Here is a 102,946-nt window from a genome sequence, read left to right as displayed (position 1 = left end):
ACACCCACACCCACACCTGACACCACGACTAGCCCGCTCCCAACCCCTCTCGCCAGCGGCCGACCGGCTCGCCGAGTCCAACAGCGAGATCCGCCGGGCCATGGCCGAAGGGATGGGGATACGAGCGGCTGTTGGACAGCGCCTCCGCCAAGACGGTCGCCGTCGACGAGTTCGGCACGCTGTGGCGCATCACCGCCCGGTACGAGGAAGACATCGCCCTGGTCGACCTGCTCAACTCGACACCCGAGCCGGACGACTCCTTCAAGCGGTATGTCCTGCGCGTGCCACCCGACCAGACCGTATCCCGCGACGCGATCGGATGGACTTTCGGCCTGCCGCCGGGGCCTACGGCCCCTCGACGATGACCTGATGGGCCTCACCGGCGGTTTGCCCGGCGACGGCGCACGATCATCTCGCCGTCGCCGTCGCCGAAGTCCTCATCCGCGCCGGGGGCGCAGGGAGTCTGCGGCCCCGCGCTCGACAGGCCGCACGCTCAGAATCCCTCGGCGATCGTCTTCTCTCGCATCATCTCTTCCAGCTCGTCGTCGGACAGCGGGTGCAGTGTGTCGAGGAGGTGACGAAGACCCGGCCCGTCGAGGACCTGGCTGGAGACTTCGATCTCCGCGCCGTGGTGGCGCCGGATCAGTCTGATGTCGCTGCGACCGCCCGGGAGATCACTGACGATCCGCATCTCGCCCCGCTTGTCCACAGTGCAGGTCACGCTCTTCTGCACAAACAGAGCGCAGCGCGCTCTCGGCGAGAGCGGCGAGCGGACCGTCAGGCCCACGTATCCGATCTCGTCCGGCTGGGCAGGGCCGTAGTCGACATGGAACTGGCCAGGCCCGACCACAGCGCGGGAGACCTGCATCCCCGGCGGGGTGTCCCCCAGATACAGCAGTTCCTGCCTCTCCCGGTACCGCGTGATCTCGGCGGTGTACCGACGCTGCTGCGCCTGCTCCGGGCCGACGAAGACCCCGTAGACCACGCCTGCGCCCAGCACGGCCATCGCCCCGAGCCGCGCCCACCGGTTCGGTACGAAGAACGCCGCGGCGACGGCGTACGGCACCCCGGTCAGCGCGACCCGTGTGCCGGCGCTCCCCAGGTCGACGTCACTGCCGTAGGCGGCCAGGCCCGCAAGGACGCCGAGCGTACCGAGGACGAACACCAGGGTCGCCCAGCCATATCGACGCGGCGTGGAGGAGCACGACGGCACGACCGACCCCGCGGGTAGGCCCGCCGTGGCCAGCAGGACCACCGTCAGCGGCACGCCCAGCACGAAGAACAACGCGGCCGCACCGGTACCGCCGCCCCAGCCCGTCATCAGCAGCCCGAAGCCGAGTACCGGCACTGCGGCCGTCATCGTCGCCCAGACCAGAAGAAGATGAAATGCCGTCAGAGGCCCTCTGCCACACGTCATGCACGAAGGCTGCCAGCCCGGGTTCCGGCGGACATGAGTATGCGTACTCAGTACGTCGCCCTCGTTCAGCGGCGGCAGGCCCTCTGGGCAGGAGTTGAGTGACGTCGTTGCGGCTTCGCACGGCAGTGTCTGGTGACCACCGCCGCGAACGCCACCGCCACGACCGAGCCGCTCGCCCTGTGACATCCGTCCGTTCCGGTACTCCCCCGCGCGGCGGTTGCGACGATCAACAGGAGAGAATGACATGTGAGGGGGATGTGAAGAGGAGGGGCAACTGTGAAAGCTGAAGCGGCAGTTGAGGCGGGCGGGTACGGAACTCCCTTGCTGGGCCGTTCCTCCGAACTCGCCCGCTTCGACTCACTGCTCGACCGTGCGGCGGCGGGCGCACGCCGAGCGGCGAGGGGCGAGGAGTTCCGCGACGGCGCGCGTTCCCGGATCGTCGACATCACCGGCGAGGCGGGTATCGGCAAGAGCCGACTGCTGGGCGAGGTCTGCGCACGGGCGCGCCGGCGCGGGATGACGGTCCTGCGCGGCAGGGCCACGGAGTACGAACGGCGGGTGCCCTTCCAGGTGTTCACCGACGCGCTCGCCCACCTCGGCCCGCGCGCCCCGGACGGCTTCCGGGAGACCGACGCGGTGGCGCCCCTCCTCGAGCGGAGCGGCGCGGTCGACCGTTTCGGACTGCACCGTTCCACGGCCGCCCTGCTCGCCCGGCTCGCCGCCCCGTCCGGGCTGCTGCTGGCTCTCGACGACCTGCACTGGGCGGACCCTGCGTCACTGGAGCTGCTGGACCATCTCGTACGGCATCCTCCGCACGCCCCCGTCGTCCTGGCCATGACACGCCGGGACCGGCAAGGTCCCGAGTCCCTCGCCGCCGGGCTCACCCGGGGAGTCGACACCGGCACGGTCGTCAGGCTCGGCCTGCGGCCGCTCAGCGCGGACGACTGCGCCGAACTGGCCGGTCCTGGTCTGCCGCTCGCCGAGACCGCCGCGCTGCACGCCGCGAGCGAGGGCAATCCGTTCTACTTCCTGACCCTCCTCCAGGCCCGGCGGGACAGTACGACGCCCGAGTCCTCGGCACCGCCGGGGCTCGGCACCCTGCTGCTGGAGGAGCTGACCGTGCTCGTCCCCGCCCGGCGCGACATCGTCGAGGCTGTGGCGGTCCTGGGCGAGCACGCCACCCCCACGATGGTGAGCCATGTGACGGGCCGGCCCGGCACCGCGTTCGCCGACGATGTCCACGCGCTCACCCGCCGCGACCTGCTGCGCACCACCCCACAGGGCCTGCTGACCCTGCGGCATCCGGTCGTGCGCACCCTCGTCCACGAGAACACGCCCTTCCTGAGGCGCGCCGAGATCCATCGGCTCGCCGCTCGGGAACTGGCCCGCGTCGGCGCCTCGGCCGCCGAGCGGGCCCATCACGTGGAACGGTCGCTGACCACCTGGGACCCTGCGGCGGTGGCGGTACTCGACGAGGCCGCCGAGCAAACGGCCCGGACGGCCCCGGCCAGCGCCGCCCACTGGCTCGACGTGGCCCTGCGCCACCTCCCGCACACCCCCGAACACACCTCCCGGCGACGGGAGTTGAGCCTGAGGCGGGCCCGGGCGTTGGCGGCGTGCGGTGGCCTGCGCGAGAGCCGCGACCTGCTCCAGGAGCTGATCGCCACCCCGCGGCGGTCCCCCGACGGACCGACGGCCGACGAGGACCGGGGCCTCAGAGTGCGCGCGGTCGTCCTGTGCGCCGTGGTGGAGCGTCATCTGGGGCGCTCCACCGAGGCCGTCGCGGTGCTGCGCCGCGAATTGGCCCGTGACCCGGCCCCGGCCCCGGCCCACGTCGTACGGCTCGGCCTGGAGCTCGGCTCGGCCGCGCCCCTGGACAGTGAGACCTCCTACGCCCGGGTGCGCACCGAGGTCGAGGCGGCCCTCGCGGCGGCACGATCCACAGGGGACGAGGTCGGGGAGGCGGGTGTCCTCGCCGTCGCGGCCCTGGGCGAGGCCTACGAGGGCAACATGACCGCGGCGCACCGGCTCGCCCGGCAGGCCGCCACCCTGGTCGACTCCCTGCCGGACAACGATCTCACCGCGCTGTGCGAACCGCTGGCCCGGCTCGGCTGGGCGGAGGCTTTCCTGGAGCACTACCCGGACGCGGAGCGGCACGCCGAGCGCGGCCTGGACATCGCCCGCCGCAGCGGCCAGCTCTATGTCGTGCCCCATCTGCTGCTGTGCCTGTCCCATGTCCGGGTCCAGACCTGCCGGATCCCCTCCGCGCTGGAACTCGCCGAACGGGCCGAGGACATCGCGCGCGGGATCGGCAGCGACCAGCTGCTCGCGTTCGTCCTGGCGAGCAGGGCCGCGGCGCTGGTCGCCGGCTGCCCGCCGGGCGATCCGCGCCCGCTCGCCGTCGCCGAGGAGGCGGTGGCCGCGGCCGGCAGCGGGGTCGACTGGTGGGCCTCCACGGCCTGGTGCATCTTCGGCTGGGCCGCGCTCATGGCCGGCGATCCGGTCCGGGCCCGGGACGCGATGCTCCAGGCGGGCGGTCCCGAACTGCAGCGGATCCAGCCCTCGATGCGGCCTCTCTACCTGGAGATCCTGGTCACGGCCGCCCTGTTGACGGGGATGCCGGAGGAGGCCCGCGCCTGGGCCGAGCGGGCCAGGAAGGAGGCGGAACAGCTGGGGCTGCCGATGCAGCGGGCGTCCGCGCTGCGCAGCGCCGCCCATCTGCCGCTGGCGCAGGGGGACACCGCGGCGGCGGCAGACCTGTTCGCGGAGGCCGCGGCGGAGAGCGCCCGCTGCGGCGCGGTCTTCTGGGAGGCCCACTCCCTGCTGCTCGGCGCCCCGCTGGACGCGGCGGCGGGCCGCGGTCGGGCGGGCACGCACGCCTGGCTCAGGGGGCGCCGGCTCGCCGAGGCGGGCGGCAGCGGCATGCTGGTCGGCCTCGCGGACGCCACCCGCCCGCCCGAAGGCGGCCCGGAGACGCCGTACGGCTCCCCGGACCGCGCCGGACTCACCGAGCGGCTGGCCACCCTGACTGTCCGGGAGCTGGAGATAGCCGAACTGGTGGCGCAGGGGCTCACCAGCCAGGCCATCGCGGACCGGCTGTTCCTCAGTCGGCGTACCGTCGAGACCCATGTCTCCCGCACGTTCCGCAAGATCGGGGTCTCCTCCCGTACGGCCCTGGCCGCGCTGATGGCCCGCCGCGCCGGGGGCCGCTTCGGCGACGCCGGATCGGCTACCTGACGTCGACGTAGTCGCCGGGGGCGGTCGCGGAGCCGGTCGTCGTGGTGCCGGCGAAGACGAAGCGGAAGTAACCGTCGGAGCGGGCCCGGGTGGTGGTGCTCAAGGTGCCGCCGCTGCTGGTCCTGACCGTCTTGAGGGTGGTGTACGTGCTGGTCCCCCGCTTGCGGAACTGGAGCTGCACCGGCTGGTCCGCATATCCCGCGTTCTTGCCCGTGGTCCAGTTGGCGCGGCTCAGCTTGCCGGTGACCTTGATGTTCCTGCCTGCCGTCACCGGCTCCGGGGAGGCGTCGGTGGTCACCTTGGCCGCACGCTTGATCTTGCCGCGGGCGACGTCGTCGTCGACGCTGACGTTCGCGTAGAGGTCGTAGGCGCCCAGGAAGAGTTTCCAGGTCCCCGCGGTGCCGTTGCCGTCCTTGAAGGCGACGGCCGGGTCGATGGTGAAGACCGTCCGGCAGCTGTAGCGGTAGCCGCCCTGGACCGTTGTCTCGGTGCAGGCGGGGTCGTCATCCGACCCCAGGGCGCCGGTGATGGTGTCCGTGTCCGAACTGTCCGTGCCCTGCCACAGGAAGGCCTGGGTGAGGGCCAGTCCCTCCGCGTCGAAGGCGGTGAAGGTGACGGGAACGGCCTTCTTGCCGGTGACGCCGAGCACGACGTCCTTGCCCTTGTTGACGACACCGTTGGTGAAGGTGGTGCCGCCGACCGCGTCCTGCGGCCGGACGCGGTCGGAGGTGAGGGCTCTGAGATCCTTCGCCGTTCCGGAGTGCCCCACCGCCTGGGCCGTGCCCGGAAGAACGAGGGCCGAGAGGACGGCCGCGCCGGAAAGGACGGTCGCCGCGATGCTGTGTACGCGCATGTGATTCCCCCAGGATGAGGTCGGGCGCCCCGCCGGACTGCCTTGCTGGCGGGGCCTGTTGATGTGACGCGCGGTTGATGGTGATAGGACGCGTGGGCCGGTACGCAGCCGGGCCGGTGGCCGGGCGCCGGGTGGAGGTCCGTCGGCCGGGGCCCGGTGCGGGTTCATCGCCTCACTGGTCGAACGCGTGCACCGACCCTCAAGGTCGGCACGGCCCACCCCGCTGCCCCCACACCGCCCGCCCGGCGCTCCCCGGCACCTGCGCTTCCCCACCCGCTGTCGTCATGAACGCAAGGAAACGGCACGGCTGTCAGGGACGCGTCGGTAGGAGTACGTATTCCATATACGTACCTGTCGTCGGCGATCCCTGTGCGCGGGTGCCAGCGGCGCGCGTCCACGGCGGCCTCACGTGCCGGAACACGATCGCAGCCGCGCGGCTGCGGGTGGGACAGCGGACGGCTTGGCCCGGTTGTGCTTCCGCGAGAAGGGAGCGGCGGAGCGGCCAACCGTCTCTCTCGATCACCGTGACTTCCCCAGCCATGGCTTCGCCCCCGCAGGGCGCGGCGACCCCGACCGCAGCCGACACGGCCGGGTTCCGGTCGTCCTCCATCGACAAAGGGCGGACGAAGACTTCCGCATGACGGCAAGGGTTTCGCCGCGCCGGGCGTAAGTCGATGAACGGCTCGCGCCGCAGCCCGAAGACCGTGCGGCCTCGAAGAAGAGCGAGTCGGGACGCCCAACGCTGCTGTCCGGCAGGGGAACGAGCCAGCCACGCCGACGGGCCGTCACCGTCCACCGTCGCGAAGGCGGCGCCGGGATGCCCTTCGGACAGAGGACGCGGTACTGGGGCGAGATGTTCGGGCTGAAGTCCCAGGGCAAGGTGGACGCGCAGAACGCACGCGCTCGCGAGCTGACCCGGGGACGAGGGCATACCGGTCCTCCGTCAGTCGATCGGCCGTGACGCGCCGAAGGCCAAGCGGCCTTGAACCTCGTGTACCGGCAAATCCGGTGGTCTCCGGCGCCCTCGCCCCGTCCGGGGCGCCAACCCGGACAACACCAGCGGCTGGGCCGAGGCCGGCCTGATGCGGCGAAACAACATCGCCTCCGCCGGTTCGTCCACGGGTACATCGCCCTCGCCACCACCCCCGGCAGCGGCGTCGTCCTGTCATCGGATTCCAACGGCACCGCGAGCTTCAGCCAGTTCTCGGTCAGCCGACGGAAGAGGTTCCAGCACGAGCACCGACATCAGCTCCGCGTGGTGGTGCGGATGCCCACCACCACGCGGAGCGTCGACATGCACGTCGACCTGCCGGAGAAGGACGGTGACACGCCCGCCGACGCCTATGTCGTCGCCGTCGCCGTCGCCGTCGCCCGGATGGTGTCGATGACGGCTTGGACGGCCGTGACGAAATTCTGGGGGTCGTCCAACGCCCGGAACCGCGGGGCCAGTCGGGCGATGTTGGGGTACGTCTCGGGCGGCAGGGTGAGGTAGTCCGTCTTCCACGCCCGGAGATCCGCGTCCCGGATTTCCGGGGACAGGGACGCCAGACTCGCGTCCATGGCGCTGTAGGCGAGCACCAGATCGGCGAAGACACGGTAGTAGCGGGTCGCGTCGTCCCCGTCGAGGCCGGCGCGGAGCATGCAGTCCAGCTTGCGCTCCACGGTCCGGAACTCGTTCTCCCGACGGGCGGTACGCGCGGCAGCGAGCGCCCCCACCCGTGGGTGCCGGAGGAACGCCCGGTGGGTGTGGACCGCGATCTGCATCAGGTCGTGGGCCCAGTCGTCCGTCGGCGGCGGGGTATCCGCCAACGCCTCCTCGTGCAGAGCGTCGATGAGCGCCAGCAACAGCTCGTCCTTGTTGCGGAAGTGGCGGTAGATCGCCGTCGGATGAGCGCTCAGCTCACGGCCGAGCGCCGAGAACGTCAGCTTGTCCATGCCGGACGAGTCGGCGACCCGGAACGCGGCTTCGACGATCGTCTTTTGGCTCAGCGTGCCGCGGGGCAACCGGCTCCGGCCCGCACCCTCGGTCGTACCGCCGTTACTCGTGGCCATGTGTCCTTCCTCGTTTCGGTTGCCTTCCATGGTGATGCAACGATGACGCCGGATCAGCCCGCGACGGCCGAGCCGTCCGCACGCGGGTCGGTGGCCGCGACCAGGCCCGGGCCGTCGGTGCCACCGTCTCGGCGGACCAACTGGCCGTGCCCGACACCGTCGTTGAGCGCGTCGATCAGGTCGACGGTGAAGCCCGTGTCCCCGATCGCGTGGACGCCCGTGGAGGGCACGTCGCGCTCCGCCTTGACCGTACCGGCGCCCTCCGTCACTCCGGCCTCCATGGCCCCCAGGACCCAGCGCGGCGCCGACACGGCACGCCTCGCAGAGGCGCCGGCGGCGAGGTGCAGGGCCAGGTGGGTGTGCACCTGCGGCTGCGCGCGTCCTCCCATGACACCATGCGCTCCGATGAGTTCGTCGGCCTCGCGGACCAGGACGGGCATCAGTGTGTGCAGGGGGCGTTTGCCGCCGGCGAGCCGGTTCGGCGACGCCGGGTCGAGCGAGAACGACGCGCCCCGGTTGTGCAGAACGACACCGGTGTGGGGATCGAGCAGCGCGGCGCCGAAGCAGTGGAAGACGCTCTGGATCAGCGAGACCCAGGTACCGTCCCGGTCCGTCACGACGACCGCGACGGTGTCACCGGACGCCTTGCGCTGTCCGAGCAGGGCGACCGGTGTGCCCGCCATGGCCTGCTCGGCGATGTGTCGCACGCGCGGGCCGGACAGCAGTTCCTCGGCCGGGACGGTCTCCTCCCGCTCCGGGTCGCAACAGAAGCGGTCGCGCTCGGCGGCGGCCTGGGCGAGCACGGACGCCACCACGCCCGCGTCGCGGCCCAGCGGATCCAGGGTCCCGCGGACGGCGCGCACCACGTCCAGTGCGCGCAGGCCCTGGAGGAAGTACAGCCCCTGCGAGTTGTCGCCGCCGGAGAGGTACTCGACGCCGTCGTACACCGCGCCATGGGGCCCCGACACCCGTACCGTGTGTTCGGCGAGGTCCTCGACCGTCATCGCCGATCCCTGCTCGGCGAGCAGTTTCACCAGGCTCATGCCCACATCTCCGCCGTACAGGGCGGACGGGCCGTACGTGCCGATCGACGCGAGCGTACGCGCGAGGGCGGGCTGCCGAAGGGTCTGGCCGGCCTGCAGTACATCCGTGCCGGCGAAGAACACACCGAGCATGCCGGGGTCGCGCAGCAGGTTCTGTCGCTCCCTGCGCAGGTCCAGGGCCAGTCCGGGGGCGACGGGGACGCCCTCGCGAGCGGCTGTCTCGGCTGGGGCCAGTGCCGCCGAGAGCGGACGGGTCCCCCAGGTGTCGGCGAGCGTGGCCCAGCCGGCCACCGCACCGGGGACAGTCACCGGGAGCGCGCCGAGGACAGGCATCCTCGCGTACCGTGCCCTCATCTCGCTGACGTCGACGGCCCGCGGGGCCCGGCCGCTGGCGTTGACGAAGCGAACCTCGCCGTCGGCGGTGCCCACCAGCGCGAGGAGGTCGCCGCCGACCGAACACTGGTTGGGATAGACGACGGTCAGCATGGCTGCGGCCGCAAGTGCGGCATCCACCGCGTTGCCGCCGTCGCGCAGTACATCGGCGGCGATGCCACTCGCCGTCATGTGCGGTGTCGCGACGGCCCACTCACCGCCCTTGGCGGAGAGTCGACGATCAGTGAAAACGGACATGATTCCCTTCCCCGGCGCACCAACGCGAATCCCCTGAGGAGTGTCATCTGTTCCCCGGCACGGACGAAGCCGTGATGCCGGGTGCGGCGACTGGGCTCCACTCACCGGGCAGATCGGCGTTAACCGCTACGTAACGAGAGATTCCTTGACAGTACTGAAGCGTGCGCCCTAGCTTCCCCTTATGGTCAACGCCATTGACTATCGCATTGACTATGAGCCCACGCAACCACGGAAACCCCTGAAGGGGGCCGGCAATGGCAAGAGCGTTCCGTCACGCCAGTCGCACGACACTCCCATCGGCCTGCGCCTTCGTCGCGGCCGCAGCCATGCTCGCCGGGTGCGGCGGCTCCACGGGGACGGGGACACCGTCCGCGGCCTCACCCGCGGTCGATGTGCCCGCTGGGACACTCGTGAAGGACGGGAAGATCACCTACTGCTCGGACATCAGCGCGCCGCCACTGACCTATTACGACGCCGCACAGAAGCCGGTGGGCGCCGAGATCGAACTCGGGGACGCGCTCGCGTCCCAACTCGGCGTCGAGGCGAACTGGGCCAACACCGCCTTCAACGGCATCATCCCGGCGCTGCAGGCCAAGCAGTGCGACGCGATCATCACCCAGCTCTACATCAAGCCCGAGCGGGAGAAGGTCGTGAACTTCGTCCCGTACATGTATGCCTCCAACACCCTCGTGGTGTCCGCGAAGAACGAGAAGGGAATCGAAAGCGCGTCCGACCTGTGCGGCAACAAGGCGGCGGCGCAGACGGGCACGACCGTAGCCGACTACCTCGCCGGCCAATCGAAGAAGTGCCTGGCGGACGGGAAGCAGAAGGTCGACATCCGGCTGTTCAACAAGGACACCGACGCTCTTCAGCAGCTGCGCCTCGGGCTGGTCGACAGCTACGGAACAACCCTGGAGACCGCTGCATACGTGCTGAAGCAGCAGCCGGACACGTTCGCGCTCGCCGGGAAGCCGTTCAACCGCATCAAGGTGGGCGCAGCGACCCGCAAGGACGACACCGCTCTGCACGACGCCCTCACGAAGGCGTTCGCCGCGGTCCAGAAGAACGGTGAGTACGCCGCCATCCTCAAGAAATGGAACCTGACCGGAGACGACATCGCCGGTTAGTCGGCACCCCGCCCGTACGACCGGTGGGGCCGCTCGACCGCCGTACATCCAGGCAGGCAGTTGTCCGGCCCGACCGCATCCGCACACACCCAGAGAGAGGATGACGTGGCTGACACGTCCTTGCTCGCCGACTCGGCGCAGGTGGCCGGCTTCGACTGGTCGTTCTTCTGGCACTACCTGATATCCCCTTCGGGCACATTCCTGGAGGGTCTCTGGCGCACCGTCTACATCTCGGTCCTCGCGCAATCGCTCGGTGTGGTTCTGGGTCTCGTCATCGCACTGGCCCAGCGCAGCCGCTTCGCCGCTCTGCGCTGGTGCGGCCGGACGTATGTCTGGCTGATCCGGGGGACTCCCCTGCTCGTCCAATTGGTTCTCGTCTACAACGGCCTCGCGGCGGCAGGTGTCTACCGTTTCACCGACGTCTCGGTGGGCGGCCTCGTGCTTCTCGGCGTCGTGCAGGCTGCCGTCCTGACGCTCGCGGTGAACGAGGCGGCCTACATGGCCGAGATCATCCGCGCGGCGCTCGACGCCATCGACCGTGGGCAGACGGAGGCGGCGCAGGCCCTCGGCATGACCCCGTCGCTGACCATGCGGGTGATCCTGCTGCCCCAGGCACTGCGGATCATCGTTCCGCCGCTGGGCAACGAGTTCAACCTGATGATGAAGTCGACGTCGCTGCTGTCGGTCATCGGGCTGCAGGAGATGTTCCTGACGGCCCAGTCGATCAACTCGGCGACCTTCAAGACGTTCGAGATCTTCCTCGTCGTGGCGTGCTATTACCTCGGCCTGACGACGATCTGGTCGTTCGTCCAGCGGTTCATCGAGCGAAAGCTCGCGGACCCCGGTACCGCCCCGCCGCCCGGCCCTTCGCTTAGGGAGCGATTCGTCGGCGGCGGTGGCAGGGGCGGCGACTCGGCGCGCCCCGAGAAAGGACTCGCCGCCAAGGAACAAACGCTCACAGGCAGGAAGGCGTACTGACGTGGAACCGATCGGGATCACAACAGGGGTGAACGACGCGTACGACCATGCCTCCACCGGACACTCCGGCCCGGCCGGACCCGCGGATCCGTCGGCGGTGCTGTCGGCGCGCGGGATGGTCAAGGCGTTCGGTGACGTACGGGTGCTGAACGGTGTCTCCATGGACGTCCGGGCCCGCGAGGTGGTGGTCGTCGTCGGACCGTCCGGCTCGGGGAAGACGACGTTCCTGCGGTGCCTCAACCATCTGGAAAGCATCGACGAGGGAGAGATCCTCGTCCACGGGCGCCGGGTCGGATACAAGGACGGCCGGGAGGGACTGGTCGAGGAGCGCCCGAGGACGATCGCCGAACGTAGACGCAACATCGGCTTCGTCTTCCAGCGCTTCAACCTCTTCCCCCACCTCACGGCCCTGGAGAACGTGGCCGTCGCCCCGGTGAAGGTTCTCGGCCTGCCGAAGGCCGAGGCGAGAGAACTGGCGCACACCCTGCTGGCCAGAGTCGGCCTCGCCCACAAGGCATCGTCACGGCCGTCCGTTCTCTCCGGAGGCCAGCAACAGCGGGTGGCCATCGCGCGCGCTCTCGCCATGAAGCCGGAACTGATGCTTTTCGACGAGCCGACGAGCGCCCTCGACCCGGAGATGGTCGGCGAGGTCGTCACCGTGATGAAGGAGTTGGTCGAGGACGGACTGACAATGATCGTCGTCACTCACGAGATGGGTTTCGCGCGGTCGGCTGCGGACCGGCTCGTCATGTTCGACCGGGGTGTCATCCTGGAGGAAGGGACACCCCAAAAGCTCATGACGGACCCCGAACACCAGCGCACGCGCGCCTTCCTCCGGCGCATCGACGGACACGCATGAGCAACAAGGAGCCGCCGTGCCGGATCGGCGCCCTCCCGTGAGAACGGCCCTGCGCTGTGAGAGAACGCACACGCCACGCTGACCTGAGGCACCCCGAAGCAGAGCTGAGCCCCGTGGGCAAGGGGGTCGTGTACAGCCCGGTGTCAGTGGACAGCTCGTCGCGGACGAGGCTGGGCGGCCCGGATTGCTGTTCGACTGGTTTTGTACAGATCGAAGTCTCCCGGTACCTGGATTGAGAATGTCGCCCGGTCAACAAATCGGAGGCGTCGTACATGAGGAAAATGTCGCCGAAGCCGATGACAAGAGGCGGATTCGCGAGGCGTGAGATTGCTTGGACTTGGGCGCGGTGCCGGCCGTGCTCATCCTCGATGATCGCGCAGCCAGTCGGGTACGTCGCCGGTCAGTTCGCGGACCAGATCGGCCACAGTGGGATCCGCCCGGTACGCATCGATCAGCGCCGCGGCCAGCCGCAGACCCGTCTCCCGGTCCTCGGCCTCCTGGGCTCTGCCCAGTCCCTCCAGCAGCGGCCGTACGCTCTCCCGTGGGCGCAGTGTGGCCAGCACCATGCCGTGGAGCAGCAGGGCCTCCACCTCCTCGTAGGCGAAGGTCCCGTCGTCGTCGGTGGCGAGTTCCCTGCAGAGCGCGAGGGATCGCGCAGCGAACGGTTCGGCTTCAGCCGCCCGCCCCTGCTCCAGGAGCACCGCCGCGTGGTTGCGGGACGCGTCGGCCAGCGCGCTCCGCGTCCCGGGGTCGCCGTGGGCATGCAGTTCCTCCAGTGCCTCGACGGCGCCACGGCCCACCTCCACGGCCTGCCGGTCGTGACCGCATTCCGAGAGGGCGACGGCCCAGCCGTCGGCGGCCCGGGCCCCGGCGAAGGCATGAGTGCGCGGCGCGGCCGCCCGCAGCGCGCCGTAGAGTTCGACGGCTTCCCGGGAGCGCCGCTCCGCCTCCTCCCAGCGGCCGAGAGGTCCCAGGCAGCGGGCGAGGCAGTGCAGTGTGGCGGCACGTTCACCGGCGTAGGGGTCGGCCGGTCCCGCGGCCAGGCTTTCGTATGCCTTGTGCGCCTCCCCCGCGTCGTCGAGGGCGCGCTCGTAGGAGCCGGTGTCCACCAGGAGATCGGCGCGGGTCGCCAACGCGGCGGCGAGCGGGCGCAGATGGGCATCGGGGTACCGGCTGGACAGTCGGCGGTAGTGGACGACCGCCCGGTCGACCGCGTCGATGGCGGCGTCGTACTCGGCGAGTTCCGCGAGGCACACGGCGTGGGCCAGCAGTGCGGCGGCGTACTCGTCCTCATGGGCCGACACCGTCCGCGGGGGGAGTTCCGCGTAGAGGGCCACGGATTCGGCGCTCGCTCCGGCCGCGTCCACGACCTGTCCGAGGCTGGACAGATGGTGGGCGTATCCGGTGAGGGCCACCGCGAGCGCGGCGCGGGAGTCGGGCCCGTCGGCCAGTTCGCGCCGCAGGGCGACCGCGCGCTCGGCGGATGCCAATGCGTCCTGCCGACGGCCCTGCAGATGGAGCTGGTGGGCGTACCCCTCGTGCGCGGTGGCGAGATCGTGGGCGTAGCGGCGGGGTTCCTGACCGGCGATGCCCTCGTAGAGCCGGACCGCCATCGCGCCGCGTTCCAGTGCCTCGTCGTGCATGCGAACGGCGGTCAGCCAGTGGGCGTGGTCGTTGAAGGCGGCCGCCAGCCGCGCCCAGGCGGTGTGGTCCGGCTGTTCGCCGAGTGTCTCTCCGGCCAGGGTGACCAGCGCCCCGGCGAGTTCGGCTCCCCACTGCGACAGGTTGCGGGAGTGGGCGGGCAGCTTGGTGAACATGCTGCGCAGGAGCGTGCCGTCGTCGGGGTGGTCGCGCACGACCTCGGCGAGGGCGGAGTGCAGGGGGCCCGGTTCGGGCCCGCTGCTGGTCGCCGCGGTGACGGCCGGCCCGGCGAGCCGCTGAGGGTGGCGGACCACGACGGAGTGCAGGGGCCCGCCGAGCCGGTCGTGCCGGGGAGCGGCCCGGGCGGCAACCCGTAGGGCGTCGGTGGCCTGGGCGATCGGCGCCGTGGTGAGCAGCTCGTCCAGCAGTGCCGGGCGCTGTCCGACGGCGAGTCCCACGAGGTGCTCCCCGATGCGGTCCGGGCGCAGTGGCCCCCAGAAGGTGTGCGGGTCGGGATAGAGGGTGGCGAGCCAGTCCGCGGCGGGGTCGAGGTCGGATGGCGTGCTCGTGTCGGTGACGTCCGGTGTCCCGGTCGTGAGGGTGGACAGGCGCCCGAGGATGTCCCGGGCCTCGTCCCGGTCGGCGGGTGAGCCGCACAGGGTGGCCGCGGCGACCAGCTCCCGCCGGGCGCTCAGGGTCAGGTCCCCCAGCCCGTGGCTGCGTGCGCTGTGCCGCCAGATCTTCTGCTCATGGCGCAGCAGTACACCCTCGTACGGCTCGTCCGCCGGTCCGTCCTCGGGGTCGAGTGCCTGCAACAGCGCGACCAGGGCCGCCATCTGCACGTCGAGGGCCCGATGGTGACGGGGGTCGCTCAGGTCGGGCACCGGCAGGGTGCGCAGGACGGCGGGGTCCACGGGCGCGGTGACGCCGGGCAGTCCGGTCAGCGCCGCGGCGAGGTTCTCACCGATCTCGCGGAAGGTGGTGTCGTCCAGTGGCTCTTCGCCGTCGCCATAGAGGTCGGGCAGCTCGAGCTCAGTCCCGGGCGGTGGGTCGCGCAGGGGCAGGGCCTCGCTGCACAGGTTCTCCCACCAGTCGCCGGCTTCCTTGTCACGGGCGAGCAGCAGCAGCCGCAGGGGTGCGGTGCCGGTGTGTTCATACCGGTCGACGAGGTCGAGGAGGGTCTGGAGTTGCTCGACCCTCGTTTCGGCGTAGTCGACGACGAGCAGCAGCGGGGTGCGGGTCCGGGTGGCCAGGGACAGGAGGTCCGGAGGCGCTCCGGCGGCCAGGAAGCCCGCGCTCCAGTTCCGCGGCCGCAGACGGCGGACGAGTTCCGCGGCGAGTCGGGTCTTGCCCTGGCCGCCGGGTCCGGTGACCAGCCGTACGGAGAACCTACCGGGCTGTTCGCACCAGGTGCCGAGCCGGGCCAGGACGTCCTCGCGTCCGGTGAACGGTACGACGGTCGCGTCCGGCCTGAGCAGGGAGACGGGGGTGTTGGCCGGCCGGGACGACTCCCGTTCCAGCAGCGGCTGGAGTTCGGCCGGTTCGGTGACGGCGTGCGGGAACAGCGCGCGGAAACCGGCGTCGGCCAGGAGTTCTTCGGCCGGGATGGCACGGGCCCTGCCGTGACCGGGTTCGTCCTTCGCCGTGACGACGACCCCGCACAGCAGGTCGTGGCTGAGCAGCGCCGCCCCGGAGGCCCCCTCCCAGCGGGACACGGCGGCGGCCGGCGAGTAGGGGATCGGCTGCCCGAGAACGATGTGGTAACGCCTGGCCTTGACGGCGGTTCCCGCGTTCACGGTTCCCCGGACCCTGACGGTGTCGCGCAGCACGAGCCTTCCCGTGGCGTCGTCGCGTCGTACGCCCATGCCGGACGGGTAGCCGACGAGGTCGGCCGGAACCTCCGGCAGCCCGGTGACCAGCCGTCCCCAGCGCAGGGGCGGCAGACCGTCCGGAGACGGCACCGCTGCCGGCGGGGAGATCCGGAGGACGGCGGCGTCCATGCGGGTGTCGGCGGGCTCCTCGGCTTCGTAGCGGTACCACTCCACGTCGCACGGCAGGTAGTCCCGCGAGCCGGGCAGCCGCACCGTGACCTCGGCCTGTCGGGGGTCGTCGCGGCTGACAACGTGACCGGCGGTCAGCACGAGGCCGCCGTCGAGGAGATACCCGGTGCCGCTGCCCCGGCCGTCGGGTCTGCGGCTGTAGACCTCGACGACGCGGGGGTCCGTACGCTGGTCGACGGGTACCGGACCGGGTCGTGTCACCGCTCGGGCAGCTCGTCTTCTTCGTCGCCCACTTCGGAGAAGTCGGACCAGGTCTCACTGTTCAGCTCGTCGAGATCGGCGTCCTGGAGGGTGGGGCCGACGGCATTCTGTGCGGGCGCGGCGGGCGCGCCCGTCGACGGCTGCGGGGCGGGAGCGGCCTTGGCGGCCTGCTCCGAAGTCTTGGGCTTCTTGGGCACGTTCGAACTCCCTTGGCGGGGTGGCCGTTCACCGGGGACGCGCTTCACCGGGGACGCGTTTCACGGGGGCTGCGTTGGCCTCAGCCTAGCGGCGGTATGCCGGAATGGTCTCTGCCCGGAAGACGCGGTGATCGCCTCTTTACCCGAGTGATCCGACAGTGACGATTTCCGTCTCCGGCCGATCCCACAAAGGTAGTTGACGGTCATGAGCGGGCGCGAAGCTTGTCGATTTCCGTCAGGCACCGTCGGAGCAGCATGGCGTGCCGCCCGGTCCTGGCCGCGTCCGCGGCCTCCTCCAGGACCTTCACAGCTCGCGCGGGGTCCCTGGAACCGAGTGCCAGACCGTGGACGCACAGGATGCGGGCCCTTTCGTCGTCCGCCGACGTACCCCCACGTGCGGTCGAGTCGCGCAGGGCCAGGACCGATTCCTCCGAGGCCGCCACCGCCGCCTCGTCGTCACCCGTGCGACGCAGCGCCAGCGCCAGATCGGCGAGTGCACAAGCCAATTCGCCCACGGCCCGGGGGTCCCGGCCCTCGGCCAGCTCACGCCGCAGGCGCACCGACTCCTCCGCGACCTCCAAGGCGTCGGACAGGCGACGCACCGAGGTCAGCCGCACACTCAGCCCACCCAATAGCCTTGCCAGTAGCGCCAGTTGGGCGGGGGTGGGGGCGTCGTCCAGCAGGCCCCGCTGGATGGCGACGGCCTCCTCGGCGAGGTCCAGCGCCGCCTCGTGGTCGCGCAGCACCGCGCTCAGGCGGGCCTGGTTGTGCAGAGCTTCCGCCAGCCGTCTCAGGTAGGCGTCGGGGTGATCCTCCGCCAGCCCGCGCAGGATCGCCACGGCTCGCGCGGTCTCCTCGGCCGCCTCCGTGGTGCGACCGTCGTGCTGGAGGTAGAGCGCGAGTTGCAGGCGCGCGTCGGCCATCTCCACCGCGGGCCATCGCGGGTCCCGACGCAGGAGCCGTTTCCTTGCCCGTACGCATGCGGCGCCCAGGGCCAGAGCCTCGTCGTGGCGGCCCGCGCGGTGCAGCCAGAGAGCCTGTTGGTGCAGTACGGTCGCCCGGCGCCCCTGAGCCTCGGGGGTGTCCGACGGGTGGCCCGGGCCGAGCGCGGCCAGCAACCGCTCGCCGACATCGACCGCCTCGCGCGTGCGGCCGACCTCGTCCAACCGGGCGCCGTACCCCAGCAGGGCGTCCATGAACTCCGGGTCCGCCGCCGCGCCGAGGGTGTCGCCTCCCCGTACGCGGATGCCCTCCTCGCAGGCCTGAAGTGCCTCGGCGTACCGGCCCGCCCGGGCGAGCCGATAGGCCAGGGCGTGGAGCGCCGAGGCCAGTTCACGGGGTGCGTCGGTCGCGGCCCGGGCGTGTGCCACGACCTGTTCGGCCATCCGCACCGCCCGACCGGCGAGCACCACCGTGTGGCGGGGTACCGCCGCGAGCAGTTCGGCGCAGAGCGGGCCACGCCCATGCGGCCCGTCCAGTACCGCGTCCACCGCGCGGCCCAGGGCGTCGTACCCCTCCCGGGCGAGGACGTCGACAGCGGCGGGTGCCAGCGGCCGGGGCCGGCCGACGACCAGGTGGACGATCCGCTCGTCGAGTTCCGGGAAGCTCCGTCCGGTCCTGCACAGGACGCGCAGCAGGTGGCCCGCGTGCTCGGCGTCGGGCAGTTCGGCGAGAGCGGGCAGCAGTTCGGGGAAGTCCCGCGCGGTCGTACCGACCAGGTGCTCGCCCAGCAGGTCCGGCACCAGCCCCACCCAGTGGCCGTCGCGGCCGCCGTAGAGCTCGTTCAGCCACATCGCTGCGCCGAGGACCGTGTTGGCCGTCTCCCCGCGCAGGATCCCGCTTCTCTCCAGCAGTCTTCCTGCCTCGTCCAAGGTGCGGGCCCGGCACAGTGTCGCGGTGACGACCAATTGCCGGAGGGTCTGCGTGTGCAGACGCTCGATCTGGTGTGCGGACGTGGTCCGTGTCCAGTACGCCTCCTCGTGCCGCATGAGCAGATCCATGCCCTGCGTGCGAGAGGCGTCGGGTACCGGGAACAGGTGTTGCAACAGGGCGGCCAGCGCGGTGCTGTGCAGTTCCAGGGCCCTGGCGAACCGCGCGTCCGACAGCGGCGGGGGTACGACCGACTCGGGGCGGAAGCCGCGTGGCGTCGCGGGAAGGCCGGGCAGCCGGGCCAGAGCGTGCGCCAGGCCCTCGACCGCGTGGCGGAACGCCTCGGGCCGGGTCGCGGGATCGTCGGCGAGCGGTCCCAGCTCCGCCACGGTTCCCGGTGGCGGTTCCCGCAGCGCACGGCTCTTTCGCCGCAGGTCCTGCCACCACTCCCCGGCGCTTCGGGCGAGCATCAGCAGACGCACCGGCGGCCCCGTCCCCCTGGCGGCCGATGTCCCGAACAGCCGCAGCAGTTCGATCAATTGCTCGTGCCGGGTCTCCGCGTAGTCCACGACCAGCAGCAGCGGCGCGGACAGCTCAGCGAGTGCGGCCAGGTCGGTGTCGGGGGCAAAGTCCAGGAATCCGGCGTTCCAGTTCAGGCCGGCCATCCTGTCCACCAGCTGGACCGCCAGCCGCGTCTTGCCCTGGCCCCCCGGGCCGGTCAGCAGCTTCGGTGACCACGGGGACGGATCGAGGCACCACCGGACGAACTCCTCCATCAGCGGTTCCCGGCCGTGGAAGCCGACCGGACTGACCTCGGCCCGCAGCAGACCGACCGGTGACCGGGCGGGCGACGGCGGGGTCTGCAGGACGGACGGGAGCCCGACGTCGTAGGCGCGCGGCCTCCCCAGCAGCTCCGCCACCCGCTCGTCCGCCAGCAAGGAGGCCGACGGAACGGCGGTCAGCGCCCCGCCGGGTCCGCCCCGGTCGGGGTCGACCGCCACCAACCCCAACACCAGCCCCCCGGAGGTCACCGCGGCGCCCGACATCCCGCTCCAGCGGGACACGTTCTCGATGCCCTGCCCGGTGTGCGCCGCGCGGACGACGGCGGGTACCGGGTTGTCCACCTTGATCTCGTGGCGGCCGGCCTTGAGCCTGCTGCCCGGCGCGATGGAGCCGGTGATGTGCGCGGTGTCCCTGAAGGCCGGTGCGCCCTCTTCGCGCACCCGCATGCCGGCCGGGAATCCCACCGCCTCGACGGGGCAGCGGGATCCCGTACCCAGCCGTCCCCAGACCAGCGGTGGCAGCCCCTCGGGCTCCCGGAAGGCGTCGTCGTCGATCCGGAGCAACGCCGCGTCGATCCCGGTCCCGGCCACGCTGTCGTAGCGCCACCAGACCACCGAGCAACCCCACACCGAGCCGCCGTCGAGCAACCGGACGCCGACCGTGGCCGCTCCGTCGACGGCATGACCGGCCGTCAACACCAGCCGGTCGTCGAGCAGATGGCCCGAGGCGATCCGGTGCCGACCGTCACGGCTCCGGTAGACCTCCACCACGCGCCGGGCGACCGGTGGGATCCTCGGGCTCACCTCTCCGGCAACTCCTCGGCCGCATCCGAGACTTCGAGCGGTCCGCCGTCCGGTCCCCGGGGTGTCAGGGTGAGCCGGATGGTGTGGGTGGAGGTCCGCTCCCGGCGCTTGGACCCACCGCCCGACAGGACGTAGAACCGGGCGCCCCCGGTCACTTCACTGCCGCTCAGCAGGGCCACCTGGAACTCCAGTTCCACCGGCCCGACCTCGAAGGAGAGGCCCCCCTCCGGCGCCAGCCGCCGGGCCGTGTCCAGTTGGTCGCGCAACGACCCGATGGCCTGCGCGAGTTCGACGACGTTCTCCGCGGAGTCCTGGTCGGACATGTCATCCCCCTGTCGTACGGCGTCGGTCAAGCCATCGTTACCCACCGGAAGTGGACCGTCACCCTGCCCCGCACTGTCTGTCAGGATGTGGCGCCGTAGCGTGTGTGGAACCGGCGGGGCGGGAGAGCGGATGAGCGAGCGTGCCGTGGCGGCGGACCCGCGTGTGGTCGAACTGGCGTCGCTGAAAGCCGGTGCGAAAGCCCACACCGCCGGATCCGGTTACCTGCTGCACGACGGACTGGTGATCACGGCCGCGCACACCGTGCCCCCTCCCGGAACTGGTGAGGTGCGGGTCCGCCCCGGTGGGACCGGCCCGTGGCTCCACGCCCGGGTCCTGCTGCGCCGCTACCGGGACCGGTCCCCGTCCGACGGTCAAGAACTGCGCGGAGCACGGGACTTCGCCGTACTGCGCGTCGAGGACGAGTCGGGGTTGCCCACCGAGCTGCCTCCGCTCCGCTGGGGACGGCTGGCCACCCGGCCGTGTTCGGCCCGGATCGAGGTCACGGGCTTTCCTGCGGGTCTCAAGGTGTTCGCGGACCGGGGCGGCCCCCGACTGGCCACCGTGCTGCGGGACACGGCTCACATCAGCGGCACCGTCGTCTCCTCGGACGCCCACGGTTCACGGCACGTCGTCCATGTCGTCCATCCCGTCCCGTCACCGCCCGACGGAGCCGCCGGGACGAGCGGGAAGCGGAGAACGCGCTGGGACGGCATGTCCGGCTCCGCCGTGGTGTGCGAGGGGATGCTCGTCGGTGTCGTGGTGCGCGCCGACACGCTCGCCGGTGTGCAGTTCGAGGAGACGGCAGCGCTGTGGGACGACCCCGAGGCCCGCGCACTGCTGGGTCTCCGGGGGACGCGCCCCCGACCGGCCGAACTCTCGCGGGTACTGCACCGGCCCGCCGTGCGCCCGGCCCTCTCCCCCATCTCGCTGCTCAGGCCGGAAGCCGCCGCCGTCCGCTTCCACGGCCGCGAGAACACCCTCCGCGATCTCGCCGCCTGGCGGCACCGCGCTGCCGACGCCTCGGTGCGCCTGCTCACCGGTCCTGGCGGCCAGGGCAAGACGAGGGTGGGACTGGAAGCGGTGCGCGAGGCGGAGAGGGCAGGCTGGACGGCCGGTTTCCTCGCCGACCGCGCTGATCCCCGGGCATTGTCCGGCCTGTCCGCGCTCGACACACCGTTGCTCCTCGTCGTGGACTACGCCGAGACCCGCCGGTCACAACTCGACGAACTGCTGGATGTGTTCGGACCGTCCGGCCCGGCGCACCACCGTCATCCCGTCAGGCTCCTCTTCCTGGCCCGCAAGGCCGGCCCATGGTGGAGCCGTCTCCAGGCGCACGAGCACTTCCCTCGCGACGCCGGCGTGAGTCCGCTGCCTCCTCTGGAGCCCACCGCCGCACTGCGTGCCGCCGCCGTCAGCGACGCCATGGGCAGCCTCGGGGAAAGACTGGCCGCCCTGTATCCGGGGCAGTCGGCACGGAAGGCGATGCGCGCGGCAGTGCCGCCGTCCGTCGCCGAGGACCGCTACTCCGGTGCCCTCAACCTCCAGATGGCTGTCCTCGTAACCCTGTTGCAGGCCGTCGACCCGGTGCGCGTCACGAGCGACGAACGCGATGAGGCGGTTCTCCTCCGTCACGAGCAGAAGGTCTGGAGGCGCACGGCCGGCAGCCATGACATCGGCGGCCTGTCCCTGTTCGAGTACCGGCGGATGGTCGCCGCGGCCACCCTGTGTCCGGCCGACGACGAACAGCAGGCGCTGGCCGTCCTCAGCCGACTCCGTCCGACCGGTCTCACCCGGGAACCCGCGACACCACCGCCGGACCCCGTGGCTTGCGGACGGTGGCTGTCCGGTCTCTATCCCTCCGAGGACGACTACTGGGGTCCGCTCCAGCCCGACCGGCTGGGCGAGTACCTCCTCGGAGACGTCCTCGCGGAGGACCCCGAGTTGCTGGGACGCCTCCTGCCCACCACCACCGAACGCCAGACCTCGGCCGCGTTCCATCTGCTGTCCCGGGCCCAGCCCCACCAGCCGCACATCTCCGAACCCCTCCGCACCGTCGTCACCGCCCACCCCGATCCGCTCGCCCTGCGGGCCGTCGACGCCGTGGTCGCGGTGGAGAACCCTGCGGCGCTCCGACAGGCCTTGACCGCCGTCCTGGAGGAGATCAGAGGCGCGGTGGGCCGGTACGCGTCACTCGCGGAGCGGTTGTACGAGGCGGTGCCCCTGCCCTCACTGGCGCTCGACGAGTGGGCGGCCGACCTCGCGGGCCTGCTGGCCCGGCAACCACCGAACGCGACAACAGCGGACCCTCACGAGGCGTCGGCCGAACATGCCCGGCGGCTGCATCGGCACGCCGTCCGGCTGGTCGAGATCGGACAGCTCACGGCGGCCCGCACCGCTGCCGAGAAGTCCGTCGCCCTGTGGCACGTCCTCAGCGCACACGGCCGGCCAGGTGCCGAGAGCGGTCTCGGCCTGGCCCTCAACACCCTGGCGCTGGCGAGCGACCACGACCGTTCCCGGGCGGAGGTGCTGTCGCTCTCCCAGGACGTACTGCGCCACTACCAGGACCTGGCGGAACGAGATCCCGACACCTACACCGCCGATCTCGCGATGGCCTGGCACAACCACGCGAACCGGCTCGCCGACGCGGACCGGCTCGACGATGCCTTGCGAGGGGCGCTGACCGCCCGCGATCTCTACCGCGATCTCGCCCACGACGATCCGGAACACCTGCCCGATGTCGCCCTGGCCGAGTATGGCCTCACCCGGATCCACAGCGCGCTCGGGCAGTTCGGGGCCGCGACGGCCGACGCCCGCAGGGCAGCGGACCTCTACCGGGATCTCGCCGCCCGGTGGCCGGACCGGTACCGCCCTCGCGTGCCGGAGGTCCTCGGCTCCCTCGCCGAACTCCTCCGTACGGCGGGCCAGTTCGCGGAGGCCCTGGAGGTGGTCGAGGAGTGCCTGACCGAGTTCCGGCGCCTCGTCGCACTCGACCCGGAGCGCTTCGGACAGGACCTCGCCGAGGGGCTCTCCGACGCCACGGCCGTCTTCGACGACAACGGGGACGAGGAACGGGCCCGAGCGGCGGCCGAGGAGGCCGTGGAACTGCTGCGGCCCCGGGCCGAACGCGACACGAACGTGGCACCGTCGTTCGCCAACGCCCTGATCGCGCTGTCCCACCACCTCCCGGAACAGAGCATCGACCTACGACGTGAGGCGGTCGCGATCTACGAACGGGCGGAGGCGGCGGCCCCGGGCGTCCACGGCTCCGCCCCGGCCGTCGCTCGTGCCGCACTCGCCGAGGCGCTCACCGATGCCGACCAGTACCCCGAAGGTCTACGCGCCTTCGACGAATCGATCGCCGCCCTGCGCCCTTACGCGAACCGGCTGCCCGCCGCGCACGGACCGGAGCTCGCCCGTGCGCTCGATCTCCAGTCCTACGCCCTGTACGACGCGGGGGACCCCGAGGGTGCCCTGAGCACGGCGACCGAGGCATTCGACGTGTTCGCGGTCGCGGTCGCCGAGGAACCCGGGGCCTTCCTGGACGAGTTCGCCCGTGTCTCGGGGAACTTGGTGTTCCACCTGGCACGGCGGGACCGCTGGTCGGAGATCCTCACCCGAACCGGGCGAGCACTGGCCCTGTGCCGCCTGCCTGCCGCCGAGGGGCTCCACCCGGGATTCGACGCCATGCTGGAGCTCCTGAACCACCGACGCCTGGCGCTCGGGGAACTGGGCCGTCACGAGGAGACCGCGGACTGCGTACGGGACATGGTCGCCCTGCGCCGCCGGATCGTGGACGCCGACCCCGACGACGTCGGCCACCGCCTCTCCCTGGCCGGGGATCTGTCACGTCTCTCCGAGACGCTGGCCGAGGCGGGGCGACCGTGCGATGCCGTCGCCCCCGTACGCGAGGCCCTCGCCCTGAGACGGGGTGTGTCCGCGGACGTGGACGCGGACAGCGAGGACGACGGTGACGAAGAAGCCGACGGAGAAGACGAGTCCGAAGAAGGTGCGGCCGAAGAGGGCGAGGCCGAGGTGGACGAGGAGGTGAGCGAGGGCGCACTGCTCGTCCAGCTGGCCGCGGCGCTGCAGCGGGCGGGCGACGCGGAGGCGCCGGCCGCCGCCGTGGAGGCTGTTCGTCACCACGAGGATTCGGCAGGCCTGCCCATGGAGGGGCGCGAGGACGGCTACTGCCAGGCACTTCACCTGTACGCCGCCGCACAGTCGGCCGCCGGGCACTTCGAAGCGGCGGTGGACGCCTGCCAGTACCTGGTCGTGCTGCGCGCCCAGGACACGGCCGATGCGGCGGATCCCGGTCAGCACGACAGCCGTCTGGCTCTGGACGAGGCCCTGACCTCACTGGCCTGGGCACTGCTGGACGCCGGCTCGTGGCCCCGGGCGCTGGGGCTGTCCCGCGGCGTACTCAGGGCACTCACCGCACCGGAGGCCCCACCTGCGGACACCACACCGCAACACCGCGTCGCACTCGGCGGCGTCCTGCACGTCCTGGCCCAGGCCCTCACCGCGGCGGGACACCACCACGAGGCCGCGTGCACCGCGCGGCGGGCGTTCGCCGTCCGTCGCCGCCTGGCCGCCCAGTTCCCCGGAACACACATGCCCGAGTTGGCGGAGACGATGGGTGTTCTCGCGCTCACTCTCCACACCGCGGGCCGCGTCACAGAGGCCGCGACCATGATCCGGCGGGCCGTCGCCCTCCACGCCCGCCTCGCGACCACCGCCCCGGCCGCACACCGGGACGGTCTCCGCCAACTGCTCCGGCATCAGGCACGCATCAAGTCGCCACCACCTCGGAACTGCTCTATCAGGTCGTCATGGTCGCCCTGAACGACGCCGTTGAGCGTGACGGGCGTCACCCGATGCCAGTCGCGGGCGGCGTGCCGATCGTCACGGCCGACGGGGAGGTCATCGGCGTGGGCGGAGCGGACGATGTGACCGACGACCGCATCGCGCAGCAGGCCCGGGACCCCGTCACGAAGATCGTCGCGTGGGCGACACGGCTCCCCCGGCACCGGAGGAACGGACCTCGCTCGTCGTCGCCCGGATGACCCCCACCGTGCGCGCCAGATGCGGCTCGGCACGGTCGGCGCGATGGGCGACCGCCAGCTCCACCCGCGCGTCGGCCCCGGCCAGCGGCAGGTAGGCCACACCGTCGAGCGCCAGCGCGGTGACCGGCTCCGGTACGACGGCGACGCCGAGGCCCCCTGCCACCAGCGTGACGAGGGTCGAGGTCTCGCCGACCTCGTGGCGGATGTGCGGCTCGATGCCGGCGTCGCGCAGCAGGCCCAGCACCACGTCGTACATCACTGACCGGCGGTCGGCCGAGTGCACGATCAGGTCGGCACCGGCGAGGTCCGTGACCCGCAGCCGTTTGCGGCGGGCGAGCGGATGGTCGACCGGCACGGCGACGACGAGCCGGTCCCGGCGCAAGGTGTGCACCGTGAGGGAGAGGTCGGCCGCGGGCGGGCGCAGCAGCGCGACGTCGATCGCGCCGGTGCGCAGTGCATCGACCTGGTCGGGCGCGAGCATCTCGCCGCGGAAGGAGAAGTCGACACCCGGGAGTTCCTCCGTGAGCCGGCGCGAGAGCGCGGGCAGGAGGCTGTACGTCGCCGAGCCTACACATCCGATCGCGAGGTGGCCCACCGAACCGGCCGCGACGAGCCGTGCGTGGTGGGCGGCCTCGTCGACCTCGGCGAGGATCGCGCGCGCCCGCTCCAGGTAGGCCAGACCCGCCTCGGTCAGGTCGACCCGCCGGGTGGTGCGGTGCAGCAGCTCCACGCCGAGTTCCGTCTCCAGTTGACGGATCTGCTGGGACAGGGGCGGCTGTGCCATGTGCAGCCGCTCGGCGGCGCGGCCGAAATGGCGCTCCTCGGCCACCGCGACGAAGTACCGCAGGTGTCGCAGATCCATATCTCGTCCATATCAATCGACTCCCATATGCGTACTTCAGAATATCGCGACGGCGATCTAACGTCGTTGCCATGAGCGCTTTCCTCTATGCCGCGACACGGACACCGTTCGGCCGCTTCAACGGCGCGCTGGCCGGCGTCCGCCCCGACGACCTCGCCGCCGCCGCGATCACCTCGACGCTCGCGGCGGTGCCGGGCCTCGATCCCACCGCCATCGACGACGTGGTGTGGGGCAACGCCAACGGCGCCGGGGAGGAGAACCGCAACGTCGGCCGCATGGCGGCGCTCCTCGCCGGCCTCCCGGTGAGTGTGCCCGGCACCACGGTGAACCGCCTGTGCGGCTCCAGCCTCGACGCGGCGATGACGGCCAGCCGGACCATCGAGTCCGGCGACGCGGAGGTGGTGCTGACCGGCGGCGTCGAGTCGATGACACGGGCGCCGTGGGTGCTGCCCAAGCAGGCGAAGCCGTTCCCGGCCGGCGACGTCACAGCCGTCTCCACCACCCTGGGCTGGCGGCTGGTCAACCCGAGGATGCCGAAGGAGTGGACGGTCAGCCTCGGCGAGGCCAACGAGCAGCTCCAGGAGCGCTTCGGCATCTCCCGGGAGCGGCAGGACGAGTTCGCCGCCCGCTCCCACCGACTCGCCCACGCCGCCTGGGAGTCGGGCTTCTACGACGACCTGGTGGCGCCGGTCGAAGGAGTCGACCTGACCCGCGACGAGGGCATCCGCCCCGGATCCACACCGGAGGTGCTGGCCGGCCTCAAGCCTGTCTTCCGCACCCCGGAGCAGGGCGGCACCATCACCGCGGGCAACGCCAGCCCGCTCAACGACGGTGCCTCGGCAGTGCTGTTGGGCAGCGAGGGGGCCGCCGCCACGATCGGGGCCGACCCGATCGCCCGTGTCGCCGGCCGCGGCGTGATGGCACTGGAGCCGCAGGCCTTCGGCTACGCCCCCGTGGAGGCGGCGAACCGGGCGCTGGCCCGCGCCGGAATCGGCTGGGACCAGGTGGGCGCGGTCGAGCTCAACGAGGCCTTCGCCGTGCAGTCGCTCGCCTGCGTCGACGCGTGGAAGATCGACCCCAACCTCGTCAACCAGAAGGGCGGCGCCATCGCGATCGGCCACCCGCTCGGCGCCTCGGGCGGACGCGTCCTCGCCACGCTGGCCAAGGTGCTGCGCGAGACGAGGCAGCGGTACGGCGTCGCCGCGATCTGCATCGGCGTCGGCCAGGGCCTGGCCGTCGTACTGGAGAACTGCGACACCACGGAGGCGTCCCGATGAGCCGGGCGGAGATCGTGGAGAGCGCAGATGCCGCGGTCGCGGGGATCGAGGACGGCTCCACCGTCCTGGTCGGCGGGTTCGGCCTGGCCGGAATGCCGTTCGACCTGATCGACGCGCTCATCCGGCAGGGCGCCAAGGACCTCACCATCGTGTCGAACAACGCCGGCAACGGCGACGTCGGGCTGGCCGCGCTGCTCGCCGCCGGCCGGGTGCGCAAGGTGCTGTGCTCCTTTCCACGCCAGGCCGACTCCTGGGTCTTCGACGACCTCTACCGCGCGGGCAAGATCGACCTGGAGGTCGTGCCGCAGGGCAACCTCGCCGAGCGGATGCGCGCGGCAGGGGCCGGCATCGGTGCCTTCTACTGCCCGACGGCGGTCGGCACACCGCTGGCCGAGGGCAAGGAGGTCCGGGAGATCGATGGCCGCACCTACCTGCTCGAATACCCGATCAAGGGCGACTACGCGCTGATCGGCGCCCACGTCGCGGACACCCTGGGCAACCTCGTCTACCGCAAGACGGCCCGCAACTTCGGACCGGTCATGGCCACGGCCGCGACGACGACCATCGTCCAGGTCGACCAGGTCGTCGAGGCCGGCGAGCTGGACCCCGAGGCCGTCGTCACCCCGTCCATCTACGTCGACCGGATCGTCCAGGTGACGGCCCGCCACTACACCGTGCAGGGGGCACGATGACCACGACCTCAGGCGCCCAGGCGTCCGCCGACCACCGGCTCTCCATGGACGAGCTGGCCGCCGTCATCGCTCGCGACATCCCGGCCGGCTCCTTCGTCAACCTCGGCATCGGGCAGCCCACCAAGATCGCCGATCATCTGCCGGCGGACTCCGGAGTGGTGCTGCACACCGAGAACGGCATGCTCAACATGGGTCCGAAGGCGGAGGCCGACGCGATCGACCCCGACCTCACCAACGCCGGCAAGGTCCCGGTGACCGAACTGCCGGGGGCGGCGTACTTCCACCACGCCGACTCCTTCGCGATGATGCGTGGCGGCCACCTCGACGTCTGTGTCCTCGGCGCCTATCAGGTCGCCTTCGAGGGCGACCTCGCCAACTGGCACACCGGCCGACCCGACGACATCCCCGCCGTGGGCGGCGCCATGGACCTCGCCATCGGCGCCAAGGACGTCTACGTGATGATGACCCTCTTCACCCGCTCCGGCGAACCCAAGCTGGTACCGCGGTGCACCTACCCGCTCACCGGCGTCGGCTGCGTCAGCCGCGTGTACACCGACCACGGCGTCTTCGACGTCGGCCCGAAGGGAGTACGGATCCGGGAGACGTACGGCATCGAGGCCGACGAACTCGCCCAGCTACTCGGTATCCACTGACACGCACGGATATCGGCACCGTGGGCGCGGACCAGCTGTCCGCGCCCTTGCGTCACCGCTTACGCCACCGCCCCGGGCTGTTTCAGACCTGGACGAGGACGGTGCACCAGACCTCGTTGTTGTCACCGATGCCGCAGTCGGCGATCTCCCCGCTCCGGATCTTCGTCCAGACGCCCTTCTTTCGCCAGTGCCACGTGCCGACACGTGAGAACCGCTCGTGGTAGCCGTGAGTGGCGAAGGTGAAGGCATCGACGTCCTTGCCAGTGCCGTTGCCGCCTATCGTCCCCCTGTTGAACGACTGCTGCTCGCACTCGGTCTGGTCCCACTTGCTCGTGGTGCCACCGTCGATGTTCCACACGTCGCACAGGTGCGGGCCGCTCCCCAGCCTCATCGTGTAGTGCATCGGCTTGCCGGTCCTGTTCTTCACCGCACCACAGAGGTACTTGCCGGGACCTCCGCAAGCATCGGCGGAGGCGGTCGTGGCCCCCGCGACGACCATGCCGGCCGCCATGAGGACGGCGGTGCCGATGGCCAAGGCGGTCCGCTTCGTTCGGGACTTCATCATGCGTATGCAGTTCCATTCCTGTGTACGTGCCGACTCGGCCCGCCCCCCGGCGTGACCGTCGGCAGGGAGCGGGAGCGGCACCGCGCCGCTCCCCGACTGCCCTACCCGGGTCAGCATCGACGTCCTCTCCGAAGGACGGCAAGCGCACCGGCGTCTCCTGGGACGCTGAGATGAACCACCCACTGTGACCTGGACGTTTCTCCGCCCTCTGGGACGGTGCTGGCATGCGGCCCGACCTTGGACCGCACCGAACTCGCCGCCGCGTCGGCCTCCGCGTCCGCCATCGGACCACAACGAGTCGGACGGGGGACGTCACGAACGCCTTCCGAAGGCGACGGCCCCCCGGACCCGCACCGGGTGAGCGGTGTCTCACCGCCACGGCATTGCTATGCAACGAGGTGCATAGCATGATCATGCACATGGCGCTCGAACACGCGATCCTCGTCTCCCTGCTGGAGAAGCCGGGGTCCGGCTATGAGCTGGCCCGGCGGTTCGAGCGGTCCATCGGGTACTTCTGGACCGCCACCCACCAGCAGATCTACCGCGTACTCAAGCGGATGGAGAGCGACGGCTGGGTCGACGTCCGGGAGGTCCCGCAGTACGGGCGTCCGGACAAGAAGGAGTACTCCGTCGCGGGGCCCGGACGGGAGGCGCTCTCCGGGTGGCTCCACGAACCGACCGAGCCCGACAGCGTCCGCCACGACCTGGCGGTGAAGATCCGCGGCGCCGCCTTCGACGACCCGGCCGCCCTGGTCAGCGAGGTCGAACGGCACCGGCAGGCGCACACGGACCGCCTGCACCACTACCTCGCGGGCGCTGCCCGCGACTTCGGAGACCCGCCGGCGGACGGCCCCCTCGACGCCGAACGGGAACTCCAGCACGTCGTGCTGCGAGGCGGCATCGCGTACGAGCGCATGATGATCGCCTGGCTCGACGACGTACTCGCCACACTCGCCGGCTTCACCCCCGGTCACTGACCGGCCGAGCCGGCACCCTCATCCCTCAGCCCTCGACCGAAAGGCGGCATCCATGGCCGACGCGCTGCTCTTCAACCCGCGGACCTACGACCCCACGCACTTCGACGCGGAGACCCGCAGGCTGCTGCGTGCCACCGTCGACTGGTTCGAGGAACGGGGCAAGCGCCGACTGATCGAGGACTACCGGACCCGTGCCTGGCTCGGCGACTTCCTCGCCTTCGCCGCCGAGGAAGGGCTCTTCGCCACATTCCTCACGCCCGCCTCCGCTGCCGCGGAGGGCGAGGACGACAAGCGCTGGGACACCGCCCGCATCGCCGCGCTCAACGAGATACTCGGCTTCTACGGCCTCGACTACTGGTACGCCTGGCAGGTCACCATCCTCGGACTCGGCCCGGTCTGGCAGAGCGACAACCCCGCCGCCCGTGCCCGTGCCGCCGAACTGCTGTCCCAGGGCGAGGTGTTCGCCTTCGGCCTGTCCGAGAAGGCGCACGGCGCCGACATCTACTCCACCGACATGCTCCTGGAGCCCGACGGCACGGGCGGTTTCCGGGCCACCGGCTCCAAGTACTACATCGGCAACGGCAACGCCGCCGGGCTCGTCTCTGTCTTCGGGCGCCGCACCGACATCGAGGGCCCGGACGGCTATGTCTTCTTCGCGGCCGACAGCCGCCACCCGGCGTACCACCTGGTCAAGAACGTCGTCGACTCGTCGAAGTTCGTCAGCGAGTTCCGCCTGGAGGACTGTCCCGTAAGCCCGGACGACGTCCTGCACACCGGCCGGGCCGCCTTCGACGCCGCGCTCAACACCGTCAACGTGGGCAAGTTCAACCTGTGCACCGCCTCGATCGGCATCTGCGAACACGCCATGTACGAGGCCGTCACCCACGCGCAGAACCGCATCCTCTACGGCCGCCCCGTGACCGCCTTCCCGCATGTGCGGCGGGAGTTGGCCGACGCGTACGTCCGGCTGGTCGGGATGAAGCTGTTCAGCGACCGCGCCGTCGACTACTTCCGCACCGCCGGTCCCGACGACCGCCGCTACCTCCTCTTCAACCCGATGACGAAGATGAAGGTGACCACCGAGGGCGAGAAGGTCATCGACCTGATGTGGGACGTCATCGCCGCCAAGGGTTTCGAGAAGGACAACTACTTCGCCCAGGCCGCCGTCGAGATCCGCGGCCTGCCGAAGCTGGAGGGCACCGTCCACGTCAACCTGGCGCTGATCCTCAAGTTCATGCGCAACCACCTCCTCGACCCGGTGGCGTACGAGCCTGTCCCGACCCGCCTCGACGCGGCCGACGACGCCTTCCTCTTCCGGCAGGGCCCGGCCCGCGGTCTCGGCTCGGTGCGCTTCCACGACTGGCGGCCTGCCTTCGACACGTACGCCCACCTGCCCAACGTCGCCCGGTTCCGCGAACAGGCCGACGCACTCTGCGAGTTCGTCCTCACGGCCGCGCCCGACGAGAAGCAGAGCCGCGATCTCGACCTGCTCCTCGCCGTCGGACAGCTCTTCGCGCTCGTCGTGCACGGGCAGCTGGTCCTGGAGCAGGCGGCCCTGTCGGATCTCGACGCGGACGTGCTCGACGAGCTGTTCGCCGTCCTCGTGCGGGACTTCTCCGCTCACGCCGTCGAACTGCACGGCAAGGACTCCGCGACCGAGGAGCAGCAGCGCTGGGCGCTCGGCGCGGTCCGACGACCGGTCGTCGACGAGGCGCGTTCGGAGCGGGTCTGGCAGCGCGTGGAGGCTCTGTCGGCGGCGTACGAGATGATGCCGTGACGCCTTGACGGGCACACCGGCGGAGGACGGGGGCCGCCCCCGGTCCTCCGCGGCGCGTGCGTGTACGTGTACGTGTACGTGTATGTGGACACGTGACCAACCCGGCGTGGCACCACGCGAGTTGTATGTATCCAGGTCCCCAGCCCTCGGTCCCGGCCTTATGGAACCCGCACTCCGGACCAGGATTCGACCGCGCACTGCCCGTCGGCGTTGTTCCCTGTCGACACGACCGTGCCGTCGGCACGCAGGCCGAGGGTGTGTGTCGAACCGGCCGCCATGGCGATGATGTCGCGCCAATCGCCGACGTCGCACTGTCCGTGGCTGTTGTCTCCCGTTGCAAGGGCTCGCCCGGACACGGTGACACCGACGGTGTGGTAGCTGCCCGCGTCGACCGCGACCACTTCCTCCCACGCGTCGACCTCGCACGCCCCGGTGGTCCTGTCTCCGGTCGCCACCACCCTCCCGTCGCCCTTGAGGCCGACGGTGTGGACATACCCGGCAGTGATGGCGGCAAGGTCACGCCATTCAGCAACGGCGCACTGACGTCGTCGGTTGTTCCCCACGGCCAGGGCGGTACCGTCCGACCGGACGCCGACCGAGTGCCAGTCACCGCACGACAGCGCGACCATCTCGCGCCAGGACTGTACGTCGCACTGCCCTTCCGAGTTCCGGCCGGCTGCCAGCACGCGGCCGTCCCGGAGCAGCCCGAGCGTACGGCGCCACCCCGCGGCCACCGCTGTGACTCCACGCCATCCGGCGACATCACACTGCCCGTCGCCGTTCCACCCCGTTGACAGCACCGTGCCGTCCGACCGAAGTCCCACCGTATGGGCCCTGCCCGTGTTCCTCGCCGAATGGACGTTCCCGGCCGCCACCGCGACGGCATCCGCCCAGCGGTCGACACGGCATTCATCGACTGCGGTACGGCCCACGGCAAGAACGGTCCCGTCCCAGCGCCGCCCGACCGAATGACGCCTGCCGGCCGCCAGCACAGAAGGATTGGCTAGCACTCCGCCTCCGTGTCCGTGTCCGTGTCCGCGTTCTTGTCCCCGTCCGTGATCCGGCGCTACACCCCGGTAGTGCCATCGACGCGTTCCCGGACCAGGTCGGCGTGGCCGTTGTGGCGGGCGTACTCCTCGATCATATGGACGTCGGGCCTCGCGTCGACCGCTGGATTAACCCGCTCTCAGACAATAGAGATCGTCAAGCATGATGACGGGATGAACCACAGCGACCAGCGCTTCCACGTCATTGTGCTGTCGAATTTCGCGAAGGGCTTCGACAAGTACGCGTTCGCTTACGGCAAGGCGGGCATTCCGGAAAGCACCTATCCCGACCGGTTTCATCTGCTGACGCGTACGGAGTTGGGAATCGGCATAGGCAAGGCGCGACGCCTGCTGGACCGTCTGGCCATTCCCGGTGACCGGCTGCTGGTGCTGGAAACCATGGTGGACCCCGACGAGCTGGTGCCCAACGTCTCGACCGGCCTCGGCATGGAACTGCACGAGGCTCGCATCCGACTGTCAGCGGTCCACGAACTCGACGAAGCAGGCACAGCAGACGCGACAAGCGCAGCAGGCGACGAGTTCACCCTGCGCCCGACCACCGTCGAGGACGCGATGGCCGCCTCCCTGCACCTGCAGGGGTCGGCATTGCGTCGCTACGACGACACACGACCCCGCTCGGTGTCGATTCTGCCGGTCGCCTCCGCCTGCCAGGCCCGGTGTTCGTTCTGCTTCTCATCCGCTTCGATCTCCAGCGACCAGGCGCAGGCGCGGGTCCCGTGGGACGCGGTCGCCCTCTGGCTGGAGCGTGCCCGTGCGGCAGGTGCCGAGCGTGCGGTGATCACCGGTGGCGGGGAGCCCACGCTCATACCGTTCGAACAGCAGCTGCGACTGGTGTCCGCCTGTTCCGCGGCCTTCCCGAAGGTCGTCCTGATCACCAACGCGCACACCCTCGCGAAAGCCGAGAACGCCGACCGGGCCGACCGCCTCGCAGCCCTCAGCACCGCGGGGTTGAGCGTGCTCGCCGTCTCCCGGCACCATCACGACGACACCGTCAACGAGCGGCTCATGATGCTGCGTACGCCGGTGAGCTCGGTCATCGACGCCTGGCGCGTGGAACGGGACCGCTGGCCGGGGCTGCGGATGAGACTGATCTGCGTGCTCCAGCACGGCGGCGTCGCCGACGCGGCCGGGGTCGCCGACTACCTTTCGTGGGCCGCGGCTCTCGGTGTCGAGGAAGTCTGCTTCAAGGAACTCTACGTATCCACCAGCACCGAGTCGCTGTACTTCGACCGCACGGCCAACGTCTGGAGCCGAGACCACCAGGTTTCGCTGTCCGTCGTCACCGGGTTCGCCGAGCGGCACGGGTTCGAACTGGCGAGCCGCCTGCCCTGGGGCGCGCCGGTCTACCAGGGCAGCTGGGCCGGACGGCCGATCCGGATCGCCGCCTACACCGAGCCCAGCCTGCTCTGGGAACGCACCCGCGGGATCGCACGAAGCTGGAACGTCATGGCCGACGGACGCTGCTACGCCTCCCTGGAGGACCGGGCCAGCGAGATCGTGCCGGAAGGTGCGGCGGCGTGAGGTTCGAGGGGTTCCAGGAGTTCCGGCAGCGGCAGCTCGATGCCTCCTCGGCGCTGCTGGACGCCGCCGAGACCAACGTGTACCGGGCGCTCGCTCCCTTGCGGCCGGAGCCGCCGACCGACGAGCGTACGGTGTACCGGTGCGATCTCGCCCGTGCCTGGCTGCGGCGCTTCGAGCTGCCTGAAGAGTGGTCCGGCCACGCCATGGTCTGCCGAGGGGTCCGGCACGGACTCGGTGTGGTGTTCCCGTGGCTGCGCGCCGTGCGAGCGCGGTTGTGGCTGCCCGGAGACGTGTACCCGGTCTATTTCGAGTTGGCCCGGGCCGCCGGTCTCGAGCCCCTGTCCTACCCGACGCTGCCGGCGCCGGCCCTGCCGACGTCGCCGCCGGACCACCACCCCGAATACCTCCTGCTCGCCAATCCCAGCAAGCCGCTGGGCCGTTACCTGTCCGATGCGGAGTGCGCGGCGGTGACCTCCTGGTTGCGGGAATCACCGAGCCGCCGCTTGCTGATCGACAGCGTCTACGACCTGGGAGCCCCATTCGCCGCCGGCACACGACGGTTGCTGGACACCGGTCGCGCGGTCCTGCTGCATTCGGTGACCAAGGGATGGCTTTGGCCACGCACGTTCGGCGTGGTCCTGCTGGGCCGGGGGCAGACCGAACTGGCCGAAGCGTTCCGGGCGGATCCGCCGACGCCGGCGCAGCTGAGGCTCGCCGACCGTCTGCTGACCGAGCACGGCGACGTGCCCCGGCAGGTCGTCGACGAACTGACCGCACGGGCTGAGCAGTTGTTCGCACGATTGCCGGACGAAGTGATCGGCGCGATTCCCGAGACGAGCCGGACCTGTCCCGGCAACTACTTCTTCCCTGTCGAGATCCCTGCGGAGACGCTCCGGCGCGAGTACGGCGTGCTCGCCATGCCGGTCAGCGTGTTCGGGGACAGCGACTGGTCCGGCTCGATCCTGACCAGCCTCGCCGACACCTTCGCTACGGCCCACCATCACGGATGACCGCCGCAGTGCCCAGCTGAACAGGGGAGAGTCCTGCGGTGGTTTCCAAGACTCGGGTCCTTGTCGGCATGCTCGTGCTCCTGGCACCGGCCATCGGCGCCATCGCCCTGCTCGCGGCCATGAAGGCCGACGCCACCTGGTTCACGATCATTCCGATCGGCATCCTCGTCATCGGTGCGACCGTCGTCCAGTCGCTCGGTTGGTTCAACAAAAGGGCCAGTGACTGGCCCGGGCGGCCCATCGCGAGCGGGGGTTCCCACCACCGTCGGAACCCCACACTGCGAGCCGTTCATCAGGCGACTGCCGCGGTCATACGAGTTGTCGCGACTCCCCATGAGACGCCACTCGGGGCTCCCGCCCTACCGCCTCGGACGCCACGGACGCCACAGACGACTCGGACGACTCGGACGACTCGGACGCGAGCGGCCCCGCCGCCCGGCCCGCCGCCTCCCGTTCCCTGGCAGCCAGGGCCCTCGCCAGCATCTTCGCCCGGTAAGGGTTCGACGTATCGAGTGCCTTGGCAACCTCCACGGCCTCGTCCAGCAGGGCCAGACGTCGCTCAGGCGACTCCCGAAGCAGCGGCGACGCGCTTGCCTCCACCAGGACGTAGGCCAGCTTCGACCCATACGTCTCCGGCTCGACCTGCGTCAGCAGGCGGTAGATCCACAGGCCCTCGGCGCCACGCACCACCCGCCGGTTGGCACTCAGCAGCTTGATCCTCGCCAGTACGATCATGTCCTGATCCATCGGTCCCCCTCCATCACGCCACCCCCCTGCCCGTGCACGCCACACGGTGAGACAGCACGCCGACCGCGCCGACAACCGAGCACGGTTGCCGACACGTTGGCCGGAGAGTGGATGACGACGAGTCTGACGCGCGGCACCAACTGCCACAAGAACAAACGGACGTGCGCTGTGTCCTACCGAAAACCACCTCCGAACAGGCATGATGGACCTGACACTCACTCAAGGCCCGCCTTCACGTAGCCGTATGAGTTGCGTGAGGGGTTACCACCCCGGCCCCCAGACCTCAACGCCCCCTCCAGCGCGTCCCGGAGCCCTTGGGTGACTGCGCCGAGGGGGTGGGCGTCGGTGGTGGGGCGAGTCGGGTGGCCGGCACCGGGAAGGACTCGGCACCGCTGGTCATCGCCGTGTCAGGCGAGGCCGCGACCCGTACGAGCATTCCGGTGGTCCGTGATCGGCGTGCGTCGAGGGGACGGTACCTGGCACTGATGGCGGGGCGGGAGGCGCCCGGCGGGAGCGGGTGGTTCGCCGCGTACCGGGTGCGCACACCCGAGGCCGGGGTGTACGCGCTGACCGCCGTGGCCGCAGCCCCCGTCGAGACGACGCGGGTGGGAACGGTCGCCTCGTACATGCGGCTGCACGTGAACGACGGTCCGTACACGGAGGTCGTCGCGTTCTCACCATCGCGCTGGTACGAGTCGAGGCCCGCTTGGGGTGACCTGTCCGTGCGGGACTTCGGCGAGGTCGAGCTCCGAGGCGAGAGCACGGTCGCTTTCCGCGTCGGCGAGGCCGTCCCGGTCGACGACGCCGTCGCGTACGTGTTCCGGCTCGACCATGTCACGTTCACCCTGCGGCGGCCCCGCGCCGGGCGGCCCGTGCCCCGTGAGGTCTCGGTCGCCGTCCACCGTCACGGCCATCCCGCCCCGCCGCTGTGCGTGCGGTCGAGGCCCCGCCGTCCGTGCGCATCACGTGCGCTACACGGTCACCGCCCATCGCGGGCGGTGTGTAGCCGCCGGACGGGCGACGCTGCGTGCGGGGAGCCCGACGGTCAGTCCCGGGCCGTGGCGGAGCTCAGCCCCCAACCATGTCGGACGCCACAGCTGACGCTGACCGCGAACCCCTCCCAGTACGTCCGCAGGCCACCCTGCGGGACCCCCACCCGGGTGACGGCCGTCCGCAGCGACCCGCGCTCACGCCAGGACATCACGCCGAGGAACACCCGTTTTCCGTACGGTCAGTGCACCGGCGGGCCTGGCCATTTCACGTTCCGTCGGTCGCCGCTTCGGCTGCCGTGGCCAGGATCCGGGCCAGCTCGGCAGGCTTGGTGATCATGGGCCAGTGGCCCGAGTCGATGTCGACGAGGTCGACGTGCTTGACCCGGGCGAGTTCCGGGACATCGCCGGCGTCGATCCACTCCTGAGCCTGCGCGGGCGTGAACTCCGGGCATACGACCACGACCGGGACGTCGAACCGCAGGTCGTCCGCCAGCCGCACCACGCCCTGGGCCACACCTTGGGGCACGGGGATCGCGGCAGCCGCCAACTCCCGCCGGGCCTCGTCGTCGAGGTCGGCGGCGTCCGGCCCCTCGAACGGGCCCCAGCCCGGGAAGGGCATGACACCATCACGCACCTCGAAGAAGTCGGCGTACAACTGGCCATGGGAGGAAGGGAAGCCGCCGATCAGGGCGACCTTGGCCAGCCGCCCCGGCCGTCGGTCGGCGGCCAGCCAGGCCAGCGAGCAGGCGGCGGAATGCCCCACCACCATGAGCCTGCCGGGCGCGGCGTCCACTGCCGCGAGCACGGTCTCCAACTGGTCGTCGAGCGTTGCGGACGTGGAGCCGTCCCCCTGGCCCGGGAGGGTCAGCGGCACCGGGCGATGGCCGAGCGCCTCCAGCGCGGAGGCAACGCGGCCCCACACGGATCCGTCCAGCCACAGGCCGCCGATGAGCAGGATGTTCATGGTCAGTTCCTCTTCTTCCGCCGCACTCTTGTGCCGCACGAAGGTCACCGTAGGAGGAGATCCGGACGATCCACTGCCGGTTTGCACGGCGATAACCCGAGCGCCCGCCGAAGTCCCGTGCGGGCCAAGGGGGAACGAACTGTCCCGCGCGCGCCCTCGCACCTCACAGGGCGGGGATTCCCACGGACTCTTCTGCCCGGGCTCAGCGGAGCGGACTAGCCTGCTTGCGTGCCGAACGACCTCAGCCCCACCGCGCGAGCCCTGCGTACCCTGGAGATCATCCAGACCCGGCCCGGTACGACGGCCGGTGAACTCGCCGAACGGCTGGGCGTCACGGAGCGGGCCGCACGCCGCTACGTCGAGATACTCCGGGAGGCCGACATCCCCGTGGAGTCGACCCGGGGGCCACATGGCGGCTACCGGCTGAGGCGCGGGACGAGATTGCCCCCCCGTGCATTTCACGCAGGCGGAGGCCCTCGGCCTGGTGATGGCCGTACTCAGCGGCCAGCCGGGCGCGGCCGACGCCGACGACCTGGTCAGCACCGCCCTGGGCAAGGTCGTCAAGGCGTTGCCGGAGAGCGTCGGCCACCACGCGGCGATGCTGCGGGAGTACGCGTCGGCCGCACCGGACCCGTATGCGGCCCGCCCGGATCCGGCCGTCACCGGCGAGCTCGTCGATGCCGTCGCCGCCCGGGAGCGCGTGTCGGTCACGTACCGCAGCGGGGCGGGCGACGAGTGGGTGGCGGAGGTCGATCCCTGGTCCCTCGTCGTCCGTTACGGGCGCTGGTACCTGCTCTGCCACTCCCACCCCGCGAACGCCATACGTACGTACCGGGTCGACCGGGTCCACGCCGTCCGGAGGACGGGACAGGGGTTCGAACCGCCAGAAGGTCTTGATCCGGTGGCGGTGCTGGAGGAGAACCTGGGCCTCGGATGGGAGTTCCCCACGCGGGTGGTGTTCGACCTCCCGCTGACCGAGGTGGCCCCCTGGATCCAGCCGCCCATGGGACGACTCGAATCCTTGGGAGACGGGTGCGTGCTGGTCGGCAGCACGCGCAACCCGGCCATGTACGCGCAGGAATGGCTCGCGAGGCTGCCGTTCGCGTTCCAGGTCGAGGGCGGCGAAGAACTGCGTGCGGCGGTCGCAGCACTCGTGACGCGGTTCACGGCAGCCGTGGCCGACCCTTCACGCCCCTAGAAGCGTCCTGAAGATCTTGAAAATGCGCCCGGCTTGCCCTACTTGATGGCAATTGACATTTACCGGCAATTCAGGGCGAGTCGGGCTGCCAGAGCAAGATCTTCAGCGGTCTCCTAGGCCCTGTCGTCACGTTCGATGCCGGTCCCTGCCCCCCACACGGTCAGGGACCGCACGACCGCGGAGTCACGTGTTCAGGAGCCACTCCCCTGGGCGAGGCGGGGGGCCAAAGACCGGTCGATCACGCAAACGGCTTACGGTAACGGACGTAATCGGTGGTCAGGAAAGCCGGACGAGACGGTCGAGGACATGGGTCGGCTCGCGCTGGGTGAAAAGGTTGGGTGCGGGCGTTCCACCGGGATACGCGACGTTGACGACCCACTTCTCGTACCACCACTGATGGGAGTGACAACCGCAACCGCTCGGGGTGAAGCGGCTGTTGAACCGCCGGCGTCCGTACTCCCCGGGTCCGAGTGTGAACAGGTGCCGAGGCCCGCGGGACGACAACCGCGCGGGCGGCGGGGAGACCACGACGCGCAACCGGCCGTCATCTTCCATCAGGAACACACCGCGGGTGACCGGGGAGAGGGAGACAGCGTCGCAGCTGAACGATCCTCCACCAGGATCCTCCGCCCGAGAGCTGTCGGAGCCGGACGGACGGTCCGAGGTTCGGATCGTGTGAAGGGCCGTGAATCCGTCGCGCTCGTGGGCCTCGACCTCGTTGACGAGCACACCGGCCGGGCCTGGCGCTTGCAGCGGGAAGGCCTCGGGCACCGCGTTGCGACGGGTCGCCGCCCCGCCTCCCCTGGACTGCTTGGTCCAGTACGTGGTGATTCGCTGCACGACGATCATCCGCTCAGTGTCGTTGCCGGGGGCGGGAGATCGTCAAACGGATTCTGATCGGAGCGCAGCCGAGTCCGGGACGGCCGTCCCGCCCGCAGGGGGGAGAGGGTCACGCAGCCTGGCCACATACCGCAGGTACGCACGCGCCTGGGCGAGGTGTCCTCGACGGCCTTGAGCCGGTCGGGGAACAGGGGGCCTCCCGCGTGCGGTTGGGCAGGCTTGCCGAACCGGTGTCCCTGCAAGCGGCCGGTGACCAGGCGGCCCCGGTTCCAGGCCGACCGGGACCGTCCGGTCGCCGACCGGGTCCCTGGACCTCCGCGGAACCAGTCATTGCGGTGGTTGCCGACCTGGAACCAGACCTCGCGGTTGTTGCCGAACAGCACGACGCTCTCGCGCAGATCACGCACATCGGTGAACACGTCGAAATCCCAGTACCCCGGAACTCCTCCCCAGGCGTGCCGCCCACGGAGATGACGCATGAAGCGGGGCAGGTCGATCGTCGCGCCGAATGGGATCACCGCGTCGGCGTAAGGCTCACCCGCGACGAAGTGGATCCTGAACTCCAAGCCGTACAGCCGCCCGCGGACCTTGTTCCTGATGTGGATCGAGAACGTGTGCGCGTCGCCATGGCTGGAGCGATGCGCGGCAGGGACGTGCCGACTCAGGTGCTCGAACGTCAGCGTTTCCCGATCAGCCCACAGACCTGGGATCCGGTCGACCGAACCGTGCAGCAGGTAGAGACACATCAGGTCCACCGGATACGCCTCGTGCGCCAGTCGCGTGAAGAATCCCTCGGAAAAGCCGTCCCGCACAGGTGTCTCCAGCCGTTCCGTCCCCTGCCACGTCGTGGGCACGGGGCAAATCAACGGTCAGCACGGAGGCGATCCCCAGGCGGGCGGCGGTCTGTGCGACCTGACTGACATCATCGACCTGCGAGAGGCCACAGTGAGGCACGCTCGCCCCTTCGACAATGAACCGCGAACTGCGTTGCTACGGGGAGCTGTTCGCAGGTCTGGTCGTCGGCGCCGAGTTGCCCGCGCTGGTGCACGCGGCCGCGGCGTCTGGACAGCCGAATCCGCTGGGATCCGACGTCGGCCGGGGCCCTTGCTGATCTCGTACTCGATGGAGAAGATCCTGGACGTGGAAGCCTCACTCTCCGATCCATGGCTCGCGTACTTCGCCGACCGTGGGTACACCGGTGTCCGTCGTATCGGTGCTGGTGTCGAGGGCGTCGTCTACGCGCTGGGCCAGGGCCGGGCTGCCAAGGTGTGGAGCGGTCGGCCAACGGTCGACCTCGACCTGACCCGCCAGGTGTACGCGGACATCGCGTGGCACTCCCTGCCCTTCGCCACCCCGGAGATCTTCGACGTCGAGGACCACGAGGGCGTCCTGGTGACGTACGAGCGTGAACTGCCCGGGAGCCCGATGCGGGCCGACTCCGCGCACGCCGACTACGAGCGCGACCTGCCCGCCCCGCACAAGGACGCACTCCTCGCGGTGCTTCGGGGCCTGGCCTCCGTGCCCGGCACCGATGCCATGCGTGCGTTGACGGTCCAGGGTGACGACCGTCCGCTGTGGCAGGACCGCGACAGTTTCCGCGACGCCCTCGCGGCCCTGGTCGCCCGGGCCGCGGCCCGGAACGGTGCCGCCCTGGCCGCCCACGTGCCGGACTTCGACACGGGAGTCGAACGCACACTGGAGGCGCTGCTCTCGCTCCCCGACGCCCCGGTGACAGTGATCCACGGCGACCTCGTCCCGCCCAACATCCACGTCGACGCGACCGGACGGACCGTCGCCCTGCTCGACTTCGGCTTCTGCACGACCGCCGGCGACCCAGCCTTCGAGGCCGGCGTCACCGCCGCCGTCCACGACATGTACGGGCCGTACGCCGCAGAGCACACCGCTGAGCTGACAGCGCTCTTCGCCCACGAGCTGGGGTACCCGCCGGCGACGCTCACCACCTATCAGGCCGCATACGCGCTCGTCACCCATGACCTCTTCGGCCTGGACGACCGCGACGGGCACTTCCGGTGGTGCGCGCAGCAGCTCCGCCGCAACTCCGTGTTCAGCGCCTGAAGCGGGCCTGCGTCACCGCTGATGGTCCTGCTCCTAGCCGGAGTTCGCGGTGGTGTCCGAAGGAGCAGCGCCTTCGGACTCGAGGTGTTCGCGCAGCCACTGTTCCGTGCTGCTCACATGCAGCAGCGCGGCCGCCTGGCTGAGTGTGGCGTCGCGGGTGGCCAGCGCCTCGTAGATCGCCTCGTGCTCCATGATGGTCCTGGCCGCGACCTGCGCGTCGACCCGGCCTCGCCAGATGCGGGCGCGCAGCGTGCGACCGGAGACGCCTTCGAGCAGTGCCAGCAGGGACTCGTTGCCCGTGGCCTCGACGACGGCGCGGTGGAAGGCCGCGTCGTGCGCGTTGAGGAGTTCGACGTCGTCGCGGGCCTCCCTCATCGCGTCGAGATGGGTTTTGACACCTGCCAGTTGCTCGTCGGTGATGCGGGTGGCGGCGAGCCCGGTGGCGGCGGGTTCGAGCAGCCGCCGTACTTCCATCAGGTCCAGTAGCGCGCCCGCGTCGGCCTGGAGCAGTTCCACGGCACCGCCGAGGCCCTCCAGCAGGACACTCGCCTGCAGACTGGTGACATAGGTGCCGTCGCCCCGCTTGACCTCCAGCACACGGGCGACCGCCAGCGCCTTGACCGCCTCGCGCGCCAGGTTGCGGGACAGCCCCAGCTGAGCCGCCAGATCCGGCTCGGGAGGGAGCTTCGAACCGGGCAGCAGCTCGCCGGTCCGGATCAGCTCGCGAATCTGCTCGATGGCCTTGTCCGTGAGGGACACCGTGCCCCCTCTTCGTGCGTGTGCGGTTCCGGTACCTCCGGTCCGGTGAGACCGCGAGGATGCGTCGACTGTGCGGTCCGGCCGCTCCGAGTGACCTGGTCACCGTCACGCATACCGAGCGCGAAGTTGATGATACTGGGACGTGTGAACGGGAATTTCGTCGCTGGCTCGGGCGGGTGCCGACTCGACCTCGCCGGTGCCGCGCGGCGTGCTCAGCCGGGCCGCAGCCGGCGGAGCGCGCCTGCGGGTGCCCGGCCGACAGGCGGATCTGTCGTTCCCGGTCGGTCAGGTCACCGCCCGTGATGGGCGGCTTCCCCGCGGGGGCGAGGACGATGCGCAGGTCGGGGACGGTTGCCGCGAGCCTGATCACTTGTGGCAGCTGGTGGCCGCGGATCAGGACGTCGTGGCCGAGCCCGTGGTCGCGCCCGGCCGACGGTAGTGTCAGCAACGACCTGTTCGGCCTCTGTCTCGACGTGACCGGTACGGCGACGGCGGACGGTTCCAAGGTCCAGATGTGGAGCTGCACCGGCGCATCCGACCAGGAGTGGTCGCTGTCCGGCGGAGGTCGGCGGGCGGACGGCCTCTGGTTTCGGTGCGCGGGTACGTCCCGCGACCGGCCGGGCGCCGCGTCGTGCTGCGGATCGGTCCGCCGGAACTTCCGGTCGGTCAGAACGGGAAGTCTCGGGGCTCGCCGCGCAGTGTGATCCAGCGGAGTTCGGTGAAGTCCTCGGCCGCGAATCCCGTGCCGAAGCGGCCCCAGCCGCTCTCCTTCACGCCGCCGAAAGGCATGTTCGGTTCGTCGTTGACCGGTTGGTCGTTGACATGCACTATCCCCGCCTGGAGGCGGCGGGCGATGTCCAATCCACGATGGACGTCGCCGGTCAGCACACCCGCGGTCAGCCCGTAGCGGGAGGCGTTCGCGCGCTCCACCGCATGGTCGGCGTCGTCGACCGTCTCCAGGGTCACGACCGGGCCGAAGGTCTCGTCGAAGGCGAGTTCGGCGTCCTCGGGGACGTCGGTCAGGACGGTGGGCGGGTAGCACGGCGGTTCGGCCGCTCCCCCGGTCAGCAGGCGGGCGCCCATCGAGACAGCCTCCTCGACACGACGGTCCAGGAGGGACAGCGCCCATTTGTTGATCACCGGTCCGACCACGGTGCGAGGGTCGTGCGGGTCACCGACGGGCAGCGTGGCCGCCCTCTCGGTGAAGCGGCGCGTGAACTCCTCCGCGATCGGTCGCTCCACGTAGATCCGGCGGGCACACATGCACACCTGCCCCTGGTGCACGAACGCGCCGTAGATCGCGGCGTCGACCGCGTAGGACAGGTCGGCGTCGGCGAGGACGAGCAGCGGGTTCTGGCCGCTGAGCTGGAGGACGACGCGCTTGAGATGGCGGCCGGCCGTCTCGGCGAGACGGCGGCCGGTGGGCGTGGAGCCGGTGAAGTTGACGCGGCGCACCGAGGGATGGGACACGAGCGCGTCCGCTATGGCACCGGCGTCGCCGGGGGCATGGGTGATCACGTTGAGGACGCCCGGCGGGAGCCCGGCTTCCGCGAAGATCTCCGCCCAGAGGGTGCCGCCGGTGAGAGGGGACTCCTCGGACGGCTTGAGGACGACCGTGTTGCCGAGGGCGATCGGGGCGACGAAGCTGCGACCGGACAGCACCAGCGAAGCGTTCCACGGGGCGATGGCGGCGACGACTCCGACCGGCCCACGGACGGCGAGCGCCCGGGTCCCGGGGGTGTCCGAGGGCAGCACCTGTCCGACGGCGGTGTAGGGAAGTCCGGCGGCCTGGCGGAGCAACGAGACGCTGAAGTCCACCTGCACCGTCGCGTAGTGGCGGCCGCACCCCGTCTCCCTCGTGAGCAGGCCGATGACCTCCTCACGACGGCGGTCGAGGACCTCGGCCGCGCTCAGCAGGACCCGCTGTCGCTCGGCCGGCAGCGCCTCGGCCCACCCGGCGAAGGCCGCTTGGGCGGCGTCCACCGCCCGGCGGGCGTCCTCCGCGTCACCCGCGGCGACCGTCGCCATGACGGCTCCGGTCCACGGGTCGTGATCGGGGTAGGTCCCTCCGCCCAGCGAGTCGGTCCACGCGCCGCCGATGTGGTGGCGCACCGTGACCGGGCGGGCCGGCCGGCCCGCGTCCGTCGCCGTGGGGTCGGGAACGTTCACCTGGCCAAGTCTCCCTCTTCGACGACCGGGGAGGGGCCCCCTGCCGCGGCAGATGGTAACCGACGGGTAGCGGCTGGAGAGCGAACCAGTCGATCAGCACGCTCCCCGGCCCACGCCACTCCCCCACCAGTGCGCGTGCCGTCACCCGTCGCGGACGGCGGCGAGGACACAGCCGTCGACGAGGATGTCGACGCCGTTCAGGAGACTCGCCTCGTCGGAGATCATGAACGCGACGACGGCCGCGACCACCTCCGAGCGGCCGGTGCGGCGGAGGGGGTGTTACGTCCATGAGCCGCCGCATCGCTGCCTGCGGGGCCGCCTCCTGTCGGCCCTGCGGGGTGTCGATGATGCCCGGTGCCAGCGAGCAGACGCGGGCCCCGACCGGTCCGAGCCGCACCGCTTCCCTGCACGCGAAGCGGGCCACGCCGTACTGCGCCCACGGGTAGACCGGCGTGGACTGCTCGATGTCCTTGTCGACCCTCTCCCGGCTCCACCCGCACGAGCCGGGGGACATGGAGGAGAAGTAGACGTGGGCGGTGCCCTCGGTGGCGAGCGGCCGCAGCGCTTCGGTCAGCAGAGCGGTGCCGATCAGGTCGGCCTCGAAGACACGGCGCCGGTCGGCCATGCTGGGCGAGATTCCGGCCGCGTGGGCGACGGCCCGCAGCGTACGGGTGTGATCATCCGGTCTGTCGGAGCGTGTTCCGATAGTTCAAACGCTCGGCGCTACGATACGACATGACCTCCCGGACACCGCCGTCGGCATCCGACGAGCCCAAGCCTCCCCTCGCGGCCCACGACCCCGAGGACACCGGGGACCGCGAGGACACCGTGGCGCCCCCGAAGGCGGCGGTCGCCGCCGGGTTCTCCCAGTCGCTGGAACGCGGCCTGCTGATCCTGTCCTCGTTCAGCGAGAACCGCCCTGTGCTGGGCATCTCCGACCTGGGGCGCGCGGTCGGCCTCAATCGCAGCACCGCCTACCGGTACGTGGCCACACTCGCCAAACTCGGCTATCTGCAACAGGATCCGGACTCCCGGAAATACTCCCTGGGGCCCAAGGTCGTCGACCTCGGATTCGCGGCGATCAACTCCATGGAGATCACCCGCGTCGCCGGGCCGTTCCTCCAGGCCCTGTCGGACGAGACCGGCTACACCGTGAGCATGGCCGTGCTCGACGGCCCGGACATCGTCTACGTCGACCGGCGGCGCAGCGGACGCGCGCGCACCTTCGCCCTGGGGCTCCACCTGCATGTCGGCTCCCGCCTTCCGGCGTACTGCACGTCGATGGGCAAGGTCCTGCTCGCGCACCAGGAGCCGGCCGTACTGCGCGACCTGGTCGATCGCACGGATCTCGCCCGGCGAGGGCCCAAGACGATCACCGCGCGGGAGCAGCTCATGGCGGCTCTGGCACGGGTCCGGCGGACCGGGTTCGCGCTCAGCGACGAGGAACTCGCGCCAGGGCTGCGGTCGCTGGCCGCGCCGGTGCGGGACCGTTCCGGCGCCGTGGTGGCCGCGGTCAATGTCGCAGTGCACCTCACGGTGTGGAACGTCTCGGTGGAGTCCGTCATGGCACGCCTGGAGGCTCCCCTGCGGCGCGCGACGACGGAGATCTCGGTCCGGCTCGGCCATCGGCCGCAGTCCTGACCGGGAGGGGGTGCCGGACGAGTTTGTTTGAATAGTCAAAACACTGGTCTTCGGATACGAAACAGCTCGGCCTCGTTTCATTGACACCGGCTCCGGACGGGCGCAGACTCACGCCGCCACAGCCTGTGGATCTAAGTTCACCAGGAGAACAGCGCTGTTCCCTGTGTCCGGGAGGCCGCCATGCGCATACACGCCGCCGTCTTCGACGAGCAGGACGGCCCGTTCCGGCTTCAGGACGTCGAGCAAGTGCTCGGTCACGAAAGCGCGGGGGTCGTGACCGCGGTGGGTGCCGGTGTCACGTCGGTGTGGGAGGGCGACCACGTCGTGATCGGCTGGCCCTGGTACGGCGAGTGCGACAACTGCCCGGCGGGTGAGCCCCGTTACTGCGCCCGGCTCGACGAGCTCTTCGTCGGCGGAGTCCGGCCGGGGAACGGGGCCTCCGCCCTGCGCCGCCCGGACGGAGGCGCCCTCCACGGACACTTCTTCGGTCAGTCGTCGTTCGCCACGCACTCCCTGGCGCGGGCCGACAGCCTGGTGAAGGTCCCCCCCGGCGTCCCGCTCGACCTGCTCGGGGGGCCGGCCGCCGCCGTCATGGCCGCCCGCAACAGCGGCGCGACCACGATCATCGCCGTCGACCGGCTCGCCTCCCGGCTGAAGCCGGCGGCGGAACTCGGTGCCACGCACACCGTGTACGCCGAAACGACACGGACCCCGTCGCCGCAGTGCACGACATCTGCGGCGGGCCCGCCGGCAACGCCCTGGAGTGCACCGGCATCATCTCCGTCGTACGCCAGGCAGCGGACACCGTGGGCATGCTCGGCACCTGCGCGCTCATCGAGTTGTACCGCCAGGGCCGCTTCCCCATGGATCGCCTCGTCCCCAGGTACGCGTTCGACCAGATCGAAGAGGCACTGATGGCGTCGTACGCCGGTGACGTCATCAAGCCGATCGTCCACATGCCCACCTGACCTTCGCAAACTGCTCCAACCCCCGCACACCCCGTGGCCCGCCACGACTGCCCGTACCGATGCCCGTACCGAAAGAAGCCCTTCATGTCTCTCACCCGTGAACTCCACATCGACGGCAAGGACGTCCCCGCCCTTTCCGGCCGCACCGCCGAGGACGTCAACCCCTACACCGGCGAGGTCTACGCGACGGTCGCCGCGGCCGGCCCGCAGGACGTGGCCCTGGCCGTGGACGCCGCCGACGCCGCGTTCGCCGCATGGGCCGCGCTCGCGCCGTTCGCCCGTCGCGCGATCTTCCTCAAGGCAGCGGATCTGCTGGACGCGCGTGCCGAGCAGGTCGCCGAGATCATGGCCCGGGAGGCGGGCGGCACCCGGCCGTGGGCGTACTTCAACGTGGCGCTGGCGGCGAACATCCTGCGGGAGGCGGCGGCCGCGATCACCGCGCCGCGCGGCGAGGTCCTCAGCAGCCAGAAGGAGGGCGCGCTCGGTCTCGCGGTGCGTGAACCGCTGGGCGTGGTGGCGGCGTTCGCGCCGTGGAACGCGCCCGTCATCCTCGGTGTACGGGCCGTCGCGGCGCCGCTGGCCGCCGGGAACACGGTCGTCGTCAAGCCCAGCGAGGACGCGCCGATCGCCTGCGGCCTGCTGGTCGCGGACGTGTTCCGCGAGGCGGGCCTCCCCGACGGCGTGCTCAACGTCGTCACCAACGCCCCCGAGGACGCCGCGGAGATCGCCGAGGCGCTGATCTCCGACGAGCGGGTACGCGCGGTGAACTTCACCGGCTCCACCGGCGTCGGCCGGATCATCGGCGAGCACGCGGCCCGTCATCTCAAGCCCGCCGTGCTGGAGTTGGGCGGCAAGAACTCCGTGATCGTGCTCGACGACGCCGATGTGGACTACGCGGTCGACGCCGTCACCTTCAGCGTCTTCATGAACGCCGGGCAGATCTGCATGTCCGGCGACCGCATCCTCGTCCACGAGTCGCTGGCCGAGGAGTTCGCGCAGAAGTTCACCGCCAAGGTCGCCGGTCTCCAGGCCGGGGACCCGAACCACCCGCACACCGTGGTCGGCCCGCTGGTCAGCGCCTCCGCCGCACAGCGCGTCGCCTCGCTGGTCAAGGACGCCGTCGCCAAGGGCGCCACGGTGCTCACCGGGGGCGGGCAGCCCGAGGGCGCGGTGCACCCGGCGACCGTGCTCACCGACGTCCCCAAGGACGCCGACCTGTACTACGCGGAGGCCTTCGGGCCGATCTGCGTGGTCGAGACGTTCGGCGACGATGCGGACGCCGTGGCGGTCGCCAACGACACCGACAACGGTCTGAGCTGCGGCATCATCACCGAGAACGCCACCCACGGACTGGCCGTCGCGCGCCGGATCCGTACCGGCATCGTGCACGTGAACGACCAGTCGGTGGCGGACGAGCCGATGGCCCCCTTCGGCGGGATCAAGGCCTCCGGCTACGGGCGCTTCGGCGGCCGCTGGGGCATCGAGGCGTTCTCCAACACCCGCTGGGTGACCATCGCGACCCAGCAGGCCCACTATCCGTTCTGATCGGTCCGTCCGTCGGCGCCCCGGCCGGGCGCCGTCGACGGCTCCGATCCTGCGGCACGCCCCCGTACCCCGATGCGAAAGTCGATCGGGGTACGACCCGTGCGCTGTATGAAGAACTTGCTGAACTGGGAAGGCGTGACGAAGCCGAGGCGGTCCGAGATCCGGGCCGCGCTGTCGTCGCTGTGTGCCAGCAGACGCTTCGCCTCCAGCACGACCCTGCGGTCGATGAACTCCTTCGCGCTGAGCCCGGCGCCCGACAGGGTCGCCCGGGCCAGCGTGCGCCCCGAGTAGCCGAGCATCTGGGCGTAGTCCTCCACCCGTCGGGTGGCGGTGAAGTGCCGTTCGACCGCGTCCCGGAAGCGCAGGTAGGTCGCGTCGGGCTCCGGAGCGGGGCCGTCGGATGGGCCGGTGAGGTGTGCCAGCCGCAGCAGGAGGACGGCGAGCAGGTGCCGCAGAGCCGCGATGTGCATGTCGAGAGGCAGACGGCCGAGGGACCGGAACTCTTGACTCAGGTGGTCCGCGGCCATGGCCACCGCCTCGGCGTCGGCCGCGCCGGGAGCGGTGACGACCGGTGCGTACGGATCGTCGACCCTCGCGGCTGTCGCCGTGGCCGGGTCCAGCACGTCCTGCTGGAAGAGGATGAGGGTGCCCTCGGCGTGGGCGAGGTCGCCCCACTGGTGCACCTGCCCCGGGCGGACCCAGAGCCAGGAGCCCGGACGCAGGGCGTAGCCGTCGAAGTCGACGACGTGCCGGAGGGCGCCCGAGGTGAGCGTGAGCAGATGATGGAATCCGGGGCGTCGGGGCCGGGCAAGGGCGTCCTCGGAGACGCGCCGCCGTAGCTCGGCCAGCGACATGACCTCGATGCCGGCGGGTGTACCGGCGGGCGCGGCGAAGAGGATCTCCGGGATGTCGCGTGGGGAGTCGTGTCGGTTTTTGGCCATCATCAGTCGGAAGTTTATCCGGCTTCCTCCCAGCTCTCTCCGTATGTTGACAGTGCCGCTGGGGAGGGAGGGGGGAACGGAACGTCTACGGGAAGGCATGCCCACATGTCTGGAACCACCGCCGCATCCACCCCCACGACCGTCGTCACCGGGTCCACCGGTCGGATCGGCGGCCGCGTCGCCCGACGTCTGGCGGAGCGAGGACTGCCGCAGAAACTCCTGGTCCGCAGCCCGGAGCGCGCCCCTCGGCTGACCGGGGCGGTCGCCGTGCGCGGCGAGTACGCAGACCGGGACGCCGTGCTGGACGCCCTCGCGGGCACTCGGACGCTCTTCATGGTCTCCGCCTCCGAGAGCGCCGACCGGCTCGCCCAGCACAAGGCGTTCGTGGACGCCGCCGTCGAGGCGGGTGTACGGCACCTGGTGTACCTCTCGTTCTACGGTGCGGCGCCCGACGCCACCTTCACCCTGGCGCGCGACCACTTCCACACCGAGCGGCACATCCGCGCGAGCGGGCTGGCGTACACCTTCCTCCGGGACAACCTCTACGCGGAGTTCGTCCCCGACCTCGTCGGCGAGGACGGCGCCATCCGCGGTCCGGCCGGCAGCGGGCGCGCCGCGTTCGTCGCCCAGGACGACATCGCCGACGCGGCCGACGCGGTGCTGTCCCGGCCGGACGACCACGCGGGCGTGACGTACGACCTGACCGGACCCGACTCGCTCTCGCTGGACGACGCGGCCGCCGTCCTGTCCGAGCGGCTCGGACGTGCCGTCACCTACCGGCAGGAGACCGTCGAGGAGGCCTACGCCTCCCGTGCCGCCTACGGCGCTCCGGACTGGCAGCTGGACGCCTGGGTGTCCACCTACACGGCCATCGCCGCCGGCGAACTGGACGGCGTCAGTGATGCCGTGCCCCGCCTCACCGGCCGTCCCGCCACGCCCCTCGCCGACGTGGTCCATGCCGTGGCCGGCTGACGCACGCAAAGACCAGCGTGTCGCTTTTTGAACATCTTTGGTCGCCATCTCTGCAGGGAAATCTCATGCCGTCGGCATAGTTTGAACACATGTCCGCCGGGCCTTCGAACCGTCCCGGCCAGGTCCCCGAGCAAGGAAGCCAGTCATGAGCAACGCGAAGAACACCGTCCTTCAGGCCGTCACCGAACTCTTCGGGGACAAGGACCCCGCGGCCGTGGACCGCTGGGTGGCCGCGGACTACAAGCAGCACAGCGCGCTCGCCGCCGACGGCCCCGAAGCCCTGCGCGGGCTGGTCGCCGGCCTGGGCGAGAACTTCCGCTACGAGGGCACCCGAGTCATCGCCGACGGTGACCTCGTCGCCCTGCACGGCACCTACCACGGCTTCGGTCCGAACCCCCTCGTCGGGTTCGACATTCTCCGGATCGACGCCGACGGCAAGCTGGCCGAGCACTGGGACGCCCTGACCCCGCTCGTCCTGGACACCGTCTCCGGCCGCTCCCAGACCGACGGCCCCACAGCGGTCACCGAGACCGACAGGACCGACGCCAACCGCGCCCTGGTGGCCGAGTTCGCCGAGCAGGTCCTCGTCGGCGCCGACTACTCGGTGCTCACCGACTACATCTCCACCGAGACCTACCACCAGCACAACACCGACGCCGCCGACGGCCTCGACGGTTTCGGGGCGGCAGCGGCCAAGTGGGCCGAGCAGGGCAAGAACCTCGTCTACAAGAAGGTCCACCGGATCGTCGCCGAGGGCGAGTTCGTCCTGACCCAGTCCGAGGGCGAGTTCGGCGTGCCCGTGGCGTACTACGACCTCTTCCGTGTCGCGGACGGCAGGATCGTCGAGCACTGGGACGTCATCGCCCCCGTGCCTGCCGAACTGCCGCACGGCAACGGCCTGTTCTGACCGGGCCGCACACCGCCCGCCCTCGAACACACGTCAGCGGCGTCAGCACACTCGAAGAAGTGTGAGTCACCCGCCGGTGGCCGACCTCGCGCTCCGACGCGCGAGACCGCCATCGGCGAACCTCGTCCCCCGCACCACCCGAAGCTTTCGATGATGCCGATCCGCGTCGGATCAGATGCCGTCACCGGGACGGAGACCCGGTCCCCCACGCTGCCCTGGCCGCATACTGATCCACCGTCGCCCTCGACGAACCCTTCCGTCCGACGGCGGCCCCTGCCGCGGCCGCCCGGCTGGACGCCCATGTGCGCTCGGCCCTGCGCCTGCTAGGCCCTGTCGTCACATTCCCGTCGTCGCCCGAAGGGCGGCCCCGCGGCGTCGTGGGGGTACCTCCCGGTCGAGCGCAGCCGAGACCGGGGGAGCGTGCTCTCGGCGTGCCGGGCACTGACTCACGTACTGGACGTACTCGGATCAGTGCCCGGTGCGTCGAGAGCGCGTGCATGGCGTCGCGGGGCAGGCGGGAATGTGACGACAGGGCCTAACGCCGCGCCCGGCCGTATCCCGTTCGGGCTGCGGGTCGATGCGCTGACGCACCTCACCGATGCACACGGTGAAACCGATACCGACACCTGCGGCGGCACCGGCACGGCCCGTCGAGTGCTGCTCGAATGCCGGCAGTGGATCGTCGACGGTCGGGACCGACCCGCCCGAGGCCCCGAACCCCCCGCCGGCCGGGGACGCCTGCGAGCCGCCTTGTCACGGAGGGTGTCATGACGCCAGCCTCCCCGCCCGGGTGCCGCGCCGCGCCCCGCATGCGCCCGGCCGGAGCAACGGCTCGGGTACGAACGAGCCACGACCACGTCGCCGCATGGCGCGCCCCCGACGTGCGGCTTCCTCCCGGCGCCCTCTCAGCGGCAGAGGGCCATGACGATGTCGTCGAAGTCGGGGAACTCCTGGGTGGCCAGCTCGATCACGGCTGCGGCCGATCGACGGCGGTCCGGTGCGAAGCGTCCGGCGACAGCCGTCAGTTCGTGATCCGGAGTCGGGGTCCGGTCCGGTTCGTACGAGGTGGCCGCCTCCCAGGGGCCGACCCCGTCCGCCAGCAGCCACAGGAAGTCGCCCAGGTCACGTGCCACGACTCCGGTCTCCCCCTCAGAGCCGAGGAAGACGACGGGTTGGTCCGCCAGGGGCCGGCCCGGCCGGATCAGCCAGAACGCCGCGTACCCGCCCGAGCCGTCCTGGCCGAAGACGCGGAAGGCATCGCCGTCCAGTTGGTCGTTTCCCGTCCATGCCCGCAACCAGTCGGCGGTCTCCTCGGCGGACAGGAACGCCTCGAAAGGTTCGAAGTCGACCCCGTCGCCGCCCGCGTAATCGAACGGAGCGGCCATGGCGGCGGCGAGGGCGGCGGGAAAACCGCGGTCATCGGTGTGCGTCACTCGCACAGGTTAGCGACCAGGCTGCCGCGACCGAGTCCCGGTCAGCGGTCCGCCGGGTGCAGGTGGGCCAGGCCCGTGTCGGTCATGATGCGGTCGACACTCTGCCCCAGGGCGCTGTCGGCGCCGATGACCGTCTCGATCCCGCCGGGCAACAGGTCCCGGGGCCGGTACCACTCCCGCAACCGGGCCTCCTCGACGACCTCGGCGATCGGTTTGGTGGCGTGCCGGGCGAGGGTCTCGTCGAACGGGACGTCCAGGTAGTAGTGGTGGGTCGGTCCCCGATGGTCGGCCCGGAGGCGGGCGAGCATGTCGCCGTAACGGTCGGCGTACAGGATGCCTTCGACGACGACGTGGAAGCCCGCGTCGAGGGCGTAACGTGCCGTCAGGTCGATCAGACCGATGTTCGCCGCGCCCGGCCGGTCGTGTTCGCGGAGCACCGTGCGGCGGAGGTTGTCCTGGCCGACCAGCGCCAGGCCACGACCGAACCGCTCCCGCAGGCCCTCCGCCACGGACGACTTCCCCGAGGCGCTGTTGCCGCGCAGCACGACGAGCCGGGTTTCCTCAGTGCCCATCATCACGACGATCAGGCTACCGACGGCCGACTCGGTGGAGGCGATTCCCCGCGCCGCTCTGTCAACTGCCATCCGGAGGGATCGCCACCGCGCCCGATGAGTTGACGCCATGTCCGGCGTCCGCCTGGTCCGTCACACGGCGCTACCCGTCACCGTCGTCGCGGTCGTGCCGATACCGGGGGCGGTGAGCCCTTCGGCCAGCAATGCGGCCACGCCGTCCGCTAGGAGAAGCAGCCGGTGACGTCGGCTTCGGGGACGGGTGGGACGAGGGGGCGGGAGCCGGTGGCCGTGGTGACGTGGCGCCGGCGGCGGTCGATCGCGACGGCGGGGACCCCAAGGTGAATACGGATGCCCGCGCGGTCGGCGAAGCCGGGCTCGTCGAGGAGCAGACCCGTCGGGCCGGTCCGCCGGAACAGACGGTTCTCCGGTCGCTCTCCCGGAGGCACCACCGGCACCGGCATGCGGACCCTCCTCCGTCGGTACGGCGGCTTGGATGACGGTGTTCGGATCAGTCCGGGCAGCGGCGGGCTGCCGCTGTGTGAGGCATCGTCACCGGATGCGGTGGCTCTCCCAGAACGGGTCCAGGTCCTCGTCCGTCGCCTCCCGGGCCCGCCTTCTTGAACGCGGCCGTGGTGGAGACGCCGTACCAGTGGTCCTCGACGTACCGCTTGAGGAGCCGGGCCATGGTGTCGGCGCCGAGCGTGCGTTCCAGGTCTGCCAGGGCGCAGGATCCGGCGAAGTGGATGAGGTGGTACTCACCACGGTGCTCGGACCAATACGCCATGGAGTTGGTCAGGGCGGCGGTGTCGCTCGGCCAGGAGACTTCCGCCCAGCAGTCGCGGGTCTCCCACCCGTAGAAGCGGGCGTTGGCGTACTGGGCGAAGCTCTCGTCCAGCCACGGTGAGGTGTACTCATCGTTGCCGACGATGCCGTACCACCCCTGGTGCGCCACCTCGTGGACGACGGCGCCGCCCTCCTCGGTGGTGCCGACCAGGACCAAGCCCGGGTACTCCATGCCACCGCCGAAACCGCTGGTCATCACGAGGTCGATCTCGCCGTACGGGTAGCGGCCGAACTCCCCTCCGAAGCGGTCGATCGCGGCGACGGCGTCCACGCGGTTGAGGCGTACTCCCTCGGCCGGGGTGTCGCTCGCCCAGTACGACTTCACGCGCACGCCCCCGGGCGTTGTCTCCGTCGCCGTGCGGAACGGGCCCGCCGCCCACACGAAGTCCCGCACCCGGTGCGCGACGCTCAGCGTGACCGTACGGCCGCTGCCGCCGGGGAGGGCCCGGGTGCGGCCGGTCGCGGGCACCTTCAGAGCCGTGGGGTGGTCGAGCCGGACCCGTGCTACCCGCCGGTGGGCGATCCGACCACGATCGACCTCAGTGACGAGCAACTGCAGATCTACCGTTGCCCAAAATCCCCCGAACACCCGCCTGTGACAGCTCGGGTGTATCAGACCCTGGGTCAGCCGGGCCCGCCCGGCGGGTTGCTTGACTCTCCCACGGAGGGAGAGTCGAGAGTGGAGCGCATGCACAGGGACGACGCCTCGCGGCCCACGTGGAGCATCGGGGCCGTGGCACGGCAGGTCGGTCTGCCCGTGAAAGTGGTGCGGCACTGGTCGGACGTGGGCGTCGTGACACCGGTCGGCCGGACCGGCGGCGGCTACCGCCGCTATGACGCCGCCGGCGTGGCCAGGCTGCACCTGGCCCGCACACTGCGGGACTTGGGGATGGGGCTCGGGGACATCCGGGCTGCCCTGGACCGGGAGGGCGGGCTCACGGAGGTGGCCGCCACACACGTCGAGGCACTGGAGGCGCAGATCCGCCGTCTGCGGACCCACCAGGCCGTCCTGCGCACCGTCACCCGACGTACGACCCACGAAGGACTCGCTCTGATGACGCGCACCGCCCACCTGTCCCCCGACGAACGCCGCGCGCTGGTCCACGACTTCCTCACCGACACCCTCGGCGATCTGGAGGTGCCGCACTTCCGCGAGGGTCTTCTCGCGGCCGGTTCCGACATTCCTGAGGATCCCACAGACGAGCAGGTGGAAGCCTGGCTCGAGCTGGGCGAACTCATCGCCGACGGGGACCTGCGTCCCGCCGTGCGGCGCATGGCCGAGTACGCCGCCCGTCAGAAGCGGGGAGTGCGGGACGCCTCCGTCGCGGAGGAGATGCGCGCCCTCACCGACACCTGGACCGCGCGCGTCCGCGAGGCGATGCGGGCCGGCACCGCGGCGGACTCGCCGGCCGCGGACCAGATCGTCGTCGACGTCGTCGCCGCCTGGTTGCCCAGCCGCGCGAACACCGATCCCACCGTGCACTCCGACGGCACCGAGGCCCGTGCGCTGCTGTGCGAGCAGCTCACCGCCGCGGCCGAACCGGCCGTCGAGCGTTTCTGGCAACTGCTGTGTGTCCTGGGCGGCCGACCCGCGCCCGCCGGCATCGCGGAGGAAGGCCGGTGGCTCGTCACCGCGCTGCGCGCCAACCCCGCGCCCGGTGCCCGGGCCGCCGTACTCGAAGCCCTCTACACGGACGACACCGATCCTTGGCCGGGCGGTGTCCTGAACGCTTTCACGCGTGTCCAGGACACCGTGCACGCACTCGTACGGGCGGCGACGCCGGAGCGGTTCGACCGGCCGACCCCCTGCGAGGCGTGGACCGTACGGGACCTGCTCGGACACCTCGTGTGGGAGAACATCATCTGGGGCGGCCTGGCCCAGGGCACGCCCCCCACCGTCGGCCACACCGAGGACCATCTCGGCGACGACCACATCGCGGCCTTCGAGACCGCCGCCGCCGGGGCCCGCGAGGCGTTCCTGCGACCGGGCGTGCTGGACCGCTCCTTCGGTCCCGCTCCCGGCCGTCGCGTGGTCGAGCAACTCCTCGTCGAACTGCTCGTCCACGGCTGGGACCTCGCGACCGCGCTCGGCCTCGACCGTGACCTGGAGCCCGACGTCGCGCGTGCCGCCCTCCCGGTCGTCCGGGAGATCTACGACGCCCTGCCCCGCACGGCAGGCGGCTCCATCGCCCCGGCGCGGCCCACACCCGAGCACGCCCCGGCCCTCGACCAGGTGGCCGCTTCCCTCGGCCGCCGGATCCCCGGGTAGCGGCATTCCGTCAGCGGTCTAGCCCAGGCCGGAGGTGACCCGGCCGAGCGCCGCCCGGCCGGCGGGGCCCCAGGTCGGCTTGCCGCCGGGAAGGCCCCGGTCTCCGTTCAGGCCCATGAGCATGAGGAACAGGCACTTCATGGCGGCGAGTCCGCGGGCGCGGCGGATCGTCGCCTCGTCGGCACGCGCGTACACGTCGAAGAACCGTGCGGCGGCGCCCTCGGGAAGGACGACCCAGGCGGCCGCGATGTCCCATGCCGGATCGCCGGCGAACATGTCACCGAAGTCGACGACGCCCGCCAGCGTCCCGTCCGCGACGACGACGTTCGCGGGATGCAGATCTCCGTGCACCCACAGCGGCGGACCCTCCCAGTCGGGGGCCGCGACGGCGTCGTTCCAGACGGCCCGGACCTCATCGGCCGAGCCGCCCAGAGGTACGGCGTGGAAGAAGTGGTCGAAGCCTCCGGTGGACTTGCTGGGGTGACCGCCGCGGTCCGTACTGATCGGCGCATCGGCGGGCGCCTCCACGTGAAGTGCCCTGAGGAAGTGCGCCAACTCCGCGGCGGCGTGGTCCCCACGGCTGATGGAACTGTGGTCCAGCGGCTCGCCCGGGACCCAGGTCATGACGGTCCAGGGTTGGGGGAAGCGCGCGGACGGTTCGCCGGTGCGTACGGGTCTCGGGACCGGGAGCGGCAGGCGCGGGGCCAGGACGGGCAGCCACCGACGCTCCCCGCTCTGGAGATCCGGGGCACGTTGCGTGCGCGGCATGCGCACGGCCAACTCGTCCCCGAGGCGCCACATTTGGTTGTCCCAGCCGCCCGCCACCGCACGGAGGGGCAGCCCCGCGAGGTCCGGGTGCTGGTCCTGGAGAAGATCGCGCACCAGCTCCGCGGTGATCTCGATCTCGACTTCGGTCATGCGGAGCCACGGTACGAGATCCATCAACTCCACCAATTGACCGGACAATTGGTGGATTGTATGGTCAATGTGTTGGGGTGCGACTGGGAACCACGTCGCCGGACGGCGGATTCGAGGAACGGACTGGTCAGTTGGCCGCGCCGCTCTACGTACAGATCAGACGACAGATCGAAGCGAGGATCCGGGCCGGGGAACTGCCTCCCGGCACCCGGTTGCCGACCGAGAAGGATCTCTCCGTCGAGCACGGCGTCAGTCGTGCCACGGCGCAGCGGGTCCTCAACGACCTTGCGGAGGCGGGGTTGGCGATCCGCCGACGGCGGCACGGTACGTTCGTCGCGGACGTGGCGCGGCAGATCAACCTGCTCAACTTCGTCACCCCGGCGACAGCCGCCAAGGGCACACCGGGCCGCCACGAGGTCGTCTCGGCGCGGATCGTCCGGGCCGCCGACGCGGTCCTGGCCCTTCCCGGCGCCGCCGGGGACACGGCCGTGGTGGAGCTGGTCCGCCGCAAGCTGGACGTGCGCGAGGAGCCGCAGTCGGTCGAACGGCACGTGGTGCTCTTCGCGGCCGCCCCCGACCTGCTGAACGAGAACCTCGAAGACCTCGTCACCCTCCCCTATCTGCGGCGCAGGGGCGTGCCGGTCGACGCGATCCGGCTCTACCTCGACCCCGTGGTCCTCGGCGAGCGGGACGCCGCACTGCTGAACAGCGAGGTCGGGACACCGGCGTTGATGCGGCGCAGGGAATTGCGCGCCGAGGACGCGACCACCGTCGAGGTCGTCACGACCCTCGTCCGTCCGGGAACCGCCGAGTTCTTCCTGGAGCTGCCGGTCCCGGCCATGTGAGCACCAGTCGCCTCCGGAAAGGGGATGCGCGAACCATGAAGGTCGTCATCATCGGTGCCGGTGTCCTGGGCGTGAGTGTCGCGAGGCAGCTCGCCGTCGCCGGCCAGGATGTTCTTCTCCTCGATCAGCGGGGAGCGGGCACGGGGACGAGCGCGACCACCTTCGCCTGGACCAACTCCAGCAGGAAGCCCGACCCGGCATACCACCGGCTGAACCTCGCGGGGATGGAGGAGCACGCCAGGCTCGCCGAGCGGCTGCCCGGTGCGCCGTCCTACTTCCGCAGCGGAGCACTGCAATGGGCGGACGCCGCGAACGAGCAGCGGCTCGCCGACAACGTGGCACGGCTGCGGTCCCTCGGCTACCCCGTGCACTGGGTCACGGTCGACGAGGCCACGCGGACAGCGGGCGAACTCCGCGTCCCGGCGACCATCACCTCCATCGCGCACTTCCCCGGCGAGGGGTATGTACTGCCGGAGCTCTTCGTACGGAACCTGCTGACGGACGCGGAGCGGCACGGCGCCGGATACCTGATCGGCGAGGTCGAGGCCATCGACGACGGGCCGGACGCGGTCGCCGTCACCCTGGTCGGGGGCCAGGTCCACACAGGCGATCGCGTCGTCCTGGCGGCGGGCCGCTGGACCGGGCGGCTCGCCGCCCGGTCCGGCATCGACATCCCGATGGTGACCGACACCGGTCGTGGAGCGCAGACGGTCGGCCTCCTCGGGTACGCCACGTCCCCCGTCCTCGACCTGCGCTGCGTGGTGCACAGCCCGGGTCTCAACCTCCGCCCCGCCGCCGACGGGGGCACGGTCCTGCAAGCCCTGGACCTGAACGCGGACGTCGACCCGGCAAGACCGCCGACCGACGACGGGGACCTCGCGCGCATCCTCGCCCGGCGGTTCACCGCGCTGCTGCCCGGCCCTCGCCGGGAGCCGCGGATCGACCTGCGGGTGGGCCTGCGGTCGCTGCCGGCGGACGGCCACACCATCGCCGGCTACGCCTCCGCGCGGTCCCGCGTCTACTGCCTCGTCTCGCACAGCGGCGTCACCCTGGCACCGATCCTGGGGCGGCTGGTCGCGGCCGAGCTCACCACCGATCACGAGCAGAGCCTCCTCGGGGCCTTCCGGCCCACTCGGTTCCGTGGCGTGGCCCGCTCGGACATCGAGGTGGACCAACGGGCCGTCGGTCTGGGCGAGCAGTAGGAGCGCGTGCCGTACGGGGCTGTCGCGTCCGGCGTCTCCCGCGGCCGACCTCGCGATCGGCGCGTACGGCGAGGACCTCGTGCCGAACGGTTACGACGACGGCGCGGCATGGGTGCTGCGGGGCGCGGTCGCCGGCCTGACGACCACATCGGCGATGTCCTTCAACGCGACGGACTTCGGCTACCCGGTGGTGGCGGGCCGGAAGTTCGCGAGCGTCCTCGCCCGCTGAGGCCCGCCGGGCACGGCCGGGCCGCTCAGGTCGTGGAGCGGGAGTGCACGCTGACGGCGTAGCCGCAGCCGTCCTCGTAGGGCTCGCCGCTCCATGTGGCGTACCGCTGACGGAGGGTCAGTCCGGCCTCGCCGCACCACTGGTCGAACTCGGTGAGGGTCACCGTCGGTTCCGGCAGCGGAAGATGGGCCGCGTCCAGGCCCATGCCGGTGACCAGCAGCCCGCCGGAGCGCAGTACGGCGGCGAACTGCCGGACGACCGTCGCCTCGGTGCCGGGGGCCAGGAGAGGGATGACGTTCCCGGCGGCGATCGTCAGGTCGTACCCCGGTTCCAGGCCCAGGGTGTCCAGACGGGCCAGGTCACCGAGGAGCCACTCCTGCACGGGGGCTTCCCGGCGGGCGACGGCGAGCATCGAGGGGTCGATGTCCACGCCGGTGCAGGAGTGCCCCAGTTCGGCGAGCCGGATCGCGATCCTGCCGGTGCCGCAGCCGGCGTCGAGGACCCGGGCGGCGGGCTCTGCCAGCAGCGTCGCGCAGAAATGGGCCTCGCCGTGGACGTCGTGGCCCGACGCGGCGAGCCGAGCGAAACGCCGGGCGTACTCCTCCCCGGCCTGTCCGCCGGTCAGTTCGGCCCAACGGTCGCGATCTCCGGTCATGCCAGGATCTTAGCGGTGGGCTCCCGGCCGCCCGGGGCGCGCGTGCGGGATCCCGGATCGGCTCAGCCCTGGTCGACCACCTCGCCCAGCCGCTCGGGGAAGACGACCCCCGTCAGTTCCTCGGAGCCGGTCCACAGATGCGCGGCCGCGACGGGGTCGCCGGCCCGGGCGGAACGGCCGACTCGGGGTGGGACCGCCGCGTACAGCGTGGGCAGGGCACCGGCGGAGGCGTCCTGCGCGTGGACGCGGTTGGCCAGGCGGCCGAAGAAGCGCAGGACCGCGGAGGCGTTGCCGTCCTGGAGGTCGGACGACGTCATGTTCTGCAGAAATGTCGACGACCGCCTCATCGCCGGGGACTCCACGCCTGGCAACGACCGCTCCTTCGGGGACGGCGGCACCGACACCTGCACGAAAGACGCCAACGACCTGAAGGACAGCTGCGAGCGCTGACCGTCTCCGCGCCCGGGCCGGCGCAGCGGCGGGAACCCGGCAGCTCAGGCCTTCGGGGCTGAGGGAGGGTTTCCACCGCTGCGTTGTGCCGGTCGAGCGGCATCAGCGGGCTGTTGGCTCACGGGCGCTGGGCCACCGGCGCGAGCTTCGCGCGGAACTGGCGCAGCAGGGGCGGCTGTTCGGTGATCCGGAGGCCGGGGACGAGATGCGCGTCGCGGACCGTGCGGGCCAGCGCACGGCCGATGTGGTCGAAGTGGCCGCGGGTGTAGGTCCGGCGGGGAACGGCCAGCCGCAGCAGTTCGTACGGGGCGCTGGTGAGGGGGGCGCCGGTCTCGTCCTCGGTGCCCAGGTACAGGGAGCCGAGTTCGACGGAACGGATGCCGCCCTCCAGATACAGGCGGCAGGCCAGTGCCTGTCCGGGGAACTGGTGCGGCGGGATGTGCGGCAGCAGACGGCCGGCGTTGAGGTAGAGCGCGTGCAGCCCGGGCGGCTCGACGATGTCGACGCCGGCCGACCGCACCACGTCCGCCAGATAGGCGGTGTCCTCGGCCCGGGCGCGGAGGTACTCCGGGTCGGTGACCTCGCGCAGACCCTGGGCGACCATGTCCAGGTCACGGCCCGCCAGTCCGCCGTAGGTGGGGAATCCCTCCGTCGCGATGAGCAGCAGCTCGCAGCGCCGGGCCAGCTCGCCGTCGTTCAGGCCGAGGAAGCCGCCGATGTGGGCGATGCCGTCCTTCTTCGCGCTCATCGTGCAGCCGTCGGCGAGCCGGAATGCCTCTTCGGCGACCTGCCGGGGGCTGTGGTCGCGGTAGCCGGGTTCCCGCTGGGTGACCAGCCAGGCGTTCTCCGCGAACCGTGCCGCGTCCAGGATCAGGGGCACACGGTGTTCCCGGCAGAGTGCGGAGGTCAGGGTCAGGTTGGCCATGGACACCGGCTGCCCGCCGCCGCCGTTGTTGGTGAGCGTCATGATCACCGCGGCGACGCGGCCGCCGTCGGGTCCGTCCAGGAGCTGCTTGAGACGGGCGGTGTCGATGTTCCCCTTGAACGGCTGTGCGCTGTCCAGGTCCTCGGCCTCGGGGCAGGGCAGGTCCCAGGCCTCTCCCCCGGCGAGGGCGACGTTGGCCCGCAGGGTGTCGAAGTGCGTGTTGCTCAGGAAGATCCTGCCGGGGCCGAGGAGCGTCGAGGCCAGGAGCCGTTCGGCCGCGCGTCCCTGGTGCACCGGCAGGATGTGCGGGTAGCCGGTGAGTTCGCGGACGGTCTCGTGGAAGCGGTGGAAGGAGCGCGAGCCCGCGTAGGACTCGTCGCCGTCCATGGCGGCGGCGAGCTGGGCGGCGGACAGGGCTCCGGTTCCCGAGTCGGTGAGCAGGTCGACGGTGACCTCGTCGGCCCGCAGGTCGAAGAGGTTGTACTGGACACGGGCAAGGGCGGCCTGACGCTGTGCGCGGGTGGTGACGGGGATCGGCTCCACGACCTTGATCCGGTACGGCTCCATGATCGGTCTTCCCTTCGGTGTGCTGTCGGACGGGTGGGCGGGCCGGGTTCAGCCGGTCGTACGCGGGACCGTGAAGCCCTGTGGGGTGGATTGCGGCGCCGTGGATCCCCGCTCGGTTGCAGGGGCCGGGGCGGGGCTCGGCGATGCGGTGCCCTGCCGTGGGGGGAGAACGCGGTAGGCCTCGGGGCAGAAGTAGGTGGTGATCCGGGGTGCCTGCCGCCCCGCCTGGACCAGGCTCAGATAGGAGATGAGGCCGACGCCCGCGGTCAGGGGACGGACGGTGAGCGCGTCGAGGGCACGGTCGAGCGGCGTGCTGCGCACCCCGTACCGGCGCAGGAACCGTACGGCCCGGTCGTGTGCCCCCCGGTCGTCGCGGACGTACGCCCGGACGGGGACGTGGAGGCCGTGGCCGGTCGGGTGGTGGGTGTCCGCGCCGGTGAACGAGTAGCAGGAGACGAGCGGAAGCCGGTCGAAGGGGCCCTCCCCGCCGACGAGGCGGCACAGCTCAGCGACCCGTTCCGGGCACGCCGCGGGCACCAGGCGGGCCGCGTCCGCCGCGTCGGCGGCCGTGGCGCCGGGGTGGGCGACGTAGACCTTCACCCGCGGCTCGGCCCACGGGCCCACGTCCAGGGCGAAGAACATGAACGCGGCCCGCTCCGGCGAGCGGGCGGCCACATGGCGCCTTACCGGTTCGAAGGCCCGGGCGTGGCCGAGCCTCGTCATGGCCTCGGTGACGGTCTCCATGGCGCGCTCGATGCCCCGGGCACCCGGGTTCAGGTACAGCTTGACTCCGGTGGGGCCGGCCGGGCGCAGGTCGAGGGCGCACCACAGGGTCAGCGGTCCGTGGGGTTCCGGTGGGAGGAAGAGGTCGCTCAGGCGGGTCAGTTCGCCCAGGTCGATGCCCCATTGGGTGGCCAGGCGTCCCACGGCCGCCCGTGCCGTGCGGGCGTTTTCCGGCAGCGACCGGGCGGCGAAGCCCGGGTCGACGAGCACCCGCAGGACGGGGGCGCCACCGGCGGGGAACGTCAGTGAGAACTCGACCGGTGTGTGGTCGTCCGACACGAAGGAGGGGGAGGGCGGTGGGTCGGTCAGGGGCAGCGCGGCGGCCGGGCCCAGGAGTTCGGACAGCACCCGTTGGTGCGTGGTCCGCTGTCGCGCGCCGATGCCCGCCACCTCGCACAGCCGTCCCAGCTGATCGGCGGTGAAATGCCCCAGCCGGTCAGGGGCGTCGCGGCGTTCGGTCCTCTCGACCGGGTCGGGTGCGGAGAGCGGGGGCGGGGTCGCCGCGCCCCCGAGCGGTCGGCCGGCGCGGTGCCGTGTGTAGGCGTTCATGGGTCCTCCCGGATCGGTCGTGGTGAGTCGACGCTCCGTTTGTAGCCGCCGCGCGTTGTTCACGATCGGCGGGCTGGCGCTGAACAAACGCATGGTGAACAATCCCGAATGGCTCAGAGGGAGGTGCGTTTTCGGGTGCCACGGGGAGAGCGACCGCTGGAAGCGGAGAGTGGACCACTGCGGGATTTCGCGGCGCGGTTGCGAAAACTGCGGGAGCAGTCGGGAAATCCCACCTATCGGGACCTCGCACGGCGGGCGCATTATTCGATCGCGGCGCTCTCCGGGGCCGCGTCGGGACGTCAACTGCCGTCGCTGGCAGTCACTCTCGCCTACGTCCGTGCCTGTGGCGGTGACGTGCGGGAATGGGAGCTGTTCTGGCACACCACGGCCGCCGCGTGCGCCACCGGGAGCGGCACTGCCGGCTCGGAGCCCAGCGGGGGCGAGGAGACCACGGCCACCTCGCCCTATGTCGGTCTGGCCCCTTTCCAACAGTCGGACGCCGACGCTTTCTTCGGCCGGGAGAATCTGACCGGAAGACTCGTCGAACATCTGAGCAGAAAGAGATTCCTCGTTCTGTTCGGCGCCTCGGGATCCGGGAAATCCTCGGTGCTGCGCGCCGGTGTGCTCCCCCGATTCCCCGGCGAACCGGCCCTGGTATTCACTCCCGGCGCGCGCCCCCTGGAGGAATGCGCGATCCAGCTGGCGGCCCGAGCCGGTCTCACTCCGGGAGCCGTCGCGGACGAACTCGCCTCGGAACCCCGCACACTGCACCGTGTCGTACGCCAGATACTGGCCCGCTCACCGGATCCGGCCGACGAACTCCTCGTCGTCGTGGACCAGTTCGAGGAGGTTTTCACCCTCTGCCCCGACGCGGAGGAACGTGACGCGTTCGTCTCGGCTCTCCTGCATGCCGCGCACGCCGCAGACAGCCGCTGCCGCGTCGTACTGGCCGTACGGTCGGACTTCTACACGCACTGCACCCGGTTGCCCGCCCTCGTCGACGCCCTGGCGGAGGCCCACGTCCCCGTCGGTCCGATGACGCTCGACGAGCTGCGGGCGGCGATCGTCCAGCCGGCCGCCCGCGTCCGGCTGACCGTCGAGGGCGCCCTTCTCGCGGCGCTCACCGCCGACGCCCACGGCCGGCCCGGGGCGCTCCCCCTGCTCTCGCACGCCCTTCTGGAGACCTGGCGCCGGCGGCGCGGCAACACTCTCACCCTCGCGGGATTCCAGGCGGCAGGCGGTTTCGAGGGCGCCCTCGCGCAGACCGCCGAGGCGTTCCACGCGTCCCTGAACGACTCCCAGCAGACCGTCGCCCGACTGCTGTTCCTGCGTCTCATCGCCCTGGGTGAGGGCACCGAGGACACCAAACGCCGTGTGCCGCGCCATGAGCTCGACGACAGCCACGACACCGCGCTCGTCCTCGAACAAGCCACCCGGGCACGCCTGCTGACCGTCGACCGGGACCACGTCGAGATCGCCCACGAGGCCCTGATCCGCTGCTGGCCCCGGCTCGGCGGCTGGCTGGGCGAGAACCGCGACCGGCTGCGCCTGCACCGCGCGCTCACCGAGGCCACCACCGTCTGGGAGTCCCTGCACCGCGACCCGGACACCCTGTACCGGGGCCTGCGGCTGGCCGCCGCCAGGGACCTCCCGAAGGAGACGCTCACCGCCCGAGAACGCGCTTTCCTGGAGACGAGCGAGGCCGCGGAACAGGCGCAGACCCGGCACGCCCGCCACCGCGTCCGCCGACTACGCCGCCTCGTCGCGGCCCTCGTCGTCCTGCTCCTGTGCGCCGCGGCCGCCGTCGGTCACGCGCTGCGCTCCCAGCAGACCGTCACCGCGCAGCGCAACCGCCTCCTCGCACTCCAGGCCGTCGAGAGCGCGGCGGCCCTGCGTACCCGCGACCGCTCGCTCGCCGTGCAACTGGCTCTGGCGGCCTACCGGTTGGAAGCGAACCGGGCGACCCGCAACGGACTGCTCAGCGTCGCCCCGTACACCCTGGCCCGCCATGTCCACGCCCTGGCCGCCACCCCCGACGGCCGCAGGCTCGCCACCGCGCACGACGACGGCAGTCTCCGGATGTGGGACACGGCCGACCCCCGTGGCCCCCGTCTGCTGGGCACGACGCACGGCGACCCCGAGGCCGCCCACACGCTGGCCTTCGGCCCCGGCGGGGTACTGGCCGGTATCGGCGAGGACCGCGCGATCCGGCTCTGGGACGTGGCCGACCCCGCCCGACCGCGCCTGCGGTCGACCACCTCCAGCCACCACGGCGAGTTCGTCTTCTCCCTGGCCGTGAGCCCGGACGGCCGCACGCTCGCCACCGGCAGCTACGACGACACCGTCCGGCTGTGGGACGTCCGCGATCCCGACCGCCCCCGCCTCCTGGGAGAACTGACCGGCCACGCGCTCAACGTCAAACCGGTCGCCTTCAGCCCCGACGGCTCCACCCTGGCCTCCGGTTCCGACGACCGCACCGTCCGGCTGTGGGACGTCACCGACCCGCGCCACGCCGCCACGATCGCCGTGCTCCGCGACCACGACGACTTCGTCGTCGGACTCGCCTTCAGCCGGGACGGCCGTACGCTCGTCTCCGGCAGCGACGACCGCACGGCGCGTCTGTGGGACGTCGCCGATCCGCGCGCGCACCGCAGGCTCGGCCGGCTCCACGCCCACACCGGCATGATCGGCCATGTGGAGTTCACCCGGGACGGCCGTGAGGTGATCACCGCCGGACAGGACGGCACCGTACGCCTGTGGAAGGCGACCGACCGCTCGCGTCCCGGCGAACGAGCCCTGCTGACCGGTCTCTCGGGCGGTCTCGCGGTCGTCCTGCCCCTGGCGGCGTCCGACACCGTGGCCACCCTCAGCAACGACCACACGATCGAGATCTGGAACACCGACGTCTCCTGGGTACGGGCCCACGCCTGCACCCACGTCGACGCCCCGCTCACCCCCGCCCAGTGGACCCGCCACTTCCCGGGCCTCGACCACCGTCCGCCCTGCCCCGGCCGCGACTGAACCGGCCCCGGAACGGGGGTGCCCGACGTCCTTCGGCGGGCGGACAGCCGGGCGTCGCGGTGCCTCCATCCCGCCGCGCGCCGCCACGCACGTACGCCGTCGTGGGAGGTCCACAGCCCCTCGTCCGGCACCAGGTCGTACGTGGCCGTCGTCGCTGAGACCTCCGTGCCGTCGCGCGCCCCTGGATCGCTTCCGATGCGCTCCGGCTATGCCGGCTGTTCCGGCTGGGTCACCGTCAGTGCCCAGCGGATCGTCTCGGACGACGCGTCGACCCCGATGGTGAAGGAGCCGTTTTGGACCACGCCGGGGTCCATGGTCACCGAGCCGACGCCGACGGTTCCCGCCGGGCAGTCGACCGTGAACGCGGCGACCTCCGTCTCCCGCGATCGCATCGTCACCCGCACATCACCGTCGCCCTCGCACGCCACCGTGAGGACGGTCGGCAGCCTCTCCCAGGCGCCCCCCGACGCCACCCCACCGTCGCCGACCTGTTCCTCCACCCACACCAGGCCCTCCGGGCCGGGGTGGGGCAGCAGGGGTTCTCCGGCCGCGGCGGCGGACCCCACGCCGGATCCCGCCAGCGCACAGACCGTCAGCGCCGTCACCGCCAGGGCTGCCCTCGTTCGGTTCACGTCCACTCCCTCACTCGCCTGTCATGGACGCCACAGTCTGCCCAAGTGATCGTCGCGGGGCCTGAGTACACGTACTCAGAAACGATCAGGCCGGTCAGGTCGGCCGAAATCCGCCGCGCCGCCGATCGCATGGGCGTTGTCGATCTTCCGGCTGGTCACAGTGTCACAGTGCTGTCCGCAGACGGTTCCCTCTCGGTGCGAGCGGGTGGAGGAAGCGCTCCCATGAGGCACGATCACCCGGACGCTCACACTCTCGGGGGTTCTTCATGATTCACACGGTTCGTTCGCGTCGTCTCACCGCCGTATTCGCCGCCTGCTCGCTCGGCATCGTGGCACTGACCGCGTGCGGGGGCGACACGGACAAGGACAAGGCCTCGCCGAGAACGTCGGCGAGCCCGTCCAGAGCAGGTTCGGACACCGACGCCGAGGCGTCCACGACGGCCGAACCGGGTGGCGAGGGCGGCGACTCCACCGACGGCGGCAGCACCCCGCCGCCGTCGAAGTCCGGCTCCGGGAAGTCGGGGAGCGGCAAGTCCGGGACCGGGAAGTCCGGATCCGGCACGTCCGGGTCCGGAGGGTCGGGGACGGACGACGGCCAGGACGGCGGCGTCGGCATGTGCGAGACGACCGACCTGAGCTACAACGTCACCGTCGCCTCCAAGGAAGCGAGCCACGCCTTGCTGACCGCGACCAACAACAGCGGCGACCCCTGCCTGCTGGCGGCGAACGACCTGGTCATCACGATCCCGGGGCTCGACGGGGCGGCGGAGCACCGCGGCCCGACCGTCGACGACTGGCTGCTGAACCCAGGCGACCGCGCCTACGCCGGGATCCTCTTCTCGGGCCTCGACACCGAGGGCGGCAAGACCGCCCACCAGGTGGAGGTCGCGCTCACTGCCGCCGAGAGCCCGGCGACGGTGACGATCGCCGACGGCCCTGTCACCGTGAACGACGGCACGGTCACCAGCTTCCTCGGGACGGCCGAGGACGCGCTGAGTTACTGACCCCGGACGGTTCGCGAGCGGACGGCACGGTCAGAGGTCCAGGTAGAAGCGGACGGTGGTGCCGGCCTCGGTGGTGTGCAGGCGCACGAGGTCGGCGACGTAGTGGACGAGCAGGAGACCACGGCCGCCCAACTGGTCGCGAGCCGGGGGCCTGCGGCCCGCCAGGGGGTCGGTCAGGCGGCCTCGGTCGTGGACCTCGCACACGAGCTGCGGTCCCTCGGCCCAGACGCGCACGGTGCCCGTCCCCCCGCCGTGCACCACGCTGTTGGTGGTCAGCTCCGCCACGGCCAGTGTCAGATCCTGCAAGCGGTCGCCGGTCAGGCCCAACTGCCGGGCCTCCTGCACCGCGAAGGAACGGGCCCACGGGAGCGCGTCCGCGTCGAACGCGAGGGAAGCCGCCCCGGCCGGGTGGGCGAGCGGCCGGTCGTAGTGGGCGACGGCGCGCTCGGGATCGTATGCCTCGCTGATCCGTTCGACGCCGGCGTCGATGACGACGGGGTGGGTGAGGTGGGCGTCCGCGAGCGTCTCCGGGGCGAGGGCGTCCGCGTCGTACGGGCACAGGATCGTCACGTGCCGACCCTGGAAGGCCGCGTTGATGAGGGCTTCGTGCTGCACGCAGGCCGGGTACTCCACGGCCGAGCGGTCGGCCCAGATCGGTTCGCCGATGATCCTCACCCGCCCGGCCGGATGGGCGTCGGCGAAGGCACGCAGCACCCCGGAAATAATCCGTCCCGGGTTGCGGCCCACCCTGGTCATGTCGAGGAACTCGATCTCGGCAGCACGCGCACCCATCGCAGCCCTGATCAGCTCGAGGTTGGGGCCCGGGACGGCGACCGCCACGGCCTCGCCGGCGGACAGCCCCGCCCGCAGGAACGGCACCGTGCCGGCCGTGTACTGCTCCCTGCCCCGGTAGAACAGCGCAGGGTGCACAAAGGGTTCGTGTTCACTGCTCGTGGCCGTACTCATCGCCCCGCCACCTCGATCGTCGAAAGGCCGGGCCAGAACATGTCCAGGATCCGCTCCAGCTCCGGCGGTGGACGGTCCACGACGATCCGGCCCGTGGGCAGTCGCTGCGCGGTGACCGCCAGCGCCGCCGCACCGCCCACATCGATGGACATCAGGTCGGACAGCTCCACGAAGGAGACGTCCGTGTGGGCGTTCGCCAGGTCCACCAGAGCGTGTTCCCAAAAAGAGCGGGTGATCACGTTGATCTCTCCGGCGGCTCGGATCCCCGGGCGGCCCGGCAGAGAGCGGATCTCCAGCGCCATGCCCTCGGACGACCGTGCCGACCCTGGCCCGTGCACGTCATGGGAGGCATCCACGTTCTCTCCCCTGCTTCCCATGTGCCGCTGTACGGCGCTTCCCTCACCGTCCCTGCGCAACGGCGGGCGGGGCAGACACGCCATCGTACAACTCGCCGTGCGGCAGCGGCCCTCAGCCGGCGTCGGGCCGGTCGGTGCCCGGCCGTTCGGCGTCCGGGCGGTCGGCACCCAGACGCTCGGCGTCCGGCCGCTCGGCAGCGGGGCGGTCGGCGCTCTCCGGACGGAAGCAGGCCGACACCGTCTTGCCGTGCCGCTGGCACCTCACCTCCAGCTCGTCGGCCAGCATCCGTACGATGCCCACGCCGCGACCGGAGGTCTCCCCCGGCTTCGGTGTGCGCTGGCGCGGCAGTGTCGGGTCCTCGTCGTGCACGCTCACGTGCAGGCAGTCGCCGTCCCAGGTGAGGATCAGACGCGCGTCGCTGTGCGCGTGGATGTGCGCGTTGGTGAGGAGTTCGGACACGGCCAGGACAACGGAGTCCACCGTCTCGGGCTCGTCCGCGGTCCATGGAAGGAACCCCAACTGCCTTCGTGTCCACCGCCGCCCGGCGTGCACGCCTCCCGACACGGGAAACGAATGCGCCCAGCCCTTCGCCCTGACACCCGTCGCCCCGGTGTCCGTCCTCTTGCTCGTCACCGACTTCCCCGCTCTCCCGTCCGACGCCGACTCGTACCACACCGTGTGCCCGCCAACGGCGCCCGCAGACGTTCCGTACGCCGGAGGTCGCCCCGGTCTGCGGCGATCAGGCCGGCAGGGCCTGGGCCACCCGGACGCCGACGAGGCAGGTGTCGTCGTCGGTGTCGGACCTGCTGTAGGTGAGGAGGCGGTCCAACTGCTGGTCGAGGGTGGGGGGTACGGTCCGGGCGGCGGTGAGCAGCTGGGCCAGGGACTCCTCCACGGAGCGGTCACGGCGTTCGATCAGACCGTCGGTGTACATCAGCAGGGTGTCGTCGACGGCCAGTTGCACTTCGTGTTCCTCGTACGTCGCCTCGGGCAGGGCGCCGAGCAGCAGGCCCTTGATCAGAGGGAGCGGTGTCGGCTCGGCCGCGCGTACCAGGACCGGCGGCAGATGGCCCGCCCTGGCCCAGCGCAGGGTGTGGCGGTGCGGGTCGTAGAGGCCGCAGACGGCGGTGGCGGTGACGGAACCGGTCAGGTGGTGGGCCACCATGTTGAGCCAGGCCAACAGCTGGCCCGGTCCGGCGCCGGTCACGGCGAGACCGCGCAGGGCGTTGCGCAGGACGACCATGCTGGTGGCCGCCTCTATGCCGTGCCCGGCGACGTCTCCCACGCACAGCAGCACCAGCCCGGAGGGCAGCACGACCGCGTCGTACCAGTCGCCGCCCACCAGGTGTTGGGTCTCGGCGGGCCGGTAGCGGACGGCGACGCGCAGTCCGGGGGCTTCCAGGGGGGCCTGGGCGGGGGGCATGATGGCGTGCTGGAGCTGGAGGGTGAGCCGGTCGCGTTCGCTCGCCTGCTGCTCGGAGTGGGCGAGTTGGTCGCGGGTGGCGGCGAGGGCGACCTCCGTCCAGTGGTGGGCGGAGATGTCCTGGTAGGCGCCCCGGACGACGAGGAGCCGGCCGTCGGAGTCGAGGACCGGCTCGGCGACGACTCGGATGTGCCGGGTGACGCCGTCGGGCCGCTGGAGCCGAAAGGCGGCGGACGCGGAGCGACGGTGGTGCAGCAGGGTGCGCAGGAACCGGCCGATGGCGACGGCGTCGTCGGGGTGGGCGTGGGCCGGCAGGTCCTCCAGCGGGACGGGTCCGCTGATGGAGGGCTTGCCGTAGAGGCTGTAGAGCTGGCCGTTCCAGGTGATCTCGCCGGTGACGAGGTTCTCCTCGAACCCGCCGATACGGCCGAGGCGTTGGGCGTGCTGCAGCAGGCTCGCCAGCCGCGCGGTCTCGTCCTCTATCCGCCAGATGAGCAGGACGCTGCCGCCGTGGCGGGTGATGTTGATGTCGGCGACGGCCGCCAGCGGGACGTCCTCCACGAGGGAGGTGAGCCGCATCCGGCGGGCGCGGAACGGCTCGCCGGTGGCGTAGACACGTTCGACCTGCTCGAACAGTTCGCTCTCACCGGCGGCCATGGGATACGTCTCCAGGAGCAGGGCTCCGTTGACGACGCCCCGGGGCCGGCCGGCCGGGTCGAGGAAGCGGCTGTTGACGTGGTGGATGCGGAAGTCGACCAGTTCCCCGGTGCCGTCCAGGTGCGGGACGAGCACCAGCGCGGGGTCGTGGAGCCCGTCGGCGAGGTCCATCAGCTCGGCGACATCGGGCAGGATCCCGGCGGCCCGCGCCTCGCCGTCGCCGTGGGACGGGACGAAGGTCCCGAGCGTGTGGGCGCACAGCTCCGCCAGGGCCTCGACCTGGCGGACGATCTGCGGGAGCTGGGCCTCCAGCGGCGCAGGCCAGACGATCTCCAGCACGCCGTGGATGCGGCCGCCGGTGCCGGCGGGGACGGCGACCCGGCCGCCGTCGGGATGGTGGTGGCGTCCGATGGAGGGCAGGCCGGTCTGCGACAGGCAGCCGATCCACTGGCCGGCTCGGTCCCCGAGGCCGCGACGGGCGACGGTGACGACGCCCGGCGGGACGTACCGCCAGCGTGTCGCCTCGGCGGCCGAGAAGCCGGCGCTGCCGGCCAGGGTGAGGGAGCCGTCGGCGCCCAGCGCCCAGATGGCCACGGCTTCGGCGCCGAGCGGGGCCAGGGCGTGTTCCAGGAGGGAGTCGGCCACGGCCTGGGCGTCGTGGGCGGCCAGTGCGGCGCTCTCGGCGGTCCGCAGCCGTACGGCGAGGGAGCCGCCGCCCGGTGGGTCGTCGGTGTCGTCCCTGCTCGCGGTGTTCGCGAGCAGGGCGGTGGTCATCTCGGAGAGCCGGTCGCGGGCGGCCTGGTTGATGACCTCGACGGCGAACTCCAGGGGTGTCACGCCCGCCTGTTCGGTCAATTCGGCGAGTTGCAGGGCGGCCTGGGCCGGTCCGCAGCCGAGCCGCTCGACGAGGATGCCCTTGGCCAGTTCGATCACGGCACGGCCGTCCGCCTCCGCCTGGGCGGCCTGCACCTCGCGGCGCAGCCGTTCCACGGTCGCGGCGAGCCGGTCGACGGGCGTGGACTGCCCCTTCGTCTCCAGGGCGTCCACCGATGCCGCGCCGGGCTGGTCGTCGGCCGACGACTCGCCAGGCGCAGCTCCGGTGGACGGCTCGCCATGCCCGGCACCTGCGGACGGTTCAACACACGCGGCGTCGACCGACGGCGCGTCGGGCGCGGCGTCGGCGTGCTGCGGCTCGGCCGACCGGCTGGGGTTGCTCACGGTTGACCTGTTCCTCGGCTCGGGCGTCCCGGGACGTCACCCGGTGGGCTGGTGCGCGCGGCGGTGCGACGCCCCGTCATACGGCCAGCCAGCGTCGGACCCGGCCGATGAGGTCACCCGTGTCGACCGGTTTGGTCACGTAGTCGTTCGCACCCGACGCCAGGCTCTTCTCCTGATCACCGGGCATGGCCTTGGCGGTGACGGCGATGATGGGCAGGTCGGCGTACTGGGGCATCGCCCGGATCTCCGAGGTGGCGGTGTATCCGTCCATCTCGGGCATCATCACGTCCATCAGGACCAGCGAGACGTCCGGGTGGGCGAGCAGCATCTCGATGCCCCGGCGGCCGTTGTCGGCGTGCAGGACGTGGAAGCCGTGGAGCTCCAGCATCCCGCTCAGCGCGAACAGGTTGCGGGCGTCGTCGTCGACCACGAGGACCTTACGGCCGACGAAGGCGCCGTCGACGACCTGTGCGGCCGGCCGCTGGGCCTCCTCGGCGCGCACCAGGGACAACACGTCCCCCGGCTCCTCGGCGGACAGGTGCAGGGTGATGCGTTCGCGCAGTTCGTCCAGGCTGGACAGGAAGTCGAGCGGGCGGCCGTCCGCACGGGAGCGCAGCGCCTGCTCGTGCTCCAGGTCCACCCGGTGGCCGGTGTGCACGAGTACGGGCACGCTGGCGAGCGCCGAGTCGCCCTCCATGGCCTCCAGCAGACGGGCGCCCTCGTCGTCGGGGATGGCGAGTTCGAGGACGACGCAGTGGCAGGGTTCGGCGGCCAGTGTGCTCGCGGCCTCCTGTGCTCCGACGGCGGTGATGATGTCGATCGCGCCGAGGGGGTCGCCGTCGGAGGCGAGGTCGGCGACAGCGCGTTCGGCGACGAGGGTCAGCAGTCCGCGGGGGCGGTCCTCGACGACCAGCAGACGGCGTCGGCGCTGCTCGGGCACCGCGGGGGACGCGGTGTCCGGCCGGGACGCCGAGGGGAGTTCGCGGCCGGTGGGGTCCGGGTGCTCCGTCGGCCGGTGGTCGCCGTCGAGTTGTTCCTCGAAGTCGTCGCGGGCCACGGGCAGGTAGAGGGTGAAGGTGCTGCCCTGACCGGGTGTGCTGTCGACGGTGACGGCGCCGCCGAGCAGATGGGCGATCTCCCGGGTGATCGACAGGCCGAGTCCGGTACCGCCGTACTTGCGGCTGGTGGTGCCGTCCGCCTGCTGGAACGCCCCGAAGATCGTCTCCAGCTGCTGCTGGGGGATGCCGATGCCGGTGTCCTCGACCCGGAACGCCACGACGGGACCGCCGCGCAGGACGCCCACGGGGACCTCGCGGTCCACGGCGGGTTGGATGCGCAGGGTGACGCCGCCCTCCTCGGTGAACTTGACCGCGTTGGACAACAGATTGCGCAGGATCTGGCGCAGCCGGGAGTCGTCGGTGAGCAGGTCGGCGGGGGTGCCCGGTGCGGTGGCCACCGTGAAGTCCAGGCTCTTCTGCGACGTCATCGGGCGGAACGTGGCCTCGACGTATTCGAGGAGCTTGCGCAGCGGGACCCGCTCGGGGGCGACGTCCATCTTGCCGGCCTCGACCTTGGACAGGTCGAGGATGTCGTTGATCAGTTGCAGCAGGTCCGAGCCCGCCGAGTGGATGATGCCCGCGTACTCGACCTGCTTGGGCGTGAGGTTGCGCGAGGGGTTCTGGGCGAGCAACTGGGCCAGGATCAGCAGGCTGTTGAGCGGGGTGCGCAGTTCGTGGCTCATGTTCGCCAGGAACTCCGACTTGTACTTGGAGGCCAGGGCCAGCTGCTGGGCGCGCGTCTCCAGCTCCTGCCGCGCCTGTTCGATCTCCAGGTTCTTGGCCTCGATGTCGCTGTTCTGCGAGGCCAGCAGGGAGGCCTTCTCCTCCAGTTCGGCGTTGGAGCGCCGCAGTTCGTCCTGCTGGACCTGCAACTCCTCGGACCGCGCCTGGAGTTCGGCGGTCAGCCGCTGCGACTCGCCCAGCAGTTCGTCGGTGCGGGCGTTGGCCACGATGGTGTTGAGGTTGACGCCGATGGTCGGCATCAACTGGGCGAGGAAGTCCTGGTGGATCTGGGTGAAGGGGGTGACGGAGCCCAGTTCGATGACGCCGAGGACCTGGTCCTCCACCACGATGGGCAGCACGACCAGGGCGCTGGGCTCGGCCTGTCCGAGTCCGGAGGAGATCGTCACATAGCCCCGCGGCAGTTCCTCGACGCTGATGGGACGGCGGTTGCGCGCGGCCTGCCCGACCAGTGAGCGGCCGACGGGGATGCGCTCGGGCCGGTCGGTGTCGTCGGGGTAGCCGTAGGAGCCCACCAGCCGCAGTTCGGGGCCGCGCTCGGTGTCCTCGGCGAGGTAGAAGGCGCCGTACTGCGCCGAGGCCAGCGGTGCCAGCTCGTCCATGATGAGCTCGGCGACGACGGGCAGGTCGCGATGGCCCTGCATCAGACCGGAGATGCGGGCGAGGTTGGTCTTGAGCCAGTCCTGTTCCTGGTTGGCCCGGGTGGTCTCGCGCAGGGACTCCACCATGGAGTTGATGTTGTCCTTGAGGTCGGCGACCTCGCCGGACGCCTCCACGGTGATGGAGCGGGTCAGGTCGCCCTCGGCGACGGCGCTGGTGACCTCGGCGATCGCGCGGACCTGGCGGGTGAGGTTCCCGGCCAGTTCGTTGACGTTCTCGGTGAGCCGCTTCCAGGTGCCCTCGACGCCCTCCACCTCGGCCTGTCCACCGAGCCGGCCCTCGCTGCCGACCTCGCGGGCGACGCGGGTGACCTCGGCGGCGAACGACGAGAGCTGGTCGACCATCGTGTTGATGGTGGTCTTGAGTTCCAGGATCTCGCCGCGGGCGTCGACGTCGATCTTCTTCGACAGGTCGCCGCCCGCCACCGCCGTGGTCACCAGGGCGATGTTGCGGACCTGGCCGGTGAGGTTGTTCGCCATCGAGTTGACGTTGTCGGTCAGGTCCTTCCAGGTTCCCGCGACGTTGGGCACGTGGGCCTGGCCCCCGAGGCGGCCCTCGGTGCCGACCTCGCGGGCGACACGGGTGACCTCGTCGGCGAACGCGGAGAGGGTGTCGACCATGGTGTTGATGACATCGGCCAGGGCGGCGACCTCGCCCTTGGCCTCGACGGTGATCTTCTGGGACAGGTCGCCGCGTGCGACGGCCGTGGCGACCTGGGCGATCGAGCGGACCTGACCGGTCAGGTTGGACGCCATGACGTTGACGTTGTCGGTCAGGTCCTTCCAGGTGCCCGACGCGCCCCGGACGATCGCCTGTCCGCCCAGATTGCCCTCGGTGCCGACCTCGCGGGCCACACGGGTGACCTCGTCGGCGAAACCGGACAGCTGATCCACCATCGTGTTGATGGTGTCCTTGAGCTCCAGGATCTCCCCACGGGCGTCCACGGTGATCTTCTGCGACAGATCCCCCTGAGCCACCGCCGTCGCCACCTGGGCGATGTTGCGGACCTGCGAGGTGAGGTTGGCCCCCATGAAGTTCACGGAGTCCGTGAGGTCGCGCCAGGTGCCCTTGACGCCCTTGACGTCGGCCTGTCCACCGAGCCGCCCCTCGGTGCCGACCTCGCGGGCCACGCGCGTGACCTCGTCGGCGAAACCGGACAACTGGTCCACCATCGTGTTGATGGTGTTCTTCAACTCCAGGATCTCGCCCCGCGCGTCCACGGTGATCTTCTGCGACAGATCGCCCTGCGCCACCGCCGTGGTGACCTGGGCGATGTTGCGGACCTGGGACGTGAGGTTGCCGGCCATGAAGTTGACCGAATCGGTCAGGTCGCGCCAGACCCCGCCGACACCGGGCACCTGGGCCTGCCCGCCGAGCCGCCCCTCGCTGCCGACCTCGCGCGCGACACGCGTCACCTCGTCGGCGAACGCGGAGAGCTGGTCGACCATCGTGTTGACGGTCTCCTTCAGCTGGAGGATCTCGCCGCGCGCGGGAACGTCGATCTTCTGCGACAGATCGCCCTTGGCCACGGCCGTCGCCACCTGCGCGATGTCGCGCACCTGGGTGGTCAGGTTGCCCGCCATGGCGTTGACCGAGTCGGTGAGATCGGCCCAGGTGCCCGAGACGCCCGGTACCTCGGCCTGCCCGCCGAGCGTTCCCTCGGTGCCCACCTCACGGGCCACCCTGGTGACCTCGGAGGTGAACACGGACAGTTGGTCGACCATGCCGTTGAAGACGGTGGCGATGTCGCCGAGCAGCCCCTCGCCGTCGGACGGCAGCCGGGTGCCGAAGTCGCCGTCCCGTACGGCCGTCAGACCGGCCAGGAGTTGCCGTAGCTCATGCTCTCCCGGGGCCCGTTCGACCGTCTTGCCGCTCATGCGCACCCTCGTTCCGCTCCCCAAGAGCCCTCGGCCGAGGACTCGGAACCCGCGCCGGGCCGTGCAAGGCCCGCTCACCGGCCGGGATTCCGCAGTTCACGGATCGACCGGATGAGAAAATCCGGTGAAGATTAACGCAGTTGTCGTCCGACAACCAAAGCCGGTCGCGAAGATCCCCGCCGCCCGAAAAGATACCGTCCCAGGCGGAATACAAGCCCGCGCGCGGGGCACTCGGAACAGTTTCACGCCGCCGCCCACCGCCCCCTGGGGCCGGCTCGCCGGGCGCTGCGGGGCAGCCCCCTCCCAGGGCGCTCGCCCCAGCCGCAGGGGGCGCCTCTCCGGCCGCTCGTTCCCTTGTCCTCCTGCCTCCTCTCCGGTCCGTCCGGAAGGTCCACGGCTCCGCCGGCCGAGCCCGACTCCGTCGATAGATGGGGGCTCTTCCCCCATGCGCCGCCCGGGCCCGCCGGGGACCGTAGGGGCGGCCCGACGCACCGGCGGTGCGCGGGCAGGTCGACGGACGCAATCGAGAGGGAGTTCATGACACGAAAAGCGTTACTCAGGGTCCTGGTGGTCGCGGCGACGGCCGCCTCCGCGGTGACGGTGGCCGGAGGGCCCGCGAGCGCGGCCACGGGTGTGTCCAAGAGCGGGACCAACGTGGTCGTCAACGCGGCGGCGGGGCGCGCCAACAACATCACGGTCAGCCTGTCCGGGAGCAACGTCGTCATCCAGGACACCTCCGACGTCCTGAGCGCCGGTCTCGGATGCACCCTCCAGGTCAACGGCTCGGTGGCCTGCCCGGTGAACCTCAACACCGACACGGTCGTGGTCAACGCCGGTGACGGCAACGACATCATCACCAAGACCGGCAACGTCCGCGGTGACCTCAAGGGCGAGTCCGGCAACGACGTCATCAACGGCGGCCCCAGCCCGGGCAGCAACATCCTCAACGGCGGTACGGGCAACGACACCCTGAACGGCGGCGTCACCTTCGACCTCCTCATCGGCGGCACGGGCGCGGACCGGCTCAGCGGCGGAGGCGGCGCCAGCGACATCGCCAGCTACCTGGAGAGCACCTCCGGGGTGGTCGTCGACATCGACAACGCCGCCGACGACGGCATCGGCGGTGAGGGCGACAACGTCCTCACGGACGTCGAGATCGTGTACGGCAGCCCGTTCGGCGACACGCTCACCGGCGGCACGGCGGGCGACGTCCTGTCCGGCTTCGGAGGCAACGACCTCCTGGTGGGCGGCACGGGCAACGACACCCTGGTCGGTGGCGCCGGCAGCGACACCCACAGCGGAGAGGCGGGGAACGACACCCTCGACGCCGTGGACGGCGTGTTCGGCAACGACTCCCTCAACGGGGGCACCAACACCGACACCTGCACGGCCGACACGAGCGACACCAAGACCGCCTGCGAGGCGTGAGGTGACAGGGCGGGGCCGGACCGCGCAGCGCCGCGGCCCCGCCCCGCGACGCCCCGTCGGTGGCACCGTGCGAGCCGACGTGCAGAATTCGTCCAGGACGCGCAACTGCCAACGGCCGAAAATCGTCCCTCTCTCCCGAGCCGACGGGGCTCACGGGGATCGCGAACAAGCAGGAGGGGGACGATCCATGAACGTGACGCCGAGGAGGACCCGTCGCAGGCCCGGCGCCGCCCGGTCGGGTCGTGCTGGGCATCTGCCTCGCCGGAGCGCTGGGGCTCAGCGGCTGTTCCGGTGACGGCTGCACGGAGGCCGCCGACGGGGATGCGAAGGCGAGCGCGACGGCGACGAGCGGCTCGCACGCCTAGGACGGCGAGGACGGCGGGAAAAGCGGCGGCACCGCCGGGACGCCCGACGCGAAGGCGTCCGCCGGCGCGGACGACGACGCCGAGAAGTCCGGAGCCGCCTCCGAGGCCTCCTCCGAGCAGTCCGATTCCGAGACGACGGGCTCCACGGACTCGGGTGGCGCGGACGGCAGCGGTGGCGGCGGCGGGGACGACTGTGATCACAAGATGCCCATCTCACCCGACGAGATCGCGGTCTACCGCTACACGCCCGAAGGCGGGCCCCTCAGCCTGATCGTCAAGCACGGCAACTGGGGGTGCGGCACCCCGGACTCGGACGGCGCCCCCTTCGAGACGGTCGACAAGGAGACGTACATCCCGCTGGACCAGGCCGCGAACATCACCGTGACCACGCCCATCGTGGAAAGCACCACGAACCAGCCCATCGGCGTCCAGGAGTTCCTGGACTGGCTGGAGGCCCACCCGAACTCGGGCCTCGTCTTCACGTACCACCTCGGCGACGACGGTGCCATCGACCGCCTCGACGAGGTCTTCACCCCCTGACCCCAGCGGTCACGGGGCTCGATGCGCTCCAACCACGACAAGGAGGGACAATCGACACATCGTGGTGACGCATGAGCGCCGCCCCCTCGCCCACGAACAGGCAGGTCGGACCATGTCGAAGAAACCACGTTCGTCCGAACCGCCGCACGGCAAGGGCCCGAGCCGTCACCGGGGCACCGAGCAGCACGGCTGGTCGCCCGATGTGGACGAGACCCGTCAGCAGGACAACCCGAGCGCCCCGCGCTCCTTCCGTACGGCCGAGCACGCGGAAGCGGCGGGCCGAGGACGGAAGAAGTCCGCCGAGGAGACGAAATCCGTCCCGGGTGACACGGCGAGGAGTCACGGGGCGCGTGGCGAGGAGTACGGCGACGCCGACGAGCAGGGCCGCCGCGACACCGGCCGCGAGGGCCGCTCCCAGCGTCCCAGCGGCACCAAGGACGCCGCCGCGAAGACCGGCGTGGACCCGCCAGGACCCGCAGGGCCCGTAGACCGCGCCGCCGCCGCAGGGGGTGGTGGGTGTCGAGCGGAACCGGCGGGGACCGCGGGCCCGCGTCAGCCCCGCAGGGCCCGTAGACCGCGCCGCCGCCGCAGGGGGTGGTGGGTGTCGAGCGGAACCGGCGGGGACCGCGGGCCCGCGTCAGCAGATCCTCGGCAGTTGTTCGCCGATCGGCAGGTCGACCACCCGGGTGCCGCCGAGGCCGGTCCTGGCGACGACCATGCCGGGATGGTCCTCGACGGCCTCGCCGATGATCACGGAGTCGGCGCCCCGGGGGTGGGCCCGCATCGCCTCCAGTACCGCGTCGGCGTGCTCGCGCGGGACGAAGGCCACGAGCTTGCCCTCATTGGCGATGTAGAAGGGGTCCAGGCCGAGAATGGCACAGGCGTTGGCCACGGCCGACGGCACCGGGACGTCGCGTTCCCGGATGACGACCCCCGTGCCGGAGGCCGCCGCGATCTCGTTGAGGGCCGCCGCCAGGCCGCCTCGGGTGGGATCGCGCAGGACGTGCAGATCCGGGGTGACGGCGAGCATCGCGTCGACCAGACCGCCGAGGGCCGCGCAGTCGCTCTCGATCTCGACGCCGAACTCCAGTCCTTCCCGCACGCTCATGATCGCCACCCCGTGGATGCCGATGGCACCGCTGACGATCACGACATCGCCGGGGACGACCCGCTGGGGCCGTAGATCGACGCCGGCCGGGACGAGACCGATGCCGGCCGTGTTGACGAAGACCCCGTCGCCGTGGCCGGCCTCCACCACCTTGGTGTCGCCGGTGGCCACCTCCACCCCGGCGGCACGCGCGGCCGCGCCGAGGGCCTGGGCGACCCTGGTGACCACGTCCAGTTCGACGCCCTCCTCCAGAATGAATCCGCAGGAGAGGTAGGCGGCACGGGCGCCGCGCATCGCGAGGTCGTTGACGGTGCCGTTCACCGCGAGGTCGCCGATGCTGCCGCCGGGGAAGAACAGCGGCCGCACCACGTAGGAGTCGGTGGAGAACGCCAGCCGGGCCCCGCCCAGCGCGAGAACGGCCGCGTCGCCCATCTGGGAGAGCACATCACCGCCGTAGGCCGGTGCGAAGATCTGCTCCACGAGTTCGGCGGAGAGCGCTCCCCCGCCGCCGTGGCCCATGACGACCCGAGGCCTGTCGCGTACGGGGGCCGGGCATGTCCACGCCTCGATGTCGAGGGTGGCGGGGGCGGGGAGATCGGTGGTGTCAGACAACGGGGCTCGCCTCCCGGGCCTGGGCGGCGGGCATGTCCAGCCGCCGGTAGAGGTAGTACGCGGCGCAGGCTCCCTCGCTGGAGACCATCGTGGCCCCCAGCGGCGTACGCGGTGTGCACAGGGTGCCGAACGCCTCGCACTCGTGCGGCTTCAGCAGCCCCTGGAGGACTTCTCCGCTGCGGCACTCGGCGGGCTCGACCGTCCGGATCCCGCCGACCGCGAAGCGGTGCTCGGCGTCGTGGTCGCGGTACTTCGGCGACAGCCGCCAGCCGCTGTCGGGGATCACCCCGATGCCGCGCCAGGCCCGGTCGGTGACCTCGAAGACGTCCTCCAGCATGGCCCGCGCGGCCGGGTTGCCCTCCGGGCGGACGGCGCGGGCGTAGGCGTTGTCGACGGTGTGCTCGCCGCGTTCCAGCTGACGGACGGCCCGGCGTACGCCTTCGAGGATGTCCAGCGGCTCGAAGCCCGTCACGACGATGGGGACACGGAACCGTTCCGCGAGCTCCGGGTACTCCCCCACGCCCATCACACTGCACACGTGGCCGGCCGCGAGGAAGCCCTGCACCCGGCAGCTCGGCGAGGACATGATCGCCTCGATGGCGGGCGGTACGCGGACGTGGGACACCAGCATGCTGAAGTTCTTGACGCCCAGCTTCCGGGCCTGATGGACCGTCATGGCGTTGGGCGGCGCGGTGGTCTCGAAGCCGATACCGAAGAACACCACCTCGCGGTCGGGGTTCCGCTGGGCGATCCGCAGCGCGTCGAGCGGCGAGTAGACCACCCGTACGTCGCCGCCCTCGCCCCGGACCTGGAAGAGGTCCCGGCCGGTACCCGGCACCCGGAGCATGTCGCCGAAGGAACAGAAGATCACCTCCGGCCGTGAGGCGATCTCCAGCGCCTTGTCGATGACCTCCAGCGGGGTCACGCACACGGGACAACCGGGACCGTGGATCAACTCGATCTCGTCGGGCAGGAGTTGGTCGATGCCGTGCCGGATGATGCTGTGCGTCTGCCCTCCGCACACCTCCATCAGGGCCCACGGCCTGGTCACCGTGGCACGGATGTCGTCGAGGAGCCGTCGCGCCAGCTCCGGGTCCTGGAACTCGTCGATGTACTTCACCGATCACGCACCTCTTCCACCGCCACCTCTGCCACCTCTGCCACCGGCGTCTCTGCCACCGGCGCCGCTCCCATCGGCTCCACGCCCGCCTCCGCCGCTGCCATCTCCCACGCATCGCCGAACTCCTCCTGCAACATGCCGAGTTCGGCGAAGAGTTCGAGCGTCTGCCGCGCCGACTCCTCGTCCAGCCGTTGCAGGGCGAAGCCGACGTGGACGATGGCGTACTCACCGACCCGCAGGTCGGGCAGATACTCCAGGCACACCTCCTTGACCACTCCGCCGAAGTCGACGGAGGCCATCCGGGTACCGTCCCGTTCCTCGATGTCCAGCACTCTGCCGGGTACCGCCAGGCACATGAACCTCTCCTCGCTGTGGGTCGCGCGTCGCTCAGTCGGTGGGAGTGGAAGCGGTCCGGGCGGCCACCATCAGCTGGCCCAGTGCCAGCCCGCCGTCGCCCGGCGGCACCAGCCGGTGCCGCAGGACCGTGAAGCCGTCCCCGCGCAGGGCGCGGGCGCAGGCCGAGGAGAGCAGCGTGTTGGCGAACACGCCTCCCGTGAGGGCGACCGTGTCCAGCCCGTGCCGCTTCCGCGCCCGCCGGCACATGCCGTGCACCAGAGCGGCCACGCCCCGGTGGAAGCGTGCCGCGATCAGGGCCGGCTCGACGCCCGCGCGCAGGTCGTCGACGATCGCCGCGAGCACGGGTGCCGGATCGGCCCGTACGGCGCCGACCTCGCCGTCCGCGCCGTTCTCGCCGTTCTCCGGATCGTGGAGGGCGAAGGCGTACGCCGTGGTGTCCTCGGCCGGTGCGAGCAGGGCGGCCGCCTCCCACTCGACGGCGGCCTGCGCCTCGTAGCCGGCGCGGTGGCAGACCCCGGCGAGGGAGGACACCGCGTCGAAGAGCCGGCCCATGCTGGACGTGGGGACACAGTTCAGGGAGCGCTCCAACTGCCGCTCCAGCAGCGGCAGTTCGTCTGGCGGGCAGGCCACGGTGCAGGCGAGGTCGTCGGCCCAGCCGATCCCGGCCGCCCGCAGATGGGCCAGCGCCATGCGGTACGGCCGCCGTACGGCCGCGTCGCCGCCGGGCAGCAGGACGTAGGCGAGGTGCCCGAACCGGGTGAAGCGGTCGTAGTCGGCGAGCAGGAACTCCCCGCCCCACACGGCGCCGTCGTCGCCGTGGCCCGTGCCGTCGAAGGCGACGCCGATGACCGGCCGAGTGCCGTCGAGCCCGTGCTCGGCCATCGCTGCGGCGATGTGCGCGTGATGGTGCTGGACGCGGACGACGGGCCGTTCGGCCGCGTTCCGTTCGGCCCAGCGGGCGGAGCGATAGCCGGGGTGCCGGTCGGACGCCAGTGTCCCGGGCCGCACCCCCGTGAGCGACTCCAGCTGCGCCGTCGCGTGCTCGAAGGCGAGTTGGGTGCCGAGGCCGTCCATGTCTCCGATGTGTGCCGACAGCCAGGCGTGGCGGCCCGAGCCCAGGCAGAAGGCGTTCTTCAGGTCGCCGCCTACGGCGAGGGTCGGCCGTACGGGCAGGGGGAGGGTGAGCGGCAGCGGCGCGTAGCCGCGGGAGCGGCGGAGCACGAGCGGCTCGCCGTCGCAGACCCTGACCACGGAGTCGTCGCAGGGGACGTGGATCGGCCGGTCGTGGGTGAGCCAGGCGTCGGTCAGGTGCGCGAGCCGCTCCAGTGCCTCGGTGTCGTCCGTGACGATCGGTTCCCCGGACACGTTGCCGCTGGTCATGACGAGCAGCCGAGGGCCGTCCGCATCTCCGGGCAGGCCGAGCAGCAGATGGTGCAGGGGCGTGTACGGCAGCATCACGCCGAGGTCGGGACTGCCGGGCGCGACGGCCTCGGCGGGCCGCACGGCGTCGACGGCGTACGACGGTCGTGGCCGCCGCCTCAACAGGACCACCGGCCTGGCCCGGCTCTCCAGCAGGTGTTGCTCCTCGGGGCCGAGCCGCACGAGGTGCCGGATGTCGTCCGTCGCCCCGGTCATGACGGCGAACGGCTTGTCGCCGCGTGCCTTGCGGCGTCGCAGCAGGTCGACGGCCGCCTGGTTGGTGGCGTCGCACGCCAGGTGGTAGCCGCCCAGGCCCTTCACGGCGAGGATCGCGCCCCGCGCCAGCAGGGTGCGCGCCTCGACGACCGGGTCCCCGCCGTCGGCGCTGCTCGGTCCGCCCTCGCCGGCAACGAGCAGCCGCAGCCGCGGACCGCAGGCCGGGCAGGCGACCGGCTGTGCGTGGAAGCGCCGGTCGGCCGGATCCCCGTACTCGCGGGCGCAGTCGAGACACATCGCGAAGCCGGCCATGGTGGTGTGGGCCCGGTCGTAGGGGACGCCGGTGACGATCGTGAAACGCGGGCCGCAGTGGGTGCAGTTGACGAACGGGTGGCGGTACCGACGGTTCGTGGCGTCGGCCAGTTCGGTGAGGCAGTCCGCGCAGGTGGCGGAGTCCGGGGAGACCAGGGTGCGGGCCGGTCCGCCGGAGTGGGAGGCGAGGATGGTGAACGTCGTGCCGCCGACGGGAGGCACCTCGCGGTGGTCGACGGAGTCGACGCGGGCCAGCGGGGGCGCCTCGGCGGCGATCCGGTCGCAGAACCGGGCCACGGCCGAGGCGGTGCCCTCGACCTCCACGACCACGCCCTCGGGGGTGTTGGTCACGTGGCCGGCCAGGGCGAGGTCGGTGGCGAGGCTGTAGAGGTAGGGCCGGAAGCCGACGCCCTGGACGACTCCCCGGACGGTGACGCGGCGCCGCAGCCGGGTGACCTCGGTGACGACGGCCTGGGCCTGCGGAGCGCTCACGACTGGGGGTGGGCCATGGCTTCGGGGGCCTCCGGGTGTGTGGGGGCGGGGCCGTGCGTGTGGCTGTGACTGTGACCACGAGTGTAGTCGTGGCTGCGGCTGTGACCATGGCTGTGGCTGTCTTTGTGCCCGTGGTGGTGGGACTGCCGGGACATGACCGGCGCGTGGGCGGGTGAACCGTCCGCGGTGGCCAGCGCCCGGTCGAGCAGCGCGCCGACGCCCCACCCCCGGCGAGCCGAGGTCAGGATCACCTCGACGCCGGGGTTGACCTGTTCCAGGTTCTTGCGGAACGCGACCTCGTTGAACTCGGCGGCCTCCGCGAGGTCCGTCTTGGTGACCACGACCAGCTGGGCCAGACCGAAGGCGGTGGGGTACTTGAGTGGCTTGTCCTCGCCCTCCGTGACGGCGGCGAGGACGACCCGGAGTGTCTCCCCCAGGTCGTAGGAGGCGGGGCAGACGAGGTTGCCGACGTTCTCCACGAACAGCAGCCGGACGTCGTCGGGCAGCCAGCCGTCCAGATGCCCGGCGAGCATGCCGGCCTCCAGATGGCACAGCCCGTCGGTGAGCACCTGTTTGACCGGCACACCCGAACGCGCCAGGCGGATCGCGTCGTTCTCGGTGGCGAGATCGGCGCTCAGCGCCGCCACGGGGATCGACCGCTCGCGTGCCCGCAGCAGTTCCTGTTCCAGCAGCGCGGTCTTGCCGCTGCCCGGGCTGGACAGCAGGTTGACGACCGCGGTTCCCCGGGCCGTGAGAGCGTCGCGCAGTTCGTGGGCGCTCGCGTCGTTCTTCGCGAGTACGGCCTGGCGCAGGTCGGCGACACGGCACATGGTTTCAGCTCTCCTCGGAGATCGGTTCGCGGGAGGACGGACGCGCGGGGCCGCCGCCCTCCCAGCGCACGTCGACGATCTGCAGTTCGCGGCCCGCCAGCAGTTCGGTTCGCGTACCGCCGCACGCGGGACAGGTGAGCCGGGGCGGCATGCCGACGGCCCACTCGTGGGCGCAGGGAGTGCAGCGGGCCCGCCCCGGCACCGCCTCGGTGACCAGTTCGGCACCGTCCAACAGGGTCCCGGCACAGGCCAGTTCGAAGCAGAAGGCGAGGGAGTCGGGGACGACACCGGCCAGTTCGCCCACCTGGAGCCGAACCGCACGCACCACCGTGACGTCTCCGGCCCGGTCGGCGGCCTCCGCGACCTGGTCGACGACGGCCAGCGCGACGGACATCTCGTGCATGGGTCTGTGGTCCTTCCGCCGCCGGCCTTGCGCCGGGGTTCATTACAGGTGGGCGCACGCGGGTCCCGCGGCCCGCCGCGCCGTCACGGCACGGCGGGTACGCCGTTCGACGCAACCGTTCGGCGCACCCGCCGACGGCCGTGCCTCACATCCGTCGGATGCGCAGGTAGCGCCTGAGGTCCGGCAGCACCTCGGCGGCGACGGCGACCAGGGCGGCCATCGCCGCTCCTCCGATGACGATCTTCTTCATACCGTCTCTCCTCATTTCGGAGCCTCAGCGGTTGAGGCCCGCGCCACGGACGGCTCGCCGTTCCGCAGCAGCTCTTCGATCAGCCGGACGGCCTCCGGCACGGCGGCGGACACCGGTGTGCTCAGTCCGATGCGCTCGTCCACCGAGGCCGGTTCGCATCCGACGACCAGGACACGGCGCGGTGGCTCGCCGCCGGTCCCGGCGCAGAGGGTGCGCAGCAGCGCCAGGACGGTGTCGGGGGTCATCCGGTGGCCGTCGAGGGCGGGGGTGCCCGGCGACGGTTCCGGCACCGTGTCGTCGTGCTCGATGACGTAGAGCGTGCCGGGGGCCTCGCCGCGTGCCGTGGCGTCGACGAGGACGAGGGTGTCGTAGCCGTCCAGGAGCTGGTAGGCGAGGTGCACCCCCCGGACGCCGATGTCCACGACCTCGGTGTGGCCGGGCAGGTGACGCTCGGCGAGGCGGCGAGCGGTCTCCACGCCGAAGCCGTCGTCGCCGAGAAAGATGTTGCCGATGCCGGCGACCAGGGTCCTGGGCCCCGGCGCTGGAAAGGGACTCATGCGTCGTCCTCCAGCGGGGTGACCTCGTCGGGCTGGAAGTACAGGTACCGTCCCTGCTCGCGCCGGATGTCGGCGCCCGGGTCACCCTCGACCGTCACCGCGAGGTGCACCCCGCCGTCGACGTCGTGGAGCACCGCCTCGACCTCGGCGGTACGGCCGCGCAGGAAGATGTCCTGGGCGTCGGTGCGGCGCAGCCCCGGGCGCAGTTCGACACGGCTGCCCTTGCCCACCGACCGGCCGTCGACGACCACGCGGTCCCGCGTCGGGTCGAAGCCCGCGTCGCTCGCGGGGTCCCACCACGGCGTGTCCGGGCGCGGGACCCCGTACTCGTCGGGGAAGCCGTCGCCACCGGTGCCGAAACCGGTGTCCGGGAAACCGGGGTCCGGGGCGGTGGGGTCGGGGCCGGTGACCTCGCGCAGGCTCCGTACCGCGCCGTGCAGCCGTTCCAGGACCTCGGGCGGCATCGAGTCGGCCAACTCGATGACGGCGGCTGCGCGTTCGTCGGTGCCCCGGGCCTCCCGCTTCTCCTCGTCGGTGAGGGCGGCGGTGCGCAGTGCGAGGATCTCGTCGATCTCGGTGGCGTCGTAGAGCGCGCCGGGGCTCTCCGGGGCGATGGCCGGGTGGTCGTCCAGGATGATCGGTGAGGACAGCACGAGGTCGGCGCGGCCGGGTTCCCCGGCGAGCACGGGCCAGGTGTGCAGGTTGCGGCAGGCGGCGACCGCGTCCTTGGCCCACTCGGGGGGATCGGTCATCGACAGGAACGATCCGGCGCTGAGGGCCATGAGCAGGTGGGTGGCCACCAGGGAGTGCGGCAGCGCGGCGTCCCGGTCCGCGCCGTGTCCCTCGGGCGGGGTCCAGCCGCTGGTGTTCTCGACGACGGCAGTCAGGCGCAACACCCGGTAGGGGCCGTCGAGTTCGCGGGCGGACAGCCGTACCGTCCCGTGGATCTCCTCGCGGCGCCGGAGGAGTCGGCCGACGGTGCGGCCGGCCGCGTCCAGGACCGGTGCGGTGTCCTCCCGTGCCGGGAGGTGGAAGGGGTGGGTGACGCCGTCGCCGAGGAGCGCGTCCACCGGCGCGATCACCTCGACGCGTTCCTCGACGCCCTCGTCCCAGGGCACCAACACCCGGTCGTCGAGGTCGAGTTCGGGGACGGTGTCGAAGCCGCCGTCCGGGCGCGCCCGCTGCACCGTGCGCCGTCGGGCGTGCAGGAAGCGCACCTCCACCGAGAGGGTCGCGCCCCCCTTCGGCTCCATCAGGCACTCGGTGTGCTGGAAGTCGTGTTCGTCGCATTCGGCGCCCCAGGCGGGCGGCACGAGCACCCCGAACTGCCAGCGCAGCCGGTTCTTGGCCGCCGAGGCACGGTAGGGGTAGAGCACGTAGCCCTCGAAGAGGACGGCGTCGGCCACCTGCCGGGCGAGGGCGAACCGTTCCTCGGTCTCGGCGGCGAACGCGGTGAGGGTCACGTGTCGCTCCTTCCGGTGGTGCCGGTGAGGGCGCGCAGCGGGTCCCTCGCGGGCGCGTCGGCGGCGCGGCTGTCGTCGAGCAGGGACGTGAGGGTCGCCTCCCAGGAGGACAGCGCGTGCCGGGAGCGGTAGGCGAGGAGGGCGTCCATGGTGTCGCGGGGCAGCCGGATCCAGCCGCAGCCGGGGAAGTGCTGTTCGACCATCTCCCGCCAGGTGGCGACCGGCATGCGGAAGGCGGCCTCGCGGTCCCACGGGACGGGTTCGACCCGGAAGCCGCCGGTGCCGGTGAACGCCGTGCCGGAGAACAGCATCAGCAGCGGGACCTCGCCGTCGGCGAGGGCGGTGAGATAGCGGCTGGCGGCGATGTCCATGTCGTAGGTGCAGGGCACGACGAGGTCGACGTCGGTCTCCCCCGTGAAGCTGGGCACCATGAGCGCGACCTGGGCGAACTGCACCGGTTGGAGGGAGCTGCCCCAGCGTGAGCGCTCGCCGAAGAGGTCGGTCAGCCCGTCGGCCTCGGCCGGTTCGTACGTTCGGTGGGCCGGTTCGATGCGGATCTGGCAGCGCAGCGCGACGGCGTGCACGTGGGCGTTGTCGGCGGCGGTGACGCGCAGCCGGAAGACGAGCGTGGGTCCGGCGGCGTACCGGTCGGCGCGGACGCCGGTGCAGGCGAAGGAGAACTCCGTCATGGGCGCACCGCCTCGTCCACGGGGCGTGCGCGTCGTGCGACGTCCGCGAAGAAGGCGTCCAGCGCGGCGCGGGCCTCGGCCCCGCCGTCGAAGCCCTGCCACAACAGACGCATATGGCCGACGAGTTCGTAGCAGATGTCGATCGGGACGAGGTGGCACTCGCCGCGGCCGTCGGTGCGGCGCAGCAGCAGCGCCTCCACGTCGGGTTCGAGGAGGTCGGCGAGGCGGCTGCCGGCGAGGGCCGCCTCCCAGGTCGCCGGTTCGAGTTCGCTCTCGGTGGCTCCGGCCGGGCTCGGGTAGAGGGCGACCAGCCGGTCCAGCGCCGCGTTGCGGAAGAGGAAGGCGACGCCGACCGGGATCTGCAACGCCTCCCAGGCCGTGTCGTCCAACTGATGTGCGGGGTCGGTGAGGTAGCGGGCGGGGACTGCGCGGAAGCGGCCCGCGGCGGCGCCGGGCTGTTCCATCAGCAGCGCGCAGGCGCCGCAGGCGCAGACGAGGGCGCGTTTGTCGGTGTCGACCAGGTGGCGGTGGTCCTGGGGCACCGCCACCGCGCACAGTTCGCACCGCTCCTGGCGCGGTGGACGCTCGGTGAGGAACCGCCGCAGGCCCGCGCCGGGACCGGCGTTCGGCGTGGGCGCGGTCGTCGTGGTCATCGGGCCCCCGCCGGTGCCGAGCCGATCTGCAGGAGCGGGGGTTCCACGGGGGCGGTCTCCACGTGGACGGCCCTGACCTCGGGCGCGAAGCAGGCGAGTGCCGTCTCCGCCGCCTGCCGGGCGTCGGCGGCGGAGCCGCAGCCGCAGCCGCCGGACGCCCGGGCGCGCAACCGGAGCGTGCCGGTCGGCTCGTCGAGTTCCATGACGTCCAGGATGTGCTCACGGACGGTGTCGAGGGCGCGGGCGATACGGGTGTCGCGGTCCTCGGGGTGCAGGTCGTGCAGGACCAGGAGGCTCGCGACGAGTTCGTCGCCGAGCAGCCGTGCCGACGGGTCGCCCGGCGCGGAGGACAGCAGATGGAGGATGCGGGCCAGGCCGGCCCCGTAGAAGTCCATGAGGGAGCGGACGAGTTCCTCGGCGGCCGCGGTGACGGCCGGGTCGCCGCTCTCGGCGAGGCGGTCGAGCACCTCCTCGACCCTGCGTCCGGTCTGCTCCGCGTTCACCGGCGCCGTCGCCGTCGGCGCGCTCATCCGCCCAGTCCGCTCAGGCCGGTGGGCACGTGCATCGACTTCACGGTCCTGCCGTCGCCGACGTACATGTGGACGCCGCAGGGCAGACAGGGGTCGAAGCTGCGGACGGCGCGCATGATGTCGATGCCCTTGAAGTTCTCCGGGGTGTTCTCCTCGAAGATGGGCGTGTTCTGCACGGCGTCCTCGTACGGGCCGGGTGTGCCGAAGGTGTCCCTGGTGCTCGCGTTCCAGGGCGTCGGCGGGTACGGGTGGTAGTTGGCGATCTTGCCGTCGCGGATCACCATGTGGTGGGAGAGGACGCCGCGGACCGCCTCGGTGAAGCCGACGCCGATGCCCTGGTCCGGGACCTCGAACTTCTCCCAGGTCTGGGTGCGTCCGGCGCGGACCTCCGCCAGGCCCTTCTCCGCGCAGTGCAGGGCGACGGCGGCGGCGTAGGCCTGGAAGTAGGTGCGGGCGCGGTTGCGTTCGAGGGCGTTGGACCACTTCGGGATCCGCCACTCGAAGGTGGTCTCCGGCTTGGTCATGGTGCGGGGCAGGTTGATGACCACGCTGTGGCCGGTGGCCTTGATGTAGCCGATGTCGACGAGCCCGGACAGGGCGGTGGACCACAGGCGGGCGATGGGGCCGCCGCCGGTGTCCAGGGCGAGGTGGTCCTTGCCGTCGAACCAGCGCGGGGACATGACCCAGCTGTACTTGTCGTCGAAGTTCCGCTTCTGCGGGGCCGGGATGGTGTGCTGGTTCCACGGGTGGCGCGGGTCGACCGGGTTGCCGAGCGGGTCGTGGGTGACGAACTGCTCCTGGCCCTGCCAGTCCTCGTAGTAGGAGCTGCCCAGCAGGATGCGGATGCCGAGGTTGATCTCGGTGAGGTCGTTGGTGACCAGTTTTCCGTCCACGACGACACCGGGGGTGACGAACATCTTCCGTCCCCAGTCGGTCATGTTGGCGTAGGTGAAGTCGCAGTACTCGGGGTCGTTGAGCGCGCCCCAGCAGCCGAGCATGACGCGTCGGCGGCCGACCTCCTCGTAGCCGGGCAGGGCCTCGTAGAAGAAGTCGAACAGGTCGTCGTGCAGGGGCACGACACGCTTCATGAACTCGACGTAGCGCATGAGGCGGCTCATGTAGTCCGTGAAGAGCTGGACGGAGGCGATGGTGCCGACGCCGCCCGGGTACAGCGTGGAGGGGTGCACATGGCGGCCCTCCATCAGGCAGAACATCTCGCGCGTGTAGCGGCTGACTTGGAGCGCCTCGCGGTAGAACTCGCCCTCCAGGGGGTTGAGCGAGCGCATGATGTCGGCGATCGTGCGGTAGCCGTGCTCGGCGGCGTGCGGAGCCTCGGTGCGCTCGGCGAGTTCGAGGACACCGGGGTTGGTCTCCTTGACCATTTTTTCGCAGTAGTCGACCCCGACCAGGTTCTCCTGGAAGATGTTGTGGTCGAACATGTACTCCGCCGACTCACCGAGGTTGATGATCCACTCGCCGAGGTGCGGGGGCTTCACGCCGTACGCCATGTTCTGGGCGTACACGGAGCAGGTGGCGTGGTTGTCGCCGCAGATCCCGCAGATGCGGCTGGTGATGAAGTGGGCGTCGCGGGGGTCCTTGCCGCGCATGAAGACGCTGTAGCCACGGAAGACCGACGACGTGCTGTAGCACTCGGCGACCCGCTTCTGCTTGAAGTCGATCTTCGTGTGGATGCCCAGGGAGCCCACGATCCGGGTGATCGGGTCCCAGGCCATCTCCACCAGGCCACTGCCGTCGCCGGCCGTCTTCGTCTTCGGTGCCATCTGGGTGGGTGCCCTTCGTTGCGTCACTGCGCGGGAGTTGGGGTGGGGTGTGGGGAGGGGAACCGGCTACTCCTGGGAGTCGCTCACCACGGGGGCCGGTAGCCGGTGGTGATCTTCTCGCCGGTACGGCGCCACTTGGGCTCCTTGTCCACGGTCCTGGCGGTGATCGACCGCAGTTTGCGGACCACGGCGCCGTACGCCCCGCTGGCGCCGCTGGACACCTTGGCGCCGGGGGGTTCGTCCATGAACGGCATGAACTTGTCGGGGAAGCCGGGCATGGTGCAGGCGATGCAGATGCCGCCGACGTTGGGGCAGCCGCCGATGCCGTTCATCCAGCCGCGCTTGGGCACGTTGCACTTGACGACCGGACCCCAGCAGCCGAGTTTGACCAGGCAGGTCGGCGAGTCGTACGACATCGCGAACTGGCCCTGCTCGTAGTAGCCGGCGCGGTCGCAGCCCTCGTGCACGGTGGCCCCGAACAGCCATGTGGGGCGCAGCTTGTCGTCCAGCGGGATCATGGGGGCGGCGCCGGCCGCCTGGTAGAGCAGGTAGGTGAGGGTCTCGGAGAAGTTGTCCGGCTGGATCGGACAGCCCGGGACGCACACGATGGGGATGCCGGCGTGGGACTTCCAGTCCCAGCCGAGGTAGTCCGGCACACCCATGGCGCCGGTCGGGTTGCCCGCCATGGCGTGGATGCCGCCGTACGTGGCGCAGGTGCCGATCGCGACGACCGCCAGTGCCTTGGGGGCGAGCCGGTCGATCCACTCGCTGGTGGTGATCGGCTGGCCGGTCTCCGGGTTGTCCCCGAAGCCGCACCAGTACCCCTCGGGCTTGATCGCCTCGTTGGGGATGGAGCCCTCCACGACGAGCACGAACGGGTCGATCTCGCCGCGCTCGCCCTTGAAGAACCACTCGATGAAGGTGTCCGACCCGCCGATGGGGCCGCATTCGAAGTCGATGAGCGGCCAGTGCACGGCCACCTTCGGCAGCCCCGGCAGCACACCGAGCACGATCTCCTCGATGCTGGGCTGCATGGCCGCCGTCAACGCGACCGAGTCGCCGTCGCAGCTCAGGCCCGCGTTGATCCAGAGGATGTGGATCGTGGGCGTTTCGTCGGCGGGCGCAGCGCCCGCGTCTGCGGCATCGAGCGTGCCCGGCGTCGCCTCAGTCATGGGACCGCCTCCTGGGGAGGTAAGGGATGAAAGCCTGTAAGTCGGCCGTTCACTCTTCTTCGTATCAGCCGTCGAACCGCGATGGGACGACAGCGGGGGCCGTTCCGGTGACGTCGTCGGCGGCGGGCATCGGGGCGGTTCGCGCAACCCGGGCCGCCGCCGGGTGCGGCGGGGTGTGCGAGGGCCGTTCCTTGCGGACGAAGGAACGGCGCAGCGCGTGGTACCGGGCGTCCGGGTCGTCGAAGGTCCGGCGCATCAGGGCGAGCTCCCGCTCCCGGAAGCCGGCCAGGGGGGTCGTGCTCTCCAGCCGGTCCAGCTCGGTCTTCTTCGCGGAGATCCGTGCTGCCGTCGCCGGAAGAGAGGCCAGCCGTGCCGCCAGGCCCGCGACCTCGCCCGCGAAGGCGTCGGGGTCCCGGTCGACGATCCGGTCGACGATCCCGAGCCGCAGTGCGCTCGCCGAGCTCACCGGCAGGGCCTCGTCCATGAGCCGTCCGGCCGTCGCGGCTCCCACGCGGCGCGGCAGGGTGAGGGTCCAGTACTCCGAGCCGTACAGGCCCATCAGCCGGTAGTGCGGGTTCAGTACGGCGCCGGAGCGGCACCACACCTCGTCGGCCGCCAGGGCGAGCATCACGCCTCCGGCAGCGGCGTTGCCCCCGATCGCCGCGACCACCAGCCGGTCGGTCGTCGTCAGGACCGCCTCGACCAGGTCGTCGATGGCGTTGATGTTCGCCCAGGACTCGGCGGCCGGGTCGTCGGCGGCGTCGATGACGCCCAGGTGGATGCCGTTGGAGAAGAAGTCCCGCTGTCCGCCCAGCACCAGCACCGTCGTGGGCCGGGCGCACGCCTCCCGGTAGGCGTCGAGGAGGCGGCGGCACTGCTCGGTGCTCATCGCGCCGCCGGGGAAGGAGAACGAGAGGTGCCCGACGTTCCCCTCCTCCCGGTAGCGGATGTCCGACCAGGTCCGGTCCGGGTTCTCGGGCAGGCGGGGCAGGGCGTCCTCGGGCAGCGGCGGCAGCCGGTCGCCCAGGGCCCGTACAGCGGGCAGCTTGAAGGTGGGCGGCTGTCCGGGCACCCGCCGGGGCCGCAGCTCGGGGATCCACACGGCACCGTCCCTGGTGGCCCGGCAGATCGCTCCGGCGCGCGTGGCCAGCAGTTCCCCCGGGCGCCCGCGCAGTACTCCCTCGGCGTGGCCGCCGTGCAGGTACCACTCCCCGCCGAGCAGCACGTCCAGGACGCCGGGCTGCGAGTCCGCCGCCCGCAGCTTGCGCAGGACGTCCCGGGTGGAGTCCTCGTCCCAGTCGATGCGGCGGACGCTCTGGTCGAGGTAGGGACGGGCGCGGGGGCAGGAGGGGGCGGCTGCACCTACAGCGGCACGCTCGTGGGCGTCGGCGGTGCCCGACCCGGCCTGCTTGAGCGGCACGTACGTGCCGTGGGCGAAGCGCTCCACCGCGAGCAGCACGGCCTCGATGGCTGCGTCGGCGATCTCGCCCCGGTACAGCTCGCTCTTGGCCACCGGAGGAACCCGGCAGGGCACGCAGGCCCACACGTCACCGGCGTCCATCTCCGCGTCGGCCTGGAGGACGGTGACGGCCCACCGTTCGGCGCCCTCGTGGATCGCCCAGTCCAGGGAGGACGGTCCCCGGTCGCCCACGGGCCCTGGGTGGACGACGAGGCAGGCGTATGCCGACCACACCTCCTCGGGGATCGCCGTCCTGAGCATGGGCGCGACGATGAGCTCCGGTGCGTGACGCCGTACGGCCTGCGGCAAGGGGTTGTCGGGCAGGGCCAGTTCGACCGCCACGGTGTGGCCCCGGTCGCGCAGCTCGGCGTGGGCGCGCTGGGTGAGGCTGTTGAAAGCGCTGGCTAGGAGCAGGATGTGCACGGCTGCCTCCGGGCGGACGAACGGCAGGCAGGGATGACCGCCGACCGAGATCCTCGGCCACCGCCCTCCGCCGTCCCCGGCGACAGACGGTGAGGTCATCCGAAAGCGGGCGCCCCTGCGCCGTCCGGCCTCACCGGGCCGGCCCCGGCCCGTCGGCTCGGCTGCGGGGGCGGGTCAGTGGCGTCGCAGGCCGCTGCGGATGCGCTCCCAGGGGGTGCGGGTGGCACCGAAGTGGGTCTCGTGGGCCCAGATGTGGGTGCACGACGGGCACTGCAGGTGCAGCAGGCTGCCGACGTTGGAGAGCAGATAGCGCCAGTGTGCGGAGCAGGTGTGGCCCTGCTCACAGGTCACGCATCCCCGGTGGTCGGCGCAGTTCGGGCAGGCCACCCAGGCGCGGCGCCCGATGTCGGCCTGCGGGTCAAGCGGCAGCATGACCGCCCCCGTCTCCCGGCAGCACACCGGCCGCGACCAGTTCGTCGTAGACCCGCCGCTGATCGGCGTCGAGGCCGGAGTAGAGCAGTCGGTTCGCCGCCTGCTCGTCGCGCAGGGCCGCGACGGGGTCCCAGTCAGGGCCGAGGGCCTCCAGGAAATGAGCGCGCCGGAGCATCTCGTGCGAGGTCAGGTCGATGTCCAGATCGACCGTCGGGGAGGCGTCGGGGCCGTCCGTGGTGGGATGGCCGGCCGCCTCGGGCTCGTCCGGTTCGGGCTCGTCCGGTCCGCCGGGAAGGGCGCGGTCAAGGGGGGACATGCGACCGAACGTAGGTAGGCGCCGCGTGCCCGGGCAAGGGCAGGTGGGCGAAGTCACAGCAGGTCCGGGGCGCGCGGGCAAGCTCGGACCGGTCCGCAGGACGCGGTGTCCCCCGTCTCAGAGGCAGGTGAAGAGATCGTTCAGCGGGGCGGGTACCTGCTCGGGGGCGAGGGCTTCGACCAGGAGGCGGCCGTAGCGTATCTTGCGCCCCTTCCGGGTGCTCATGAAACGCCGCAGTTGCTGGTGCCGGGGGCGGCCGTGCTGTGCGGGCTGCTGCAGGAAGGTGTGCCAGGGGCGCGACTCGTCCTCGGCGTGGACGATCTCCTCGACCCGTTCGGGGCCCAGCGCACGGATGAGCTCGTCCTCCAGGTCCGCCGAGCAGACGAAGACGGCGTGGCGCGGAGTCGAGTCCGGGGCGAGGCCCCGGTCGAAGAACGGCTTCTCGCGCTCGTCGCACAGACCGACGAGACGCAGGCCGAGGCCGGAAGGTCCGAGGCGTGCGGCATAGCGGCCGACGCTCATCGCACCGCCCATCGACAGGACGCAGACCCCCTCGGCGGCCAGGTCCCGGCGCCGCCGCTCGGCCAGCGCCTCGACGGCGGCGAGGTCGCTCAGCCCTTCCAGCAGGACGACCGTGTGCACCCCGAGCGGCTCCGTCAATTCCCTCGCCGATCCGCCGGTGCCGCCGCCCGCCCAGCGGGTGACCTCGTCCCGGAACATGCGCATGTCCACCATGCCTGGGAGTCTGCTATGCCGACCGACGCCACCGCACGCGATATTCCGGGTCCTGTCCGCCTTCACGCGTGCCGATGCGCTCCCGGAGGGGCACGGCGGATCGCTCCGATCGGGCCCGCCGCACCAGGGACGCCGCAGCGTCCTCCCAGTCGGGGTGCGCGAAGGAGAACCCGGCGGTGAGCAACCGGCCCGGCACGACGCGGCGGCTCTTGAACAGCAGTTCCGTGTCCGAGCGCAGGGCGAACGCGCCCAGTTCCGCCATCCAGCGGGTCGCCGGCAGTCCCACCGGGACGTTCCAGGCCGTGCGCAGCTGCCGCATGAACGTGCGGTGCGGAAGGGGGTCGGGCGAGGCGAGGTTCACCGGCCCGTCGAGGTCGTCCCGGGCGATCAGGAACTCCACGGCCCGCACGAAGTCCTCGTCCTGGATCCAGGAGACGTACTGCGCGCCGCCGGCCACCGGACCGCCGAGCCCGAACCGCACCAGTCGTGACAACACGTCGAACACACCGCCCCGGTCGGGGCTCATCACCATGGCCGAGCGCAGGGCCACCTTGCGGGTCGCGGGGGTCGGCGCCTCGGCCTGCGCCCGCTCCCAGTTCCTCGCGATCTCGACGCTGTACGCCCAGTAGTCGGGCACCCCGGGCTCGGAGCCGCCGATGGTGCCGGTCGCCTCGTCGTGGGGCGCGTCGAAGCGGTGGGCGTAGACCGTCGCCGTACTCATCTGGAGCCAGACGCGCGGTGGCCGCCCGGCGGCGGCGATCGCCTCGCCGACGACCCGCGTCGAATCCACCCGGGAGTCCATCATGGCCCGCAGGTTCTCAGGGGTGTAGCGGCAGGAGACGCTGCGTCCGGCCAGGTTGATCACGACGTCGCAGCCGTCGATCGCCGTGACCCAGGGGCCGAGCGTGGCCCCGTCCCAGCCGATGTCGTGGGCCCGCCTGGGGCGCCGGGTGACCACGGTGACCTCGTGACCGGCCGCTGTCAGCGCACGGTCGAGAATGGCACCGACCTGTCCGGTCCCCCCGGGCAGCACCACCTTCATCTGAACCCCCTTCGATCGGTTCGACCTCAGGGTAGCTCTTTTTGAACGCGTTCAACAAAGCGCCGTGAGTCCCCGCGCCAGGTGCGCCTCAGGAGAGGCGGCCGGTTCGGGAACTCACGGCTCGGTGACAGGCTGATCAGCTGACCGGTCGAGTCAGCACGTCGGCCGGATCAGCGGATCTCGGTGACCCGCGTCTCCTTCAGGGAACCGCAGTTGGAGTTCTCCACCGACACGTACACGTTGTCGATGCTGCCGCCCCAGCTCACACAGAAGCCCTTGCCGTAGACGTAGGCCGGCCCCGCGTACGAGGAGTAGTCACCGGCGTCGCCCGCGTACTCGTCGGTGGCGGGGATGTAGACCCACGTGGACATGGGCTTGAGCGTGCCCGGGTTCTTGCGGATGGTCGCGACGCAGTTCTCGCCGTTCGAGGAGTTGTAGGTCAGGTAGACGGTGCCCAGCGAACCGACGGGCGCCGAGTTCACCGTTTTGTAGGCCTTGCCGCAGACACCCTGCGGGGTGACGTTCGGCGCGGCGGAGGCCGTCGCGGCGAACGCGGTCGAGGCGCCCACCGCCAGAGCGGCTAACGCCCCCATCGTCACGACATTGCGCACCTTTCGCATATTTCCCCCTTGTAGCCATGAGAGCGCTTTGCTCTCACTGGATGTGACCCGCGAGTGGCACGGATGGTTGCCCCGGTCTGCCATCGAGGTTCACGAAGGGGACGAAAGGCCCGGTCAGAGGGTGAGTAATTCTTCGTGAAAGCCGCCGAACTCGCGTGCGGGGTCGATGAGATGGATCTCCAGGATCCAGTGGCAGCGGCGCCCGGCCTTGTCGGTGCGGCGCAGCGGTGTGGTGTTGGCGGGGGTGATGTACGACTCCACGTCCGCGCCGTCGATCCACTCGTGCGGGAACTCGCCGACCAGGTGCCCGGCGTGCCAGCCGCCCAGCTGCCATCCGGCCTCCGCGGCGAGCCTCTCCACCTCGGCGTACAGCCGCGCTCCGGTGATGTCCGGGTCGGCCTCGAAGAACGCCCGGCCCGCCGCGAAGACGCGGGGCAGGTCGTCGCGGAGGCGGTGCTTGACGGGGTCGTCGCCGAGGACGAAGGTCCGGCCGAAGTCGGCCTCGTACTCCTCGAAGATGGGACCGAAGTCGGCGAACACGATGTCGTCAGCGGTGATCACCCGGTCCGGTGGGTTCTCCCGGTAGGGCTTCAGTGTGTTCGGGCCGGAGCGCACGATGCTCTTGTGCCAGTGCCGGGTGGTGCCGAACAGTTCGTTCGCCAGGTCCCGGATCCGGTCGCTGACCGCGCGTTCGCCCTCGCCGGGGGCGACGTGACCGCGCTCCTCCACCTCCGCGAAGAGCCGTACGGCTTTCGCCTGGGCGTCCAGCAGCCGTGCCGCCCGCGTGGGTTCGTCGTCCGCCATGGGCCGACCGTAGTGAGAGGGATCGCCGTCGGCAACGGGGGTGCACCGAGCGGCCACGGGCGTATCCAGGATGTGTCCCGGCGGTCATGAGGCAGGCGAACAGCCCTGATCTCCCATGATGTTGACGTTCCGTGAGCCCTGACGTGCCGGTGGCTACGCGCCCGCCAGCTGCCGGACGGGGGCGTCGGCGAGGAAGGCGGTGATGTCCTCCACCGCTCCCGAATAGAAGGTGCGGTAGTTGCGCTCGGTGACATAGCCGAGGTGCGGGGTGGCGAGGACGTTGGGGAGGGTGCGGAAGGGGTCGTCCGCGGGGAGGGGCTCGCTGTCGAAGACGTCGAGGCCGGCGCCGGCGATCCAGCCCTCGCGCAGGGCGCGCAGCAGTGCCGTCCGGTCGACGATGGCGGCGCGGGAGGTGTTGACGAGGTGTGCGTGCGGGCGCATGGCACGCAGTTCCGGCTCCCCCAGCAGGCCGCGGGTGCGGTCGGACAGGACGAGATGGACGGAGACGAAGTCGCTGCGGCCCAGGAGATCCATCTTGTCCGCGGCGAGTCGAGCGCTCGCCTCGGCCGCCCGCTCGGCGGTGAGGTTCTCGCTCCAGGCCAGGACCTCCATGCCGAAGGCGGTGGCGACGCGGGCCACCCGGGTGCCGATCTTACCGAGTCCGAGCAGGCCGAGGGTGCGGCCGTGCAGGTCCTGGCCGACGGTGGACTGCCAGGGGCCGTCCTCGCGCAGGGCGCGGTTCTCGACGGTGACCTGCCGGGCGAGGCCGAGGAGGAGCGCCCAGGTCAGTTCGACGGGCGGGGTGGGGCTGCTCGCCGTCCCGCAGACGGTCACGCCCTGGGCCCGCGCCGCCGCCAGGTCGATGGAGGCGTTGCGCATGCCCGTGGTGATCAGCAGGCGGAGCCGGGGCAGTCGGCGCAGGAGGTCGGCGTCGAAAGGGGTGCGCTCCCGCATGGCCACGACGATCTCGCAGTCGGCGAGCTCGGCCACGAGCCGGTCCCGGTCGGCGATGTGCTCGCGGAGCGCGCGCACCTCGACGTGGCCGTCGAGGGGGCTCCAGTCCGCCAGGGTAAGGGCGGCGTCCTGGTAGTCGTCCAGCACGATGCAGTGGAGGGTCATGCGGACAGTCTGCCTTTCGCGGTTCCCCTCCAAGGGCGCGGGTGCGGGCAGCAGTCGGAGCGCGCGCGCCGTGGGGGGGGACCGAGGTGGACCACCGGGCGGCAGGTGGGCCGGAGAGCCGTTGCTCCCCGCGGTCGGCGGGAACGACAGCGGCCGGCGCCTCGTACGAAGCGGCGGCCCGTCGGGTCACATGCCCGCCCTGGGCGAGAGGTGTCGAGGGCGGGCTCAGTTCCGGACGAGCGGGACGACGCCCGCCGTCACCGCGCCGAGTATCACTGTGGCCACTCCGTACACCAGCCGGTGGGCGCGCAGGAAGGGCAGGAAGCGGTCGGCGGCGATGCGGCCGGGGCCGGCCAGGGCGAGGCCGGTGGCGATGGCGGCCACGAGGATGTCGAGCTCCATGCCTCCGTCCTTGTCCATCATCCCACCGGCGTCCCAGCGTCCCTGAACGTGCCAGGCAGCGGCGGCCACGGCGTCCCACCGTCCCCCGGACCCCGGTTCTCCTTGCTGAAAAGGATCACCGTCGGCAATGTCTGGTGCCCACCGGGCCTCTCCGCCATCACCGGAGACAGGGACCCGTGGCATCCCATCGACAGAAGGAAGCAGACATGCGCCTTTCCCTCAGCAAGCGCGCCTTCGCCATGCTCGGCGCCATGGTCGCCGGCTCGGCGATCTTCGCGGCGCCCCAAGCTCACGCCGACTCCTACAAGGGTTGCGCCTACCCTCGCGTGTGCTTCTACCTCACCGCCGCCGACTGGGAGTCGCAGTCGCCGACCGCCGCGTACCAGGACGTCACCGACTACTACCAGAACCTGGGATCGAGGAGCCGGGGCTCGGCCTACGTGTTCAACACCCGCAACGACGACCGGGTGATGCTCAGGTACCTCCGCAACGGCGTGACCGGCTACGAATGCATCGAGCCGAGCACTGGACGCCAGTACCCCTCCTATCTCACCGTGACCGGCGTCATGATCCAGAGCGCCTCCAGCTGCGACTGACGCATCACACGCCCGGCGGGGACCGTCTCAGGAACAGTCGTAGGCGAAACGGGTGGTGGCCGTGTGCGGGCCCGCGGTGAGGATGCGCAGTTCGGCCCGGGCCGTGCGGTGTCCCTCGCCCTGGAAGGTCCACCGCAGATGCAGGCGCGCCTGACGCTGCCCCCGGACCACCACCTCTTCCAGGATGCCCGAGCGGGTCCCGTCGCTGCGGATCCAGCGGTACGAGAACGTGCCCGGACGGCCGTTCGTCGCGACGACGGCGACGATGTCGGCGGTGCTGTCGCACCGCAGGACCGTGGGCCGGGCCGTGACCGTCACCGCGTCGACCCGGAGGGGCGGCCCGAGCCTTTGCCAGGCGAGGAACGCGAGGACGCAGAGGAGCACCAGCACGGGCAGGGCGTGCCGGCGCAGCCGTCGGCGCCGGGGGACGGAGGTCGGCGGCAGGGCGGGGAACGTGCGGTGGGTTCGCTGTGCGACGACGTTGGTCACGCCGGGGCCGAAACGCAGCAGCGTGCCGTCGACGCGGTCGGGCGGCGTGGACCCGTTCGCTGCGGCTGTGGAGGGCTGTTCGACGGTCTTGTCGGCGACGG

The 102,946-nt window shown here is 71.3% G+C and carries 90 protein-coding genes and 7 pseudogenes (1 of these 97 running past the window's edge); 34 read left to right on the top strand and 63 right to left on the bottom strand.

Annotated features, from left to right (window positions below; translation table 11 throughout):
- Positions 1–125: 125 nt before the first annotated feature.
- A pseudogene (locus P8T65_RS46410) lies at positions 126–365 on the top strand (DUF6745 domain-containing protein); the annotation flags it as partial.
- A gap of 128 nt (positions 366–493) precedes the next feature.
- Here P8T65_RS46410 and P8T65_RS46405 read toward each other — a convergent pair.
- Positions 494–1,360 (bottom strand): hypothetical protein, encoded by an 867-nt coding sequence (locus tag P8T65_RS46405; RefSeq protein WP_316731438.1) that lies wholly within the window; start codon positions 1,358–1,360, stop codon positions 494–496.
- 378 nt (positions 1,361–1,738) lie between these two features.
- On the opposite strand from P8T65_RS46405, the gene P8T65_RS46400 reads away from it, so the two are divergent.
- A complete protein-coding gene (locus P8T65_RS46400; protein ID WP_316731952.1) occupies positions 1,739–4,654 on the top strand; it encodes an AAA family ATPase in 2,916 nt (971 codons plus the stop codon).
- Here the strand turns inward: P8T65_RS46400 and P8T65_RS46395 are convergent.
- The 3 genes from P8T65_RS46395 to P8T65_RS46385 all read right to left on the bottom strand — a co-directional run bounded on the left by P8T65_RS46395 (position 4,647) and on the right by P8T65_RS46385 (position 9,232).
- Positions 4,647–5,507, bottom strand: coding sequence for a hypothetical protein (locus tag P8T65_RS46395; protein WP_316731437.1), 861 nt, complete (start codon positions 5,505–5,507; stop codon positions 4,647–4,649). The genes P8T65_RS46400 and P8T65_RS46395 overlap by 8 nt on opposite strands.
- Before the next feature lie 1,341 nt (positions 5,508–6,848).
- The gene (locus P8T65_RS46390) at positions 6,849–7,559 is read right to left on the bottom strand and encodes a TetR/AcrR family transcriptional regulator C-terminal domain-containing protein (RefSeq protein WP_316731436.1); all 711 of its coding nucleotides are present in this window, start codon (positions 7,557–7,559) and stop codon (positions 6,849–6,851) included.
- Positions 7,560–7,612: 53 nt separating this feature from the next.
- Complete coding sequence (locus P8T65_RS46385) at positions 7,613–9,232, bottom strand: gamma-glutamyltransferase (RefSeq protein WP_316731434.1); 1,620 nt, start codon at positions 9,230–9,232, stop codon at positions 7,613–7,615.
- A 254-nt stretch (positions 9,233–9,486) separates the two neighbouring features.
- Here P8T65_RS46385 and P8T65_RS46380 point away from each other — a divergent pair, with 254 nt between their 5' ends.
- The 3 genes from P8T65_RS46380 to P8T65_RS46370 all read left to right on the top strand — a co-directional run bounded on the left by P8T65_RS46380 (position 9,487) and on the right by P8T65_RS46370 (position 12,196).
- Entirely contained in the window at positions 9,487–10,359 is an 873-nt protein-coding gene (locus P8T65_RS46380; RefSeq protein ID WP_316731433.1) for an ABC transporter substrate-binding protein, read from the top strand.
- Between the two features lie 105 nt (positions 10,360–10,464).
- On the top strand, positions 10,465–11,337 hold the full coding sequence (locus tag P8T65_RS46375; RefSeq protein WP_316731432.1) for an amino acid ABC transporter permease: 873 nt from the start codon (positions 10,465–10,467) through the stop codon (positions 11,335–11,337).
- 115 nt (positions 11,338–11,452) lie between these two features.
- The gene (locus P8T65_RS46370) at positions 11,453–12,196 is read left to right on the top strand and encodes an amino acid ABC transporter ATP-binding protein (protein WP_316731951.1); all 744 of its coding nucleotides are present in this window, start codon (positions 11,453–11,455) and stop codon (positions 12,194–12,196) included.
- A 359-nt stretch (positions 12,197–12,555) separates the two neighbouring features.
- Here the strand turns inward: P8T65_RS46370 and P8T65_RS46365 are convergent, their stop codons facing one another.
- The 4 genes from P8T65_RS46365 to P8T65_RS46350 form a co-directional block, all read right to left on the bottom strand.
- Complete coding sequence (locus P8T65_RS46365) at positions 12,556–16,098, bottom strand: trypsin-like peptidase domain-containing protein (protein WP_316731431.1); 3,543 nt, start codon at positions 16,096–16,098, stop codon at positions 12,556–12,558.
- Positions 16,095–16,295: a hypothetical protein gene (locus P8T65_RS46360; protein ID WP_316731430.1), complete on the bottom strand. Its 201-nt coding sequence runs from the start codon at positions 16,293–16,295 to the stop codon at positions 16,095–16,097. The genes P8T65_RS46365 and P8T65_RS46360 overlap by 4 nt, the downstream gene beginning before the upstream one ends.
- 203 nt (positions 16,296–16,498) lie before the next feature.
- Positions 16,499–19,750 carry a tetratricopeptide repeat protein gene (locus P8T65_RS46355; RefSeq protein ID WP_316731429.1) on the bottom strand — a complete coding sequence of 1,084 codons (3,252 nt, stop codon included), beginning with the start codon at positions 19,748–19,750 and terminating at the stop codon, positions 16,499–16,501.
- On the bottom strand, positions 19,747–20,073 hold the full coding sequence (locus tag P8T65_RS46350; RefSeq protein WP_215455430.1) for a trypco2 family protein: 327 nt from the start codon (positions 20,071–20,073) through the stop codon (positions 19,747–19,749). Before P8T65_RS46350 ends, P8T65_RS46355 begins: the two co-directional genes overlap by 4 nt.
- A gap of 130 nt (positions 20,074–20,203) precedes the next feature.
- Between P8T65_RS46350 and P8T65_RS46345 the strand changes: the two genes are divergently transcribed.
- Positions 20,204–24,916: a serine protease gene (locus P8T65_RS46345; protein ID WP_316731428.1), complete on the top strand. Its 4,713-nt coding sequence runs from the start codon at positions 20,204–20,206 to the stop codon at positions 24,914–24,916.
- Positions 24,917–25,060: 144 nt separating this feature from the next.
- Here the strand turns inward: P8T65_RS46345 and P8T65_RS46340 are convergent, their stop codons facing one another.
- Entirely contained in the window at positions 25,061–25,999 is a 939-nt protein-coding gene (locus P8T65_RS46340; RefSeq protein WP_316731427.1) for a LysR substrate-binding domain-containing protein, read from the bottom strand.
- A gap of 71 nt (positions 26,000–26,070) precedes the next feature.
- Here P8T65_RS46340 and P8T65_RS46335 point away from each other — a divergent pair, with 71 nt between their 5' ends.
- The 3 genes from P8T65_RS46335 to P8T65_RS46325 are packed head-to-tail and all read left to right on the top strand — an operon-like array spanning position 26,071 to position 28,621.
- Positions 26,071–27,276, top strand: coding sequence for a thiolase family protein (locus P8T65_RS46335; protein ID WP_316731426.1), 1,206 nt, complete (start codon positions 26,071–26,073; stop codon positions 27,274–27,276).
- Positions 27,273–27,968, top strand: a complete 696-nt coding sequence (locus tag P8T65_RS46330) for a 3-oxoacid CoA-transferase subunit A (RefSeq protein WP_316731425.1) — start codon at positions 27,273–27,275, stop codon at positions 27,966–27,968. The genes P8T65_RS46335 and P8T65_RS46330 overlap by 4 nt, the downstream gene beginning before the upstream one ends.
- The gene (locus tag P8T65_RS46325) at positions 27,965–28,621 is read left to right on the top strand and encodes a 3-oxoacid CoA-transferase subunit B (RefSeq protein WP_316731424.1); all 657 of its coding nucleotides are present in this window, start codon (positions 27,965–27,967) and stop codon (positions 28,619–28,621) included. The genes P8T65_RS46330 and P8T65_RS46325 overlap by 4 nt, the downstream gene beginning before the upstream one ends.
- 82 nt (positions 28,622–28,703) lie before the next feature.
- Here P8T65_RS46325 and P8T65_RS46320 read toward each other — a convergent pair whose 3' ends face one another.
- A complete protein-coding gene (locus P8T65_RS46320) occupies positions 28,704–29,186 on the bottom strand; it encodes a hypothetical protein (RefSeq protein ID WP_316731423.1) in 483 nt (160 codons plus the stop codon).
- A 419-nt stretch (positions 29,187–29,605) separates the two neighbouring features.
- Between P8T65_RS46320 and P8T65_RS46315 the strand changes: the two genes are divergently transcribed.
- Both P8T65_RS46315 and P8T65_RS46310 read left to right on the top strand, forming a co-directional pair.
- Positions 29,606–30,163: a PadR family transcriptional regulator gene (locus tag P8T65_RS46315; protein WP_316731950.1), complete on the top strand. Its 558-nt coding sequence runs from the start codon at positions 29,606–29,608 to the stop codon at positions 30,161–30,163.
- 52 nt (positions 30,164–30,215) lie between these two features.
- A complete protein-coding gene (locus tag P8T65_RS46310) occupies positions 30,216–31,940 on the top strand; it encodes an acyl-CoA dehydrogenase family protein (RefSeq protein ID WP_316731422.1) in 1,725 nt (574 codons plus the stop codon).
- Positions 31,941–32,098: 158 nt separating this feature from the next.
- Here the strand turns inward: P8T65_RS46310 and P8T65_RS46305 are convergent, their stop codons facing one another.
- From P8T65_RS46305 to P8T65_RS46295, 3 genes and pseudogenes are all read right to left on the bottom strand, one after another.
- Positions 32,099–32,674, bottom strand: a complete 576-nt coding sequence (locus P8T65_RS46305) for a hypothetical protein (RefSeq protein WP_316731949.1) — start codon at positions 32,672–32,674, stop codon at positions 32,099–32,101.
- Between the two features lie 42 nt (positions 32,675–32,716).
- Positions 32,717–32,815 (bottom strand): annotated as a pseudogene (locus tag P8T65_RS46300) (chromosome condensation regulator); the annotation flags it as partial.
- Between the two features lie 191 nt (positions 32,816–33,006).
- Positions 33,007–33,090 (bottom strand): annotated as a pseudogene (locus P8T65_RS46295) (DUF664 domain-containing protein); the annotation flags it as partial.
- Between P8T65_RS46295 and P8T65_RS46290 the strand changes: the two are divergent.
- Positions 33,059–34,528 (top strand): radical SAM protein, encoded by a 1,470-nt coding sequence (locus P8T65_RS46290; protein ID WP_316731421.1) that lies wholly within the window; start codon positions 33,059–33,061, stop codon positions 34,526–34,528. The pseudogene P8T65_RS46295 and the gene P8T65_RS46290 overlap by 32 nt on opposite strands.
- Complete coding sequence (locus P8T65_RS46285; protein ID WP_316731420.1) at positions 34,525–35,538, top strand: aminotransferase class I/II-fold pyridoxal phosphate-dependent enzyme; 1,014 nt, start codon at positions 34,525–34,527, stop codon at positions 35,536–35,538. The genes P8T65_RS46290 and P8T65_RS46285 overlap by 4 nt, the downstream gene beginning before the upstream one ends.
- A 309-nt stretch (positions 35,539–35,847) precedes the next feature.
- On the opposite strand, the gene P8T65_RS46280 is transcribed toward P8T65_RS46285, so the two are convergent.
- From P8T65_RS46280 to P8T65_RS46265, 4 genes are all read right to left on the bottom strand, one after another.
- Positions 35,848–36,285 carry a hypothetical protein gene (locus P8T65_RS46280; protein WP_316731419.1) on the bottom strand — a complete coding sequence of 146 codons (438 nt, stop codon included), beginning with the start codon at positions 36,283–36,285 and terminating at the stop codon, positions 35,848–35,850.
- Between the two features lie 283 nt (positions 36,286–36,568).
- Positions 36,569–36,913, bottom strand: coding sequence for a hypothetical protein (locus P8T65_RS46275; RefSeq protein ID WP_316731418.1), 345 nt, complete (start codon positions 36,911–36,913; stop codon positions 36,569–36,571).
- Between the two features lie 46 nt (positions 36,914–36,959).
- A complete protein-coding gene (locus P8T65_RS46270) occupies positions 36,960–37,118 on the bottom strand; it encodes a hypothetical protein (protein ID WP_316731417.1) in 159 nt (52 codons plus the stop codon).
- Positions 37,119–37,542: 424 nt separating this feature from the next.
- Complete coding sequence (locus P8T65_RS46265) at positions 37,543–38,241, bottom strand: alpha/beta hydrolase (protein ID WP_316731948.1); 699 nt, start codon at positions 38,239–38,241, stop codon at positions 37,543–37,545.
- Positions 38,242–38,469: 228 nt separating this feature from the next.
- Between P8T65_RS46265 and P8T65_RS46260 the strand changes: the two are divergent.
- Positions 38,470–39,439 (top strand): annotated as a pseudogene (locus P8T65_RS46260) (helix-turn-helix transcriptional regulator).
- A 276-nt stretch (positions 39,440–39,715) separates the two neighbouring features.
- On the opposite strand, the gene P8T65_RS46255 reads toward P8T65_RS46260, so the two are convergent.
- Positions 39,716–40,288 carry a hypothetical protein gene (locus tag P8T65_RS46255; protein ID WP_316731416.1) on the bottom strand — a complete coding sequence of 191 codons (573 nt, stop codon included), beginning with the start codon at positions 40,286–40,288 and terminating at the stop codon, positions 39,716–39,718.
- Positions 40,285–41,133, bottom strand: coding sequence for a hypothetical protein (locus tag P8T65_RS46250; protein WP_316731415.1), 849 nt, complete (start codon positions 41,131–41,133; stop codon positions 40,285–40,287). Before P8T65_RS46250 ends, P8T65_RS46255 begins: the two co-directional genes overlap by 4 nt.
- 268 nt (positions 41,134–41,401) lie before the next feature.
- Here P8T65_RS46250 and P8T65_RS46245 point away from each other — a divergent pair, with 268 nt between their 5' ends.
- Positions 41,402–42,355, top strand: a complete 954-nt coding sequence (locus P8T65_RS46245; protein ID WP_316731414.1) for an aminoglycoside phosphotransferase family protein — start codon at positions 41,402–41,404, stop codon at positions 42,353–42,355.
- Positions 42,356–42,388: 33 nt separating this feature from the next.
- On the opposite strand, the gene P8T65_RS46240 is transcribed toward P8T65_RS46245, so the two are convergent.
- Positions 42,389–43,114 carry a FadR/GntR family transcriptional regulator gene (locus P8T65_RS46240; RefSeq protein WP_316731413.1) on the bottom strand — a complete coding sequence of 242 codons (726 nt, stop codon included), beginning with the start codon at positions 43,112–43,114 and terminating at the stop codon, positions 42,389–42,391.
- Between the two features lie 59 nt (positions 43,115–43,173).
- On the opposite strand from P8T65_RS46240, the gene P8T65_RS47590 reads away from it, so the two are divergent.
- Positions 43,174–43,818, top strand: coding sequence for a ricin-type beta-trefoil lectin domain protein (locus P8T65_RS47590; protein ID WP_399102918.1), 645 nt, complete (start codon positions 43,174–43,176; stop codon positions 43,816–43,818).
- Here the strand turns inward: P8T65_RS47590 and P8T65_RS46235 are convergent.
- A complete protein-coding gene (locus P8T65_RS46235) occupies positions 43,781–45,283 on the bottom strand; it encodes an aldehyde dehydrogenase family protein (RefSeq protein ID WP_316731412.1) in 1,503 nt (500 codons plus the stop codon). The two genes, P8T65_RS47590 and P8T65_RS46235, sit on opposite strands and share 38 nt — an antisense overlap.
- 141 nt (positions 45,284–45,424) lie before the next feature.
- Positions 45,425–45,532, bottom strand: coding sequence for a hypothetical protein (locus P8T65_RS46230; protein WP_316731411.1), 108 nt, complete (start codon positions 45,530–45,532; stop codon positions 45,425–45,427).
- Between the two features lie 486 nt (positions 45,533–46,018).
- Between P8T65_RS46230 and P8T65_RS46225 the strand changes: the two genes are divergently transcribed.
- On the top strand, positions 46,019–46,924 hold the full coding sequence (locus P8T65_RS46225; RefSeq protein WP_316731410.1) for an IclR family transcriptional regulator: 906 nt from the start codon (positions 46,019–46,021) through the stop codon (positions 46,922–46,924).
- Positions 46,925–47,104: 180 nt separating this feature from the next.
- A pseudogene (locus P8T65_RS47585) lies at positions 47,105–47,410 on the top strand (alcohol dehydrogenase catalytic domain-containing protein); the annotation flags it as partial.
- A gap of 2 nt (positions 47,411–47,412) precedes the next feature.
- On the opposite strand, the gene P8T65_RS46215 reads toward P8T65_RS47585, so the two are convergent.
- On the bottom strand, positions 47,413–47,604 hold the full coding sequence (locus P8T65_RS46215; RefSeq protein WP_316731408.1) for a hypothetical protein: 192 nt from the start codon (positions 47,602–47,604) through the stop codon (positions 47,413–47,415).
- A 42-nt stretch (positions 47,605–47,646) separates the two neighbouring features.
- Between P8T65_RS46215 and P8T65_RS46210 the strand changes: the two genes are divergently transcribed.
- On the top strand, positions 47,647–47,892 hold the full coding sequence (locus P8T65_RS46210) for a hypothetical protein (RefSeq protein WP_316731407.1): 246 nt from the start codon (positions 47,647–47,649) through the stop codon (positions 47,890–47,892).
- 84 nt (positions 47,893–47,976) lie between these two features.
- Entirely contained in the window at positions 47,977–49,437 is a 1,461-nt protein-coding gene (locus P8T65_RS46205; RefSeq protein ID WP_316731406.1) for an aldehyde dehydrogenase family protein, read from the top strand.
- Here P8T65_RS46205 and P8T65_RS46200 read toward each other — a convergent pair.
- Positions 49,425–50,381, bottom strand: coding sequence for an AraC family transcriptional regulator (locus tag P8T65_RS46200; protein ID WP_316731405.1), 957 nt, complete (start codon positions 50,379–50,381; stop codon positions 49,425–49,427). The two genes, P8T65_RS46205 and P8T65_RS46200, sit on opposite strands and share 13 nt — an antisense overlap.
- A 102-nt stretch (positions 50,382–50,483) precedes the next feature.
- On the opposite strand from P8T65_RS46200, the gene P8T65_RS46195 reads away from it, so the two are divergent.
- Together P8T65_RS46195 and P8T65_RS46190 are read left to right on the top strand one after the other, a co-directional pair.
- Positions 50,484–51,350 carry an SDR family oxidoreductase gene (locus P8T65_RS46195; RefSeq protein ID WP_316731404.1) on the top strand — a complete coding sequence of 289 codons (867 nt, stop codon included), beginning with the start codon at positions 50,484–50,486 and terminating at the stop codon, positions 51,348–51,350.
- Positions 51,351–51,495: 145 nt separating this feature from the next.
- Positions 51,496–52,257 carry a nuclear transport factor 2 family protein gene (locus tag P8T65_RS46190; RefSeq protein WP_316731403.1) on the top strand — a complete coding sequence of 254 codons (762 nt, stop codon included), beginning with the start codon at positions 51,496–51,498 and terminating at the stop codon, positions 52,255–52,257.
- A 905-nt stretch (positions 52,258–53,162) separates the two neighbouring features.
- Here P8T65_RS46190 and P8T65_RS46185 read toward each other — a convergent pair.
- From P8T65_RS46185 to P8T65_RS46170, 4 genes and pseudogenes are all read right to left on the bottom strand, one after another.
- Positions 53,163–53,690, bottom strand: a complete 528-nt coding sequence (locus tag P8T65_RS46185; RefSeq protein ID WP_316731402.1) for an SMI1/KNR4 family protein — start codon at positions 53,688–53,690, stop codon at positions 53,163–53,165.
- A 41-nt stretch (positions 53,691–53,731) separates the two neighbouring features.
- On the bottom strand, positions 53,732–54,265 hold the full coding sequence (locus P8T65_RS46180; RefSeq protein ID WP_316731947.1) for an AAA family ATPase: 534 nt from the start codon (positions 54,263–54,265) through the stop codon (positions 53,732–53,734).
- Between the two features lie 218 nt (positions 54,266–54,483).
- Positions 54,484–54,723, bottom strand: a complete 240-nt coding sequence (locus P8T65_RS46175) for a hypothetical protein (protein ID WP_316731401.1) — start codon at positions 54,721–54,723, stop codon at positions 54,484–54,486.
- Between the two features lie 88 nt (positions 54,724–54,811).
- Positions 54,812–55,607: pseudogene (locus tag P8T65_RS46170) on the bottom strand (M1 family aminopeptidase); the annotation flags it as partial.
- Positions 55,608–55,793: 186 nt separating this feature from the next.
- Here P8T65_RS46170 and P8T65_RS46165 point away from each other — a divergent pair.
- Positions 55,794–57,374 carry a TIGR03086 family metal-binding protein gene (locus P8T65_RS46165; RefSeq protein ID WP_316731400.1) on the top strand — a complete coding sequence of 527 codons (1,581 nt, stop codon included), beginning with the start codon at positions 55,794–55,796 and terminating at the stop codon, positions 57,372–57,374.
- A gap of 18 nt (positions 57,375–57,392) precedes the next feature.
- Here the strand turns inward: P8T65_RS46165 and P8T65_RS46160 are convergent, their stop codons facing one another.
- Positions 57,393–58,292, bottom strand: a complete 900-nt coding sequence (locus tag P8T65_RS46160; RefSeq protein ID WP_316731399.1) for an aminoglycoside phosphotransferase family protein — start codon at positions 58,290–58,292, stop codon at positions 57,393–57,395.
- Between the two features lie 77 nt (positions 58,293–58,369).
- Here P8T65_RS46160 and P8T65_RS46155 point away from each other — a divergent pair, with 77 nt between their 5' ends.
- From P8T65_RS46155 to P8T65_RS46145, 3 genes are all read left to right on the top strand, one after another.
- Positions 58,370–59,137: a GntR family transcriptional regulator gene (locus tag P8T65_RS46155; protein ID WP_316731398.1), complete on the top strand. Its 768-nt coding sequence runs from the start codon at positions 58,370–58,372 to the stop codon at positions 59,135–59,137.
- A 35-nt stretch (positions 59,138–59,172) separates the two neighbouring features.
- Positions 59,173–60,339, top strand: coding sequence for an FAD-binding oxidoreductase (locus P8T65_RS46150; RefSeq protein WP_316731397.1), 1,167 nt, complete (start codon positions 59,173–59,175; stop codon positions 60,337–60,339).
- Between the two features lie 79 nt (positions 60,340–60,418).
- A complete protein-coding gene (locus P8T65_RS46145) occupies positions 60,419–60,568 on the top strand; it encodes a hypothetical protein (RefSeq protein WP_316731396.1) in 150 nt (49 codons plus the stop codon).
- 25 nt (positions 60,569–60,593) lie between these two features.
- Here the strand turns inward: P8T65_RS46145 and P8T65_RS46140 are convergent, their stop codons facing one another.
- Complete coding sequence (locus P8T65_RS46140; protein ID WP_316731395.1) at positions 60,594–61,223, bottom strand: class I SAM-dependent methyltransferase; 630 nt, start codon at positions 61,221–61,223, stop codon at positions 60,594–60,596.
- Between the two features lie 62 nt (positions 61,224–61,285).
- Positions 61,286–61,540 carry a hypothetical protein gene (locus P8T65_RS46135; RefSeq protein ID WP_316731394.1) on the bottom strand — a complete coding sequence of 85 codons (255 nt, stop codon included), beginning with the start codon at positions 61,538–61,540 and terminating at the stop codon, positions 61,286–61,288.
- Between P8T65_RS46135 and P8T65_RS46130 the strand changes: the two genes are divergently transcribed.
- A complete protein-coding gene (locus tag P8T65_RS46130) occupies positions 61,539–61,673 on the top strand; it encodes a hypothetical protein (protein ID WP_316731393.1) in 135 nt (44 codons plus the stop codon). The two genes, P8T65_RS46135 and P8T65_RS46130, sit on opposite strands and share 2 nt — an antisense overlap.
- A 118-nt stretch (positions 61,674–61,791) precedes the next feature.
- Here P8T65_RS46130 and P8T65_RS46125 read toward each other — a convergent pair whose 3' ends face one another.
- Both P8T65_RS46125 and P8T65_RS46120 read right to left on the bottom strand, forming a co-directional pair.
- On the bottom strand, positions 61,792–63,165 hold the full coding sequence (locus tag P8T65_RS46125; RefSeq protein ID WP_316731392.1) for a tryptophanase: 1,374 nt from the start codon (positions 63,163–63,165) through the stop codon (positions 61,792–61,794).
- Positions 63,166–63,213: 48 nt separating this feature from the next.
- Positions 63,214–64,497, bottom strand: a complete 1,284-nt coding sequence (locus tag P8T65_RS46120; RefSeq protein ID WP_316731391.1) for a tryptophan dimethylallyltransferase family protein — start codon at positions 64,495–64,497, stop codon at positions 63,214–63,216.
- Positions 64,498–64,695: 198 nt separating this feature from the next.
- Between P8T65_RS46120 and P8T65_RS46115 the strand changes: the two genes are divergently transcribed.
- Entirely contained in the window at positions 64,696–67,518 is a 2,823-nt protein-coding gene (locus P8T65_RS46115; RefSeq protein WP_316731390.1) for a hypothetical protein, read from the top strand.
- Positions 67,519–67,724: 206 nt separating this feature from the next.
- On the opposite strand, the gene P8T65_RS46110 is transcribed toward P8T65_RS46115, so the two are convergent.
- A complete protein-coding gene (locus P8T65_RS46110) occupies positions 67,725–68,150 on the bottom strand; it encodes a hypothetical protein (RefSeq protein WP_316731389.1) in 426 nt (141 codons plus the stop codon).
- A gap of 266 nt (positions 68,151–68,416) precedes the next feature.
- Between P8T65_RS46110 and P8T65_RS46105 the strand changes: the two genes are divergently transcribed.
- On the top strand, positions 68,417–69,154 hold the full coding sequence (locus tag P8T65_RS46105; RefSeq protein ID WP_316731388.1) for a DUF4232 domain-containing protein: 738 nt from the start codon (positions 68,417–68,419) through the stop codon (positions 69,152–69,154).
- Positions 69,155–69,184: 30 nt separating this feature from the next.
- Here P8T65_RS46105 and P8T65_RS46100 read toward each other — a convergent pair whose 3' ends face one another.
- From P8T65_RS46100 to P8T65_RS46080, 5 genes are all read right to left on the bottom strand, one after another.
- A complete protein-coding gene (locus tag P8T65_RS46100) occupies positions 69,185–70,120 on the bottom strand; it encodes an anti-sigma factor RsbA family regulatory protein (RefSeq protein WP_316731387.1) in 936 nt (311 codons plus the stop codon).
- Complete coding sequence (locus tag P8T65_RS46095; RefSeq protein WP_399102903.1) at positions 70,117–70,476, bottom strand: hypothetical protein; 360 nt, start codon at positions 70,474–70,476, stop codon at positions 70,117–70,119. Before P8T65_RS46095 ends, P8T65_RS46100 begins: the two co-directional genes overlap by 4 nt.
- A gap of 112 nt (positions 70,477–70,588) precedes the next feature.
- Positions 70,589–71,110 carry an ATP-binding protein gene (locus P8T65_RS46090; protein WP_316731386.1) on the bottom strand — a complete coding sequence of 174 codons (522 nt, stop codon included), beginning with the start codon at positions 71,108–71,110 and terminating at the stop codon, positions 70,589–70,591.
- Positions 71,111–71,216: 106 nt separating this feature from the next.
- Positions 71,217–73,775 (bottom strand): SpoIIE family protein phosphatase, encoded by a 2,559-nt coding sequence (locus P8T65_RS46085; protein ID WP_399102900.1) that lies wholly within the window; start codon positions 73,773–73,775, stop codon positions 71,217–71,219.
- 76 nt (positions 73,776–73,851) lie between these two features.
- Positions 73,852–78,111 (bottom strand): HAMP domain-containing protein, encoded by a 4,260-nt coding sequence (locus P8T65_RS46080; protein ID WP_316731385.1) that lies wholly within the window; start codon positions 78,109–78,111, stop codon positions 73,852–73,854.
- Positions 78,112–78,648: 537 nt separating this feature from the next.
- On the opposite strand from P8T65_RS46080, the gene P8T65_RS46075 reads away from it, so the two are divergent.
- From P8T65_RS46075 to P8T65_RS46060, 4 genes and pseudogenes are all read left to right on the top strand, one after another.
- Positions 78,649–79,539, top strand: coding sequence for a calcium-binding protein (locus P8T65_RS46075; protein ID WP_316731384.1), 891 nt, complete (start codon positions 78,649–78,651; stop codon positions 79,537–79,539).
- A gap of 242 nt (positions 79,540–79,781) precedes the next feature.
- The gene (locus P8T65_RS46070) at positions 79,782–79,904 is read left to right on the top strand and encodes a hypothetical protein (protein WP_316731383.1); all 123 of its coding nucleotides are present in this window, start codon (positions 79,782–79,784) and stop codon (positions 79,902–79,904) included.
- Positions 79,905–80,108: 204 nt separating this feature from the next.
- Complete coding sequence (locus tag P8T65_RS46065) at positions 80,109–80,444, top strand: hypothetical protein (RefSeq protein WP_316731382.1); 336 nt, start codon at positions 80,109–80,111, stop codon at positions 80,442–80,444.
- Between the two features lie 112 nt (positions 80,445–80,556).
- Positions 80,557–80,919, top strand: a pseudogene (locus P8T65_RS46060) (hypothetical protein); the annotation flags it as partial.
- A gap of 162 nt (positions 80,920–81,081) precedes the next feature.
- Here P8T65_RS46060 and hypE read toward each other — a convergent pair.
- The 23 genes from hypE to P8T65_RS45950 form a co-directional block, all read right to left on the bottom strand.
- Positions 81,082–82,164 carry a hydrogenase expression/formation protein HypE gene (gene hypE, locus P8T65_RS46055; RefSeq protein ID WP_316731381.1) on the bottom strand — a complete coding sequence of 361 codons (1,083 nt, stop codon included), beginning with the start codon at positions 82,162–82,164 and terminating at the stop codon, positions 81,082–81,084.
- Positions 82,157–83,284, bottom strand: coding sequence for a hydrogenase formation protein HypD (hypD, locus tag P8T65_RS46050; protein WP_316731380.1), 1,128 nt, complete (start codon positions 83,282–83,284; stop codon positions 82,157–82,159). Before hypD ends, hypE begins: the two co-directional genes overlap by 8 nt.
- Positions 83,281–83,640 (bottom strand): HypC/HybG/HupF family hydrogenase formation chaperone, encoded by a 360-nt coding sequence (locus P8T65_RS46045; protein ID WP_316731379.1) that lies wholly within the window; start codon positions 83,638–83,640, stop codon positions 83,281–83,283. Before P8T65_RS46045 ends, hypD begins: the two co-directional genes overlap by 4 nt.
- Positions 83,641–83,671: 31 nt before the next feature.
- Positions 83,672–86,080 carry a carbamoyltransferase HypF gene (hypF, locus tag P8T65_RS46040; protein ID WP_316731378.1) on the bottom strand — a complete coding sequence of 803 codons (2,409 nt, stop codon included), beginning with the start codon at positions 86,078–86,080 and terminating at the stop codon, positions 83,672–83,674.
- Positions 86,077–86,910, bottom strand: coding sequence for a hydrogenase nickel incorporation protein HypB (gene hypB, locus P8T65_RS46035; RefSeq protein ID WP_316731377.1), 834 nt, complete (start codon positions 86,908–86,910; stop codon positions 86,077–86,079). Before hypB ends, hypF begins: the two co-directional genes overlap by 4 nt.
- A gap of 4 nt (positions 86,911–86,914) precedes the next feature.
- A complete protein-coding gene (locus tag P8T65_RS46030) occupies positions 86,915–87,313 on the bottom strand; it encodes a hydrogenase maturation nickel metallochaperone HypA (protein ID WP_316731376.1) in 399 nt (132 codons plus the stop codon).
- Positions 87,314–87,458: 145 nt separating this feature from the next.
- On the bottom strand, positions 87,459–87,563 hold the full coding sequence (locus tag P8T65_RS47580; protein ID WP_371271399.1) for a DUF6893 family small protein: 105 nt from the start codon (positions 87,561–87,563) through the stop codon (positions 87,459–87,461).
- Positions 87,564–87,574: 11 nt separating this feature from the next.
- The gene (locus tag P8T65_RS46025) at positions 87,575–88,120 is read right to left on the bottom strand and encodes a hydrogenase maturation protease (RefSeq protein ID WP_316731375.1); all 546 of its coding nucleotides are present in this window, start codon (positions 88,118–88,120) and stop codon (positions 87,575–87,577) included.
- Entirely contained in the window at positions 88,117–89,583 is a 1,467-nt protein-coding gene (locus tag P8T65_RS46020; RefSeq protein WP_316731374.1) for a hypothetical protein, read from the bottom strand. The genes P8T65_RS46025 and P8T65_RS46020 overlap by 4 nt, the downstream gene beginning before the upstream one ends.
- The gene (locus P8T65_RS46015; RefSeq protein WP_316731373.1) at positions 89,580–90,272 is read right to left on the bottom strand and encodes a DUF6084 family protein; all 693 of its coding nucleotides are present in this window, start codon (positions 90,270–90,272) and stop codon (positions 89,580–89,582) included. The genes P8T65_RS46020 and P8T65_RS46015 overlap by 4 nt, the downstream gene beginning before the upstream one ends.
- On the bottom strand, positions 90,269–90,925 hold the full coding sequence (locus P8T65_RS46010) for a DUF5947 family protein (protein ID WP_316731372.1): 657 nt from the start codon (positions 90,923–90,925) through the stop codon (positions 90,269–90,271). Before P8T65_RS46010 ends, P8T65_RS46015 begins: the two co-directional genes overlap by 4 nt.
- The gene (locus P8T65_RS46005) at positions 90,922–91,455 is read right to left on the bottom strand and encodes a hypothetical protein (protein WP_316731371.1); all 534 of its coding nucleotides are present in this window, start codon (positions 91,453–91,455) and stop codon (positions 90,922–90,924) included. The genes P8T65_RS46010 and P8T65_RS46005 overlap by 4 nt, the downstream gene beginning before the upstream one ends.
- Positions 91,452–93,236: a nickel-dependent hydrogenase large subunit gene (locus P8T65_RS46000; protein ID WP_230218369.1), complete on the bottom strand. Its 1,785-nt coding sequence runs from the start codon at positions 93,234–93,236 to the stop codon at positions 91,452–91,454. Before P8T65_RS46000 ends, P8T65_RS46005 begins: the two co-directional genes overlap by 4 nt.
- A gap of 83 nt (positions 93,237–93,319) precedes the next feature.
- The gene (locus tag P8T65_RS45995) at positions 93,320–94,408 is read right to left on the bottom strand and encodes a hydrogenase expression protein HypE (RefSeq protein ID WP_316731370.1); all 1,089 of its coding nucleotides are present in this window, start codon (positions 94,406–94,408) and stop codon (positions 93,320–93,322) included.
- A gap of 64 nt (positions 94,409–94,472) precedes the next feature.
- Positions 94,473–96,290 carry an enoyl-CoA hydratase-related protein gene (locus P8T65_RS45990; protein ID WP_316731943.1) on the bottom strand — a complete coding sequence of 606 codons (1,818 nt, stop codon included), beginning with the start codon at positions 96,288–96,290 and terminating at the stop codon, positions 94,473–94,475.
- A gap of 174 nt (positions 96,291–96,464) precedes the next feature.
- On the bottom strand, positions 96,465–96,722 hold the full coding sequence (locus P8T65_RS45985) for a hypothetical protein (RefSeq protein ID WP_316731369.1): 258 nt from the start codon (positions 96,720–96,722) through the stop codon (positions 96,465–96,467).
- Positions 96,709–97,038, bottom strand: coding sequence for a DUF6400 family protein (locus P8T65_RS45980; protein ID WP_316731368.1), 330 nt, complete (start codon positions 97,036–97,038; stop codon positions 96,709–96,711). Before P8T65_RS45980 ends, P8T65_RS45985 begins: the two co-directional genes overlap by 14 nt.
- A gap of 117 nt (positions 97,039–97,155) precedes the next feature.
- A complete protein-coding gene (locus tag P8T65_RS45975; RefSeq protein ID WP_316731367.1) occupies positions 97,156–97,773 on the bottom strand; it encodes a TOPRIM nucleotidyl transferase/hydrolase domain-containing protein in 618 nt (205 codons plus the stop codon).
- A 13-nt stretch (positions 97,774–97,786) separates the two neighbouring features.
- On the bottom strand, positions 97,787–98,815 hold the full coding sequence (locus P8T65_RS45970) for a TIGR01777 family oxidoreductase (protein ID WP_316731366.1): 1,029 nt from the start codon (positions 98,813–98,815) through the stop codon (positions 97,787–97,789).
- A gap of 170 nt (positions 98,816–98,985) precedes the next feature.
- Positions 98,986–99,435, bottom strand: a complete 450-nt coding sequence (locus P8T65_RS45965; RefSeq protein WP_316731365.1) for a spore-associated protein — start codon at positions 99,433–99,435, stop codon at positions 98,986–98,988.
- 114 nt (positions 99,436–99,549) lie between these two features.
- Complete coding sequence (locus P8T65_RS45960) at positions 99,550–100,239, bottom strand: M24 family metallopeptidase (protein WP_316731364.1); 690 nt, start codon at positions 100,237–100,239, stop codon at positions 99,550–99,552.
- Positions 100,240–100,392: 153 nt separating this feature from the next.
- Positions 100,393–101,358: a D-2-hydroxyacid dehydrogenase family protein gene (locus tag P8T65_RS45955; protein ID WP_316731363.1), complete on the bottom strand. Its 966-nt coding sequence runs from the start codon at positions 101,356–101,358 to the stop codon at positions 100,393–100,395.
- 225 nt (positions 101,359–101,583) lie between these two features.
- Positions 101,584–101,760: a hypothetical protein gene (locus P8T65_RS45950; protein ID WP_316731362.1), complete on the bottom strand. Its 177-nt coding sequence runs from the start codon at positions 101,758–101,760 to the stop codon at positions 101,584–101,586.
- A 206-nt stretch (positions 101,761–101,966) separates the two neighbouring features.
- Between P8T65_RS45950 and P8T65_RS45945 the strand changes: the two genes are divergently transcribed.
- Positions 101,967–102,356 carry a hypothetical protein gene (locus P8T65_RS45945; protein WP_316731361.1) on the top strand — a complete coding sequence of 130 codons (390 nt, stop codon included), beginning with the start codon at positions 101,967–101,969 and terminating at the stop codon, positions 102,354–102,356.
- A 27-nt stretch (positions 102,357–102,383) separates the two neighbouring features.
- On the opposite strand, the gene P8T65_RS45940 is transcribed toward P8T65_RS45945, so the two are convergent.
- Positions 102,384–102,946, bottom strand: the 3' portion of a protein-coding gene (locus P8T65_RS45940) for a hypothetical protein (RefSeq protein WP_316731360.1). 442 nt of this gene lie beyond the right edge of the window; 563 of the gene's 1,005 nt are visible here — the last part of the coding sequence; the start codon falls outside the window, past its right edge — the gene reads right to left on this strand; it ends in the stop codon at positions 102,384–102,386.

Source organism: Streptomyces sp. 11x1 (assembly GCF_032598905.1).
GTDB lineage: Bacteria > Actinomycetota > Actinomycetes > Streptomycetales > Streptomycetaceae > Streptomyces.
This window is presented reverse-complemented; position numbering and strand designations above follow the sequence as displayed.

Coding starts and splice junctions, on each gene's coding strand:
- P8T65_RS46280 (WP_316731419.1), bottom strand. CDS start 36,285: ATGGATCAGGACATGATCGTACTGGCGAGGATCAAGCTGCTGAGTGCC.
- P8T65_RS46335 (WP_316731426.1), top strand. CDS start 26,071: ATGAGCGCTTTCCTCTATGCCGCGACACGGACACCGTTCGGCCGCTTC.
- P8T65_RS46225 (WP_316731410.1), top strand. CDS start 46,019: ATGACCTCCCGGACACCGCCGTCGGCATCCGACGAGCCCAAGCCTCCC.
- P8T65_RS46130 (WP_316731393.1), top strand. CDS start 61,539: ATGTTCTGCAGAAATGTCGACGACCGCCTCATCGCCGGGGACTCCACG.
- P8T65_RS46405 (WP_316731438.1), bottom strand. CDS start 1,360: ATGACGGCCGCAGTGCCGGTACTCGGCTTCGGGCTGCTGATGACGGGC.
- P8T65_RS45945 (WP_316731361.1), top strand. CDS start 101,967: ATGCGCCTTTCCCTCAGCAAGCGCGCCTTCGCCATGCTCGGCGCCATG.
- P8T65_RS46190 (WP_316731403.1), top strand. CDS start 51,496: ATGAGCAACGCGAAGAACACCGTCCTTCAGGCCGTCACCGAACTCTTC.
- P8T65_RS46000 (WP_230218369.1), bottom strand. CDS start 93,236: ATGGCACCGAAGACGAAGACGGCCGGCGACGGCAGTGGCCTGGTGGAG.
- P8T65_RS46075 (WP_316731384.1), top strand. CDS start 78,649: ATGACACGAAAAGCGTTACTCAGGGTCCTGGTGGTCGCGGCGACGGCC.
- P8T65_RS46340 (WP_316731427.1), bottom strand. CDS start 25,999: ATGGATCTGCGACACCTGCGGTACTTCGTCGCGGTGGCCGAGGAGCGC.
- P8T65_RS46160 (WP_316731399.1), bottom strand. CDS start 58,292: ATGACCGAAGTCGAGATCGAGATCACCGCGGAGCTGGTGCGCGATCTT.
- P8T65_RS46345 (WP_316731428.1), top strand. CDS start 20,204: ATGAGCGAGCGTGCCGTGGCGGCGGACCCGCGTGTGGTCGAACTGGCG.
- P8T65_RS46140 (WP_316731395.1), bottom strand. CDS start 61,223: ATGACCGGAGATCGCGACCGTTGGGCCGAACTGACCGGCGGACAGGCC.
- P8T65_RS46200 (WP_316731405.1), bottom strand. CDS start 50,381: ATGATGGCCAAAAACCGACACGACTCCCCACGCGACATCCCGGAGATC.
- P8T65_RS46370 (WP_316731951.1), top strand. CDS start 11,453: ATGGTCAAGGCGTTCGGTGACGTACGGGTGCTGAACGGTGTCTCCATG.
- P8T65_RS47580 (WP_371271399.1), bottom strand. CDS start 87,563: ATGAAGAAGATCGTCATCGGAGGAGCGGCGATGGCCGCCCTGGTCGCC.
- P8T65_RS45995 (WP_316731370.1), bottom strand. CDS start 94,408: ATGACTGAGGCGACGCCGGGCACGCTCGATGCCGCAGACGCGGGCGCT.
- P8T65_RS46135 (WP_316731394.1), bottom strand. CDS start 61,540: ATGACGTCGTCCGACCTCCAGGACGGCAACGCCTCCGCGGTCCTGCGC.
- P8T65_RS45975 (WP_316731367.1), bottom strand. CDS start 97,773: ATGGTGGACATGCGCATGTTCCGGGACGAGGTCACCCGCTGGGCGGGC.
- P8T65_RS46015 (WP_316731373.1), bottom strand. CDS start 90,272: ATGACGGAGTTCTCCTTCGCCTGCACCGGCGTCCGCGCCGACCGGTAC.
- P8T65_RS46105 (WP_316731388.1), top strand. CDS start 68,417: ATGATTCACACGGTTCGTTCGCGTCGTCTCACCGCCGTATTCGCCGCC.
- P8T65_RS46125 (WP_316731392.1), bottom strand. CDS start 63,165: ATGGAGCCGTACCGGATCAAGGTCGTGGAGCCGATCCCCGTCACCACC.
- P8T65_RS45960 (WP_316731364.1), bottom strand. CDS start 100,239: ATGGCGGACGACGAACCCACGCGGGCGGCACGGCTGCTGGACGCCCAG.
- P8T65_RS46310 (WP_316731422.1), top strand. CDS start 30,216: ATGGCCGACGCGCTGCTCTTCAACCCGCGGACCTACGACCCCACGCAC.
- P8T65_RS46350 (WP_215455430.1), bottom strand. CDS start 20,073: ATGTCCGACCAGGACTCCGCGGAGAACGTCGTCGAACTCGCGCAGGCC.
- P8T65_RS45970 (WP_316731366.1), bottom strand. CDS start 98,815: ATGAAGGTGGTGCTGCCCGGGGGGACCGGACAGGTCGGTGCCATTCTC.
- P8T65_RS46245 (WP_316731414.1), top strand. CDS start 41,402: ATGGAGAAGATCCTGGACGTGGAAGCCTCACTCTCCGATCCATGGCTC.
- P8T65_RS45955 (WP_316731363.1), bottom strand. CDS start 101,358: ATGACCCTCCACTGCATCGTGCTGGACGACTACCAGGACGCCGCCCTT.
- P8T65_RS46195 (WP_316731404.1), top strand. CDS start 50,484: ATGTCTGGAACCACCGCCGCATCCACCCCCACGACCGTCGTCACCGGG.
- P8T65_RS46065 (WP_316731382.1), top strand. CDS start 80,109: ATGCCCATCTCACCCGACGAGATCGCGGTCTACCGCTACACGCCCGAA.
- P8T65_RS46315 (WP_316731950.1), top strand. CDS start 29,606: ATGGCGCTCGAACACGCGATCCTCGTCTCCCTGCTGGAGAAGCCGGGG.
- hypB (WP_316731377.1), bottom strand. CDS start 86,910: ATGTGCCGTGTCGCCGACCTGCGCCAGGCCGTACTCGCGAAGAACGAC.
- P8T65_RS46270 (WP_316731417.1), bottom strand. CDS start 37,118: ATGGTCGAGCCGGAACACGTACGCGACGGCGTCGTCGACCGGGACGGC.
- P8T65_RS46320 (WP_316731423.1), bottom strand. CDS start 29,186: ATGATGAAGTCCCGAACGAAGCGGACCGCCTTGGCCATCGGCACCGCC.
- P8T65_RS46030 (WP_316731376.1), bottom strand. CDS start 87,313: ATGCACGAGATGTCCGTCGCGCTGGCCGTCGTCGACCAGGTCGCGGAG.
- P8T65_RS45985 (WP_316731369.1), bottom strand. CDS start 96,722: ATGCTGCCGCTTGACCCGCAGGCCGACATCGGGCGCCGCGCCTGGGTG.
- P8T65_RS46005 (WP_316731371.1), bottom strand. CDS start 91,455: ATGAGCGCGCCGACGGCGACGGCGCCGGTGAACGCGGAGCAGACCGGA.
- P8T65_RS46010 (WP_316731372.1), bottom strand. CDS start 90,925: ATGACCACGACGACCGCGCCCACGCCGAACGCCGGTCCCGGCGCGGGC.
- P8T65_RS46325 (WP_316731424.1), top strand. CDS start 27,965: ATGACCACGACCTCAGGCGCCCAGGCGTCCGCCGACCACCGGCTCTCC.
- P8T65_RS46045 (WP_316731379.1), bottom strand. CDS start 83,640: ATGTGCCTGGCGGTACCCGGCAGAGTGCTGGACATCGAGGAACGGGAC.
- P8T65_RS46380 (WP_316731433.1), top strand. CDS start 9,487: ATGGCAAGAGCGTTCCGTCACGCCAGTCGCACGACACTCCCATCGGCC.
- P8T65_RS46080 (WP_316731385.1), bottom strand. CDS start 78,111: ATGAGCGGCAAGACGGTCGAACGGGCCCCGGGAGAGCATGAGCTACGG.
- P8T65_RS46205 (WP_316731406.1), top strand. CDS start 47,977: ATGTCTCTCACCCGTGAACTCCACATCGACGGCAAGGACGTCCCCGCC.
- P8T65_RS46025 (WP_316731375.1), bottom strand. CDS start 88,120: ATGAGTCCCTTTCCAGCGCCGGGGCCCAGGACCCTGGTCGCCGGCATC.
- P8T65_RS46275 (WP_316731418.1), bottom strand. CDS start 36,913: ATGTACGAGGCGACCGTTCCCACCCGCGTCGTCTCGACGGGGGCTGCG.
- P8T65_RS45980 (WP_316731368.1), bottom strand. CDS start 97,038: ATGTCCCCCCTTGACCGCGCCCTTCCCGGCGGACCGGACGAGCCCGAA.
- P8T65_RS46180 (WP_316731947.1), bottom strand. CDS start 54,265: ATGATGGGCACTGAGGAAACCCGGCTCGTCGTGCTGCGCGGCAACAGC.
- P8T65_RS46390 (WP_316731436.1), bottom strand. CDS start 7,559: ATGGCCACGAGTAACGGCGGTACGACCGAGGGTGCGGGCCGGAGCCGG.
- P8T65_RS47590 (WP_399102918.1), top strand. CDS start 43,174: ATGCGTCGACTGTGCGGTCCGGCCGCTCCGAGTGACCTGGTCACCGTC.
- P8T65_RS46330 (WP_316731425.1), top strand. CDS start 27,273: ATGAGCCGGGCGGAGATCGTGGAGAGCGCAGATGCCGCGGTCGCGGGG.
- P8T65_RS46395 (WP_316731437.1), bottom strand. CDS start 5,507: ATGCGCGTACACAGCATCGCGGCGACCGTCCTTTCCGGCGCGGCCGTC.
- P8T65_RS46165 (WP_316731400.1), top strand. CDS start 55,794: ATGCACAGGGACGACGCCTCGCGGCCCACGTGGAGCATCGGGGCCGTG.
- P8T65_RS46265 (WP_316731948.1), bottom strand. CDS start 38,241: ATGAACATCCTGCTCATCGGCGGCCTGTGGCTGGACGGATCCGTGTGG.
- P8T65_RS46255 (WP_316731416.1), bottom strand. CDS start 40,288: ATGATCGTCGTGCAGCGAATCACCACGTACTGGACCAAGCAGTCCAGG.
- P8T65_RS46175 (WP_316731401.1), bottom strand. CDS start 54,723: ATGCCGGTGCCGGTGGTGCCTCCGGGAGAGCGACCGGAGAACCGTCTG.
- P8T65_RS45965 (WP_316731365.1), bottom strand. CDS start 99,435: ATGCGAAAGGTGCGCAATGTCGTGACGATGGGGGCGTTAGCCGCTCTG.
- P8T65_RS46385 (WP_316731434.1), bottom strand. CDS start 9,232: ATGTCCGTTTTCACTGATCGTCGACTCTCCGCCAAGGGCGGTGAGTGG.
- P8T65_RS46120 (WP_316731391.1), bottom strand. CDS start 64,497: ATGAACGCCTACACACGGCACCGCGCCGGCCGACCGCTCGGGGGCGCG.
- P8T65_RS46100 (WP_316731387.1), bottom strand. CDS start 70,120: ATGAGTACGGCCACGAGCAGTGAACACGAACCCTTTGTGCACCCTGCG.
- P8T65_RS46150 (WP_316731397.1), top strand. CDS start 59,173: ATGAAGGTCGTCATCATCGGTGCCGGTGTCCTGGGCGTGAGTGTCGCG.
- P8T65_RS45950 (WP_316731362.1), bottom strand. CDS start 101,760: ATGGAGCTCGACATCCTCGTGGCCGCCATCGCCACCGGCCTCGCCCTG.